The sequence below is a fragment of the Parasediminibacterium schistidii genome (genome assembly GCF_046546515.1).
Taxonomy (GTDB): Bacteria; Bacteroidota; Bacteroidia; order Chitinophagales; family Chitinophagaceae; genus Parasediminibacterium.
The window spans coordinates 1-98,673 of record NZ_JBKHKJ010000020.1 but is presented as its reverse complement, the minus strand read 5'-3'; the positions used below and the strand labels follow the sequence as shown (position 1 = coordinate 98,673).

81 protein-coding genes, 1 tRNA gene, 1 other RNA gene and 1 pseudogene are annotated in these 98,673 nt (G+C 40.8%); 42 read left to right on the top strand and 42 right to left on the bottom strand.

What is annotated here, in order from left to right; translation table 11 throughout:
• Positions 1-512: 512 nt before the first annotated feature.
• Genes ACHFIY_RS12570 through ACHFIY_RS12560 form a run of 3 tightly spaced genes read left to right on the top strand, consistent with a single transcriptional unit; the run spans position 513 to position 2,728 of the window.
• A complete protein-coding gene (locus ACHFIY_RS12570; protein WP_410846449.1) occupies positions 513-1,526 on the top strand; it encodes a D-alanine--D-alanine ligase in 1,014 nt (337 codons plus the stop codon).
• Positions 1,527-1,580: 54 nt separating this feature from the next.
• The gene (locus tag ACHFIY_RS12565; RefSeq protein ID WP_410846448.1) at positions 1,581-2,423 is read left to right on the top strand and encodes a PASTA domain-containing protein; all 843 of its coding nucleotides are present in this window, start codon (positions 1,581-1,583) and stop codon (positions 2,421-2,423) included.
• Positions 2,420-2,728, top strand: a complete 309-nt coding sequence (locus ACHFIY_RS12560; protein ID WP_410846447.1) for a rhodanese-like domain-containing protein — start codon at positions 2,420-2,422, stop codon at positions 2,726-2,728. Before ACHFIY_RS12565 ends, ACHFIY_RS12560 begins: the two co-directional genes overlap by 4 nt.
• Positions 2,729-2,783: 55 nt before the next feature.
• Here the strand turns inward: ACHFIY_RS12560 and ACHFIY_RS12555 are convergent, their stop codons facing one another.
• Both ACHFIY_RS12555 and glmM read right to left on the bottom strand, forming a co-directional pair.
• Complete coding sequence (locus tag ACHFIY_RS12555; protein WP_410846446.1) at positions 2,784-3,914, bottom strand: cysteine desulfurase family protein; 1,131 nt, start codon at positions 3,912-3,914, stop codon at positions 2,784-2,786.
• A gap of 194 nt (positions 3,915-4,108) precedes the next feature.
• Complete coding sequence (gene glmM / locus ACHFIY_RS12550; protein WP_410846445.1) at positions 4,109-5,503, bottom strand: phosphoglucosamine mutase; 1,395 nt, start codon at positions 5,501-5,503, stop codon at positions 4,109-4,111.
• Positions 5,504-5,666: 163 nt separating this feature from the next.
• On the opposite strand from glmM, the gene ACHFIY_RS12545 reads away from it, so the two are divergent.
• Positions 5,667-6,413 (top strand): class I SAM-dependent methyltransferase, encoded by a 747-nt coding sequence (locus tag ACHFIY_RS12545; protein WP_410846444.1) that lies wholly within the window; start codon positions 5,667-5,669, stop codon positions 6,411-6,413.
• 281 nt (positions 6,414-6,694) lie between these two features.
• Entirely contained in the window at positions 6,695-9,640 is a 2,946-nt protein-coding gene (locus tag ACHFIY_RS12540) for a M16 family metallopeptidase (RefSeq protein ID WP_410846443.1), read from the top strand.
• A 153-nt stretch (positions 9,641-9,793) separates the two neighbouring features.
• On the opposite strand, the gene ACHFIY_RS12535 is transcribed toward ACHFIY_RS12540, so the two are convergent.
• The 8 genes from ACHFIY_RS12535 to ACHFIY_RS12500 form a co-directional block, all read right to left on the bottom strand.
• Entirely contained in the window at positions 9,794-10,630 is an 837-nt protein-coding gene (locus ACHFIY_RS12535) for an alpha/beta fold hydrolase (protein ID WP_410846442.1), read from the bottom strand.
• Between the two features lie 312 nt (positions 10,631-10,942).
• Positions 10,943-21,937, bottom strand: a complete 10,995-nt coding sequence (locus tag ACHFIY_RS12530) for an autotransporter-associated beta strand repeat-containing protein (RefSeq protein WP_410846441.1) — start codon at positions 21,935-21,937, stop codon at positions 10,943-10,945.
• A 1,583-nt stretch (positions 21,938-23,520) separates the two neighbouring features.
• Positions 23,521-23,997: a hypothetical protein gene (locus ACHFIY_RS12525; protein ID WP_410846440.1), complete on the bottom strand. Its 477-nt coding sequence runs from the start codon at positions 23,995-23,997 to the stop codon at positions 23,521-23,523.
• 263 nt (positions 23,998-24,260) lie between these two features.
• Complete coding sequence (locus ACHFIY_RS12520; protein WP_410846439.1) at positions 24,261-24,947, bottom strand: cell division ATP-binding protein FtsE; 687 nt, start codon at positions 24,945-24,947, stop codon at positions 24,261-24,263.
• A 49-nt stretch (positions 24,948-24,996) separates the two neighbouring features.
• The gene (locus ACHFIY_RS12515; RefSeq protein WP_410846438.1) at positions 24,997-26,232 is read right to left on the bottom strand and encodes an AIR synthase related protein; all 1,236 of its coding nucleotides are present in this window, start codon (positions 26,230-26,232) and stop codon (positions 24,997-24,999) included.
• Positions 26,233-26,418: 186 nt separating this feature from the next.
• The gene (locus tag ACHFIY_RS12510) at positions 26,419-26,823 is read right to left on the bottom strand and encodes a DUF5618 family protein (RefSeq protein WP_410846437.1); all 405 of its coding nucleotides are present in this window, start codon (positions 26,821-26,823) and stop codon (positions 26,419-26,421) included.
• A 165-nt stretch (positions 26,824-26,988) separates the two neighbouring features.
• On the bottom strand, positions 26,989-27,612 hold the full coding sequence (locus ACHFIY_RS12505) for a TIR domain-containing protein (RefSeq protein WP_410846436.1): 624 nt from the start codon (positions 27,610-27,612) through the stop codon (positions 26,989-26,991).
• A 7-nt stretch (positions 27,613-27,619) separates the two neighbouring features.
• On the bottom strand, positions 27,620-28,246 hold the full coding sequence (locus ACHFIY_RS12500; protein WP_410846435.1) for a hypothetical protein: 627 nt from the start codon (positions 28,244-28,246) through the stop codon (positions 27,620-27,622).
• A 460-nt stretch (positions 28,247-28,706) separates the two neighbouring features.
• Between ACHFIY_RS12500 and ACHFIY_RS12495 the strand changes: the two genes are divergently transcribed.
• The 3 genes from ACHFIY_RS12495 to ACHFIY_RS12485 all read left to right on the top strand — a co-directional run bounded on the left by ACHFIY_RS12495 (position 28,707) and on the right by ACHFIY_RS12485 (position 31,758).
• Positions 28,707-29,570, top strand: a complete 864-nt coding sequence (locus tag ACHFIY_RS12495) for a prephenate dehydratase (RefSeq protein ID WP_410846434.1) — start codon at positions 28,707-28,709, stop codon at positions 29,568-29,570.
• 90 nt (positions 29,571-29,660) lie between these two features.
• Entirely contained in the window at positions 29,661-30,830 is a 1,170-nt protein-coding gene (locus ACHFIY_RS12490) for a pyridoxal phosphate-dependent aminotransferase (RefSeq protein WP_410846433.1), read from the top strand.
• A gap of 76 nt (positions 30,831-30,906) precedes the next feature.
• Positions 30,907-31,758 (top strand): prephenate dehydrogenase, encoded by an 852-nt coding sequence (locus ACHFIY_RS12485; RefSeq protein ID WP_410846432.1) that lies wholly within the window; start codon positions 30,907-30,909, stop codon positions 31,756-31,758.
• A gap of 109 nt (positions 31,759-31,867) precedes the next feature.
• Here the strand turns inward: ACHFIY_RS12485 and ACHFIY_RS12480 are convergent, their stop codons facing one another.
• The 9 genes from ACHFIY_RS12480 to ACHFIY_RS12440 all read right to left on the bottom strand — a co-directional run bounded on the left by ACHFIY_RS12480 (position 31,868) and on the right by ACHFIY_RS12440 (position 41,844).
• Positions 31,868-33,769, bottom strand: a complete 1,902-nt coding sequence (locus ACHFIY_RS12480; protein WP_410846431.1) for an Nramp family divalent metal transporter — start codon at positions 33,767-33,769, stop codon at positions 31,868-31,870.
• Positions 33,766-34,437 carry a metal-dependent transcriptional regulator gene (locus ACHFIY_RS12475; RefSeq protein WP_410846430.1) on the bottom strand — a complete coding sequence of 224 codons (672 nt, stop codon included), beginning with the start codon at positions 34,435-34,437 and terminating at the stop codon, positions 33,766-33,768. Before ACHFIY_RS12475 ends, ACHFIY_RS12480 begins: the two co-directional genes overlap by 4 nt.
• A 145-nt stretch (positions 34,438-34,582) precedes the next feature.
• On the bottom strand, positions 34,583-35,233 hold the full coding sequence (gene fsa / locus ACHFIY_RS12470) for a fructose-6-phosphate aldolase (RefSeq protein WP_410846429.1): 651 nt from the start codon (positions 35,231-35,233) through the stop codon (positions 34,583-34,585).
• Positions 35,234-35,309: 76 nt separating this feature from the next.
• Positions 35,310-35,409, bottom strand: an RNA gene (gene ffs / locus ACHFIY_RS12465) — signal recognition particle sRNA small type.
• 73 nt (positions 35,410-35,482) lie between these two features.
• Complete coding sequence (locus ACHFIY_RS12460) at positions 35,483-36,778, bottom strand: type IX secretion system plug protein (protein ID WP_410846428.1); 1,296 nt, start codon at positions 36,776-36,778, stop codon at positions 35,483-35,485.
• A 1,748-nt stretch (positions 36,779-38,526) separates the two neighbouring features.
• Complete coding sequence (locus ACHFIY_RS12455) at positions 38,527-39,072, bottom strand: hypothetical protein (RefSeq protein ID WP_410846427.1); 546 nt, start codon at positions 39,070-39,072, stop codon at positions 38,527-38,529.
• 115 nt (positions 39,073-39,187) lie between these two features.
• A complete protein-coding gene (locus tag ACHFIY_RS12450) occupies positions 39,188-39,472 on the bottom strand; it encodes a nucleotidyltransferase family protein (protein WP_410846426.1) in 285 nt (94 codons plus the stop codon).
• A 210-nt stretch (positions 39,473-39,682) separates the two neighbouring features.
• Positions 39,683-40,888 (bottom strand): cation:proton antiporter, encoded by a 1,206-nt coding sequence (locus ACHFIY_RS12445; protein WP_410846425.1) that lies wholly within the window; start codon positions 40,886-40,888, stop codon positions 39,683-39,685.
• 236 nt (positions 40,889-41,124) lie between these two features.
• The gene (locus tag ACHFIY_RS12440) at positions 41,125-41,844 is read right to left on the bottom strand and encodes a gamma-glutamyl-gamma-aminobutyrate hydrolase family protein (RefSeq protein WP_410846424.1); all 720 of its coding nucleotides are present in this window, start codon (positions 41,842-41,844) and stop codon (positions 41,125-41,127) included.
• 76 nt (positions 41,845-41,920) lie between these two features.
• Between ACHFIY_RS12440 and ACHFIY_RS12435 the strand changes: the two genes are divergently transcribed.
• The 5 genes from ACHFIY_RS12435 to ACHFIY_RS12415 all read left to right on the top strand — a co-directional run bounded on the left by ACHFIY_RS12435 (position 41,921) and on the right by ACHFIY_RS12415 (position 47,217).
• Positions 41,921-42,871, top strand: a complete 951-nt coding sequence (locus tag ACHFIY_RS12435; RefSeq protein ID WP_410846423.1) for a bifunctional riboflavin kinase/FAD synthetase — start codon at positions 41,921-41,923, stop codon at positions 42,869-42,871.
• A gap of 756 nt (positions 42,872-43,627) precedes the next feature.
• Complete coding sequence (locus ACHFIY_RS12430; protein WP_410846422.1) at positions 43,628-46,072, top strand: sodium-translocating pyrophosphatase; 2,445 nt, start codon at positions 43,628-43,630, stop codon at positions 46,070-46,072.
• A 23-nt stretch (positions 46,073-46,095) separates the two neighbouring features.
• Positions 46,096-46,638 carry a hypothetical protein gene (locus ACHFIY_RS12425; protein ID WP_410846421.1) on the top strand — a complete coding sequence of 181 codons (543 nt, stop codon included), beginning with the start codon at positions 46,096-46,098 and terminating at the stop codon, positions 46,636-46,638.
• A 144-nt stretch (positions 46,639-46,782) separates the two neighbouring features.
• Positions 46,783-47,049: a hypothetical protein gene (locus tag ACHFIY_RS12420; protein ID WP_410846420.1), complete on the top strand. Its 267-nt coding sequence runs from the start codon at positions 46,783-46,785 to the stop codon at positions 47,047-47,049.
• 93 nt (positions 47,050-47,142) lie between these two features.
• A tRNA-Val gene (locus ACHFIY_RS12415) sits at positions 47,143-47,217 on the top strand.
• Between the two features lie 161 nt (positions 47,218-47,378).
• Here the strand turns inward: ACHFIY_RS12415 and uvrA are convergent.
• Positions 47,379-50,285 (bottom strand): excinuclease ABC subunit UvrA, encoded by a 2,907-nt coding sequence (uvrA, locus tag ACHFIY_RS12410; protein ID WP_410846419.1) that lies wholly within the window; start codon positions 50,283-50,285, stop codon positions 47,379-47,381.
• Between the two features lie 349 nt (positions 50,286-50,634).
• On the opposite strand from uvrA, the gene ACHFIY_RS12405 reads away from it, so the two are divergent.
• The 11 genes from ACHFIY_RS12405 to smc all read left to right on the top strand — a co-directional run bounded on the left by ACHFIY_RS12405 (position 50,635) and on the right by smc (position 61,822).
• Entirely contained in the window at positions 50,635-51,213 is a 579-nt protein-coding gene (locus tag ACHFIY_RS12405; protein ID WP_410846418.1) for a sigma-70 family RNA polymerase sigma factor, read from the top strand.
• 606 nt (positions 51,214-51,819) lie between these two features.
• Positions 51,820-52,596: a (Fe-S)-binding protein gene (locus ACHFIY_RS12400; RefSeq protein WP_410846417.1), complete on the top strand. Its 777-nt coding sequence runs from the start codon at positions 51,820-51,822 to the stop codon at positions 52,594-52,596.
• 111 nt (positions 52,597-52,707) lie between these two features.
• Entirely contained in the window at positions 52,708-53,226 is a 519-nt protein-coding gene (locus ACHFIY_RS12395) for a hypothetical protein (protein ID WP_410846416.1), read from the top strand.
• A 167-nt stretch (positions 53,227-53,393) separates the two neighbouring features.
• On the top strand, positions 53,394-55,082 hold the full coding sequence (locus tag ACHFIY_RS12390; RefSeq protein ID WP_410846415.1) for an amino acid permease: 1,689 nt from the start codon (positions 53,394-53,396) through the stop codon (positions 55,080-55,082).
• Between the two features lie 60 nt (positions 55,083-55,142).
• Positions 55,143-55,712 carry a uracil-DNA glycosylase family protein gene (locus ACHFIY_RS12385; protein ID WP_410846414.1) on the top strand — a complete coding sequence of 190 codons (570 nt, stop codon included), beginning with the start codon at positions 55,143-55,145 and terminating at the stop codon, positions 55,710-55,712.
• On the top strand, positions 55,709-56,371 hold the full coding sequence (locus tag ACHFIY_RS12380) for a hypothetical protein (protein ID WP_410846413.1): 663 nt from the start codon (positions 55,709-55,711) through the stop codon (positions 56,369-56,371). The genes ACHFIY_RS12385 and ACHFIY_RS12380 overlap by 4 nt, the downstream gene beginning before the upstream one ends.
• A gap of 258 nt (positions 56,372-56,629) precedes the next feature.
• Positions 56,630-57,073 carry a DUF6934 family protein gene (locus ACHFIY_RS12375; protein ID WP_410846412.1) on the top strand — a complete coding sequence of 148 codons (444 nt, stop codon included), beginning with the start codon at positions 56,630-56,632 and terminating at the stop codon, positions 57,071-57,073.
• A 9-nt stretch (positions 57,074-57,082) separates the two neighbouring features.
• Positions 57,083-57,232, top strand: a complete 150-nt coding sequence (locus ACHFIY_RS12370; protein WP_410846411.1) for a hypothetical protein — start codon at positions 57,083-57,085, stop codon at positions 57,230-57,232.
• A 282-nt stretch (positions 57,233-57,514) separates the two neighbouring features.
• The gene (locus ACHFIY_RS12365) at positions 57,515-57,811 is read left to right on the top strand and encodes a hypothetical protein (RefSeq protein ID WP_410846410.1); all 297 of its coding nucleotides are present in this window, start codon (positions 57,515-57,517) and stop codon (positions 57,809-57,811) included.
• 99 nt (positions 57,812-57,910) lie between these two features.
• Positions 57,911-58,126 (top strand): hypothetical protein, encoded by a 216-nt coding sequence (locus tag ACHFIY_RS12360; protein ID WP_410846409.1) that lies wholly within the window; start codon positions 57,911-57,913, stop codon positions 58,124-58,126.
• 174 nt (positions 58,127-58,300) lie between these two features.
• Positions 58,301-61,822: a chromosome segregation protein SMC gene (gene smc / locus ACHFIY_RS12355; protein WP_410846408.1), complete on the top strand. Its 3,522-nt coding sequence runs from the start codon at positions 58,301-58,303 to the stop codon at positions 61,820-61,822.
• Here the strand turns inward: smc and ACHFIY_RS12350 are convergent.
• Positions 61,819-61,941 (bottom strand): annotated as a pseudogene (locus ACHFIY_RS12350) (putative polyvalent protein kinase domain-containing protein); the annotation flags it as partial. The gene smc and the pseudogene ACHFIY_RS12350 sit on opposite strands and share 4 nt — an antisense overlap.
• A gap of 494 nt (positions 61,942-62,435) precedes the next feature.
• Between ACHFIY_RS12350 and ACHFIY_RS12345 the strand changes: the two are divergent.
• Positions 62,436-63,101, top strand: a complete 666-nt coding sequence (locus tag ACHFIY_RS12345; protein WP_410846407.1) for a YggS family pyridoxal phosphate-dependent enzyme — start codon at positions 62,436-62,438, stop codon at positions 63,099-63,101.
• A 372-nt stretch (positions 63,102-63,473) separates the two neighbouring features.
• Here ACHFIY_RS12345 and ACHFIY_RS12340 read toward each other — a convergent pair whose 3' ends face one another.
• The 4 genes from ACHFIY_RS12340 to ACHFIY_RS12325 form a co-directional block, all read right to left on the bottom strand.
• On the bottom strand, positions 63,474-64,007 hold the full coding sequence (locus ACHFIY_RS12340; protein WP_410846406.1) for a rod shape-determining protein MreD: 534 nt from the start codon (positions 64,005-64,007) through the stop codon (positions 63,474-63,476).
• On the bottom strand, positions 64,000-64,854 hold the full coding sequence (gene mreC, locus ACHFIY_RS12335; RefSeq protein ID WP_410846405.1) for a rod shape-determining protein MreC: 855 nt from the start codon (positions 64,852-64,854) through the stop codon (positions 64,000-64,002). The genes ACHFIY_RS12340 and mreC overlap by 8 nt, the downstream gene beginning before the upstream one ends.
• Positions 64,855-64,922: 68 nt before the next feature.
• Complete coding sequence (locus ACHFIY_RS12330) at positions 64,923-65,948, bottom strand: rod shape-determining protein (protein WP_410846404.1); 1,026 nt, start codon at positions 65,946-65,948, stop codon at positions 64,923-64,925.
• Between the two features lie 173 nt (positions 65,949-66,121).
• Positions 66,122-67,855: a hypothetical protein gene (locus ACHFIY_RS12325; protein WP_410846403.1), complete on the bottom strand. Its 1,734-nt coding sequence runs from the start codon at positions 67,853-67,855 to the stop codon at positions 66,122-66,124.
• A 104-nt stretch (positions 67,856-67,959) separates the two neighbouring features.
• On the opposite strand from ACHFIY_RS12325, the gene ACHFIY_RS12320 reads away from it, so the two are divergent.
• The 3 genes from ACHFIY_RS12320 to ACHFIY_RS12310 all read left to right on the top strand — a co-directional run bounded on the left by ACHFIY_RS12320 (position 67,960) and on the right by ACHFIY_RS12310 (position 71,607).
• Positions 67,960-69,294 (top strand): dihydroorotase, encoded by a 1,335-nt coding sequence (locus ACHFIY_RS12320; RefSeq protein ID WP_410846402.1) that lies wholly within the window; start codon positions 67,960-67,962, stop codon positions 69,292-69,294.
• Positions 69,295-69,397: 103 nt separating this feature from the next.
• Complete coding sequence (locus tag ACHFIY_RS12315; protein ID WP_410846401.1) at positions 69,398-71,287, top strand: ABC-F family ATP-binding cassette domain-containing protein; 1,890 nt, start codon at positions 69,398-69,400, stop codon at positions 71,285-71,287.
• 116 nt (positions 71,288-71,403) lie between these two features.
• Positions 71,404-71,607, top strand: a complete 204-nt coding sequence (locus ACHFIY_RS12310; protein WP_410846400.1) for a hypothetical protein — start codon at positions 71,404-71,406, stop codon at positions 71,605-71,607.
• An 8-nt stretch (positions 71,608-71,615) separates the two neighbouring features.
• On the opposite strand, the gene ACHFIY_RS12305 is transcribed toward ACHFIY_RS12310, so the two are convergent.
• Positions 71,616-72,944 carry a DEAD/DEAH box helicase gene (locus tag ACHFIY_RS12305; protein ID WP_410846399.1) on the bottom strand — a complete coding sequence of 443 codons (1,329 nt, stop codon included), beginning with the start codon at positions 72,942-72,944 and terminating at the stop codon, positions 71,616-71,618.
• A gap of 926 nt (positions 72,945-73,870) precedes the next feature.
• Between ACHFIY_RS12305 and ACHFIY_RS12300 the strand changes: the two genes are divergently transcribed.
• Genes ACHFIY_RS12300 through ACHFIY_RS12290 form a run of 3 tightly spaced genes read left to right on the top strand, consistent with a single transcriptional unit; the run spans position 73,871 to position 75,135 of the window.
• Positions 73,871-74,200 (top strand): ArsR/SmtB family transcription factor, encoded by a 330-nt coding sequence (locus ACHFIY_RS12300; protein ID WP_410846398.1) that lies wholly within the window; start codon positions 73,871-73,873, stop codon positions 74,198-74,200.
• A 17-nt stretch (positions 74,201-74,217) separates the two neighbouring features.
• Positions 74,218-74,643, top strand: coding sequence for a VOC family protein (locus tag ACHFIY_RS12295; RefSeq protein ID WP_410846397.1), 426 nt, complete (start codon positions 74,218-74,220; stop codon positions 74,641-74,643).
• A 15-nt stretch (positions 74,644-74,658) separates the two neighbouring features.
• Positions 74,659-75,135 (top strand): SRPBCC family protein, encoded by a 477-nt coding sequence (locus ACHFIY_RS12290; RefSeq protein WP_410846396.1) that lies wholly within the window; start codon positions 74,659-74,661, stop codon positions 75,133-75,135.
• Between the two features lie 84 nt (positions 75,136-75,219).
• Here ACHFIY_RS12290 and ACHFIY_RS12285 read toward each other — a convergent pair whose 3' ends face one another.
• Both ACHFIY_RS12285 and ACHFIY_RS12280 read right to left on the bottom strand, forming a co-directional pair.
• Entirely contained in the window at positions 75,220-75,831 is a 612-nt protein-coding gene (locus tag ACHFIY_RS12285) for an NADPH-dependent F420 reductase (protein ID WP_410846395.1), read from the bottom strand.
• A 232-nt stretch (positions 75,832-76,063) separates the two neighbouring features.
• The gene (locus ACHFIY_RS12280; RefSeq protein WP_410846394.1) at positions 76,064-76,834 is read right to left on the bottom strand and encodes a type 1 glutamine amidotransferase domain-containing protein; all 771 of its coding nucleotides are present in this window, start codon (positions 76,832-76,834) and stop codon (positions 76,064-76,066) included.
• Positions 76,835-76,965: 131 nt separating this feature from the next.
• On the opposite strand from ACHFIY_RS12280, the gene ACHFIY_RS12275 reads away from it, so the two are divergent.
• The 7 genes from ACHFIY_RS12275 to ACHFIY_RS12245 all read left to right on the top strand — a co-directional run bounded on the left by ACHFIY_RS12275 (position 76,966) and on the right by ACHFIY_RS12245 (position 80,704).
• Positions 76,966-77,307, top strand: coding sequence for a winged helix-turn-helix transcriptional regulator (locus tag ACHFIY_RS12275; RefSeq protein WP_410846393.1), 342 nt, complete (start codon positions 76,966-76,968; stop codon positions 77,305-77,307).
• Between the two features lie 51 nt (positions 77,308-77,358).
• Positions 77,359-77,928, top strand: a complete 570-nt coding sequence (locus tag ACHFIY_RS12270; protein WP_410846392.1) for a Crp/Fnr family transcriptional regulator — start codon at positions 77,359-77,361, stop codon at positions 77,926-77,928.
• Entirely contained in the window at positions 77,925-78,311 is a 387-nt protein-coding gene (locus ACHFIY_RS12265) for a DUF4260 family protein (RefSeq protein ID WP_410846391.1), read from the top strand. Before ACHFIY_RS12270 ends, ACHFIY_RS12265 begins: the two co-directional genes overlap by 4 nt.
• A gap of 82 nt (positions 78,312-78,393) precedes the next feature.
• Positions 78,394-78,906 (top strand): SRPBCC family protein, encoded by a 513-nt coding sequence (locus tag ACHFIY_RS12260; RefSeq protein WP_410846390.1) that lies wholly within the window; start codon positions 78,394-78,396, stop codon positions 78,904-78,906.
• A 103-nt stretch (positions 78,907-79,009) separates the two neighbouring features.
• Positions 79,010-79,930: an alpha/beta hydrolase gene (locus ACHFIY_RS12255; protein WP_410846389.1), complete on the top strand. Its 921-nt coding sequence runs from the start codon at positions 79,010-79,012 to the stop codon at positions 79,928-79,930.
• A gap of 167 nt (positions 79,931-80,097) precedes the next feature.
• On the top strand, positions 80,098-80,307 hold the full coding sequence (locus ACHFIY_RS12250; protein WP_410846388.1) for a hypothetical protein: 210 nt from the start codon (positions 80,098-80,100) through the stop codon (positions 80,305-80,307).
• The gene (locus tag ACHFIY_RS12245) at positions 80,297-80,704 is read left to right on the top strand and encodes a PIN domain-containing protein (protein WP_410846387.1); all 408 of its coding nucleotides are present in this window, start codon (positions 80,297-80,299) and stop codon (positions 80,702-80,704) included. The genes ACHFIY_RS12250 and ACHFIY_RS12245 overlap by 11 nt, the downstream gene beginning before the upstream one ends.
• Positions 80,705-80,763: 59 nt before the next feature.
• Here the strand turns inward: ACHFIY_RS12245 and ACHFIY_RS12240 are convergent, their stop codons facing one another.
• Together ACHFIY_RS12240 and ACHFIY_RS12235 are read right to left on the bottom strand one after the other, a co-directional pair.
• Positions 80,764-82,296: an OmpP1/FadL family transporter gene (locus ACHFIY_RS12240; RefSeq protein ID WP_410846386.1), complete on the bottom strand. Its 1,533-nt coding sequence runs from the start codon at positions 82,294-82,296 to the stop codon at positions 80,764-80,766.
• A 187-nt stretch (positions 82,297-82,483) separates the two neighbouring features.
• A complete protein-coding gene (locus tag ACHFIY_RS12235; RefSeq protein WP_410846385.1) occupies positions 82,484-83,257 on the bottom strand; it encodes a hypothetical protein in 774 nt (257 codons plus the stop codon).
• A gap of 181 nt (positions 83,258-83,438) precedes the next feature.
• On the opposite strand from ACHFIY_RS12235, the gene proS reads away from it, so the two are divergent.
• Positions 83,439-84,917, top strand: coding sequence for a proline--tRNA ligase (gene proS / locus ACHFIY_RS12230; protein WP_410846384.1), 1,479 nt, complete (start codon positions 83,439-83,441; stop codon positions 84,915-84,917).
• A gap of 99 nt (positions 84,918-85,016) precedes the next feature.
• Here the strand turns inward: proS and ACHFIY_RS12225 are convergent, their stop codons facing one another.
• From ACHFIY_RS12225 to ACHFIY_RS12210, 4 genes are read right to left on the bottom strand one after another with little or no spacing between them, the layout of a single operon-like run.
• Positions 85,017-85,595, bottom strand: coding sequence for a hypothetical protein (locus ACHFIY_RS12225; RefSeq protein WP_410846383.1), 579 nt, complete (start codon positions 85,593-85,595; stop codon positions 85,017-85,019).
• A gap of 48 nt (positions 85,596-85,643) precedes the next feature.
• Positions 85,644-87,041 (bottom strand): DUF4403 family protein, encoded by a 1,398-nt coding sequence (locus tag ACHFIY_RS12220; RefSeq protein WP_410846382.1) that lies wholly within the window; start codon positions 87,039-87,041, stop codon positions 85,644-85,646.
• Positions 87,042-87,078: 37 nt separating this feature from the next.
• Positions 87,079-87,504 carry a hypothetical protein gene (locus ACHFIY_RS12215; protein WP_410846381.1) on the bottom strand — a complete coding sequence of 142 codons (426 nt, stop codon included), beginning with the start codon at positions 87,502-87,504 and terminating at the stop codon, positions 87,079-87,081.
• Between the two features lie 46 nt (positions 87,505-87,550).
• Complete coding sequence (locus ACHFIY_RS12210; RefSeq protein WP_410846380.1) at positions 87,551-88,816, bottom strand: hypothetical protein; 1,266 nt, start codon at positions 88,814-88,816, stop codon at positions 87,551-87,553.
• Between the two features lie 226 nt (positions 88,817-89,042).
• Between ACHFIY_RS12210 and ACHFIY_RS12205 the strand changes: the two genes are divergently transcribed.
• Positions 89,043-90,905 carry an ice-binding family protein gene (locus ACHFIY_RS12205; protein WP_410846379.1) on the top strand — a complete coding sequence of 621 codons (1,863 nt, stop codon included), beginning with the start codon at positions 89,043-89,045 and terminating at the stop codon, positions 90,903-90,905.
• A 108-nt stretch (positions 90,906-91,013) separates the two neighbouring features.
• Here the strand turns inward: ACHFIY_RS12205 and ACHFIY_RS12200 are convergent, their stop codons facing one another.
• Positions 91,014-91,250, bottom strand: a complete 237-nt coding sequence (locus ACHFIY_RS12200; protein ID WP_410846378.1) for a hypothetical protein — start codon at positions 91,248-91,250, stop codon at positions 91,014-91,016.
• A 73-nt stretch (positions 91,251-91,323) separates the two neighbouring features.
• Between ACHFIY_RS12200 and ACHFIY_RS12195 the strand changes: the two genes are divergently transcribed.
• Entirely contained in the window at positions 91,324-91,602 is a 279-nt protein-coding gene (locus ACHFIY_RS12195; RefSeq protein ID WP_410846450.1) for a transposase, read from the top strand.
• A gap of 160 nt (positions 91,603-91,762) precedes the next feature.
• Here the strand turns inward: ACHFIY_RS12195 and ACHFIY_RS12190 are convergent, their stop codons facing one another.
• Complete coding sequence (locus ACHFIY_RS12190) at positions 91,763-92,095, bottom strand: T9SS type A sorting domain-containing protein (protein WP_410846377.1); 333 nt, start codon at positions 92,093-92,095, stop codon at positions 91,763-91,765.
• Between the two features lie 296 nt (positions 92,096-92,391).
• On the opposite strand from ACHFIY_RS12190, the gene ACHFIY_RS12185 reads away from it, so the two are divergent.
• Positions 92,392-93,585, top strand: coding sequence for a pyridoxal phosphate-dependent aminotransferase (locus tag ACHFIY_RS12185; RefSeq protein ID WP_410846376.1), 1,194 nt, complete (start codon positions 92,392-92,394; stop codon positions 93,583-93,585).
• A gap of 397 nt (positions 93,586-93,982) precedes the next feature.
• Here ACHFIY_RS12185 and ACHFIY_RS12180 read toward each other — a convergent pair whose 3' ends face one another.
• The 6 genes from ACHFIY_RS12180 to ACHFIY_RS12155 all read right to left on the bottom strand — a co-directional run bounded on the left by ACHFIY_RS12180 (position 93,983) and on the right by ACHFIY_RS12155 (position 98,358).
• The gene (locus tag ACHFIY_RS12180; RefSeq protein WP_410846375.1) at positions 93,983-94,399 is read right to left on the bottom strand and encodes a hypothetical protein; all 417 of its coding nucleotides are present in this window, start codon (positions 94,397-94,399) and stop codon (positions 93,983-93,985) included.
• A 3-nt stretch (positions 94,400-94,402) separates the two neighbouring features.
• Positions 94,403-94,813: an ester cyclase gene (locus ACHFIY_RS12175; RefSeq protein ID WP_410846374.1), complete on the bottom strand. Its 411-nt coding sequence runs from the start codon at positions 94,811-94,813 to the stop codon at positions 94,403-94,405.
• 100 nt (positions 94,814-94,913) lie between these two features.
• The gene (locus tag ACHFIY_RS12170; protein WP_410846373.1) at positions 94,914-95,789 is read right to left on the bottom strand and encodes a helix-turn-helix domain-containing protein; all 876 of its coding nucleotides are present in this window, start codon (positions 95,787-95,789) and stop codon (positions 94,914-94,916) included.
• A gap of 589 nt (positions 95,790-96,378) precedes the next feature.
• Positions 96,379-97,005, bottom strand: a complete 627-nt coding sequence (locus tag ACHFIY_RS12165; protein ID WP_410846372.1) for an SCO family protein — start codon at positions 97,003-97,005, stop codon at positions 96,379-96,381.
• Entirely contained in the window at positions 97,002-97,655 is a 654-nt protein-coding gene (locus ACHFIY_RS12160) for a toxin-antitoxin system YwqK family antitoxin (RefSeq protein WP_410846371.1), read from the bottom strand. Before ACHFIY_RS12160 ends, ACHFIY_RS12165 begins: the two co-directional genes overlap by 4 nt.
• Entirely contained in the window at positions 97,627-98,358 is a 732-nt protein-coding gene (locus tag ACHFIY_RS12155) for a YHYH protein (RefSeq protein WP_410846370.1), read from the bottom strand. The genes ACHFIY_RS12160 and ACHFIY_RS12155 overlap by 29 nt, the downstream gene beginning before the upstream one ends.
• Positions 98,359-98,673 lie beyond the last annotated feature (315 nt).

Below are 98,673 nucleotides of genomic sequence, written 5' to 3'. Positions count from 1 at the left end.
TTAAGATAGTTTCAGTTTTGCCAATTTTTGGTCTTTTCTGCTGGTGCGGTTTTTTTTTCAAAATCATCACATCCTTTGTAAAACATTGATTATCAACTAATATTAACGAAATTATCGTAGCAAAAAAGTATCATTTATGATAATTTTACTATCATTTATTGATAACAAACTGATAATAGACTAATCACTTTATAATAATAAGGTGATAATTTATTGATAAGGAATTATAATACCCTAATTTTCATAAACTACTATCTTAATATTAGTAAAAAAAGAACTAAGATACTGCTTCAGGGACACTAGCTTTGTATCAGGTGCATTTGTAGACCAAAGATAAGGTTTTTATAAATTAGGACACGTTTCAGGCCAAATCTAAAAAGACCGCAAAAGCGAAAAACTTTTATGCACCTATTGGCACTCACCATCAGCTCAAAAAAAGAATTAGTCCTAATTATTTCAAAAAATAGGCTGCTAAAAAAAAGGCATTATATTTGACGTTTACAGATTTGGCTATGAAAAAAAGAATTGCATTGGTAACAGGCGGCTACAGTGGCGAGGCACAAATAAGCTATAAAAGTGCCATAACCGTAGGCAATAATATCGATAAGGAAAAATACGATATATATACCATTGACATCACCCCTGCAGGATGGTGGTTTGTAAACACCAAAGGCGAAAAAAATACTGTAAACAAGGAGGATTTTTCAATTAGTGATAATGGTACAAAAATAACGTTTGACACTATATTGCTTTGTATCCATGGCACTCCCGGCGAAGATGGCAAGCTGCAAGGCTATTTCGACATGCTCGGGCTGCCATATACCAGCTGTGATTCAGCAACATCTGCATTAACTTTCAACAAGCGATATACAGTGGCAGTTGCTGCTTTTGGTGGCATCTGCGTTGCAAAAAGTATCCATCTGTTTAAACATACCCCCGTTACAATAGAAAGCATTACCAGGAAACTGAAATTGCCTGTTTTTGTAAAGCCGAACAATGGCGGCAGTAGCATTGGGATGAGTAAAGTAAACGATGAAAGCGAAATGCCATTGGCCTTGGAAAAAGCCTTTAAAGAAGATACGCAAATATTGGTGGAGGAGTATATAAAGGGAAGGGAATTTACCATTGGTGTTTTTAAAACAAAAGGGGAAATTATAACCTTGCCCATTACCGAAGTAATTACAAAAAAAGAGTTCTTCGATTTTGAAGCCAAGTACCAAGGGCTAAGCGAGGAAATAACCCCAGCCATATTGGATGAAAGCGATGCAAAAGCAATCAGGGCAGCGGCTATCACTGCTTATGAAGTACTGAATTGCAGGGGCGTGGTAAGGATAGATTTCATATTGAACGAGCAAGACAAACAGCCTTATATGTTGGAAGTGAACACCGTTCCCGGGCAAAGCGCAGCCAGCATTATACCTATGCAGGTAAAAGCCATGGGATGGACATTGAAAGATTTTTATAGTGCTATAATAGAGGAAGCGCAGCCCCCATCCCCTAAAGGGGAGTACTTGGAAAGTTTATAACCTGTTATTTTACCCCCTTTAGGGGACGGGGGTGACATTTTAAATTTATAATAAGTGTTTAAATCTATTACTTCAAAACCATTGTGGGTTAATATATTGGTAGCATCATTGAGTTCTGTTATACTAATACTATTGTTCTTCACATGTCTCGGCTGGATTACTGGTCATGGCAAATACGAAAAAGTACCAGATATTGTTGGGCAAAACGTATATGCTGCCATAAACAACCTGCAATCAAAAGGCTTTAAAGTAGAAGTTTCCGATTCGGTATTTACAACTTCTGTTCCAGGCCTTACCATTATTAAACAGATACCCGAGAGCGAAACCCAGGTAAAATATGGCAGGACTATTTACTTAACCGTGAACAGGGCGGTGCCACCTTTGATAGACATGCCTAGCCTTATTGGTTTTTCCTATAAAAGCGCAGAAATATACTTGCAATCGCTTGGGCTGAAAATGGGCGACACCACTTATAAACCAGATTTTGCAAAAAATGCCATACTAGACCAATTGTTTAACAAAGAATCGCTTAAGCCAGGAACTAAAATACCTGTTGGCAGCAAGATTGACTTTGTGCTGGGCAGTGGTGTGGGCGACAAGGAAATGGATATGCCAGATGTGGTGGGGCTAACCCTGCTCCAAGCAAAAGATACCATCATGAAACTAGGCCTAGGTGTTGGCTCGATAGTGGCAGTGCCGCAAGGCAGCATTTCCGATTCATCGGGTGCATTTGTTATACGCCAAAACCCTGGCATTTTTACGGAAGCCATTGCAGGGCAAAGGGTAGGGAACAAAATTCATCAGGGAGCTACGTTGGATTTATATATATCAATAACACCACCTATAAAAGACTCAACCAACACATACCCTCAAGATTTAAATAAATATAAAAAATGACAGAAATAACTGTAGAAGCACTAAAAGCAAGGATGGACGCAGGCGAGAAAATAAACCTGATTGATGTACGCGAGCCAGCAGAATATGCAGAATCAAACATTGCTGGGGCAAAGTTGATACCCCTAGGTAAAATACAGAGCCTTGCCATTGAAGAATTGGAAGATTTGCGCAATGAAGAAGTAATCATCCATTGCCGCAGTGGCAAACGCAGTTTTAATGCCTGCATGATACTGGAACAAGCTGGGTTTACCAACACGGTAAATGTAGTTGGCGGCATATTGGACTGGAATGCAAAGTTTAAATAGTTGTACCATGTAGGGGCAGAAAATCTTCTGCCCCTACATGGTTTATTCGCAAACCTCAAATCATATCCTTCAAAGCCATCACTACTGTATCTATTTCTTGTTTTGTATTGTGTTTGCTAAAAGAAAATCGCACCGTTACATAATCAGGATTGGGATTCACTGCATCTATCACATGGCTGCCTTGGCTTGCCCCACTGGTACAGGCACTTCCACCGCTTGCACATATATTATGAATATCTAGGTTAAATAAAATCATTTCGCTTTTATCAGTCTTAGGCAGGTTCACGCTCAATACCGTGTACAAGCTATTGCCCAGCACATCGCCATTGAAAGACACACCATTGATATTTTTTCCCAATGCAGCCATCATGTACAATTTAAGGCTTTTTATATATGCGCTGTCTGCCTCGTAGTTTGTAGTGGCTATTTCCAATGCCTTGGCAAAACCCACAATGCCATATACATTTTCTGTACCAGCCCGCATATTCCTTTCCTGTGTACCGCCATGCACAAAAGGCTTGATTTTCACATTTTCATTGATATACAATATTCCTACCCCCTTTGGCCCGTGGAACTTATGCCCTGCACCTGTAATAAAATGCACAGGCGTTTTCTTGAGGTTAAAAGGGTAATGCCCAACAGTCTGCACCGTATCGCAATGAAAAATGGCATTGTATTGCTTGCAAAGCTCCCCTACCCTTTCCATATCCAGCAGGTTGCCAATCTCGTTGTTGGCGTGCATTAAGGTTACCAGGCATTTTTCAGTGCTGGCTGCCAACAGAGCGGCTAAATAATCCATATTAACATGACCATTAGGCAGCAATTTTACATAGCTTACCGTTGCTTGCCCACTATTTTGCATTTGCTCCACGCAGTGCAGCGTGGCATGGTGTTCTATTGGCGAGGAAATAATATGCTTGCAGCCCAAGTCACGCACAGCAGCCGTTATGGCCATGTTGCTGCTCTCGGTGCCGCCGGAGGTAAAGAATATTTCAGCAGGGTGGGCGTTTAGCAGTTTTGCCACTGTTTTGCGGGCATTTTCTATCGCCAGTCTGCTCTCCCTGCCATAGCTGTAAATAGAGGAAGGATTGCCAAAATGGGTGGTTAAATAGGGCATCATTGCTGCCAGTACTTCGGTGTCTAGTGGGGTTGTTGCAGCATTGTCTAAATAAATCCTTTCGCTCATAATTGCTGCGAAAATAAGGTGGATTGATTTATTGGATGGGAAAATTGCAGCATGATTTGCTTATTTCGCTTAATATTTATACAAAATACTATCTAAATACAAATAACATAAATTTGATAATTTGTCAAATTTATTTTTGAAAACCTATTATTTTATTTTTTGCATCTTGGGCTTAACATTTTCGTGTTAATCCTCTACCCCTTTATCCCCTCCCTAATATCCTGCATTATTTTCTTGGCAATATTATCGGCCGTGGTTTCAAAATTGCTTTCTGCATAAATGCGTATGATGGGCTCTGTATTGCTGGTACGCAGGTGTACCCAGTCGGTGTCAAATTCTATCTTTAAGCCATCTTCGGTATTAATAGGGTTCTTTTTGTATTTCTTTTGGATATAGGCAAATACTTTCTTTATGTCGGCCCCAGCTTCCAATTCTATTTTATTCTTGCTCATAAAATAGTTGGGGTAAGTATTGCGCAATTGCTTAACGCTCTTTTTTTCGTGTGCCAAATGCGTGAGGAACAAAGCAATGCCAATCAAGGCATCACGGCCATAATGCAAGTCTGGCACAATGATGCCGCCATTGCCTTCGCCGCCAATTACGGCGTTGGTTGCTTTCATTTTGGCTACCACGTTCACCTCTCCTACTGCGCTTGGGGTGTATATGCCGCCATGCTTTTCGGTAATGTCTTTCAATGCACGAGTAGATGACATATTGCTTACCGTGTTTCCTTTTTTATGTTTCAATACATAATCTGCTACGGCTACCAATGTGTATTCCTCGCCAAAAAGGCTGCCATCTTCACACACAAAGCAAAGCCTGTCCACATCAGGATCCACTGCAATGCCCAAGTCTGCTTTTTGCTTGTTCACCTCGTTACACAGTTCCCTCAAATGCGCTGGCAGTGGCTCCGGGTTATGGGCAAATTGCCCGTTTACCTCACCATTAAGCACTGTGAAGCCTTTTAGCCCCAATGCTGTAAGTAAGTCTGGAACCGCGATGGAACCAGTACTATTAATGGCATCTACCACAATTTTGAACTGTGCATTTTTTATGGCTTCAACATCAACTAGTGGATGTGCTATAATTGCTTGGATATGCTTGTCTAAAGCAGTAGAATCAATTGTATAAGTACCAATTTTATCCACGCTTGCAAAAGTATAATCATCCGATGTTGCCATTTCTAAAATAGCCAGCCCATCTGCCCCGCTAATAAATTCTCCTTTGCTATTCAACAATTTCAAAGCGTTCCATTCCTTCGGGTTGTGGCTGGCAGTAAGTATAATGCCCCCAGCTGCACCGTGATCCACCACGGCCATTTCTACAGTGGGTGTAGTACTAAGGTCAAGGTCTATCACATCTAGCCCTAGCGCATTTAGTGTGTTTACAACCAATCCCCGCACCATCTCGCCACTAATGCGCCCATCACGGCCAATAACAATTTTTTTATTTCCATCTGTAATGGCTTGCATGGAAACCCATGTGCCGTAGGCAGCAGTAAACCGAACGATGTCAATAGGGCTTAAAGAAGTGCCTACCCGGCCGCCAATAGTGCCCCTGATCCCTGAAATGCTTTTAATTAATGCCATACAATTCCTTTTACGTTTTTGCAAGATGGTATGCTGCAAACTTAATAGAAAACGCTTTTCTACAAGTGCTTATTTTTATTTAAACCTCACCCCAACCTCTCTCCAAAGGCGAGGGACAAAGCAAAAAACCTTTAAGCACCATTTTACTTCTTATCTTAGTGGCATGATTAAGAAAGCATGGTATAAAGATTGGTTCAACTCGCCCTATTATCATTTACTGTATCAAAACAGGGACGAGGGCGAGGCCCTGGCCTTTATTGAACGGTTAATTGCTCATTTGCAGCCACCCAAAAATGCGCTGATGCTTGACGTGGCTTGTGGCAAAGGGAGGCACAGCAAAGTGTTGGCAGACATGGGCTTTGACGTTACGGGCATTGACCTTTCTGAGGCTTCGATAGAGGAAGCAAAACAGGATGAGGCAGATAATTTGCATTTTTACCAGCATGACATGCGTTTGCCATTCCGCATCAATTATTATGATTACGCCTTTAACTTTTTTACAAGCTTTGGGTATTTCAAAACCCAGCGGGAACACAACAACGCGATACGCACCATTGCGCAAAGCATTAAAAAAGAGGGCTTGTTTGTAATTGATTATTTAAACGTGCATTATGTATCAGGTTTATTGAAAAAAATGCATACAACCATTGTGGGCGATACCCATTTCCATATCACCAAATGGCAAGACGAACAGCATTTTTTTAAGCAGATACAGGTAAGCGAAGGCGGTAAAGCTTCCCAAAAACATTTATATACAGAAAGAGTTGCCAAATTTAGTTTGGGCGATTTTACAGAAATGCTCGCCTATCACCATGTACAGGTACAGGAAGTATTTGGCGATTATAACCTTGGCAGCTACGACATTAAAAAATCGCCCCGGATGATTATCGTAGCAAAAAAAAAGGGATAATTGTAACAAATTGGTTCTTGCTTCGTTATAAGAAAATTATTATTACCCTGGTGCAAGTCTGGTTAATTCGCCAGGAAGGAACGAAGCGGCAAAAAGTTGTAAGGGAAGAAAAGTAGAAAGAAGAAAATTATGTTATCAATATCTTTTTACCTTCTTTTTCTTCGTGTTTCTTTTTTTGCCTTTGTGGCTATAAAAGCCAATTTGAGGTGGTACTAGTAACCAAATTTTATTGCCCTTTTTATCTATTCCTTATTATTTTACAACCCTAATTATAAAAATTGATGAAAAAAATACTGTTTAGTGCCGTCTTACTGGCTTCAATTTCGTTCCAATCTTTTGCGCAAGGCAAATATCAATGGAAAGACGTGGTTGATGGTGCTTACACTTACAAAACCGTTACCGGCGACCCTACAAAAGCCAAGTTTTATACATTGGCAAATGGCCTTACCGTAATATTAAGCGAAAACAAAAAAACGCCCCGCATACAAACCTTGATTGGCACAAGGGCAGGCTCCAACAACGACCCTAAAAACCACACTGGCCTTGCACACTATTTGGAACACATGCTGTTTAAAGGCACAACAAAATATGGCAGCCTAGACTGGGCAAAGGAAAAGCCGATACTGGATAAAATTGATGTATTGTACGACCAATACAACAAAATAGCCCTTTCTGATACCACAGCACGCAAAGCAAAATACCACGAGATAGACAGCGTAAGCGGCGAAGCAGCTAAATATGCCATTGCCAATGAGTACGACAAAATGATGAGCGCCATTGGCGCTCAAGGCACCAATGCGCATACTTGGGTAGAAGAAACCGTGTACGAAGAAAACATACCAGCAAACGCAATTGACCAATACCTAGCTATTGAGGCAGAACGTTTCAGGGCACCAGTGCTGCGTTTGTTCCATACCGAGCTGGAAGCCGTGTATGAGGAAAAGAATATTGGATTAGACAATGATGGCCGCAAGGTATATGAAGCATTGCTGAAAGCTGTTTTCCCTACGCACAATTATGGGCAGCAAAGCACCATCGGCACAGTAGAACACCTGAAAAACCCATCTTTATATGCCATAAAAGACTTTTACAGCAAATATTATGTGCCTAATAACATGGCACTGGTAATGGTGGGCGATTTTAAAGCCGAGGAGGTAATTAAAAAAATAGATGTTGCCTTTAAATGGTGGCAACCCAAACCCGTAACCCCCTATATAGCTGCCCCAGAAAAACCACTTACTACTGCTGTTGTACGGGACGTTTACGGCCCCACTGCCGAAAGCATCAATATTGGCTGGCGGATGCCGGGCGGCACCAGCTTTAAAGAAAGCGTGATGGTAGAATTGATTGCCAATATATTAGCAAACGGAAAAGCTGGGTTAATAGACCTGAACCTAAACAAAGAACAAAAAGTATTGAAAGCAAGTGCCTATAACTACAACCTGAAAGACTATGGCTTACTGGTAGTAAACGGCTCGCCAAAAGAAGGACAAACGCTGGATGAAGTAAAAGCATTGCTGATGGCTCAGATAGACCTATTAAAAAAAGGCGAATTCGATGCTAGCCTTATAACTTCCACTGTGGCTAATTATAAGTTAGATAAGCTGGAAAGCATTAAAGACATCAACAGCACCGCTTCTGAAATAATGGCTTCTTTTATCCAAGAAAAAGGCAAGATGTGGGATAGGAAAGTCGCCTTTTTAGATGCAATGAAAGCGGTAACCAAGGAAGAACTGGTAACCTTTATAAATAAATATGTAGGCGATGGCAATGTGGTTATTTACAAGCACAAAGGCGAAGACAAGAACATTGTGAAAGTGCCAAAACCCGCCATTACGCCCGTAAGCGTAAACAGGGATGCGCAAAGCCCTTTCTTGCAGAAGATAGAAAATATGCCTACTGCACCCCTAAAGCCATTGTTTTTGGACTATGCTAAAGACGTGCAGAAAAGCACCATTGGCGCAGCCACTGTTTATTATTCTCAAAACAAGGACAATGAAATTTTCCGCTTGTACTACCGCATCAACATGGGCACATGGAACAATAAAATGCTGGGAGCAGCCACGCAATACCTAGAGTTTTTAGGCACGGATAAATACGCAGCGGCAGATATTAGCAAAGAGTTCTACAAACTAGCTTGTAGCTTCAATATCAATGCTGGCACAGAATACACCACCATATCTATTACTGGCCTGCAAGAAAACTTTGAAAAAGCAGTAACCTTGTTTGAAGAAGTAATTAAAAACTGCAAGCCCGACGAAGGAGCATTGAAAAAATTGGTTGCCCGAATCCAAAAGGCACGGAAAGACAATAAAAGCAACAAAAGGTCTATCATGAGCGGCCTTACCAACTATGCCAGCTATGGTGCAAAAAACCCTTATAATTATGTATTGAGCAATGACGAGCTGAACAATATGCAGGCAACTGACTTGGTGGCTATTCTGCACAATTTGGGCAGTTTTAAACACGACATCATTTATTATGGCCCGCAGCCATTGGCAGGTTTTACCACTAGTATTGCCAAACTGCACCCACTGCCAGCAGTATTTACGCCCAACCCTACTGCAGCAGTTTACAGGCCACAGCAGCAAACAGCAAACAAAGTATTGTTTGCCCAGTACGACATGGTGCAAGCCGAGATAAGGTGGATTAAAAACACAGAACCCTTCGACCCAACGCAATTGGCCACCATTGATGTGTTCAACAATTATTTTGGTGCAGGCAGCATGAGCGGCATTGTGTTCCAAACCATTCGTGAGAGCAAGGCATTGGCCTATTCTACTTTTGCTGTGTACAACAAGCCTGTAAAGAAAGAAAACCCTTTCACTTTCTTGGCCTATGTGGGTACACAGGCTGATAAAATGAACGATGCCGTAAAATCGATGAATGAACTCATCAACGATTTGCCAAAGGCAGACAAACTGTTCGACGATGCCAAAACAGCCATTAAAAAAGACATAGAAAGCGAAAGGATAACAGACGAAGCGGTGATTTTTAATTATCTGGACAACCAACGCCTAGGCATCAACTACGACATCCGCAAGAACATCTATACCGATGTAGATAAGCTTTCTTTTGCCGATATTAAAGCCTTTACCCAAAAGCAAATATCATCCAAGCCTTACACCTACTGTATAGTAGCAAGCGACAAAAAAATAAACCTTGACGATTTGAAGCAATATGGCGAAGTGCAAAAATTGAGCTTGGAGGAAATATTTGGGTATTAATGTAGACTCTTTCCTATTAAAAAAGGCAACCTATTTGAAGGTTGCCTTTTTTTGTAGGCACATTTTCGCCCATTCATGAAATTATAATTGCAAAATACCCTCTGCTTAGTACTTTCCCAATCACTAGGTGGAGAGTTAAATAAATAGTGTTCTCTACAAATTCAAAAGCACCTGCTTTATTCCATCAAACCTTGTCCATGGTATAAAATGATTTGCACCTGAAAAAGTAAGTGTGTCTATTTTTACTGCATGGCTAAATGCCTTTACGCCAAAAGCAAGGTTGCCATAATCTACCAACGGGTCTTTATCGCCATGTAAAATAAACACATGGCAAACTATCTTGCTGAAAACAGGGTTTAGTTGCTTTAAATCCTGTTTTAGGTACCATAGTTCCTCATTGGCTGGCCGCAAAGCTCCAGGTACCAAAAATTTAAGCGGGTTATTCATTAACAAAGGCCGCCACTTTTCTGGTTTTTCTAAAGATAAGTCAATAGCCCCTGCCAGTATTACCAATGCGCTAATGGTATTGGGGTTGTCTGCTGCTAATTGTACAATCAATGGACCACCAAGTGAATGCCCAACCAAGTAAATGGGCTTATTGTTTTTGAGTATGTGAAACAATGGGGAAATAAGGAGCGACTGGGCTTGCAGGTGCAAGGCATCACCAAAATCGCTGTACCCAAACCCAGGACGATCAATAGCTACCATCCTATATTTTTCCAATAAATTTTTGTCTTTTAAATATTCCTTAAAAGCATCCCAACTACCCGGGCTTCCATGCACAAACACGATAGTTGGTAACGTATCGCTACCCACTACTACATAATGCAAATGCTTGTTATTAACTTTAATAGTATTCGTGGTTAAACCCACACCTACTTCCCTAAATTCCTGTATGGCTTTGCTATCCGTTATCCTCAATCTCATGCAGCTTGGTGCTACAATTATCCAGCAAGCCAAAACGAGGCTAAGCAGTACAAAAAATTTCATGCGCGCAATGTTTAATAGGTATTCGAAGTTGTAAAATATTATTGGTTACAAGAATATTTTTTAAGAGGTAATACTAAATTTAGTGTGAGCAAGGAGAAGATTTTACCACAATGTACAAGGGGAACGTTATTTCAGAAACATTACTAAGAAACTTCACATAAGATCTAGAATAAATTTTTAAAGTGATTATTTACGCAATTACCAGTGCTTTTTCCACTCTTTCTCGCTTTTCTTAGGCTATAATAGCTCCCCAAAAAAACGGCTACCTGCTTTGTTGCAGGTAGCCGTTTTTTAATACTCTATTAAAATAACTTATTCTTTTACAAATTTCTCCATCCATTTATCGCCATTGGCATTGGTAAGCTCTGCCATATATACACCACTTGCCAATTTGCTTGCGTTGATGCTGATGGCTGTGCCGCTCGTTTGCACTGCTTGCCTCAATACTTCTATGCCGGCTACTGTTACTACACGCACCGTGTAACTGCCATTGCTTGCATGGCTTAGGCTTAGGTTCAACTGGCTTTTTACTGGGTTAGGGTAAATAGACAACTTAGTAGTGAGTTGTGAGTTGTCAAGTGTAAGTTTGGCCACTTGGCTATAAACACTTTTGCCTCCGCTTTGCTCAATCGCCTTTATACGGTAGTACAAGGCACTTGCTGCTGGCACTAAGTTGTCTTGTATTGTATAACTAACACTGCCTGTTGCTTTTACAGTAGTAATAGCCGCAAAACTAACACCGTCAACACTCCTTTCCACGTTGTAGCTGGCAATATTGTTTTCTTGTGCTACTTTCCATTTCACAGCTACCCCTCCTCCATTTTCCGTGGCGGTAATGCTGGTAAAGTTTACAGGAAGCGTGCCGCTGTTGGTACCAAACACTATGTCGAAACGGTTATTGCCTTTGCTGGCCGTGTCGCTTGTAACATTAAAAGCATATACAGGGTTTGCCCGCAGGTCTTGGCAAGTGGCCAAGAACTTATCACGCAAAGTGATTGACTGGGAGTTGTCCAGCGTTTCTAGCCCGCTTACAGACAAGTGGAAACTATTTGCTGTGGTGCTGTTTATGCTTAACGGAGTGGTGTCTGCAACATTGTCTGGGAAGGTGGCTATGGCATAGCGTGTATTACCCTTCAATACGGCTATTGCTTGGCTGGCATTGCCCATGGTAGCGGCATCCCAGTCGCTAATATACGCTTTAGAACCATTGCTATTGAACCGCAATACTGCTTCGTCAATAGGGGCGTTTGCAGCCGATTTCAAGCGTACCCGAATCATGGGGCTGGCTGTGCCAAAATACTGCGTATTAGGCAAACTACTATCCGTTTTATTGCTTTCTTGGAACGTAACAGTGCCTCCACTGCCTGATCTTGCCTCTACAAAGAAAGCCTGCCCACTTCCTATAAGATTGCCCCATGCGTTGCCATTAGTAGCATCATCATATCCTCCTGCAGCCCCATTGGCAATTAAGCCATTTGAATAGGTGGTATAGGTGGTTTTGCTTGGGGTAAGTGTCCACATTTTGTTTGTTATAATGCTGCTGTTGCCGCCATACAGGTTAGAGAAACTAATCGTGCTTGCATAAGGGTTGGCCAGCAATGTGTATAAATGAACTGTATTCAGGTTTACCAATTTGTCGCCCTGTGTCAACGTGCCTGTGGCACTGAGCGTAACTGTTGCCGGGGCAGTAGGCGTGTAGGTATTCAACTGGTCGTTGCAACTTGCACCATTGTTTCTGTCGCCACGGATACTAATTAAGTAGCCCGTGCCAGGTTTAAGACTGTCAGATGTAGTGGTAGCCACGCTTGCCCAAGATGCAGTGCCTGAACTTACCGAGTAGGTGTACATGCTTGGCGTGCCAGCCTGTGTCTTATCAAAGCCGTTGCTATTGTATTGATTGCCCCCAGTTCCACAAACCGTGCCGCCTGTGCCAGCACCAGTTATGTAAACCTGTTGCTGCCAGCCATTGCGGATGGTGGAGCCACTTACAGGGCTGCCCAGTATCCCGTACCTGCGGATAGATTTTGCAGTAATATAGCGCTCAACGGTTACGTTGCCACTAATAGTGCCCGTGCTTGTGGCTACCCTTGCCGTGCCCAATGAATCTGATTTCAATATTAGTTTGCCACCTGTGGTTAAGGTTGCACTGCTGCCCGTGCCTACTGTTACCGTGCCAGGTGCAGAACCTGCTGTGATATTTAATGTATCACCCAAGGTAACACTTGAACTATTGTTAACCGTAAAGTTTTTAAGCGTTTTTGCACCAGTGGTAAAGCTAATAGTGCCTGCTGCGCCGCCTATTACAATGCTTGATGTGGCAGAACCTGTAAATGTGCCACTACCCGATACTGCACCGCTGATGGTAAGGGTGTAGCTGCCGATAGTAAGGGTGGCACCAGTATTTAAAGTAATGCTACCAACAGTTGTACTTGCCGCTAAAACAGGCTGATTAGAAGTATTGGCTATAATTACATCAGCACCAGAACTAGGTACAGAACCACTGCACCAGTTGCTGCCAACGTTCCATGCAGTACTGGTAGTGCCTGTCCATGTAATGGCAGTAACAGTAACAGTTGCTGTAGCAGTAGTTATTGTTGAAGAACATCCAGTTGCATCCGTAACGCTGGTAAGCGTATAAGTGGTGGTGGTAGAAGGGGATACAGAGATATTGCTACCACTCGTGTAACTATTTACTGTATTGCCAGAATAAACTACACTATAAGGGCTTGTACCGCCTGTAACAGTCACAGAAAGGTTAGTGCTATTCCCTGAACAAATGGTAGTAGAGCCATTCAATGCAGATGAAACAGAACAACCTTGTGCAAGCACAAAATACAATGGGGAACCAGATACAGCGTTAGAGTTAATAACAGATGTACCACTAACTGTACCACCTGCTGTAACATAAGTACCCGCAGCCGTGCTGCTATATCCAATGGCAGTTAAAGAACCTAAAGAAGACTGGCGTGTAAGTGAAACACTTGTATTTGTGAAATTACCACTTACAACCGAAGTTTGCCAATATTCTGTCGTGCTTAAACTGGTTAAACCGCTTGGTGTGCCCCCCGCGTTAGAAGCAAATGCTTCTACACTAAATACTGGGCCAGTAGCACCCGTTGTTGGGTTAACCAAACTAAAAGGATAGTAAGTACCACCCTTACCTACTGGGAAAATATAAGTTGACCCAGAAGCAAGGCTAGTAGGCAATGTCCATTTTACAGGACCACTAATATATGCAGTTGTGCTACCACCAGTAATTGCCGTGGTTGCTGTATTGGTAATACTTAAGCTATTAGTAGATGTAGTTGCTAATACACCGCTACTTGCAAGTGTAAGTGTGGTGGCAACTGAAGTTGCACCGCCTAAGGTTTTAGTACCATTACCTGCAATAGTTAATCCATAATAACTTAATGGGGTAACCGCTTGCGTACTACCTGTGTAAGCAATGGTAGATCCACTATTTAAAACAATGGAAGGGCTGTTTGTACTACTTACAGCAGTATTGCTAGCACCGCTAAGACCATTCGTATTCAAATGACTAAAAGTACCAGTAACCGTAAATGAAGAACCACTTTGCATATTAATAACACTACCAGATGCTGTTGTGCTTACATTGCTACCACTAACCAAAATATTATAATAAGAAGGTGTTACCCTAATATTAGTTGCAGAAGAACCATAAAATTCAATAGTTGTTCCAGAACCCAATGTATAAGTACCAGTGGCATCCGGTTTAAGACCAGAACCAGAATTACGATATTGTGAAGTACCAGTCATGGTTAAGTTAGTACTGGCACCAGCAAATACATTACTAACCGCATCAAATATGGCAGAACCAGAAACAGTTATTGTACCTACAACAGCATTGGTACTCGCTAACGTTTTAGTACCGCTACCTGAAAAAGTTACATTTTGATAACTGGGCACCGTACTGCCTTGCACAGTTTGGTTACCGCTCAATCCATACTCTACAGTACTACCACTGTTTAACAGTAGTGTACTACCCGACGTAAAGCCCGTTGAAATAGAAGTACTAGATCCAAAAAAACCAGCAGCGGCCCTAGTAATAAATCTACCAGTAATGCTTATAGAACCCGTACCCCCACTTTGGCCAATTTGGCTGGAACCGCCATTGTCAAATGTTGCACCACTTGCAATAGACAACACTCCTGCTAAGTTCAAATCATTTGTGCCATTTAATGCCAATGTCCTCGTGCCACTAACAGTCACCGTCCTTAATGTAATACTACTGGAAGTAGGTATAGTAACAGTACCACCTGTAGTACCTGTAACAGTTAGGTCACTAGTGCTAGATCCAACCAAAGTACCTGTAGTACTGCTTAACGAAGCACCATTCAAATTAAGGAAACTACCTGCCGGAATATTAAAGATACCTGCGGTTAGCGTTAAAGCACCTTGTACTTCCAAGCCTTGACTGTTTAGGGTTAAGTCATTTGAACGGTTTACAGTAAAGTTGCTTACAACTGCAGGCGTAGAAGTAAATACAGCAGCAGGGATAGTAAATGTACTACCACCCAAGTTGCTTGTTGCACCAAATACAATGGATGTAGTATTATCTGTAGTTAATGTACCACTACTTACTGCGATTGGTGTATTGCCATTAATAAAGGTAACAGTTCGCCCAACTGCATTTACTACACCATCTGTTAAAATCAAACGCCCTACATTTGCGGCATCTGCAAAACCATCAAGTGTTACATCACTACCTAAAGTCAATGTTTGCCCTGTCCTATTCATGGTTAGCAAAGCAATTGATTGGCTACCAGTTTTAAACCTTACTGTACCCGGAACCCCTACACTCCCTGCCACAGCAACAAATGCAGCATTATCTCCAATCAATGTACCACTGCCAGTAATAGCAGAGAACGTCAAAGTTGCACCATTAAGTGTTAGGTCAAATGTACTTAAAGCTAATGTACCAGACAATGTTGCAAAGCGGTTTAAAGTTACATTTGCACCCAATGTTACATTGGTTGGATTGCCAAAAGTGCCAGTTCCAGTGAAAGGTGTTGTGGTAGCTCCATTAAATACATAGTTAACACCAGTTGCTAATTGGGCCCTGCCAGCAGCAGCAGTTGTATTTACAGCCCCAAAACTTTGCAAACTTCCAGAAGCGGTAGATGCTACGGCTCCAATACCATTCGTATTAGACGTAACTAACGTAGATCCAGAAGAAGTGATAAACTGAGGATTGGTTGTACCAGCAGCAATGATACTATATGTTTGAAAATCCAATGTGCCAGTAGAGGAAACTGTAAATGAACTTGATGGTGAACTATTACTACCTAATGTGAGGCTGTTAGTCAATTGCACATATGCACCGCTTCCTACGGTGTATTGAGTATAATTGGAAGTAGTGGTTCCACCATAGTTAAAAGTGGCTGGCACTGATGATGTACCGCCAGTCATTACAAAACCTGTTGCAGCAGAACTGCCAGATGTACCAAAAGTACCTGTACCAGATTTACTAAAATTACGTGCTATATTAATACTATTAGACGTATTAGTACCAGTTCCAAAGTCAACAATACCGTTTGCCCCTGCTGAAGCTACAGAAGTACTCGTTGCTGTAAAATCCCTTCCAACATTCACCGTAGCAACCCCACTGCTAGAACTAACTGATTCTAGATTAAGTTTTCCTGTACCTGAAATTGTAAAGTCCCTTGTTATGCCGACAGTTATACTTGGCGTTGAAGAACCAGCTACTACAATTAGCGTACCTGCCGTATTATTTCCCAAAAGCAAGTCCCTACCAACAGATAACCCATTTGCAGATGTTCCACTTGCTATTGTTATCGTGGAGCCACCACTTATGGTCAAATCATTAGCAATCGTTTGGCTCGTAGTACCAAAATTATAAGATGCACCGCCGGTAAACGTAAGGTTGTTATATGGCAATGCAGCAGTAAGTGTAAAAGAACTACTTGTAGCTGCATAAATAACCGTGTTGGCAACATCGGCAGTATAAGTGCCTGAGCCAGGTGTAAATAACGAACTACTAATAGTTACCGTACCTGCACCTAATGTTCTTGCTCCATTACCAGAATTTGTAATCGTATAATAAGTGAATGCAGGTATTGTTTGCGAGCCAGTACTACTAAAATCAATCGTACCCTGCGTGGCAGTAAAACCAGTCCCCGGAGTAAATATACCAGCTATCACAACAGTGCCACTTGGGAATGTCCTGGTACCAGCACCGCTTAATGTTAGGTTGCCATAAGTAGCAGCAGTAATTGTTTGCGTGCCACTTGCTGCTGCATAGCTAACTGTACTTGAAGTACTTAAAGTACCCAAAGTAGGTACAGTAGTATTTTGCAAAGTAAGGGTAGCATTTGCTGCAACATCTATCGTACCCGTGTAAGCAAAAGTAGATGGCACTGTAAAGTTGATAGAAGTACTACCATCCCCTACTACTACTTTAGCACTTGTACCAGTAACCGTCCATGCAGCCCCAATGGTAGGTGTAGTATTGTTTACAATATTATAAATAGCTCCATTTGTGGTAAAATTGCTAGGGTTTGTACCACTGCCATCAGTATTAGTTCCCCAATTGGTCAAGACATCTAAGTTACCAGTAGATTTACTATAATAAATAGGACTAGCAGTAGTAACATTAGTAACATTTGAATTACTGCTTGTATTAGATGCTGAAACAGCCCTAACTACATAGCTGTAATTAGTACTAGGTGTTAATCCGGTAACACCATAAGAAGCAACATTGCCAACATTTGAATTAGTAATTACGTATGTAGTATTCGCATATTGAATTGTTTCATTATCAAGATAGAATCTACAGTTAGAGGCTATCTTAGCAGTTATTTTAATTTTTGAAGTAGAAGTACCTCCAGTAATTGACACATTTTGTGTTGCTATAGTAGATGGGGCAGTAATATCACTGCCTATTTGTGTGTATGTACTACCACTATTTGTAGATAAATAAACTTGCACAGTGGTAACATCACTACCAAATTTCTGCAAATCAAAATTAAGTGTTGAATTACCTCCATTTGCGGATAAATCAAGCAAAGGTGTTATAATATATCCTTGTGTTGAACCAGCACCCAATTTTGCTTGACCTGCATTTTCATAAACGGCTTGCCCCGTCCAACCTGTTGTTTGGGTATAAGGATCTAAATTTCCACTTCTATCTGTTGTACCAGCAGAAGCGATAAAGCCACTAAAGTTTTCAGACAATATTGTGCCACTCGTACTACTATAAACATCCAAAGCATAGCTAGTCGCTCCGGTTACTAATCCCCAATTGGCAGTAAAACCTGTAGATGTAGTAGATGTAGCCGCTGTAGTAACTGGTGCTGGCAATACAGGCGTTACACTATTAGACGCAGCACTTGCAGTACTTGTACCCACAGCATTGGTAGCGGTAACAGTAAAAGTATATGCAGTACCATTGGTTAAGCCTGTAACTGTTATAGGGCTGCTTGCCCCAGTGCCTGTAAAACCACCCGATGAAGCGGTAACCGTATAACTAGTAATAGCAGAACCACCAGTAGAACCCGGTGCCGTAAATGTTACGGATGCCTGTGCATTGCCTGCTGTGGCAGTACCTATCGTAGGTGCGCCTGGCACGGTAGCTGTAACAGTTTCCGCCTGTGTAGCAGATGTTATTGTTGTAGGTGAAGTACTGGCAGCAGTAATAGTTGGTGTACCCGCTGTATTATCAGTATAGGTAAACGTAGCTGTACTTGAACCATTTGCTATTGTTAATGAAGTAGGGCTAAATGTCGCTGTGCCTGAAGTATTGCTACTCAATGTTACTGCTCTTGAAGCATCTGTGGTATTGGGGTTGCCATTAGCATCCTGCCGTTGCACAGTAATGGTGCTAGATGCAGTATTTACATTAGTAGTAACAGGCGATGAAGTAAATATCAACTTGGTTGCAACGCCTGCTGTGTATGTAATAGTAGATGTAATTTGGCTACCAGTACCACTTTTTACGGCAGCACCACCCAAGGTAGCCACAAAAGTACCTGTGCCAGTGGCAGTAGGTGACGTAACCGTGGCCGCATATGTACCATTGCCATTGTCTGTTACGCTGCCTATGGTGCCTGTACCGCCAGATTGCGTGATGGTTACCGTGGCACCGCCTGTGCTTAAGCTATTGCCATATTGGTCTTTAGCGGTTACCGTTAATATTTGCGTGCTGCTGCCATCAGCAGTGATGCTCGCAGAAGTAGGTGTAAGGGTAGATTGCGTGGCATTGGCTGCGCCTACGCCTATTACTTGTGTTACGCTAGCACTGGTATAGCCCGTTGCGGTTACCACTATGCTTTTAGAACCTGCAGTTTGCAATAAAGAAGCAGGTGCAGACGAAGAAGGTGTAAAAGTTATTTGACCAGCCGATATAGAGTAACCAGCTGTAAGTGTAGTACCACCAACAGTAACAGTTATTGGAGTAGCAGCTCGCCAAGTGGGGTCATCTGTAAAAGTAACATTAAATGCGGCATCAACTGTCGCGGAAACTGCCGCTGTAAGTGTTGGCGGAGTAGTATTAGCAGAAACAGTCAAGATCAATTGTCCTGATGCAACAGAAAGCGAACCAGAAGCCCCACTAGTAATTCCGCTACCACTTATGGTTAAAGTTCCCGGTGTTCCCGTAACGCCTGTGGCGGAACCCGATTGGGCAATCAACGTATAAGTACCTACTGCCAAGGCGGTAGTTGTTGTTACCGTTACTGGGGCGCCGTTCAGGGCTAAAGCGCCAGCGCTTGCACCCGTTACCGTAAGTGGCGAAGTAGCGCCGCCGCCATAAGCCGTGAATGCAAGGCCACCCGTGGAACCTAGAGTTAACCCCTTACTGCTTGCAACTGTAATAGTACCAGTGGTGTTGCTGCCAGTGGCAGATGCTCTTAAAACCTGTGCGGAACCCAAGGCCAATGCGCTTGTAAGGCTCGTAACATCGAACGTGGCACCGGAAGCTGTTGTAATTGTTGATGAGGATGATATGGAACCCGACCCTGAAAGGGCCAATGTACCTGCGTTGATAGTAGTAGCACCTGTGTAAGTATTTGTACCGCTTAGTGTTAAAGTGCCGGCACCAGACTTGGTTAGCGTACCGCTTGTTGTTGCTATGGCACTATTTATGAGTACCGACCCTGCATTGTTTACCGTAACATTTTGGGCTGTACCCGAAATGCCACCCGACACTGTTAAGGTATTAGTACTGGTAGTAGCCACCTGTGTAATGGTTAACGGCTGACTAATGCTTATAGCACCACTAAAAGCAGAATTGTTGTCTGTATTGCCACCTATAGAATAGGTACCGCTGGTAGATACATTGGCTATGGTAACTGGTCGGCCTACCGTAAATGCCCCACCTGTTAGTAGCGATGGGCTTGTAGTGGCAGGGCTTGCGCTTAGAGATACTGCCGTGGCAGTAGCACCCAATGCCCCAATGGAACTAGTAGGTGCTGCTGCACCTACTAATAAAGTACCACCGTTTATAGTAGTTGTACCGGTATAAGAATTTGAAGCATTACTTAATGTAAGCGTACCCGTGCCTGTTTTTACTATGGAACCCGAACTACCGCTAATTAAACCAGCAAAGGCGGCAGGGCTAGTATTGTCGCCTCCAATGGTTAGCGCAGCCGAACCCAGGGTAACATTGCCACCTGTACCGCCACCGCCTGTTAGCGAGCCAATAGAATTGCTAAAGCCTGTGATATTTAAAATAGCACCAGCAGTATTAGCCAAGCTAACCGCAGAGTTGCTACCCAAAGCAGCAGTGTTACCTGCCTGTAAAGTTCCTGCATTTATAGTAGTTGCACCCGTATAGGTATTGGCACCGCTAAGTGTCCATGTGCCGCTGCCATTTTTGGTAATGCCGCCTGCACCTATACCAATAATGCTAGCTATACTGTTGCCAGTAATGCTACCATCCAGTGTAAGCGTGTTGCCCGAACCAGTAATTGTACCAGTGTTGGAGAGGGTAATGCTGCCCGAACCAGCAACAATGCTGCTAGTGCTGCCAAGCGTTAATAAGCCGGGGTAGGTGGCAGCCGATGCGCTACTGTTGATAACAGCCCCGCCACTGCTGATACCAGTACCATTAACTGTTAGTGCATTTGTATTGGTATAAGTAGTACCATTTAAATCTAATACTGCACCACTTGTAATAGAAGTAGCACCTGTGCCTAGGGCAGCTGCATTACCTATTTTTAATGTGCCAGCAGAAATAGTTGTAGCACCTGTATAGGTATTTGTGCCACTAAGCACCGTGGTACCTGCACCATTTTGGGTAAGCCCACCAGTACCACTGATAGCACCAGATAAGGTAAGTGGATAAGAAGCATTGGGTGAAAGTGTAAGTGTATTTGCACCAAGGGCTATAGGGGACACAATTGTACCAGTAGCACCACTGGTATTAAAGGTATAGCCACTAGTATTGATAAAAGTATTATTGGCTGTAACAGAACCAGAAATAGCAAGTGTTTGCGCAGCTGCAAATGTGTTGCTAAAGTTAGCATTGTAGCTTGTAGTATTTGGCCAAGCTGTACCAGCCGTACCAGCACCAGACCATGTGGCAGCTGATGTACCCCAGTTTTTATCGGCAGAACCACTCGAACTCCAAATGTTGCTGGTTTGGTTTGAACCATTGTTGCCGTTCCAGTAATAGTCCGTAGCTGCAACTGCTGCTGTAACACTTACTGTAGATCCATTTGCTAATCTTACCGTGGTTCCTGTAGCTCCCGTTCCATAAGGAATCGCATATACAACAATTGAAGTACCTGCTGCAACTGTTACACTACCACTAAATGTATTAGAGGAAGTAGATGTTTGCCCAGCAGTTCCAAATGTTGTTAAAGAACCCCCATTATTAATATATTGAACCGTGAAATTACAACTCCCAGAACTAACAGCAGTACTCCAAACGAAGCTATTTAATGTAAAAGTATGAGTAGCATCTGCAGTAATTGTAAAAGAAAAATAGGTATTTGCTGTATAAGCGGCCGCTGCACTTGCAGTATTAAAAACACTACCACTCAAAGCTGTACCAGCTGATGCACATGTTACCCCACTTCCTCTTGACCAGTTTGAAAAAGTTACGCCAGTTGGTGGAGTAGTCCATGTAGCAGTTGGTGTAGCAGGACAAGTAACTGTTGCACCTCCACCAATAGTAACCGTCGTCTGCCCCCAACCTTTCACCCCCACCCCTATCAGTACCAACACCAATAGCAGCGTTTTTAAAAATAGTTTGCCGGGGGCAGTATTTTTTGTAATGGAAGCATTGTTTCCAAACAATCGTAAATCGGCGTAGTAGTTGTACATAATATCGTTGTTGTTATTGTAAAATATTTGTTGTTTGTCTGAACCTGGATTTAAAGGGATTAAAATGATTTGCTTGATTTGCGAATACTTTAAAATCCTTTTAATCTGTTAAATCCTATAAATCCTAGTTCAGACATTTTTTCCTTTTTAATCTTATAACTCGTCTGAACTTGGATTTAAAATGATTAAAATGATTTGCTTGATTTGAGAATACTTTAAAATCCCTTTATCTGTTAAATCCTATAAATCCTAGTTCAGACATCCTTTTAAATCCTTTCAGAGAGACCTCACCCAAACCCTCTCCAAAGGAGAAGGAGCCAGCCCCCGACAAAATGCAAGGACTTTATTTTTGAAACTTATCTAGATTCCTGTGTACTATGTAACGTTTCCGAAATAACTTTCCAAGTAGAGGCTTGTGAAGTTTTGAAACCTGACAGGCCTAAGTAGGTAACGTTATTTTGTAAACATTACTTATCTATATTTTGTTCCAAGTACCCAAAAGTTTTTAAACTTTCGGGTACTTGGGTGTTGCACCAAAAGGCACAGGCAAGCCTGCACTTATCAGTAGCTGTCAATATCAGGGCAATCGGGGTTGTTTTTTAGATAGAGATATTACAATTTCGTGTATATACACAAAGGTATGCCTATATCTTCAATGTTTGCACGCGCAATATTACTAATTTATTATCATTTTATTAACGACACCCTTCATTTAAGGGGTGCAAAGCTGTAAAAATTACATTTCTGTTGGGAATATTTAAAAAAAACAGCAATTCAATAAGGGATTATAACATATTGAATTTATTGGCATAAGTTTTTTTAGGATGGGGTATGCGGTATTATGCGTGGAAAAGGGATGTGCGTAAAGTATGTTTTATTTTTAGTATATGCAGGATGTAGCAGGGTTGCCAATCTTTTGCAGGTTAGCAACCCTGGTGTGGAAACCGCCCCGGCCTGAAGGCCACACCTCAAGGGCTAGCGTGTACACACATCTTAGGTTTAACTAAAATAAAGAGCTTAACCACAGAGGTTCGCAAAGCCAATAAACGCAGAGAAGCCGCAAAGGGGATGCACGAATAACCACCCCGGCCTTGCGGCCACCCCTCGAGGTGGGAATTAAGAAAACGCTACCCATTCCCCCAACCACCACCTCAATCCCCGCCCCCATCCCCCTAAAGTGGGCAACGAAAAGCAAAGTTTAGGCGAAACCTTTAATTTACACCTAAATCCCTCTACTTGAAGTTGTTTAAAAAAATTTGCGTACACCATCAAATGTTTTAATAAGTTGTACTAATTTTTTTGCAATAAAATAAATTATTGCAATTTTTTTATGACAACAAAGTAATAAAAAACAAGGAATAAATAAAATTATTACAAAATAATTATTACAACACAAACTGGGTTCAGTTTTTTTTTTGCGTGGGAGGGATGCCTGCTCGAGGCTAGAAATTATTTTGACTAAGTTACTACACTTGCACACTCCAAAAAAAGCAGGCAAATAAAAAAGCCCCGCTAAGGGGCTTTTCAAAATTTTTTGGTCAATGCTTGAATACAAATAATTCATAACTCATAATTCCTCATTATTAATACAGCCCCCTGAACCAAGGCCTGGCAATGCTAACATCCCTAAAAGGCCAAGGCGCCGCGGCTAATATAATAACCAAGGCCAATATATATAAAATGCTCATTATCCTATGTTTTTTTGCAGGTGCAAGATCCATTTTCTTGGAAAAACTATGGGATACAGTGATTAGTGCAATACAAATAAGCATCATCAACGGGTGTTCTATTATCCAGAAACGCAGCCATCCTGTTTCCATCACGTCTTTCATCTGGTATTTTTCCCGGATTACAATCTGTATGCCATTCTCGCCAAAGAAATACAAAATCAAAGCTGCAACTAGGTTCAAATGTGTGGTTATTAATAACCTTAGGCTCCACTTTTTGTCCAGCTCATCAAAGTGCTGGTCTGCCTCCACGTTCACCCTAACTATATTTACAATCAGAAAGATAACCATAGCCCAGCGCAACAAACTATGCAACCCTAAAATACCATTCATACATTTTTGTTTTACTAATAAAAATATTGTTTTGCTATAATCATATCACAGGCTTAGACGCTTAATCATAAAAGCATCGTTATTTAGATGGGAAACTTAATAGTATGCAATAATATACTACTATCACCATATTACCAATAATGAAAGGGTAAAAGTTTTTGCAGTTTTTAGTTAAACCTTACCCCAACCCCTCTCCAAAGGCGAGGAGCAAAGCGAAAAACTTTTATGTAGCCCCCCCATAACTCATCATTCATAACTCATAACTAGCTTGCAAAGTTCCCACTGTCAAACACTTTGCCCCCTTCGGTTTTCAAAATACGGGATGGGTAACGGTTGATAACAATAAAATCGTGGGTAGCCATTAGGATGGTAGTGCCATAATCTTCCCCAATCTGGAAAAGAAGCTGCATAATCTCGTCGCTGGTTTCGGGGTCTAGGTTACCTGTAGGTTCGTCTGCCAGTATCAGCTTGGGGGAGTTGAGCAATGCACGGGCAATATCCACCCGTTGCTGCTCGCCTCCACTCATTTCAAAAGGCATTTTAAAGCCTTTGCTTTTTAGGCCTACTTTGTCTAATACATCGTTTATTTTTTCTTCTATTAGCTGCTCGTTTTTCCAACCTGTAGCTTTTAGTACAAATTTCAGGTTGTCATAAACATTTCTGTCAGTCAATAATTGAAAATCCTGGAAAACCACCCCTAGGTTCCTCCGCAGGAAAGGCACTTTTTTCCAGTCCATGTCGCTTAGGTCAAACCCTACCACGCTGGCTTTGCCTTCTTGCAAGCTTAGTTCTCCATATAATGTTTTTAAAAGGCTACTTTTTCCCGTGCCGGTTTTTCCTACCAGATATACAAACTCGCCTTTTTCAACGGTAAAGTTTACGTCCTGCAAAATCAAGTTTTGCCCTTGGAATATATTTACGTTTTCTAATGATATTACTGTTTCTGCCATTACAATTTTAGTTTTTAATATTGACCAATAAACCAAAGTACAATATGAACTAATATATTATTTCGCCAAAGTTACCGCTTAAAACCAATTCTTTTTTATCTGAGGCGTAAACACTTCCTACAATTTTTGCCTCTATGCCCAATTGCAGTGCTATGGTTATCATTTCCTTTGCGGCATTTTCATTGGTAAATATCTCCAACCTATGTCCCATGTTAAATACTTGGTACATTTCCTTGTAGTCTGCCCCGGAGTTTTGCTGTATCAATTGAAAAATTGATGGCACATCAAACAGGTTGTCCTTTACTATTTTTAATGTAGTGGGCAAATATTTCATGCACTTCGTTTGCCCGCCCCCACTACAATGGATAATGCCATCAATGGCATCAAAATGGCTTTCGAGCAATATTTTTAATAAGGGGGCATAAGTGCGGGTTGGGCTAAGCAATAGCTGGCCAATGGTTGACTGTTGACTGATGACCGTTGACTGTTGACCGTTTACAGTGAACTGCGTATTTCCCCCATCGGTTAACGGTGAAAGCTCAACGGAGAACAAGTCCTCTAGTTTGTTCTTACCAATATACACCACTTCATCCTTTAACGTCGGTTCAAAGGTTTCTGGGTATTTCTGCGCGTAATATTTGCTCAACACATCGTGCCTTGCACTGGTAAGGCCATTGCTGCCTAGCCCACTATTATAAGCCGTTTCGTAAGCGGCCTGCCCACTACTAGAAAAACCTACTATTACATTGCCTGCTTTTATCTTGTCGTTTGTAATTAATTTGCTTTTAGGCCAACGGGCGGTCATGGTGCCGTTTACGGCAATAGTCCTTACTACATCGCCCACGTCAGCGGTTTCGCCACCAAGGTAGTGGATGTTTACGCCATATTCTTTTAGTTGGTTAAAGAAATCTTGTGTGCCGTCAATAACAGCAGCCAGCACCTCGCCGGGTATCACAGCTTTGTTCCGGTCGATGGTGGAGGAAAAAAGTAGGTTATCATATACCCCCACGCATAACAAATCGTCCAGATTCATAGCAACCGCATCCTGTGCAATGCCCTTCCAAACAGAAACATCGCCTATTTCTTTCCAATAGAGGTAAGCCAATATGCTTTTAGTGCCAGCGCCATCGGCATGGCTTATGTTTACCCATTCTGCATTGCCACCCAAATAATCAGGGTACATTTTGCAAAATGCATGGGCATATAAACCTGCATCTAGGTTTTTAATTGCCGCATGTACTTCTTCTTTTTGGGCAGACACCCCCCGTTGAGCGTATAATGACATAAAGCTATTTTATTATTTGCCACAAAGGCACGAAAACACAAAGAGGTACAAAGGATTTTATAATAATTTGAAACCGCCCTTTTTTACTTGATAAGAAAACTCATCAACGGCTGCGAAAGTAAGTAATGAGATTAGAAACCCTTTTTTATTAGTATAACAGGTTTTTAATCGCATCATTAATATTTTCTATGCTTGTGCAGCAGTTCCCATAGTACTGCCTACCCATTCAATTAATTTCTCGGCAATTGATAGCCCCTCTTGGGACACACTTACCTTCAATTCGCCATCGTATCCACCTACCAAATGCAGCAGGTTGTAGGCACTGTTAAAATAACTGAGCATGGTTTTGTTTTTTTCGCCCAGTGCTGTCCTGTACTTTATTACATCTGCCCTTTTGCCTTTTTCTTTTCCATGCAATACTTCGTCAAGTGCAACCAGTACGCCTGAATAAGCGGTTTTGCATGCCATTTTTACATATTTTGGGTCTGAATAAAACTCTCCGTCTTTGCCAGCTTTTGTAGAGAGTATCTCCCTCGCATTTTCAACGTACCTTTTTGCTTCAAGGTAACCGTTTTTCTTTTTTTGTGCCATACCTAGTAAATGTTAATTAATAAAATAATGGGCTATGTATTGGTATTAAATTATTTCCTTTTTTGTAATTGAGAACAAAAATAGCTTCTTCTTACTTAAGTTGCTTTGTCAAAGCAATAATTGCATTGGCTTCACTACCGCTTTTATATCCAGGATGAAACTAGTTTATATGATTTTTTTCTTTCTATCCCTAACAGGAAGCACATTTTTTTTAACAGGCGTTTCTACCCAAGCCGAAAAATGTTCGTATCCACCATCTTCAACCCAGTCGTAAATAGGGCAAATATCTGATAACCTGAATATTTTATCCCGGTCTTTTTCTTCTACTTGCCTTACATGCCAGCCCGCCAAGTCTGGGTACTTTACCCATTTATCTGCATCCAAATAATGGAGGTTTAGTTTTTTTCCTTTTTTATCGAATGAATAACCCAAATAATAGAATGGATTTCTCCCTTTTGGCTTTGTTTTACCGTCCTTCCCTTTGATAGTGTTGATGTGTATGGCAAGCAGGTGGTTACCCTTTTTTAGGCTTTTCATTATTTCATAATATACCCATCGCCTGTCATAAGTATCAGACCCTACCAAGACACAGGTAACAGATGTATTTTTTAAGCACCTGTTGATTAACCTTTTTAGTGCGACCTCGCTTGTTTTTTTTGCTTCTTCCCAAATGGAAGCGTCAAAACAACCAGCGTAGTTATCTTTCGTAAGGGTATGGTTGCGTACTACATTCCCCCTGAATTCAATAATATCTTGGTAGTCGAAGCTAAAAAAAACACGTCTTGCCACGCTTTATTTATTTATTTAATTTATGTATCATCAACACTATTTTTTGCACCAGTTCATTTATCATTAGTTTTTCTGTTGCTAGTTCTTTTATAAATGGCATTATCCATTCTACGCCAGCATAATATTTCTCTGGATTGGCAAATATTTGATTGAAAATATCGTTGCTTGCATAGCCCGATGCTGCAATGGGTATTGGGATCAAACCTTGCTGGGTAGCAATTTCAAATTCCCGCATCACTCCGTTTGCAGCTACAATATTTCCTTCTTTGTCTTGCTTATTTCCAAAAATAAAAATAGCAATCCCTGCCAATGAAATCATTTTTTGCCTGTATTCGTCCCAAAGTATAGGTATGGGCTTTTCTTCGGTTTCCAATTTAGGAAATGGCTTTAAAATCAGTTGGTCTTTTGTGTATTTTGTGGGCTTTTCATAAACTGCTTCCAAAGCACCGTTAATGACTGTGCGGCCAATGCCCCAGCCAAAACCATTCACAATTTTATAATTTGCTGCAACTATTTTTTTGCTTAACAGGTATATGAAAGATTCTGCCTCGGCTTTGTTCCACTGTCCATAGCTTTCGGCACTTCCAGAAATAAATATGGTTTTCATCCTCAATTTTTTTTCTATTTCGTTCATGCAATGATTGTATATATCCCAGTTAATAAAACCCTAGAATTGAGTAAACTGAAATTCGGTTTTTCAACCTTACAAATATATCTTCTAGTTTTCAAAAGATTTACTTTTAAACGCATTCAAAAACAACTTTAATACCCTCTTTACTAAAAAATATTTGCCACATTACAACCTATGCCTATATTTGAAGCCTGATGACAAACATGATAGCAAATACAATCTTTGGTTTTTTCTTTTATTACTACTTTGAAAAAAGTAGCAGGGTTGTATTGTAAATACTAAAAAAGTAATAACAAACGAGATACAATCCCTGCCTAAATGGTTGGGATTTTTTTTGCCCCTGTTGCAAGGGATTAAAGGGGAGCAAAAAGGTTTTCGAATTTTTAGTAAAACCTCACCCCAACCCCTCTCCAAAGGCGAGGGGCAAAGTGAAAAACTTTTATGCACCCATTAAAGGAACAATATGAGCAAGACGGATGTGAAATGGAATATGCAGGGCAGCGTGTCGATACAAGGCTATGAAGGCAGTTTTCACCAAGTGGCGGCAGAGCAATATTTTGGCAGCCAAATACAAGTGATACCCTGTGCCACGTTCAGGGAAGTAATAAGGATTGCCAGTGATGCCACTTTAAGCGGCGGTGGCGTGATGGCCATTGAAAACTCAATTGCGGGCAGCATATTGCCCAACTATACTTTGCTCCAAAATACAGACGCATTAAAAATTGTAGGCGAGGTATATCTACCTATACAGCAGCAGTTGTTGGTAAACCCGGGCGTAAAACTGGAAGATATACACGAAGTACACTCCCACCACATGGCCATACAGCAGTGCATGGAATACCTAGGGCAACGCAACTGGAAGCTGGTGGAAACTGAAGACACGGCACTGAGTGCCAAGCATGTGCATCAACGCAAAAGCAAACATATAGCAGCGGTAGCCAGCCAATTGGCTGCCGATTTGTTTGAATTGGAAGTTATAGTACCCAATATCCACACGCAAAAAAGCAATTATACCCGGTTTTTAATACTGCAAAGGGCAACGGAAACAAATGAAATAGAAAGTGCCAACAAAGCTTCTATCAATTTTGTAACCGACCATACCAAAGGCAGCCTTGCTAAAGTGTTGGCTACCATTGCGGATGGCGGCATCAACCTAAGCAAACTGCAGAGTATGCCTATAGCTGGCACCAATTTCAAATACAGTTTCCATGCAGACCTTGAATTTGCGACCCTTTCGCAATTTAATGCCGTGATGGGTACACTTGCATCATGCTCCTGCACAGAAGCAATAAAGGTATTTGGGGTGTATAAGAATGGGCAGGTTTAATTAAGAATTATAAATTAGGAATTAGGAATTTAGCGACCGATTTCTCATCCTCTTCCCCCTTTAGGGGATTGGGGGTAAAACAACGATACTATGCCAGTAAAACAAATACATACTTCCAGCCGCCTAGAGGGCATTGGCGAATATTATTTCTCCCAAAAACTTCGGGAGATTGACGACTTGAACAAGCAAGGCAAAAACATCATCAGCCTAGGCATTGGCAGCCCCGATTTGCCGCCTCACCCAGATGTGATAAAAGTATTGCAGGAAGAAAGTGCCAAGCCAAATGTCCATGCCTACCAGTCATACAAAGGATCGCCAGTTTTAAGGAATGCCATTAGTAATTGGTATAAAAAATGGTACGGAGTAGATGTAAACCCCGACACCGAAATATTGCCCTTGATTGGCAGCAAGGAAGGCATTATGCATATCTGCATGACCTATTTGAACGATGGCGATATTGCGTTAGTTCCCAACCCAGGCTACCCTACTTACCGCAGCGCAGTGAAACTAGCTGGTGGCACTTGCCTGGATTATGAATTGACGGAAGCAAACAGTTGGCAGCCCGATTTAACTGTTTTGGCAGCGTTGGATACAACAAATATCAAATTGATGTTTGTGAACTATCCCCACATGCCGACTGGCGAATTGCCAAATGTGGAAGTTTTAAAGCAATTGGTTGCCTTTGCCCGTGAACATGGGATACTGATAGTACACGACAACCCATATAGCTTTATTTTGAACGATAACCCAATGAGCCTATTGAGTTTGGAAGGTGCAAAAGATGTGGTACTGGAACTAAACTCCCTCAGCAAAAGCCAAAACATGGCTGGATGGCGCATTGGAATGCTGATAGCCGCCAAAGAAAGGATAGACGAAGTGCTGCGCTTTAAAAGCAATATGGACAGTGGCATGTTTTTACCCCTTCAATTGGCCGCTGCTGTCGCTCTAGGCTTGGGCAAAGACTGGTACGACAGTATCAACACTGTTTACCGTGAACGCAGGGTAAAAGTATTTGAACTGTTAGACGTATTGCAATGCGATTACTCCAAAAACCAAGTAGGCATGTTTGTCTGGGCAAAAATACCTGCAACCTATAAAGATGGGTATACACTAAGCGACGATGTGTTATATAATAGCAATGTATTCATCACGCCAGGAGGCATTTTTGGCAGTGCTGGCAATGGGTACATAAGGGTAAGCCTTTGCGGAAGCATTGAAAAATTTGAGGAAGCGATAAGGAGGGTGGTAAGTGATAAGTAGTAAGTAGTAAGTAGTAAGTAGGTGTATACCTTACGGTTACCCTTATTCGGATTTTAAAAAAGCATCATTATTAGTCATGGAGAATTTAACGGTAACCATTGTGGGTGTGGGGCTTATTAGTGGCTCTTTTGCACTGGCATTGCGAGACAAGGGTTTTGCAAAGCATATTATCGGTGTTAGCCGCACGGAAGCCAGTGGCAAAAAAGCGGTGGAGCTGGGCATTGTGGATGAGGTATTGCCATTGGTGGATGCCATCCAGAAAGCTGATTTTATTTATGTGGCCATACCCGTAGATGCCACCATACCCATTATGGAAACCATTTTAGACACCATTACCGAAAAACAATTTGTGGCTGATGCTGGCTCTACCAAACATGCCCTTTGTGAAGCCTTGGCAAACCACCCCATGCGCCACCGCTTTGTGGCCACCCACCCCATGTGGGGTACGGAATACAGTGGCCCCGAGGCAGCCGTTAGGGATGCTTTTAAAGGCAGGGCATGTGTTATTTGCGAGAAGGAAAAAAGTGATGTAGTAATAGTGGATGTTATTGAAGACATCTATAAAACATTGGGCATGAACATGATATACATGGATGCAGCCGCCCACGACATGCACGCTGCCTATATCAGCCATATATCGCATATTACTTCCTTTGCCCTTGCCAATACAGTATTGGAGAAGGAAAAAGAAGAACACACCATTTTTGACCTTGCAGGTGGTGGTTTTGAAAGTACAGTTCGACTAGCTAAGAGTAGCCCCGCCATGTGGGCGCCTATTTTTATGCAAAACCGGGAAAATGTGCTGGATGTGCTGAACGAGCATATCACACAGCTCCGTAAATTCAAGGCTTGCCTGGAAAAAGAGAATATGGAATATTTGCAGGAATTGATGGTGAATGCTAATAAGATTAATAGGATTTTGAAGTAGGGGAAAATTGCTAAGAAATACTTTTGCCACTAATGCACGAATGGACACTAATATTTTTTATTCGTTCTTATTCATCCATTAGTGGCAAAATGATTGCATTTGAAATCCCCTACTTCTTAGAGGCATAAACATTTACAATTAACACGGCAATATCTAAATCATGCCTTACCGAGTCTATCGTCTCGCCAAATAAAAAATCTTTAATGCCCCTATGGCGGTGGGCGCCTACTACAAGCAAGTCTGCATTGGCTTCTTTTACTAGCCGTACAATTTCCTTCACCCTGTTCCTGTATCCTAATTTTATGGTTACGTTATAGCCTAGTTCCTCCAATTGCACCGCATAACCTTTAAGCCTTTCCGTGTCTTTCTGTGTCTCGGTATCATCGCTGGCTGCACCTAAATAGTTGGCCGATACGCTTTCAATAATATGCAATAGCGTATAATGGGCATCTTTATTCCCCTGGGCAATAGCCTGGGCTATTAATTTGCCATCGTTGTCGCTAAAGTCTAATGCTACTACTATTTGATGGATTGCCCTGGTGGCAAGGTCGTTCAATGGTAATGCCGCAGGGTGCATGTCCACGCTTTTAAAGCCCTTCCGGCTTTGAATTATAGGCAATACAGTCATGGTGATGAATAACCAAGCAAACAACAATGCCGCAATACTTGTTACTACCTTTGCTATCAAATGCCCCTCCTGCACAAACACTTCCGTCATTTTTTCAGCCACTAATTGCACATTCAAATACACCAATATAATGGCAATAGTCCATGCCAATATTTTGGTAGCATTTCCAATGGCAAACTCGCCCATCGTTTTTTTATCGCTTACAAAATGTATCAATGGTACAATGGCGAAGCCCAATTGCAGGCTTAGTACTACTTGGCTAAACACTAGTAAGTCATCAACTTTTTGGTCTCCATAAACAAAAATCACAATAGCGGCAGGCACAATGGCAATCAGCCTTGTAATCAACCTTCTTAGCAAGGGGTCTATCCGCAGGCTTAGGTACCCTTCCATTACTATCTGGCCAGCCATGGTACCTGTGATGGTAGAGCTTTGCCCAGCAGCTATCAAGGCAATAGCAAACAGCGTGGGGGCTAATTTATTGCCTAGCAAAGGGCTAAGCAGGCGGTAGGCGTCTTCTATTTTGGCTACGCCTGTATTCCCCGATGCAAAAAATACACTTGCAGCGAGTATTAGTATGGCTGCATTTACCAAAAAAGCACCATTCAAGGCAATGAAACTGTCGATAAAGTTGTACTTCAACGCCCTTTTTATGCCTGGCACATCGGTGCTTATTTTCCTTGTTTGCACCAAGGCAGAATGCAGGTATAGGTTGTGGGGCATTACTGTTGCGCCAATAATGCCAACGGCTATATACAACGATGCCTTGTTTAGCTTTACTGGTATAAAGCCTTTCAGTACTTCGCCTAGGTGGGGTTTTGCAAATATCAATTCCAGCAAAAACGAAAACCCAATAATTGCCACCAATGAAATAATGAATGCTTCCAGCTTGCGTATGCCTAGCTTTTGCAGCCACATGAGCAAAAACGTATCTAAAATGGTGAAAGCAACACCCCAGATAAGCGGCAGCGCAGTTAATAAATAAATACCTATTGCCATGCCCAGTACTTCGGCCAAATCGCAAGCTGCAATGGCCAGCTCGGCTAGTATGTAGAGGCAAAAATTAACAACGGGCGGGTAAATTTCCCTGTTGGCTTGTGCTAAGTCTTTACGCCGCACAATGCCTAGCCTGGCACTAAGGCTTTGCAGTAACAAAGCCATGAGGTTGCTCATCAGCAATACCCAGATTAGCTGGTAGCCAAACTGTGCACCGCCTTGCAGATCTGTAGCCCAGTTGCCCGGATCCATATAGCCCACGCTTACTAAGTATGCAGGGCCAAAATAGGCCAGTATGCGCCTAAAGCCCTTGCGGGGCTGGGTAGTGTCAACAGATGAGTGAACTTCGCCTAAAGAGGTTTCGTTGTGTGTGCTGCTTGTACTCATATACCCGTCTTTTTTACAAATAATGCTTGTGCCAGTTGCTGGCTGATGGTAAATGCCACCTGCCCGTTTGTTTCTATCTCCATGGAATGATCGAAAGTGAATTTGCGTTTAATGGTAATATTGGTGCCTATGGCAATGCTTTTGTGCGTAAGCAGTTCCAGCAGCTCGGTGCTTTGGCTGCCCACTGCGCTTACTTTTGCTTCTTGCCCAACGGGCAAATCCACTAGGTTTACCTGTACCAATTTTTCCATTTGTCCGTTGCTGTCTGGTATAGGGTCGCCGTGAGGGTCGAAGCGGGGATTGCCGAGGAAGTTATCCAGCCGTTCAATTAATTTTTTGCTGGTTATATGTTCTAGTTCTTCGGCTATTGCATGTACTTCATCCCAGCCAAACTGCAAGGTTTCTACCAGGAAATATTCCCACAGGCGGTGTTTGCGCACAATTGCAAGGGCTATTTTTTCGCCTTCAAAGCTAAGCGTGAAGCCTTTGTATTTCTCGTAGTTCAATATTTTTTTGGTATTCAGCTTTTTCAGCATGTCGGTAACCGAAGCAGCTTTGGTGTTCAACCGCTCTGCCACGTCGTTGGTGCTAACATTGTCGTCGGTTTTTTGCAGGTGGTAAATGGCCTTTATATAATTTTCTTCTGTCGGGGATAAATTATCTATCACTAAAATATAATTTTAGGCAAATCTAAAACTTTTGATTTGTTATTCTAAAATATATTTAAAGTTTAGCTTTCAGTAACAAACAAAAAATACCGCAAGCATAGCACTTGCGGTATTTTTTATATAAAATTATAATTTTCCTAAAAAACTACATTTTCTTGGCATCTTCCAAGAACTTGGCCAAACCAATGTCGGTTAATGGGTGTTTCAACAAGCCTAAGATAGAATCTAATGGGCAGGTACAAACATCTGCACCGGCTTCGGCACATTTGATAATATGCAAAGGGTTGCGGATAGAAGCAGCCAAAATTTGTGTTTCAAAACCTTGGATAGAGTAGATATTTGCTATTTGTGCAATCAAATCAACGCCATCCCAGTTGGTATCGTCTATACGGCCAATAAATGGAGACAAATAAGTAGCACCTGCTTTTGCAGCCAAAATAGCTTGGCCAGCACTGAAAACCAATGTGCAGTTTGTTTTAATGCCATTGTCTGTAAACCATTTAATAGCTTTGATACCTTCTTTTATCATCGGTACTTTCACTATTATATTGGGGTGGATGGCTGCTAATATTTTACCTTCTGCTACAATCTCGTCAAAAGTTACAGACAATACTTCTGCACTAATGTCGCCATCAACCATTTCACAAATGGTTTTGTAGTGCTGCAAAATAGCTTCTGTGCCTTTGATGCCTTCCTTAGCCATTAAAGACGGGTTGGTTGTTACACCATCCAAAATACCTAAATCGTTGGCTTCCTTTATTTGGGCCAAATTTGCTGTGTCAATAAAAAATTTCATGGATTCAATTTGAGTAAGTAACTATTATAGAATTTCTATCTACATGTCATCCCCTGTTAGATAAAGAAGGGAAAAAAATCGGCAGGCTACTCACATCGCACCGCTACAACCGCCTATCCTTGCTGTATTCCTACCCTGGGGAGGTTCAGCAGGAGCTGGTCGTGTAAGACCTGCCGACTGCAAATGTAGGGGATGCTTGGGAAATGAACAAAGGAATTTTGTAAAAAGTCCAATATTTTAACCACTAACTTAAAACCCTGCCCCTGCCCTATTGGTTATTGAATTTAGCTTTACCATGCCCACCAGTTCGTCGTGCCTTCCACTGTACGACCTATAATATACCAAAATCATGTAATCGTTTTCGGCTTCCCAGTAGTTGCCTTCGGTTGCTGCCGGGCTGGCGTGCATATCTGGTTTGTTTACATCTTTTGTGGCATAGCTGTATCCATAATACCCCTGCTTTAGCAGTAATGCTTTTTGGTAAACTCCCTTCGATGGGTTGAAAACCATCCTGCTGTCTTCATCAAAACGGTTTTGTGTCATCTCGCCTACCAAATACAAATTCTTGCCTGCAAGGGGTTGCCCACCATCTGGCCAATAGGTAAATATAACATTGGCATAGTCTGTTTGCCACCAGGTATTTACCGATTCAGTGGTGGCTATATCCATCCAGCCATTATTGTCTTGATACAATAGATACCGCTGCTTATTCAGGTTGCCATCTGGCTTTACAAATACAATATTGGGCTGCACATTTTTATTGATACGGTCTATCCTTTCGCTTTCAAAGCGGAAGCTACGCAGGTCCACCCAGCGGTATTCTTTGCCAGCTTCAAATAAAAAATCCTGCTCCCCATTGTATTCCAACAGGTTGCCCCTGATAAAGGAAGGCTGCATATCCACAATAGCATCGTCCCATTTATAATTTTGCACGGCGGCTACTTTTATTTGCTGTGAAGGATTAGAAGCGTTTAGCTGGGTAATATCTACACTAAACTGTAGTTTTTGGTGCGTTTGTGTTAGTTGGTTGTCAAAAGGCTGCTGGATGCTGCCAATAACGCCTGCTCGGCTATCCACCACATACAACCTTTTGGTAAACGCTAGTTGCGATGTGTCGCCATCCAAGAACACTTTTAGCAAATAATTGCCGCTTCTGGTGGGCATACAGTTCTTGTCGGGCAATAGCGTTTGGTAGTGTATATAATGCGTAAGGGCAATGGAAGCAACACGGTACTGGTTCAGGTGCTGCTGCTGGTAGCCTTTCAGGTAGTCGAAACTGCTTAGGTCGGCAGGCTGCCAGTCGGCATTGCACAATTGGTAAGTGTAGTAATAGTTTTTAATGTCGTCGCCCAAATCGTCAAAATGAAGTTCTAACTGGTCGCCGGAGTTTAGCTTTATCATGGCCACGCTTTCCTGGTTACCTTGCTTGTACAGTTTCACGGCATGGATAGATGGCATGTATATTTTATCTGGCTGGCGTTGGGCAAGTAAGGTAAGGGGCAAAAGGCATAAGGCGTAAGTAGCAAGGCGCAAGTAGTAAGTCATAAGTGGTAAGTGGTAATCTTTTTATAAAAATAGTCTTTAGCGTCCATTCTCCGATAAATTCAAGGATAAAATATGGCTAATTCTTTTTTTTGAGGTGTTGGTTAGCGCCAACCGATCATTGAATGCAACCTTGATGGGAGGCCAAGCAAACACTTTTATGACCCATTTTTAGGGGTATTTCCCGCTTGTTTTTGCTGACTTTTGCTGCCCCGATTTTATTTCCAGTGTTTACATAAGTGATAACTCATTGAAATACAGTGTTTTATGCTTTTTTTAAGTGCGTATTTTGTGCATATTTTGTGCTTACTTTTTGCATATTTTGTGCTTACTTTTTGCATATTTTATGCTTACTTTCTGCATATTTTGTGCTTAGTTTTTGCATATTTCGTGCTTACTTTTAGCAGAAAAATGAGTGTTTTTTTTAGTTTTTTTGAGCCTACAATGAACATATTAAAACTTTTTAATTTTGATGTTAAACATAGTGCGACGATGCTAAGAACTAAGGCTGGGGCAACCTAGACTAGACCTCACCCCAGCCCCGACCTCACCCCAGCCCTCTCCAAAGGGGTAGCGTATATACACAACTCCTATTGAGGTAGGTGTTGCCCTTAAGCTTGTAAACCTCACCCCCCAACCCCCTCTCCAAAGGCGAGGGGGAGCCAATGGTTGACAAAATTCAAGTGCTTTTATGCAAGATTTTCCTTAAATCCATCTATTTGAGTCAAATTAAAAAGCCTAAAAAAGATGTGTATATACCCTAGCTCCAAAGGGAGAGGGAGCAGGAAAAGGCGAGGGCAAAAACAAAACACTTGCACATTTTTTATAATGCCTATTGTGCCGAGTTTTTTATTAAAATAGTTTCAGTTTTGCCTTTTTCGGGCATTTTTGCTCCTTTGTCGTTTTTCAAAAAATCATCTTCGCTCAATTAAACTATTGATTATCAACAATATAGACAAATTTTTTTGAGTGTTTTGCGAGTGTTTTGTGCGTACTTTTTGAGTGATTTGTGCGTGATTTATGAGTGATTTGTGAGAAAAAGTGAGTGATTTGTGAGTGATTCTATGCCGATAAAACAAAACCTTATTGGGTACTACAACTATTTTAATATTAATAAAAAAAGAACTACGATATAGCTTGGGTTGTTTTGCCTCCTTGTTTTAAGCTAAATATTGCACGAAAATAAACTAAATATATTAGTATTTTGAAAAAGTTATTATTGGCTATTGGTAAATGAACCCTAAATGCCCTAAGCTCTTGTGCTGTCTGGGTTTTATGAAGACGCAAATCAGAGATTTGCAAACACTGGGGCGTAGTCAGGAGACATACGCCCAACGGGACTTTTTATTTGGGAACTCTAAGCCGAGTTGAGAACTTTACGCCAAGGTGAGACACAACAACGGCGAAGAATGGAGCTAAGACCAACTAGGCAAAACAAAACAAGCTTAAGGAAGGTACAATCAGGGCAAACGCATCAAAATTTAATCTGCGCCTAATTGCCTATTTTATTCAAAAATGCTTCTTTTCAGTCCTTTTGCCTCATAGCCGGCGGGCTTCGTCCTGGCAACGCCACTCTATTTTATCCTTTGAAAAAAATATGCTGCGCATTTTTTTCAATCAGCCTGCGGCTGACCGGATAAAATAAGGTGGCTTATGCCAGGACTGGTGTCAAACTCGAAGATTCGAGCAAAAAGAATTTTGATGCGTTTACCCTGAAGGTACAATGCACTCTATACGTTAATAAAGAAAATTTACTTATTTATACTATTTGTATCGGTAGCTTTCAGTTCTATATTGGATTTTTTATTGGGTATAGTGTCAGACTTGGCAATGAAAGAAGAAGAAGCTAATTGCTTTTCGCTTTTTTCTGTGATTGTCAACTTGGCTGTCATTATGCCAGCAGTATAGATTATTGCAATAAAAGAACTTGTCAAATACCAATTTTTTGAACTAAAAAGAAACTTTAAAATAGATTGCTCTGGATTACAGTAAAGTCCTTTAATTTTTAAAGTTTCTATGCAATCATCCAGGTATAGAGTTGCTGTTTTTTTATAGTCAGTTTTTGGTTGAGGGTTAGGGTCATAACCTTTCCAACTTTCTTTCCAAAACTCCGAAGGTCTGAAAACTGAATCTTTAAAAGAAAAGTTATTTATGAACTTATATTCTTTAGACTCTTGCCCAAAAAACAGTTTAATAAACGATGAGGTTTGTGTCAGCCAAAGTGTTTCGCTCTCCTCATCGGTTGGGATTTTTGATTTTAAGTTATCTAAGGCTCTTATTGCTTTTGATACAGTCATACTATGTTGCTCAAAGGTTACTTATAATGCTTATATTGGTGCAATCCTTTTGCACCAATACATACAAAAATAAGCGTATTGCTAATGTTTTACAAACGACTTATAATTATTTCTCTTAGACATATATTAGTTCTGGTTCGATTTGCTGTAAAAAGGCTGGCTTCAGCCCCCTTTTAGATATTAAATCAACGGGCTTTTTTAGCAATGCTTCCATTTCGTAGTTAAGTTGCAGGAATTTGAAGCCCATTACCCCATTTATTTCTACGAGAATATCTATATCGCTATTTTCCTTGTTATCGCCCCTGCTATACGAACCAAACACCGCCATACTAGCCAAAGGATATTTGCCAAAAATTTCCGTTTTGTTTTTCCTTAGTATATCGAGTATTTCGTTGTCCATTGCTGCAAATTAATATAAATGTGTTATTTGTTTACAAAGAAATTAGTAAGATAAGGCGAAACCGCAGCTTTACATCCAAAAGTCCGTTGATAAGGGTTGCCAACCTTTTGAAGGTTGGCAACCCTGGAGAGACCTCACCCCAACCCCTCTCCGAAGGCGAGGGGCAAGCAAAAAGAGAAGCCTTTGCACTTAAATGCTTTGCATGATTAGCTATCCCGCTTCTTTAGCTACTGGCTCTTCCTCCTTCACTTTGTGGCTCATCAGCCCAATCATCATTATCAATGCAGTTAAAATAATGACTTGTATTACCAATGAGCGGTTGATGGCAGCAATGGATTGCGAAGCAGGGATGGCGAGGAACAATAGTATGGTAATTAACCCCCTTGGGGCTATAAACAACAAGGGCAAAACGGGTAGCTTGGCCAGTTTTAAAACACCGGCACGGATAATGAAAATACCCACTACTATGCCTACGGCAAAGCCCAGGGTTTGCGTGTCTAATATTTCTTTTGCCTCTATCAGGTAGCCGAACAGGATAAAAAACAAGGCCCTTATTAAAAATGCCGCTTCTGTTACAATCTCGGAAAAGCGGTGCACTTCTGTTTTTAAATTTTTCATTCCCTTTTTGCTAATCCATTCCAGTTGTTTTATTTCATCCAAATTGCTGAGGAAAAGACCAAAAAACAAGATAAAAACCAGTGCAGGCAGGTGGTATATTTTAGAGAGTGCATAAATCAATATCACCAATATAACAATGGGGATATGTTTTATGTGGTGGTCTATCTTGTTTAATAAAAACACAAGCCCAACCGTGGCAGCAAATGTAACAACGCAAATACTGAGCAACTCCACAAAAAAATGCCCTACTGAGTGCATTGAAATGGTTTCGTTCAAGGCTATAAAGTTGAAAAACAAAACGCCAATTATGTCTGACATACTACTTTCGTAAGTAATAAACTCTTTGTTGCCTCCCGACAAGTTCCTTGCGGTTGGGATGGCAATGGCGCTGCTGATAACACATAGGGGGATGATATTTTCGAGGCTGTCTTTGAAAGGGAAGCCTTGCAGGTAGTGCAGCCCAGTGGCAGTTAAAAAGCTAATGGCCAACATGGGGAGAAAAGCAACAACAAATGACTTTTTGAGTACTGGCAGTTTCGATTTGTTCAATTCCAGCTCTAACGAGCCTTCCAGCACAATCAATATCAACCCAAGCGTACCTAATATGGGCAGCAGGAAAGACAGGTTAGGTATTTTTACGCTCACCATCATATCGGCGCCTTGCCTGGTACCCCAGCCGAGGACAAGCAAAAGGATGACTGATGGTATTTTGGTCTTGAAAGCTGTAAGGTCGAATATATAAGCAACCAAAAGCAAACCGCAGATGGTGATAATGATTGGTATAGAAATATCTTGCATATAAGTAGTTGAAGTTGAAAAGTGTTAAGCGAAGCAAATGGTTTAACCGCAAAGTTCGCAGAGCCATTTACTCAGAGAAGGCGCAAAGGGGGGGATAACCACCCCGGCCTACGGCCACCCCTCGAGAGGGGAATTTTTCTAGCGGTTGGTGTCCCACCAACCGCTAGAAACCCCCTCTACTTTTCGCCTAAATCCCTCTTATTAAGGGTTTAAAAAAGATGTTTACACGGTAGCCCTCAAGAGGGGAATTGTGCTTGCTTAGTAAGCATTACCGCTTCTAAAAACGCTTTCCTAATAGCTAATGAAAAATTGGGGTCATCGCTTATACGCTCTGGATGCCATTGCACTAGTAGCAACCAAGGTTTATTTTCGGGTTCTTTCCTTTCCAATGCCTCTACAACCCCCATTTCTGCCAAGGCAGAAACAACTAGGCTTTCGCCTATTTCATCTGCAGATTGGTGGTGGGCAGAATTAACAACCCCTGCTTGCTTGCCCGTAATGCGATGGATAAGCGAACCCGGCAGTAGGGTAACATCGTGCCGCTGGTCTTGTCCATTTATTTTTCCATGTCCTTTCTCGCCAATTACTGTTGGTATGTCTGGCACTAAACTGCCCCCAAAAAACACATTGGTTAGTTGCAGCCCCCTGCATATCCCTAGCATAGGCTTGCCTGCTTTTTGGGTGGCAGCTATCACTTCCATTTCAAAAGTATCCCTTTCAGGGTTCATTTCCTGGGGGTCTAGCCTATGCATGTATTCAGGTTTATTGTATAAATGAGGTTGCACATCTTCCCCTCCTGTTAGTACAATGCCATCGCAGGTAGATACTAGATTGAGGTTGTTAGCCTTGGCTGACAGGCAAACTACCTCTATATCTAGGCTTGCATCGGTTATCCATTTGCGGTAGTCTTCATACTTTTTATAATTGGTAATACCAATGGTTAAGGAGCGTGGCATAAACGGTAATTATTTTGGTGCAAATTTATTGAGATAAATAACATACACTGCTTACACCTAAATTTGTATCCTTCATATGATGCAAGTACACAGAAATTTAGCAGCATTGCCCGCATTTAGGAATGCCATCATTACCATTGGCACTTTTGACGGGGTGCATATTGGCCACCAGCAAATTATAAATCAGTTAAAAGAAACGGCCGCTGAGGCAGGTGGCGAAACAGTGATTATTACCTTCCACCCCCACCCACGGGCTATTGTAGGCACGCAAACTGGGCAGGTTTTATTGCTGAATACACTAGATGAAAAAATAATGCTTTTAGAAAAAGCGGGCATCAACCACTTGGTGGTAGTGCCGTTTGATACGCAATTTGCCAATCAAACCGCAGAGGAATATTGCAAGAGCTTCCTCTACCATTACTTTAAGCCGCACACGGTTATCATAGGCTATGACCATCGTTTTGGCAAAGGCCGTAGTGGCGACTACCACTTGCTGGAAAGCATGGGTGCATCACTAGGCTTTGCCGTTAAAGAAATAGACGAGCAAGTATTAAATGCCGTGGCGGTGAGCAGCACTAAAATAAGGACTGCCCTGAACGAGCATGATATAGCCACGGCCAACCAATTTTTAGGTTATCCTTATTTCTTTGAAGGCACGGTGATACAGGGCAACCAACTAGGCAGGACAATTGGCTACCCTACTGCCAACCTGCAGATAAGCCAGGAAGACAAGCTAGTGCCTGCCAACGGCGTGTATGCAGTATCAGTAAAACTAAGTGAGGCACAACCCATAGTATGGGGGATGATGAATATTGGCATAAGGCCAACCATCAATGGCACAAAACAGGTGATAGAAGTGCATATTTTTGATTTTAGTGGGGACATTTATGGCCAAACTATTCAAGTAGGGATATATGCTTTCCTACGGGAGGAGGTAAAATTTACCGGATTAGATGCCTTGATTGCCCAATTGGGGGTTGATGCAGTGAAAGCTAAAGAGGTATTACACCCTAGCCGGTACTTGTAGCCATGTTGCATTTCAAAATTTCACTTTTTCATGTTTTCAATTTGCAGAAACACTAAATATTTAGTCCTCCTTATTTATAAGTCAATCCCTGCTTTTTGCTGCCCAGCAAGCATCCTATATGGGGGAAATTTTGGATATCCATGGGGGCATATTTCCCCCATATAGGATTTTTATTTTGGGTTATATACCTAATTCATGCGAATTTTACATTAAAGTAGCAACTAGGGGCATCTTGGCCTTGCCTCCCGCATAGTAGATTAGTTGGCTTAAGAAAATGATAATCAACCATCAAAATCTTATCAGTTTATTATCAATAAATTATCAGTTTCTTATCATAAAACTATCATTCCATTATCAATAAATTATCATAAAATTCACTTAAATTATCATAAAAAATGAGGCTTAAAAAACGCAAATAATTGAATATCAATGAGTTACATGAAAAAAAGAAGGGATAGCGAAAAAAAAAAATAAACCACCGAAAAACAAAAAATAACCCATTTCAAATAGTCGCTTGGTCTTCACAATCACCTCTTTGTTCTTGCTCCCTCTCCCTTAGGAAGGGCTGGGGTGAGGTCGGAGTTTAGGGTGCGGCTTTCACAATCACGTAGTAAAACTTCTTCTAAATAAAAAAGGCTGATAATAAGCGAAGATTTAAAATGCACCTAATAAAGAAATTATTTCTTTAATACCATCCTAAACACTAAATTTGGCATCCTTTAACAATTTTGTTAAATAACGTTTTTAAGCTTGTATATGAATAATGCACTTTTTTATGCCGTTCCGGCAATGGGCGTAGTAGGTTTGCTATACACTCTTTTTCAATTTAACTGGGTATCGAAACAAGATGCTGGCAATGCCCGGATGAAAGAAATAAGCACTTATATAGCAGAAGGGGCCATGGCATTCTTAAAAGCCGAGTGGAAAATATTGGGCTATTTTGTCGTAATAGTGGCTTTTTTGCTAGGCTTCATGGCCAGCAAGCACGAAGGGAGCCATTGGAGCATTGCTATTTCGTTTATCATAGGGGCGGTGTTTAGTGCCACAGCTGGCTATATAGGCATGAAAGTGGCCACTAAAGCCAATGTACGCACGGCACAGGCAGCCAAAACCAGTCTTGCTAAAGCATTGCATGTTTCTTTTACAGGCGGCTCTGTTATGGGGCTGGGTGTGTCAGGCTTGGCCGTATTGGGCTTGGGCGGGCTTTTTTTAGCATTAAAACATTTCTTCTCCCCTACTGGCGACCCGGCTGGCATGTTGCGGACTATTGAAGTACTTACAGGTTTTTCGTTAGGTGCAGAAAGCATTGCGTTGTTTGCCCGTGTGGGTGGCGGAATCTATACCAAAGCAGCTGACGTTGGAGCCGATTTAGTGGGCAAAGTAGAAGCTGGCATACCAGAAGATGACCCTCGCAACCCGGCCACTATTGCCGATAATGTGGGGGACAACGTGGGCGATGTGGCAGGCATGGGTGCCGATTTGTTTGGCAGCTATGTGGCAACCGTATTGGCAACCATGGTGCTGGGGCAGGAAACAATTGCCACAGGCGATGCGTTTAATGGCCTTTCCCCTGTGTTGCTGCCGATGGTTATAGCTGGTATTGGCATCTTGTTATCTATCATCGCCACTTTTTTTGTCCGCATTAGCGACAGCGTGGGTGCTGGCACGCACCAAGTGCAAAAAGCATTGAACATGGGCAACTGGGGGTCAATGGTGCTTACAGCCATTGCTTGCTATTTCCTAGTAAATTATATACTCCCTGAAAAAATGATGCTGCGTGGGCTTCCTTTTACCCGCAACGGTGTCTTGGGGGCTATTGCCGTAGGCTTGATAGTAGGCACATTAATGAGCATTATTACTGAATATTATACCGCCATGGGCAAACGCCCTGTAATGAGCATTATTCGCCAATCTGCCACTGGTCACGCCACTAATATTATTGGCGGTCTTGCCGTGGGCATGGAAAGCACTTGCTTACCCATACTGGTATTGGCAGGGGGCATTTATGGTTCTTTTGCCTGTGCAGGCTTGTATGGCGTTGCTATTGCTGCTGCAGGCATGATGGCTACTACTGCCATGCAACTTGCCATTGATGCTTTTGGGCCTATTGCAGACAATGCAGGCGGCATAGCTGAAATGAGCGAATTGCCTCCTGAAGTGAGAGAAAAAACGGATATACTAGATGCGGTGGGCAATACGACTGCTGCAAGTGGCAAAGGCTTTGCCATTGCTTCTGCGGCATTAACTTCCTTGGCTTTGTTTGCTGCATTTGTTGGCGTGGCCATGCCTGACAACCAGCATATTGACATTTACAAGGCGGATGTGCTGGCATCGTTATTTATTGGGGGGATGATACCCTTTATTTTTTCCTCTCTTGCTATCCGTGCAGTGGGCGAAGCCGCCATGGCAATGGTGGAAGAAGTACGCCGCCAGTTTAGGGATATACCGGGCATTATGGAAGGCACGGGCAAACCTGAGTATGACAAATGCGTGGCTATATCTACCGAGGCATCTTTAAAGAAAATGGTATTGCCGGGTGCAATCACTATCATATCGCCTTTATTGATTGGCTTTATATTAGGGCCGGAGGCCTTGGGTGGCTTTTTGGCTGGGGCAACGGTCAGCGGTGTACTTATGGGTATTTTTCAAAACAATGCAGGTGGCGCATGGGACAATGCCAAAAAGAGCTTTGAAAAAGGGGTTGAAATAAATGGGCAGATGTACTACAAAAAATCTGACCCACACAAAGCATCGGTAACTGGAGATACTGTTGGCGACCCTTTTAAAGATACGTCTGGGCCGTCTATGAACATCTTGATTAAGTTAATGAGCATTGTGTCGCTGGTTATAGCCCCAACGCTTGCACAAATGCACAAACCTGCTACCGATGCGGCTATTATTAACCCCACGGCGAAAAAAGTGATAGAAGTAAAAATTATTGACAATGACAGTTTAGAAAATAATACATCACCTTATATATCTATCAATAGCGACAGAAAGAACATGGATGCCTTGATAGAGGCATTGAAAAAAGACGGCTTAGTAAATGGCAACGACGTAAAGGTAGAAGTAACCAACAATAAAATCATTATTAATGGAAAGCCCCTGCCGGGAGCTATTATAAAAAAATATGCTCCTTATTTTGAAAAAAACGAGCCAACCAGCACACCCATTGTTAAAGATGCAGGAAGCGGTAGCTAAGTAAGTGTAAAAAAAATTTTGTTATGAACCCCGGTAGATTAATCTTTGCCGGGGTTTTGGTTTACCTACTGCTTATCAACCTATTATCAAATACCATTATGCGGCTAATTTGCTTATTTACATCCATATCCATTATTCTATTCTTTACAGGTTGCCAAACAAATAGCAATACAGGCAATACAACTTATGAAACGAATGATACTATGCCTGAATTTCGTAGCATGGTAAAAAAAGAACCCGTTGCAGTATTTAGCAAGCCTGTAAAAGACGAGCTGAACGATTGGAAATTCACCGTGTCGGTTTTTGAAACGAAACAAACCTTTAAATACTTGCTAGAAGTAAAATACAAAGAAAATTTTGCCAAGGACACAATTTCGATTCCAAATTTTGGCACCCCCCCTACCGTAGTACTACAAAAAGGAAAAACTGACATGGATTGTATTATTGGGTTCCTTGACGATAAAAAAGCATTCAGGGAATATAAGCTTGTTTCGTGTGAAGGATTGAATATCAAGGTTTCAACATTAAAAAACTACTTTATTGGGGTGTATAAAACGAAAAAATAATTCCTTCGTCACGCAATAAAATCATTTTATTTTCGTTACACACCCAATTTTATACTACACAAATACAACAAGAACTACTACAAGCAGATTACACGATTAATGTAATTTTGGTTAATTGATTTTTAACCCCTTAAAACTGTGTTTATGCTAGGAAACTTTAAACTCACTACAATCGTGGTTGCAACTTCTTTTTTTGCAATTATTGCCACCATCACTTCCCCAGCAACAAAAATGTTTGGCAAACACTACATTCAAGCTAAAGATTTTTCCTGTTGCAAAAACAACCGGTTGGTTATCCATCATTATTATACAGTCAACTTGCTATGGGTAGAAATTTCCGATGGATATACCAACGAAACAACAGGGAAAATTTTACAAGCAGGAGACTGTAATATTAAATGCTTGGATTAATTAATTTTTACAAAGCAAGTTTTTTTGAATGAAGTATAAATTTAGCATCCATTATATTTGCTGCTGTCATCTAGGTTTTAGCAATGGCAAATAGGATCGCTAGCTCAGTTGGTTTAGAGCATTACCTTGACAGGGTAGGGGTCACTGGTTCGAGCCCAGTGCGATTCACTGAATACATTAGGCGTTTTTTCGCTTTTATATGAGATTTGGCAACTTTTGGAAAGTTACCAAATCAAACAAAGCCTACATATGCGAAAATATTTTAGGCATCTGTTGTTTAGGGTGTATGCAATGCGCCCCCTTCTTATGCCTTAACACTTACGCCTAATTTACAAATACCTCCCCGTGTAGCTTTCGTTTACTTGCTTTATCCCTTCGGGTATGCCGCTATACACCAGCGTGCCGCCAGCATCGCCAGCTTCTGGGCCAAGGTCTATCAGCCAGTCGGCACATTTTATTACATCGGCGTTGTGTTCAATCACAATAAGGGAATGCCCTTGCTCAATCAATTTATTAAAAGAAGCCAATAGTTTTTTAATGTCGTGGAAATGCAAGCCAGTGGTTGGCTCGTCAAAAATAAACAATACATGCCCCAGCCCCTTGCCTTTGCCAAGGAAAGAGGCCAGTTTTACACGCTGTGCCTCTCCCCCACTAAGCGTGTTGGACGACTGCCCCAGTTTTACATATCCCAGCCCCACATCGTGGAGGGTTTGTATGGCTTTGGCAATATTTTTATCGTCTTCAAAAAAAGCAAGGGATTCGTCCACGCTCATTTCCAACAGCTCGTAAATGCTTTTGCCCTTGTAGGTTACTTCTATCACTTCTTCCTTAAAGCGTTTGCCGCCACATACTTCACATGTTAAATGCACGTCTGCCAAAAACTGCATTTCTACTATCTGCTCGCCTTCGCCTTTGCAGGCATCACAACGGCCACCATCTGTGTTGAAAGAAAAATGCTTGGGCAAAAAGCCCCTTATTTTAGAGAGTGGCTGCTTCGCATACAGTTCCCTAATATCGTCATACGCTTTTATATAGGTTATGGGGTTGCTACGGGAAGATTTGCCAATTGGGTTTTGGTCTATCATTTCTATCTGGGAAATATAGTCCATGTCGCCTGTCATAGCTTTGTGCAGCCCTACTTTTTCCGAAAACTCACCCTTCATTTTTTGCAAGGCTGGGTATAATATCTGCTTTACCAATGTAGTTTTGCCACTACCACTTACGCCAGTTACCACGCACAACACATCCAACGGGAAGGTTACGGTTATATCTTTCAGGTTGTTTTGCCGTGCCCCTTCTATCGTTATCCCCCTGTTCCATTTTCGTATTGTTTTCGGCACTTCAATGGTCAACTCACCTTTTAAATACCTGCCTGTAAGGCTTAGTGGGTTGGCAATCAATGCCGCATAATTGCCAGCTGCCACTACTTCCCCACCTAAGTGAGAGGCCAACGGTCCCATATCTATCACATAGTCTGCTTGCCGCATCATCATTTCGTCATGCTCTACTACAACAACGGTGTTGCCCAATGCCTTGAGTGATTGCAAAACGCCAATCAATTTCTCCGTGTCCCGGCTGTGCAAACCTATGGAAGGTTCATCCAATATATACAAAGAATTGGTAAGGTTACTGCCTAGGCTGCGGGTAAGCTGTATGCGCTGGCTTTCGCCACCGCTAAGGCTATTTGCCAAGCGGTTTAGGGTAAGGTATCCTAAGCCCACATCTATCAATGTTTGCAGCCGCTGGTGCACTTCTATTAAAATACGCTTTGCTACTTGTTGGTCATGCTCCGGAAGTTGAATGTTATCAAACCAAACTTTTAGGTCTTTTACCTGCATTTCACACAGTTCTCCAATATGCTTGCCGTCTATTTTTACATACAAAGCCTCTTTTCGTAGGCGATAGCCGCCACAATCCGGGCATTTTGTTTTGCCCCGAAACCTGCTAAGCAACACACGGTATTGCACTTTGTACAGGTTGTCTTCCACCTCTTTAAAAAAGGCATCAAGCCCTTGAACATATCTGGCACCTTTCCACAGTAGGTTGTATTGCTCCTTCGATAAATCCATGATAGGCGTATGCACAGGGAAATTAATTGCCGCCGCCCCCCTTATAAAATTATTTTTCCATTCGCTTAGCTTCTCTCCTCTCCAAGGTGCCACTGCCCCTTCGTAAAGGCTTAGCCTTTTGTCAGGTATCACCAAGTCTTCATCTATCCCCAACACCTGGCTAAAGCCCTCGCAGGTCGGGCAGGCACCATAAGGGTTATTAAACGAAAAAAGATTAGGCACAGGCTCTTCAAACTGCAAGCCATCCAGTTCAAACTTGTTGCTAAAATGCAAGAACTCGCCGCCATCCAATTCCACATACATTTCCCCTTCGCCTTCATAAAAAGCCGTGCCTACAGAATCGCTAAGCCTGTGCAGGTCGTCCTCGTCAAATGGTTTGGTAACAATACGGTCTATCAATACAAAAGCGGCTTGTTGGGGGCGTTGACCTTCTCCCTTGGAGAGGAGTTGAGGTGAGGTCAATTGGGGTGAGGTTACCTTAGCCTGCAACTCACCATCCCCAAGTTCCAACAACTCCTCTATCCTAACTGGCTCCAAGGCACCGCCTTTATCCGTGTTTGGCAATGCCATCCTGCTAAAACCCTTTGCCATTAAAATATTTAATTCCTCCCTTGTCAGGCGGTTGGCATGTTGCTTAAAGGGCACTACAACCAGCACTTTCCGGCCAAGTGCCAGTTCCTTCAATGCTCGTACTACATCCTCAACGTCATCTTTTTTCACTAGCCTACCGCTAATGGGCGATATGGTTTTGCCAATGCGGGCATAGAATAAACGTAGGTAATCGTATATCTCCGTCATACTACCTACGGTGCTGCGTGGCGTGCGGGTAATTACTTTCTGTTCTATGGCAATAGCAGGGCAAAGCCCTTTGATATAATCCACATCAGGCTTTACCATCCTTGCCATGAACTGCCTTGCATAAGCACTCAAGCTTTCGGCGTATCGCCGCTGGCCTTCGGCAAACAAAGTATCGATGGTGAGCGAAGATTTGCCACTGCCGCTCACGCCTGTTACTACGATGAATTGGTTTCGTGGAAACGCTACTGTTACGTTTTTAAGGTTATGTGTCCTTGCGCCTTTTACTACTATATTATTGTGGTTATCTCCCCCTGCCAACGCCAATACTTTGGCGGCTTTCACTTGTTTTTTTGCCTCTTCTTTTACCATAACTAAAGCAAGATAAACAGAAATAATTATGAATTATGAATTATGAGTTATGAATGTTCCGTCAAGGATGCAAAAAAAGGTAAATAACGCAAAGGGGCTACTTTTAGGGGCGTATTGCTTACGCACTTCCGCTATGGTCTGCATAATTCCGCATGGCTTGCAGCACTACCCAAACGCACAATTAACCTGTGAATAACCATCCACGTTTAAAATAGTTTTTAACAATTGCAATAAAATAATTATACCTAAAAAAGTACTTCTTAATATTACATCTAAGTCATGATTTATTCATGCCTGCATTATCCAATATCCTCCGATTTTTTGTACCTAAAGTTAAAAACCTACGTTTATGAGGTCGTATGCACACGCGACGGACAATAATTTAGTCCGTGCATTTCAAGAAGGGGACACTAGGGCATTGGAAGCATTGATCCAGCGCCATAAAGATCGTGTGTTCACGTTTATTTTGGTGCTTGTGAAAGACCAGCTTCTAGCAGAGGATATATTTCAAGAAGTGTTTTGTAAGATAATAGTAAGGCTAAGGAACAAGCAATATGCTGACGAGGGCAAGTTCCTGCCTTGGGTAACCTCTATTGCACATAATTATTGCGTGGATTATTTCCGGAAAATACAGTTGGAAATACCTGTTCCACACAATGCCAAGGAATTTTTTGAGAATATTGGCGACAAAGGCGATGTTGCGGACATGCAGCTAATCCGTGAGCAAAGCCATGACAAAGTAAGGATGATGCTGAATTTTTTACCAGCAGAGCAAAAAGAAGTGATTGTGCTGCGCCATTTTGGCGAATTGAGTTTTAAAGAAATTGCCAGCCTCACCAATACCACATTAAACACTTGCCTTGGCCGTATGCGCTATGCTTTAATTAATATGAGGCGGTTGATTGCAGAGCATGAGATTGTGTTGTAATACACCCCTCCGCCCCTAAAGCTACTGTGTGTACACATGTTTTAAAAAAGAAATTTAACCACAAGGAACACAAGGATTTACACAAAGAACACAAGGGGGATTTAGCAAATTGCCTTCTAAAAATGATAAAACGTTCCACTTAAAGGACACAAAGGATATGCGAACACCCGCTTTTTTGCAAAAAAGGCTCATTGCAAAGAGGCTTATTATACAAAAAAAGATGTGTCCGCACAGTAGCCCCTAAAGGGGAACTACCCACCATATATTTTAAACTTCATTTCTTTTTTACTTAAATAAAGAAATGAAGTTTTTTTATGCCCGGTTCATTTCCCTATGTGCTGTTTGGTGCCATTGTCTGAGACTTTTATATGTAAAGTAGCAGTTTCTCTTAGGCTCTACGCCCTTTGAGCGAAGCATTTTGACAATTCCCCACTCGAGGTGTGGCCGTAGGCCGGGGTGGTTATCCCCTCTTTGCGCCTTCTTTGGGTAAATGGATCTGCGAACTTTGCGGTTAAACCCTTTGTGCCTCTTTCTGTCTTCGTGCCTTCGTTGCAAAAATGACAAACCACAATTTTTAGCTTACTTTCGCAGCAAAATAAGGGCTGCATGAAGATTAATACCATGGCGGAAATGATGATGAATGGCGAAACACCCGAAATACTGTTTTGGGTAGGTTGCGCCGGGAGTTTTGACCAACGGGCACAAAAGATAACCAAGGCTTTCGCTACTATCTTAACTAAAACAGGTATCAGCTTTGCTATATTGGGGAAAGAAGAAGCCTGTACTGGCGACCCAGCTAGGCGTGCAGGGAACGAATTCCTCTTCCAAATGATGGCCTATCAGAATATCCAAGTATTAAACGGCTATGGCGTAAAGAAAATAGTAACTACCTGTCCCCATTGTTTCAATACATTGAAAAATGAATACCCTGAACTGGGCGGCCATTATGAAGTAATACACCATACAACCCTATTGCAAGAATTAATCAACGAAGGCAAAATAGTTTTGCAAGAAGGCGGGGCTTTTAAAGGCAAAAAAATAACTTTCCACGATAGCTGCTACCTGGGCAGGGCAAACAATATTTACGAAGCCCCCCGCAAGGTGTTGGAAGCATTGGACGCCGAACTGGTAGAAATGAAACGCTGCCGCAGCAATGGCCTGTGCTGTGGTGCCGGTGGTGCGCAGATGTTTAAAGAAGATGAACCGGGCATTTCCCGCATTAATATTGAACGTAGCCACGAGGCTTTGCAAACAGGGGCTTCTATCATTGCATCTGCCTGCCCTTTTTGCAATACCATGATGACAGATGGTGTTAAAAGCGAAGAGAAAGAAGGCGATGTGCAGGTAATGGATGTGGCGGAATTGATTGCGCAAAGCATGTGATTAATTGATAATTGACAATTGATAGTTCATAATTAGTAGTGAAGAATCGCTATTAACCATTATCAATTATTCACTATCAATTATCAATTAAAAATTATCAATTAAAAAATTATGGATTTAAACGAAATATTACCGGCAGATTTCCACCCTACCTCTAAAGTATGGGTGTACCAGAGCAGCCGCTTGTTTAGCATGAGCGAGGCTTTTGAATTGGAAGATTTGTTTGCACAATTTGTACAGGATTGGAAAAGCCATGGCACACCTGTAAAAGGCTATGCCAATTTGTTCTATGGTCAGTTTATCGTCCTTATGGCCGATGAAACAGCCACTGGCGTAAGCGGTTGCAGTACCGACAGCAGCGTGCATTTGATTAAAAAGATAGAACAGCACTTTAAAGTAGACATGTTCAACCGACAGAACCTGGCTTTTTATATCAAGGAAAAAGTACAGTTGCTACCCTTGGCGCATTTAAGCCATGCACTGGAAAATGGGTTCATTACCCCCGAAACACTTTACTTCAACAACCTGGTAGCTACAAAAGAAGCACTTATAAATGAATGGTTAGTACCCGCTGGTCAAACTTGGTTAGGGAAAAGGATGGAACAAAAAGTCGTAAGTGGTAAGTCATAAGTCGTAAGTATTGCGTTATTACCAATTCCCCCAAAGTGTGTTCCTAAAGCTTCCGACTCACCACTTACGAGTTAAGACTTCTAAATAATTATCAATTATTTAGAAAACCGCCTTATATTTCCACAACTGAAAATAAAACTGTGTTTTTATAAAAATTGGTGTGAAATATGAGCATGTTGTTCCGAAAAAAGACAATTGATAAAATTATTGCAGATAGCGAAGCTGGTCTAAGTGATGGTCACGGTGGTGGCCACATGAACAAAGTGTTGGGTGTAAAAGACCTTACGTTCATGGGTATTGCGGCGGTAATTGGTGCAGGTATCTTTTCTACAATCGGCACGGCAGCCTTTAACGGCGGGCCGGGCATTTCCATACTCTTTATTATCACGGCGGTTACTTGTGGTTTTAGTGCCTTGTGCTATGCCGAATTTGCCAGCCGTGTGCCTATTGCAGGCAGTGCCTATACATACGCTTATGTTAGCTTTGGCGAAATTGTAGCCTGGATTATCGGCTGGGCATTGATACTGGAATATGCCATTGGCAATATTGTAGTGGCCATTAGTTGGAGCGGTTATTTCAACAACCTGTTACAGGGTCTAGGCATACACCTGCCCGATTGGTTGGTAAACGACCCATTTTCCGTAAGCAGCGTTGTGGACGATGCCAACAAAGCCATAGCAGCACACCAACCATTAACAGATACCATGCAGGCAGCTATTGCCGCATGGGGCAGTGCCCCCATCATCTTTGGCAAGCACTTCCTGATTAATTTGCCCGCATTGGTTATTGTAGTGCTGATTACCATTTTGGCCTACATCGGCATTAAGGAAAGCAAGAAAAGCACCAACTTCATGGTCATCTTCAAGATTATCGTCATCATCTTAATCATTATCATTGGTAGTTTTTATGTAAACACAGGCAACTGGCACCCGTTTATGCCCAATGGGTTTGGCGGTGTATTGGCAGGTGTATCTGCTGTGTTTTATGCCTATATCGGTTTCGATGCCATTTCCACCACGGCAGAAGAATGTGTAAACCCACAAAAAGACTTACCCAAGGGCATGATTTACTCCCTTGTTATCTGTACGGTTTTGTATATCCTGATAGCCTTGGTATTAACGGGTATGGTACATTATTCCGAATTAAAAGTAAACGACCCATTGGCCTATGTATTTGAAAAAGTGCACCTGCCTTGGATAGGCTATATCATATCCGTAAGTGCGGTAATTGCCACCACCAGCGTATTATTGGTGTTCCAACTAGGTCAACCACGTATTTGGATGAGCATGAGCCGGGATGGACTACTACCTAAAAAGTTCTCTGAAGTACACCCCAAATACCAAACACCTGCCTTCGCCACCATTGTTACTGGCTTCCTCGTGGGTATCCCTTCCCTATTCCTGCCTAGCAGTTTAATGACAGACCTTACCAGTATCGGGACATTATTTGCCTTTGTGCTGGTTTGCTTTGGCGTATTGGTATTGCCCAAAATACAGCACAATACCAAAAGTGCTTTCCGCCTACCCTATATCAATGGCAAATGGATAATGCCTGCACTCACCATTTTAATCACTTGGGCATTCCACACCCGCATTTTCGATGCTTTTACCAAAGTAAGCACAGAAGGTTACCAGGAGTTATTGTTCTTGGTTTTCATGGCAATACTGGTGGTTGTATCTATACTGGCTTTTATCCGCAATTATTCCGTTATCCCCATCATTGGTGCATTATGTTGTCTATACCTCCTAACCGAAATCCCCGCCATTAGCTGGTTATGGTTCTTTATCTGGATGGGTATTGGCTTGGTGATTTATGGGGTTTATGGGAGCAAGAATAGTAAGTTGGGGAAGGGGTGATTGCAATCTAATTTGTTACTACACCTGCAAGCAGCATTAATTTTTTAGCCATATACTACAATGAAAAATTACAAGATAAAAATCAATGTTGATAAAAAGGAGTATTACTCTTTGGCGGATATATTACCCGACAATGGCAATCTTGACATTCTTTTTATTGCAAAAACGCCAGCAACAATTAGTGTTGGAGTAGGACACTACTTTCAAGGTAAACAAGGAACAATGTTTTGGAACAGACTCTCAGATTATGGCATTCTAAAAGTTCCTAATAATGACTTTGCAGACAATTACTTACTTGAAAACAACTATGGAATTACTGACATTGTAAAAGTCCCAAGAGATTATGGTAACGAGCCGACAAGTGAAGAATATAGGCAAGGGCTTCAAAGAATCTTGTTGATAATTGAAAAATTCAATCCTAAGGTTATTATTTTTGTTTACAAAGCCGTTTTGGATAAAATTATAAAACTAAATTTTAATGTTAATACAAAATCAAACTACGGATTTAACCCCCAATTAGAAAAGTATTTCAATTCAAGAGTGTTTGCTTTTCCAATGCCAGGGACACCATGTAAATCAGAAGAAGCAATAAAGTCGATGACTATGTTAAAACAAGTACTTCAAAAGTGAAAGTAGCTATTCTAAAAAGTTATAAAGAAAAATATCTAATAGTGAAAAGATTTATTTTAATATTTTCTGGGAGTTTATTGTGTACTTATATAAATCTAAACGCACAAAAAATAGATGAGTACAAATTAAAGTCTTATTGTGAAACGCTATTATTAAAAGAGGACAGCACTATAAAATTATTGAATTTCAGTTTTGTTAAACTAGATACAACAACACTTAAAAACCAGTATGTAAATCTCTATATGTCAATGGGCAAAAACTTGGAATATAATTTCAGGTATTATGATAGTCTCAGAATTATGATTAAAAGTGACAAAGAGATGGCTAAGACTATGGATTATTTATCTAAAGAATTATCTCAACCCTATAAAGATGATGTAAAAAACAATACAATGGAATCAAAGAAAGTCTTGTTATTTGATAGTTTGCTAGTTATAGATATGAGAAAAATTGAAAAATTAATTAACAAAGCAGATAGTGTTAGGCCTGTTTTATATTTAGCAAAATGTCATTATACAATTAAAAAGCAAGATGAAACAGAAATTAGTGATTTTTTCCCAATTAGACTTGACTTAAATTATAATATAATAACTACGCAACAGTATTCTACTATTTTAAATAATCTATATAAAGCAAAATCAGGCTATATATACCCTTAATTCCCCCGCTGGCGCAAGCCTGCCACTTTAGCCATTCGCTTCGTTATTCTCGCTTGGCAAAAGAGCAAGCACAAGTAAATAACAGCAACTCCCACAACGGCCACACCTAAGCCCTCCAACGAAGGATGAACGAAGGATGAACGAAGGATGCTTGGAGAAACAGCGTAGGAATCTTACTTTTGTACTATGGCAACAACAAACGAAATACTTAAATTCAAAACAGAATATTGATTTCTTAAAAGGGAGTAAGGCAAGCAAATGAAACTACCAAAGTACCAACTAAAATCAGGGCAAGAACTTTCAAGTTATGAATTTATTAGCGAAGGCCCTAAAGGATTGATTAAAAAACAAGTTCAATTTACGCTAATCAATGAGGAGCGGGCTTATAATTTGGCTTTTGGTGACGAAGACGAAACGGGTGCCATTAATGATTTGGCAATAAGTGATAATGGCGATAGTGAAAAAGTGCTTGCAACAGTAATTGCAGCCGTCTATGCTTTTTGTAGCAAACACCAAGATATTTGGATATATGCCACTGGAAGCACTAGGGCAAGGACACGCCTTTATCAAATGGGAATTGCAAAATATTGGGAAGATATAACAGAATACTTTGAAGTATATGGCGAATTTAATGAAGAATGGGAATATTTTGAATTCGGAAAAAACTACACATCATTTTTGGCAAAACAAAAAATACATTAAATTTGGGTTATGAAAACAATTGCAGAATTAAACGCAAGTAAAGTACCATTTGTTATCATTGATAAAAAATTGGATAAATTAGATGAAACAGTGCTGTTTCCTAAAAAGGTAGAGGAAGCAAGAGAGAAAATAGCGAAAATAGGCCTGCCAAAAAAGTAGCTTTTGAATTTAAAGGCTCTTAAAAAGCAAGCTATGGAAATTTATCCTCCCGCTGGAGCAAGCCTACCCCTTCTGCCATTCGCTTTGTTCTTCCCTCGCTGGCGCAAGCCTGCCGCTTGTGCCATTCGCTTCATTCTTCCCGCTTGCCTAAAATGTGCAGTAAATGAAAGCACCACATACAACGTCCACACCTAAGCCCTCCAACGAAGGATGAACGAAAGATGAACGAAGGATGAACGAAGGATGCTTGGAGAAACAGCATAGGAATCTTACCTTTGTACTATGGCAACAGCAAACGAAAACATCATCCTAAAAGACATGCAAGGGCATGTGGGCAAGCAAATAGTGGTAAAGAAATACGGTAACCGAACCATAATATCCAAGTTCCCGGACATGTCCCATGTAAAACCCTCCACACACCAAAAAAAGCAACGCAATACCTTCACAGATGCAATTGCTTATGCCAAATCCATCCTTGCAGACCCAATTGCTAAAGAAGCATATATACAAAAACTCCCGCCCAGCAAAACAGTATATCATTACGCCATACAGGAATACCTGTCGCAGCTACCAAAGTAACCTAAACAAACCTTTACATTTTGATTCCTCTCTTTTACATTTTACTTAATTTTACGGCAGACAGGAGGACTACTAATAAAAAACAGGCAAGTAAATAATATGAGGCATGTAACCATATACACCACAGACAAAGAGTATAACCATTTTGTGGAACTGGCAAGGAACTTACAATATGTAAAAAAAATAGAGTTGGATAACGGCTCTTCAAAAGAAGAAATTACAGACAATATAAAAGCTGGTCTTAAAGAAGTACAGTTATTTAAGAGAGGCAAACTAAAAACAACACCTGCTAAAGACTTTTTACATGAGTTATAAGGGAGCTATTCTTTAAACTATTCGATACCATCTTAAAAACTATTCGTGCCCATTCGTGCATTAGTGGCAACCCCCACCCCACCTTTTTCTCCACACCCAACGCCAACTTTCGCACATTAACAGCCGAAAACCGTATGTTCGCACGCAACAGGAAAAAGCAGGCGAAAACAAGACATGCGGTTAAAAAGTTTAGAAATAAAAGGGTTCAAGAGTTTTGCGGACAAAACTGTCCTTACGTTCGATGAGGGCATCACGGGCATCATTGGCCCCAACGGTTGTGGCAAAAGCAATATTATTGATAGTATCCGCTGGGTAATTGGCGAGCAAAAAATCAGTGCCTTGCGCAGCGAGAACCAGGGGGCATTGGTATTCAATGGCTCCAAAACCCGTAGTGCCAGCGGACTGGCAGAGGTAAGCCTTACTTTCGAGAACACCCGTAACCTGCTGCCCACAGAATTTACTACTGTTACCGTTACCCGCCGCTTCTATAAAAATGGGGACAGCGAGTACAAGCTGAACGATGTAAGCTGCCGCTTGAAAGACATCCACAATTTGTTCCTTGATACGGGCATTAGCACAGACAGCTATGCCATCATAGAACTAGGCATGGTGGATGATATTATTCGTGACAAGGAAAACAGCCGCCGCCGTATGCTGGAACAAGCGGCAGGTATTACCATTTACAAGACCAGAAAGAAAGAAGCGAAGTCAAAACTGGATGCCACCGAACAGGATTTGGCCCGTATTGAAGATTTGTTGTTTGAAATAAACAACCAGTTGAAAACACTGGAAAACCAAGCCAAAAAGGCAGAGAAATACATTGAGATAAAAAAAGAATACAAAGAAATAGCCGTTGAATTGGCGAAAGCTTCTTTGGAAGGCTTCAACATTACCTATAAACAATTAAACGAGGAGCAAGACACACAGGGCGACAAAAAAATACGACTCGAAGCTGAAATAGCCACCGAGGAAGCAGCCCTTGAACAAGAAAAACTGGGCTTTATAGAAAAGGAAAGGGAGCTACACAGCAAGCAAACCGCCTTTAACGAATTGCAACAAAACCTGCGCACCAAGGAAAATGAAAAGAACCTTTCTGCCCAAAAGTTGAAATACCTGCAAGAAAAAGAAACCAGCCTGAAAGACTTTTTGTCAAAAGCAGAGGGACAGTTGAAAAATTTAGGCGACAGCATCCAGTTTACCCAATTACAAGTAGGCGACGAAAGCAAAACCTTGCAAAACTTGCAGTTTGCCGTAGCAGCCGCCAAGCAAGCCATTGACGAGAAAAGGGAAATATTCGATGAAAAACGCAGCGGCTTGGATGCCTTGCGCAGCCAATACCAAAGCATACAGCGAAGCCAGTTTGATGCGGAGAAAAAAGTGGCAGTAGCAGATACTTCCATTAACAATATACAACGCTCTGCCGCACAATTACAGGACGAGCAGCAAAACCGTACTTACCTGTTAAAACAATTAGAGGTAGAGTTAACAGACAAAGAAGAAGCACTAACTGACAGGCGTAGCCACTTGCAAGAATTGCAGGAAGCACACGAAGCCGCCAAGCAAAATATATTCAACTCCCAGCAGCAACTGGAAGGTTTCCGCAGCCAATTGGCAGATGAAAGCCGCAAGTTGGACAGCAAACGCAATGAATATGCCTTGCTAAAAAGCCTTGTTGACTCCATGGAAGGCTATCCAGAAAGCATCAAGTTCCTCCACAAAAACCCCAATTGGAACCACGCAGCCCCTATCCTATCGGATATTATTTATGTAAACGAAACCTATAGGGCTGCTGTTGAAAATGTACTGGAACCTTACCTGAATTACTATGTGGTGGCCAACCTAGCCGAAGGCATGGAAGCCATTCGCTTGCTAGACAACAACAAAAAGGGGAAGGCAAACTTCTTTTTGCTGGATAAAATTGTAGCGGGCAATAATACCTGCACCCAACCTTCCAACACCACCAAAGCGATGGATGTGATAGAGGTGGATGAGCAATACCGCCAACTGGCGGCTTACTTGTTGCAGCATGTGTTTATTGCTGAAAACGAAGCGGCTTTTTCCCATGTAGATGGTAATTGCATTGTGTTAGAAAAGTCGGGCAAATATGTTCAGGGGCAATATACATTAACGGGTGGTAGCGTAGGTTTGTTTGAGGGCAAGAAAATTGGCCGTGCCAAAAACCTCGAAAAACTAAGTGCCGATATTGCGCAGCAAGACACCATAGTACAAGGTTTGCGTACGCAAATAAAAACCATACAGGATCAGGTGCTGGGCTATAACCAACAATTGAAAGAAGGCGCTATCCGCCAAACGGAAAACGAAATCAACCAGTTGACCAATCAGGTTTTTGCTGCTAAGAACAAAATAGAAAATACGCAAGCGGCACAATCTACTGCACAACAAAGGTTGGAAGATTTGCAAATGCGCTTGGAAGACGAGCAGGAAGCCATTGCCAATACCCGTGAAACCTTGCTTCAACTCAACAAACAATTGCAACAAACTACTGCCGATTTGCAGTTGGTGGAAGGCGATTACAAATTAGCGGAAAGGGATTATCAGGCAGCTTCTGGACAATACAATGAAAACAATTTGCAGTTGACCCGCCAGCAAAGCAAAATCAATGCGTTGCAACAGGAACTCACGTTCAAACAAAAACAACTGAACGAGCTGCACCTTCAAATAGATACCAATACCGCTCAATTGGGCGAAGCTGCATCCAATATTGCCGAAGGCGCAAAAGCTTTATTGGCTAGTGAAGATGCCTTGCTGCAACTGATGTACCGCAAGGAAGACGAGGAAAAGAAACTGAACGAAGCCGACCAGGCTTTCTACAACATGCGGAACACCTTGCAAGCCAAGGAAAGCGAACTACGCCAAAAGGTAAAAAGCAAGGAAATGCTCGACGCTTCGCTCAATGGCTTGAAAGACAAGACCAATGAATTGAAACTGCAACTGGCGGGTATGAAGGAACGCCTGCATGTGGAATTTAAAATAGACCTGAACAAAATATTGGATGAAGAACGACTTACCGATTCCCCGCTAGAGGAATTACAGGCCAGCAGCGACCGCCTGCGCAAGCGCATGGACAATATGGGCGAGGTAAACCCCACCGCCATAGAAGCCTATACCGAAATGAAAAAGCGGTACGACTTTATCCTGGAGCAAAAGAACGATTTGGTTACCGCCAAAGACAGCCTCATGCAAACCATACAGGAAGTGGAAGCCACCGCCAACCAACAATTCCTCGACACTTTTAATGCCGTAAGAGAGAATTTCCAAAAAGTATTCAAGGCTTTGTTTACTGAAGAAGATACCGCCGACATGGTACTTGTAAACCCCGAAAACCTGGCAGAAACCGGCATTGAAATTATTGCCAAACCAAAAGGCAAACGCCCATCGTCCATTACCCAATTGAGTGGTGGGGAAAAAACCCTTACAGCCACTGCTCTATTGTTTGCTATCTATTTAATAAAACCCGCTCCCTTCTGTATCCTGGACGAAGTAGATGCCCCGCTAGACGATGCCAACGTAGGCAAGTTTACCCAAATGATCAAGAAATTCAGCGACAACTCGCAGTTTATCATCGTTACCCACAACAAACAAACCATGAGTGCGGTAGATGTTATCTACGGCGTAACCATGCAGGAACCGGGAGTAAGTAAGTTGGTGCCAGTAGATTTTAGGAGTTTGAATTAAAGATAGAAAGAATCAGTTAAAATAAAAATGGTGCCAATAAAGAATAAGACACCGTTGTTTAGAATTATATTTTCATCATGTAAGTCTTCGAGAATAATGCCCAATTCCATATTAAAATAGTCATTATTCTTTTATTTTCAAACGCATTCAACTATAAAAACACTTTTACTTGCAATAAATTGATGGCAGCCCCTGATTGAATAAATCATTGTTTTCCTTCCATTCAGCTGACGCCGCACATCTGGTTTTAATGTATCAACAATGGTCCATCGACTCTAGTCTATTCCTTGGCTGCGTCAGGGCTGCACAGTTGCTTATGAATAAACTTGCCGATGCTAGAAACGAATTGGATGCCCCCAAATGAATTGATGGCTTCACTCCATTTTTGTACTTTCACGGCGTTACGAGTTTGTGCAATCACTTAAACAAGTGAATAACGAATAAGGCTGTAAGGCCCTAAAACTTATATTCTACTTCATGTTCCTTTGTCTTTTATGCCTTCGTGGTTAACTTAATTTTTTTCGTATGTATTATTTTCTTTTTCAATTGTGCATCTTTGCGCCTTAGGCTTTTGAGTCAAACTTGACCTTTTGTGGCGAAAAAACATGATATCATGGCAATAAACTTAGACACATATGAATATATCATAAAAAAATTGGCGACAGCCAATGCTACACTAGTAGCTGTAAGCAAAACAAAACCTATTAAAGATATAGAAGCACTGTACCAAATAGGCCATAGGGATTTTGGCGAAAATTATGTGCAGGAACTTATAGACAAGCAATTAATCTTGCCAAAAGACATCCAATGGCATTTTATAGGCCATTTGCAAAGCAATAAAGTAAAATACATTGCCCCATTCGTGCATTTGATACACGGGGTAGATAGTTACAAGCTGCTACAAGAAATAGACAAACAAGCAACAAAGATAGGCCGCACCATTGATTGCCTGTTGCAGGTTCATATTGCCCAGGAAGAAACCAAGTTTGGCTTTAACGAAGCAGAACTACAGCAACTGTTTGCCAGCAACCTTCAAGCCCTAACCCACATCCGAATTAAAGGCATGATGGGCATGGCGAGCTTTACTGAAGATGCTGAAAAAATTAGGGGGGAATTTAAAACACTAAAACGCCTTTTTGATATATACTCACAATTGGAGTTTAGGAATTGTACATTGTCTATATTAAGTATGGGCATGAGCAGCGACTACAAAATAGCCATTGAGGAAGGCAGTAACATGGTACGGATTGGAAGCCTCCTTTTTGGAAGCAGGAAATGAGTGATGCCTGTCTCTGTTTCCTGCATAGTGATACTTGTTTAAACCCTATACCCCTTTAAATTACACCTTAATACTAACAGTTTTCTTTTTTTTGCAAAAAAAAGATGTTTGAATAGGACAAAGTAGATTTTTTGTAAAAAAGGATAAATGCTATTTTTAAAAGAGGCTGTCTCAAAAGTAAAATAGGGCTTTTACAATCACCTGTACCACCCCGAGTCTCCATCAGGTGTCCGAATCAAAAGCAGTTTAGTCCGACTTTTGAGAAAGCCTCATAAATATTCCATTCATACGGCATTTCAAATTGTTGCAATAAATTTTCACCTCTGCCCCGCGCCTGCAGTTAATAAAAGAAATTCTTAATTCCTAATTCTCTTACCCTGCATTGGTTTTAAAAGTGCCTTTCCTATACAGCAACATCTCGGTAATGCCAATAAGCAGTAAACTAATGGCTGTTGTACCCATTACCTTGCCTAGCAAATACAAGACATCGCCAAATTGCAGCCACTCTATTACAACTAGGTAAAGATGGTGTATAAAGGTAAGCAAGGCCACATAAAGCGCATATAAGGTGAAACCCATGCTTTTGATGCTAGGGTCGGTATAGCTAAGCTCGTTGCTTTCTTGCCTGATGATGAAGTTTAAAATAAAAGGCCGCAGGTAAGCAATCAGCACGCAGGGGGCAGCGTGCAAGCCCAGTGTGCCAGTAAAATAATCTAAGCTAAGCCCAAACGCAAAAGCTATAGCCAGCAGCAACACCCGGTTGATGGTAAAAGGAAGCCAAAGGATAAATAAAAAGTAGAGGTACGGGACAATAAACTGGTGCAAAGGGGGTACTTTGTCCAGCACATAAACCTGTACCAATATAAATAAAATAAAACGGATTATATTTTTTAACAGGCTAGTCATTTGTTTTTTGCACTTTGGTTTCTAATGCTTTTTGCTCCTCATAGCGTACATTTTTTACTAGGTACACGTACTGCAAACTGCCAAAGCTGGTAGATGCATTTACTTTAAGGGTATAAAAATTGCTGGACTGGTCGGCAGTTTTTGCGGCAATAGTGCCTACCATGATATTGGAAGGGAAATTGGCCGAGTAAGAGCTAGTTACTACCGTGTCGCCTATATTCACTTTTACACTTTTAGGTATATTTTTAAGTGTAAGCAGCAAAGGGTTTTCGCCGCTCCACTCAATACTGCCAGCATTGTTGTCTTTTTTCAGCATGGCACTTACCCTGCTGCTCCTGTTTAAAATACTCATCACGATAGAGAAGTTTTCGCTTACATACAGCACCGTGCCTACCACACCTTGCGGCGCAATTACGCTCATGCCTAGTTGCACCCCTTGTAGCGATCCTCTTTCCAAAGTGATGAAATTATTCTGCAATGTGGTACTGTTGCCCACAACTGCTGCGGGAAAGAAAGTATATTTCCTATACCGCCCACTAGTGTCTTTTAACGTGGAGTCTATAACTATTTTATGGGTATTGTCTGGCACTATTTGGTTTACAATTGCTTGGTATTTCAGGCGGCTGTTTTCATCTGCAAGTTGCTTGTTTACTTCCCTTAGGTTGAAATAAACAAAAATATTGTTGTGTAGTTTGTTTACGTTGCTTACAAACTCGTTGCCATAAAAGGAAAAGAAGGCCTCATGCGTTTTGCTACTTTTATTCAGCATTAAAATACAAGTTACCTGCAATGCAACAAAACAGATAAGCGTAAAATAATTGCGTATAAATAGTATAATATTCTTCATGTGTAAACTAAAAAGTAAAACCTAAAGCTACAAGTACGCTTTAGGCTTTGCCAGTAAATATGTTACTATTATTTCATGATAAAAGGGTATCGCTGGTAATTTTTAAGCCCTAGCCCTGTACCACGCACCACGCTTTTAAGCGGGTCGTCTGCAATATGAACAGGCAGTTTTATTTTGGCAGCCAAGCGTTTGTCCAGCCCACGAAGCAATGCCCCGCCACCAGTAAGGTAAAGCCCACGCTTGTAAATATCAGAGGCCAGCTCGGGTGGTGTGGCTTCCAGTGCTTTTAAAATGGCTTCTTCAATTTTAAAAATGCTTTTGTCCAAAGCCTCTGCTATTTCCTGGTAGCTTACCATTATTTGCTTGGGTATGCCAGTAACCAAGTCGCGCCCATTTACTGCCAAGTCATCCGGTGGGTTATCCAAATCTTTCATGGCTGCACCCACTTCTATTTTAATGCGTTCTGCAGTGCGCTCGCCTATTAGTAAGCTATGATACCTGCGCAATGCTTCCATGATATCGGCGGTAAACTCATCGCCAGCAATACGGATGCTTTGGTCGCACACAATACCAGCAAGGGCAATCACCGTAATGCCAGTAGTGCCACCGCCAATATCTATAATCATGTTGCCAACTGGTTCTTCCACATCTACGCCAATGCCCAAGGCTGCTGCCATAGGCTCGTGTATCATATATACTTCCTTGGCACCAGCTTGTTCTGCACTGTCCCTCACCGCGCGTTTTTCAACCTCGGTAATAGAAGATGGGATGCAGATAAGCATTCGCCAGCTTGGTGGGAACAAAGGCTTTTTGGGGTAAACCAATTTAATTAATTCCCTTATCATCAGTTCGGCAGCATTAAAATCGGCAATTACACCGTCTTTCAATGGGCGAACAGTTCTTATGCTCTCGTGTGTTTTTTCATGCATCAGCAATGCACGCTTGCCCACGGCCAATACCTCTTTAGGGTTGTTCCTGTTTAGTGCTATGATGGAAGGCTCGTTTACAACTATCTCGTCATTGTGTATAATCAGCGTGTTGGCTGTTCCAAGGTCAATCGCTATTTCTTGAGTGAAAAAATTAAATAATGCCATTATATTAAAAAGTCTTTAAAATCGAATTAGAAAGAATTACTGCAAAAGTGGCTTAATAAAATGGAATAAACAACCCATTTAAATAAGATGTTTATATTTTAACGGCTTAGCCGCGAGTATACAGTAAATAGTGGCGGCGAAGATAGGGCAGGCGGGCGTATATAATTCTTTCTTTAAAAATCAAATTCCCTTTTCTGTGCATTTAGCCTGATGCCAACGTTGAAAATATTAGTGTTGAAGTCGGGGGCATTTTCCTGCGAATACTTCCTAGTAATGGTGGTAACGTCTAAAAACAAAAATGGCAGTATTTCATAGCTTGCCGATATATTAGCCAAAAAGCATTTGGCCAATATGCCACTGCCTATAAAAAAGCCTTCTGACCTTGGGCTACTATTGGTGGCACTTGTAGGTGGCCTACCTACGCTGTAGTACCGGAATATGTTTGAGCCAAAATTGTAGCCGGCTGAATCGAGGCCTTGTTTATAGTAGATGAGTTTAACCTGCAGGTGCAGCTTGTTTAAAGGCTGGTATTTTATTAGGCCGATATATTCTCTGAAATTTGCCCCCAATGGATGTGCTAATGGCTGGTTGTAATTGCTGTAAGAACCAACAGAGTCGTAGTGGGAATAAACAAATGGACGCACAATATTCATTTCTGCCTGTATATCCAGGTTTTTAACCCCAAGGAAATCTATCATTTTGCCCCCAAGCTGCAATCCTTGCTTGTTTACAAAGCTGCCTTTGCCATAGTGCTTTAAATCCTGAAACGAAAACTCATTCACTATAATTTGGCTATACAGTTGTGTGTTTTTAAACGGATTTGCTTTTATATTTAGCCCAATCATTACTTTGTCTGGGCTACCATTCTGCCTTTCCACGGCGCGGTAAAAAATTATAGGGTTCAGGTAAGAAAGGTCAAAACCGTTTTGCCTGCCAAACATTACGCTTTCAAATGCACCAATGTTTAGCCACTTGTTGGCTTGCACATCAATCTGGTGGAATGCCATGTATTTTTTAGGATAGTCATAATTGCCAGAATATACACTGCCTCCAGATAATGGGTGTGTGGCTGTTAATTGGGAATAAAGAATGTGGTAATTAAATTTCCAAAGCCTGGTATTTATTTTTAAGAATAACTGACTGTTGCTGAAATCGCTCATGATCAAGCTGCGGAACCCATCGCCTATAAATATTTTGTCATAAGCAAATTGCATGTCTATGCCCTTTGTGGCTTTAAACATGATGCCGCCTCTTGCATTTAAAAGGTCGTACCCGTTTTCTTTGAACGGGTTAAAAAAACCTTCGCCAGGCACGGCAGCAAACTTCTGTACATACTGGTTTACATAAGTTGGATCTGTTTCCTGATGTTCTGAAATATAAGAGTAATAGCCGATATTTTTGTTAATATTGCCCCTGATGGCAATGCCCCTTAAATTATTTATCAAAGAATTGGAACTGGTGTTGTCTTTCCCCCGTGTATAATCGATATACCATGTGGCATAAAAAGAAAAATCGCCTTTTTTCGCCCCGATATAAGGAGGGTGTGTAAGAACGGGCTTTGAAAATACATCTTGAAGCGAAAGGATGCTATCCTTTAAGTCAAAACCCTTGGTATATTCAAAATTGTCTTTCAACAAAAGGTCTATATTGTATTTGTCTGCTTTTGAAATTGTTATTTTCCCCTCGGCAGCCAGTTGGTTGATATACTCAAATCGTTCTGTAATTACTTTCCTGCTGTAGGGGCGCACATCAGAAAAGTTTAAGATAGAATCTGTGCGTAGTTCAATTTGAAGCCGATCAATAATATCATATTGCCGGGAACCCAGCATAATGTAATCGGACTGTGAGAAACCAACAGTAGCAAGTAACAAAAAAGCAAGTAATGGTAGTAAACGTGCAAATTTCATATTGTATGAATTGATGTTTTGAAAAAATATAAATAAAGCAACCAGTTTTTTAATAAGCAAATGCGTAACCTTGCCATCATTGGCTTTGTCAAAAATAGGATAACATGAACACATACCTAATTAAAAATACTTGTATTGTTTCGGACAATGCAAAAATATTTGGAGATGTATTAATTAAAGATAAAAAAATCGAAAAAATTGGCAGTTCCATCCAACTGAAAAGCAGGGCACTAGAAATAGACGGCAACAACCAGTTTTTGCTGCCGGGCTGCATTGACGACCAAGTGCATTTCCGGGAGCCTGGGCTTACGCACAAGGCAACTATTTACACCGAAGCCAAAGCGGCCATAGCAGGAGGTATTACCAGTTTCATGGAAATGCCCAATACAAGCCCGCCGGCATTCACGCAGGAATTATTGGAAAACAAATACGATATAGCCAGCCAAACATCTCTTGCCAATTATTCGTTTTTCATGGGTACAGGCAACGATAATTTGGAGGAAGTACTGCGAACAAACGACAAAAGGCACGAAGTATGCGGCATTAAAATTTTCATGGGCAGCTCCACTGGCAACTTATTGGTTGACAACCCATTGGTGCTGGATAAAATATTTGGCGGCAGCGAGCTGTTGATAGCTACCCATTGCGAAGAAGAAAGCATTATTAAAGCCAATTTTCAACAACTCAAAGCAGCGAAAGGGGTTTTGGAACCAGCAGATCACCCAATTATAAGAAATGAGGAAGCCTGTTTTGAGTCTTCTTTCAAGGCCATACAACTGGCCAAAAAACACAATGCCCGCCTGCATGTGCTGCATATTTCCACAGCAAGGGAGCTGCAATTGTTTGGCAACATGCTGCCGCTGGAAGACAAGCGGATAACAGCTGAAGTATGCGTGCACCACCTGCATTTTACCAGCGACGACTATGCAAGGCTGGGCAACCAAATAAAATGCAACCCCGCCATAAAAGCCCCGAACAATAAAGTCGCTTTATGGGAAGCCCTGCTTGACAGTCGGCTAGACGTGATAGCCACCGATCATGCACCGCACACTTGGGATGAAAAAAACGAACCTTACGAAAAAGCACATGCTGGTTTGCCGTTGGTGCAGCATAGCCTGCCTTTGATGCTTATGTATGTGGAGCAGGGCAAAATAACCATAGAAAAAGTGGTGGAAAAAATGAGTCAGAATGTGGCTATTTGTTTTGGCATAAAAGACCGTGGCTTTATACGGGAAGGCTACAAGGCAGATTTGGTGTTAGTGAATATGAACCAACCTTATACTGTTTCAAAAGAAAATATTTTGTATAAATGTGGCTGGAGCCCCTTGGAAGGCACAACAATGCCTGCAAGCATCACCCATACTTTTGTGAACGGACATTTGGTATATGAAAATGGCCGATTTGATGAAACGGTGAAAGGGGAAAGGCTGCTATTCTAGTCAAGAATTATGAGTTATATTTATGACTGATTACCGATCACTGATGACTGACTACTAATCACTAACGACCGACCACTGACCACTAACTCCTATATTTGCAGCTATGCATTATGTATCGGTAGAAGGCTTGACAAAAAGTTACGGGATCAATCCCTTGTTCAATAACATTACATTCCACATTAACGAAGGAGAAAAAATAGCCCTAATAGCCCGCAACGGGGTGGGCAAATCAACCCTATTACGGATTTTGGCAGGGCAGGAAGTACAGGAAAAAGGCAAAGTATTCATTAATAAAGATGTAACGGTAGCCTTGTTTGAACAAGACCCAAAATTTGATGAGACCAAGACTGTGCTAGAAAATATTTTCAGTAGCAACCACCCCATCATGAGCGTAATGCGGCAATACGAAGCCGCATTGGAAGTTGACGATGCGGAAATGATAACCGAATGCATTGGAAAAATAGACGAAATGGGTGCATGGGACTATGAAGCCAAGGTACACCAGATACTCAGCAAGCTAAACATAAACCACCTGCAAAACAAAGTAAGCAGCCTAAGTGGTGGCCAACGCAAACGTGTGGCATTGGCAAAAACATTGATAGACATTGGTTTTGAACACCAGCATACCTTGCTGATGATGGATGAACCAACAAACCACTTGGATGTAGGCATGATAGAATGGCTCGAGCATTACCTTGGACAGGAAAGCATTACCTTGTTGCTGGTAACGCATGACCGCTATTTCCTAGATGCTGTATGTACCGAAATATGGGAATTGGAAAGGGAAAACATGTACACTTATGTAGGCGATTATGAAAACTATGTAGAGAAAAAAGCTGCCCGTATAGAAAGCGAGCTAGCAAGCATAGACAAGGCCAAAAATGAATTTAGGAAAGAACTTGAGTGGATGCGGAAGCAACCCAAAGCCAGGACTACCAAAAGCAAAAGCCGCCAAGATAATTTTTATGAAGTAGAAGCCCGTGCCAAGCAAAAAATAGAAGACAACCAAGTACAGTTGCAGGTAAAAATGAGCCGTATGGGCGGCAAGGTACTAGAAGCAAAGAAAGTATATAAAAGCTATGGTGATTTGCCCATTTTGAAGGGGTTTGACTATACTTTTAGCAAGGGTGAACGCATTGGGGTAATAGGCAAGAATGGGGTAGGAAAATCAACCTTCCTGAATATACTACAAGGCTTGGAAAAGCCAGACAGTGGTAAAATAAACGTTGGGGAAACCATCATATTTGGCAATTTCTCGCAGCAGGGGCTTGTGATCAAAGAGAATGTACGGGTGATAGAATATGTAAAAACATTTGCCGAGAACTTTCCATTGGCCAACGGTGGCAGCTTGACTGCCGCACAGTTCTTGGAACTGTTTTTGTTTACGCCAGAAAAGCAATATACCTATCTTAATTCACTAAGCGGGGGGGAGAAAAAGCGTTTGCAACTGCTTACCATCTTGTTTACCAACCCCAATTTCTTAATACTGGATGAGCCTACCAACGATTTGGATTTGCCCACCCTTGCCGTGCTTGAAAGGTTTTTGAACGATTACCAAGGCTGCGTGCTAATTGTAAGCCACGACCGTTACTTTATGGACAGGCTGGTAGATCATTTGTTTGTGTTTGAGGGTGATGGCATCGTTAGGGATTTCCCTGGCAACTATACGCAGTACAGGATAGAGGAAAAGGAAAATGAAAAGCGGGGAAGTGCAATAACCAGCACGCCTGTTGCACCAAAACCTGTAGAAACAGCAGCAACTGCAACGGATAAACCTATAAGAAAATTGTCTTTTAAGGAAAAGCAGGAACTTGAGCAAGCCGAGAAAGCAATTGCACAGCTAGAAACAGAAAAAGCCACCATTACCACCCAAATGAGTACTGGTAACCTGCCTTTTGACGAACTACAAAAACTAAGCGACCGCTTGATAGCCATTGGCAAGGAATTGGAATCGAAAGAGATTAGGTGGCTGGAATTGAGTGAGGGGGTGTAAAGACTTGGGGATAAGAAAAAATAAACCGATTTTTCAATAATGCTTAAAGTAACAACTATAGAAAATAATACTCCCTATTCCCTAATTTGTATGTTTAACAATGGCATTACCAAAAATTGGATGTTTACCCTCTTATACAAAACCATAAAAACTTAAATGGCATTGAGCAATTGCTAGCTAATCAGGTATTCAGCAAAGCAAGGATTGGGGAAATGGGCGAAATAGTCTGGGACAAAATCATCAAAACAAATGTGTATGGCAAGGTGGTAATTTGGGATTATGATATATCCCCAGAATTTGCTTTTTATAATGCGGTGTAATATACCCTCTACTTCGCCACTTCAATCTTTACCTTCTTGTTCTTAATTTTCTCGTCCCTTATCAGTTGCAAGGTTTCGCCTACTTTGTTTTTGCGGATGGCCACAAAAGAGAAAAAGTCCTTTACTTCTATCAGGCCAATGTCTTCTTTTTTTAACTGCCCTTTGTTCGATAAAAAGCCTACAATATCTATTTTATTTACCTTGTCTTTCTTGCCGGCGGCTATAAACAAAGTGCTCCATTTTGGCTTTTCGGGTAATGGACTTTTTTCGGGCACTGCTAGTTCTTCAATATTGCGGTCTATAAAATCGGGCAGCTTTTCTATGGTGGATAGCAATAATATGGCAGTGCCGCTTGCTTCCATCCTGGCCGTACGGCCATTGCGGTGCACAAAAATATCTTCCGAGCCTGGGAGGTGGTAGTGGATAATGTAGCGGATATTGGGTATATCCAGCCCACGGGATGCTAAATCTGTAGTTACCAGCACGTTAGTACTGCCATTCCTGAATTTGCATAAGGCACTGTCCCGCTCCTGCTGCTCCAATGCACCGTGGTAAAACTCGTTGGGTATGCCCATCTTAGCAAGTAAATCACTCGTGCGGTTCACTGCTTCCCGGTGGTTGCAGAATACAATGGTAGAGCGGTTGCCCAAGAAGCAAATCAATTTAAACAAGGCTTCTACCTTGTCCTTATCTGCAGAAATTACTTTCTGCACTATCAGTTTGTTGCTGCTGTCTTTTTCCTCGGGTAAAAAATTGAGGTGTATGGCATTCTCCAAGCCAATAAAAGCAGGTATCTGCACCGCTTCTGTGGCAGAAGTAAGTATCCGCTTTTTGATGAATGGCAAACTGCTAACAATAAACGATACTTCTTCTTGGAAGCCTAGTTCTAGCGATTTATCAAATTCGTCCAGCACCAATGTGGTTATGCTGTCAACGGTTATGCTTCCCCTTCGTATATGGTCTGCTAACCTGCCGGGTGTACCCACTATCAAAGCAGGCGGCTGTATCAGGTTGTTTTCTTCTGTTTCGCGCTTGTGGCCTCCATAGCAACTAGTTATCTTTAAGCCTGTGCCCATTTGCTTAAACACTTCTTCTATCTGCTGTGCCAGTTCCCGGGAAGGCACAATAATTAAAGCCTGTGTGTTTTTGTTCCCTATATCCAACAATTGCAATACTGGCAATAAAAACGCCAGCGTTTTGCCAGATCCTGTGGCAGATAGCAGAACTATGTTGTCATGGTCGGCATTGGCGTTGATAGATGCTTGTTGCATCTCGTTCAGAGCATCTATATTTAAGTTAGAAAGTACTGTGCTTATTGAAAAATTTGTTTGTTGCATTTGCTGCAAAGCTACGAAACTTGTTACTACTCAAGTGCAAGTTTGATTAATCTGCCACCAAGGCACGAAATCATAAAAAAGCTCAAAAAATTAAGGGAAATAAGAAAAGGAAAAGAAGAAGATTGATGGGGTGCATATCAGATCTTTGCTTTTCATTGGCCTTTTTCATTTAGAAGAAGTTTTACTATTTGATTGTGAAAACCCCACACTAAATCCCGACCTCACCTCACACCCCAGAAAGGAGGGAATGCGAAGACCAAGCGACTATTTGAAATGGGTTATTTTTTGTTTTTCGGTGGTTTACTTTTTTTCGCTATCCCTTCTTTTTTTCATGTAACTCATTAATATTCAATTATTTATGTTTTTTAAAGCCTCATTTTTTATGATAATTTAAGTGAATTTTATGATAATTTATTGATAATGGAATGATAGTTTTATGATAAGAAACTGATAATTTATTGATAATAAACTGTTAAGATTTTGATGGTGGATTATTATTTTCTTAAGCCAACTAATCTACAATGCGGGAGGCAAGGCCAAGATGCCCTTAGTTCCTCCTTTAATGTAAAATTGCTATGAATAGGTATATAACCCAAAATAAAAATCCTATATGGGGGAAATATGCCCCCATGGGTATCCAAAATTTCCCCCATATAGGATGCTTGCTGGGCAGCAAAAAGTAGGGATTGACTTATAAATGAGCAGGACTAAATATTTCGTGTTTCTGCAAATTGAAAACATGAAAAACCGAGATTTTGAAATGCACCCGATTAATGTTATAAATACTTTTTTCTTCGTGTTTTTTTCCCTTTATGACTAAAAAATGCATATTCGATGTGCAAGTATTTGAATTATTTAAATAAAGATTTAAAAATAATTGCGCAGTCAAATAACTGCATTATATTCGCAGCCAAATGGCTTCGTAAATGAGAACAAGGAGAGATGTTTTTCAGGCAATTGCAGACCCCACGCGCAGGGCAATTTTGGGTTTGGTAGCCTTGCAGGCAATGACGCCAGGGGCAATTGCGGAAAATTTCAACGCTTCGAGGCAAACAATTTCAAAGCATATCCAAATTTTGAATGAATGCGAATTACTGAGCCAAACACAAACTGGCAGGGAAATTTATTATCACTTCAACCCAAAAAAAATGCAGGAAATTGCTGTTTGGCTAGAACCATACCGCAAAATGTGGGATGACAGGCTAGATGGAATGGACAATTTACTGAAAGAAATGCAAGCGAACACAAATAAATAAAATAAAATTTAAAGTAAATGACAAAGCAAATGTATCCATGTTTATGGTTTGATGGCCAAGCCAGGGAAGCGGCAGATTTTTATTGTTCCATCTTCCCGAACTCAAAAATCATTAACGACTCTGGGATGGTAGTAAATTTTGAGCTTGACGGGCAATTTTTCATGGGGCTGAACGGTGGCAATCACTTCAAGTTCAACGAGGCTGTTTCGTTTGTAATCCCATGCGACAACCAAGCAGCAATTGACCATTATTGGTACAAACTTATTGCAGATGGTGGTTCTGAAGGGCAATGTGGCTGGTGCAAAGATAAATTTGGCTTATCGTGGCAAGTGGTGCCAACTGTTTTAGGCAAATTGATGTCGCACCCTGAGAAAGGGCAAAGGGTGCTGCAAGCATTTATGAAAATGAAGAAATTTGATATTGAAACGCTTGAAAACGCATAAGGCAGTAAACGAAGTATGGCAAAGCAAATAGAAGTTACGAAGGTTTTTGATGCACCAGTTGCAATGGTTTGGACGCTTTGGACTGACCCAGAGTTTGTAAAGCGTTGGTGGGGGCCAAAACATTTTACGTCCCCTGTGGCTAAAATAGATTTTCGTATAGGCGGCAAGTCTATAGTAAGCATGAAAGCACCAAAGGAAATGGGCGGTCAGGAATTTTATTCCGTTTGGGAGTACATAAAAATTACCCCTTTTAAAACCATTGCGTTCATTCAAAGTTTATGCGATGAAGAAGGCAATAAAACCAACCCTGTGAAATTGGGAATGCCATCGGATTTTCCTATTGACATAAAAACAATTGTAACTTTCGTAGAATTAACAGAAAATAAAACAGAGATGACTGTTACAGAATATGCAGACTTTGGCAGTATTAGCAATTTTGCACAAATTGGCTTGGAACAAAGCTTGGAAAAAATGGCTGCCATTTTTAATTGATAATAAAGTATTGCCTAAAAAGATGGTATCCATTAATAAAAATTTAGTGGCTATCATCTTTTTAAACAATCATAAAATAATAGCTTAACGTCTCACAACTTTAAATGCCAAATTGCGTCCGTGCCCTTGCATAATGGCTAGGTTAATCCAAGACAAAGCAAATTTTTCTAGCAATTCTACCTTGTCCCCTTTGCCAAAATCTATGCAAGAACCAAACCCGGCATCCAAAGCCAGTTGGACTGCAACTGATTTTGCATTTTCATTGTCTCCCCCCATAAACATATCTATTGCCACGCCATTATAATTGGGGTCTAGCATGTTTTCAAACCCTGTAGTGTTGAAACATTTTACTACTGCTGCATGGGTTTTATCGGCGAGGCAATGATAAACAGTAGCATAAGGCTCGGGCTTTTTACCAATAGCATTGGTAGCATCGATAATTACTTTTCCATCTAAATCCCCTGCCAGCTCGATAATTTCAAAGATGGCTGTTGGTGGGGTAGCTATCAAAACAACTTCCGATTTTTCAACTGCCTCTTTTATAGAAAAGACATGGGTATTCTCATTGCCCAATAATTCTTTCCCCTTAAAGTTCAACAAATCTTGGGTGCCTAAATTTATTTTATGCCCTTTTTTTGCCCACTTAGTGGCCAATGCGCCGCCAACATTCCCCGTTCCTATAATTGCTATCTGCATATTCTTGTATTTACTCTTCGATGATTAAAAAAATGTGTTACTATTTAGTTGCAAATTTGGCTAATCTGCCACGAAGTCAAAAAGACACAAAGATGCACGAAGTTTTAAGGGAAAAAGAAGAAAAGAGGATTTATCTCATCAATACTTTTTGGCCTTCCTTTTCTTTGTGCTGCTTTGTGTTTTCGAGTCTTTGTGGCTAAAAAATTGTGATTTTTAAATGTATTTATTCGCTTTATTCTCCCAAAGCAGCAATCACCACCTTGGCAGTTTCTGCGCCGCTGAAATTTTGCTGGCCAGTAATTAAATTACCATCACGGATGGCAAAGCCTTTCCACAAGCCTGCTTGTATATAATTTGCCCCAATAGCTTTCATCTCATCTTCTATGCGCCATGGCATAATGTGCTTGTCCCTTGGCAATAAATTGTACGTCCAAACGGCATTGTCGGCAAAATCTTCTTCCACATTGGCAAAGCCCGTTACGGTTTTCCCTTTAGCTAGGTATTCGCCGTTGCTAAGTTTGGCATACTTAAGAATAGCCACCCCATGGCAAAGAGCAGCAGCTATTTTGCCTGCCTCGTAAAACTCCACGAATTTTTTATGCAAGTCCACCGCATCGACAAAGTTGAACATAGGTGCCTGCCCACCTGCAACAATAATAGCATCAAATGCATGGATGTCTATTTCTGCAACCTTTTTGGTATTTTCTACCAATGCCTTTAGCGATTGGGTATTGATAAAGCCTTGGCTGATTAAGTCGGTTGAAGAATACCCGCTTGCATCGTTGGGGTCGCTCATGGCATCTGCTTCGCACTTGCCACCGTTTGGTGAAAATACTTCTACTGTATACCCTTTCTCCATAAATTCATAATATGGGTGAGACAATTCGCTCCACCAAAAACCAACAGGCCATTGGGTAGTAGTAGAAATGGCAGGGTTGGCTATTACAATAGCCACTTTTTTAACGCTTTGTGGGTTTACCACGTTAGTATTTTTTAAACTCATAATATTTAATTTTTTGAATGATCGTTTAATGATGCAAAGTTTAAATCTATTTGTACTTTTACGAAGAGCTTAACCCAAAAGTGCGATACATACTTTTTGGTAAGTATCAATACAATAAACACTTACAGCGGATGCCAGATTTTACATACAAAGGGAAAATTTATTATAATCCAGTACAGTTAGTGATGGAACAAATTGGCGGCGCTTGGAAAGCCCCTATTTTGTGGCGATTGAAAGACAACACGATGCGCTATGGAGAATTGCGGAAAGACATACCCCATATATCTGATAAAATGTTGACTACGCAATTGAGGGAGTTGGAAGAAGACGGCTATATAAACCGCCAAGTGTATGCTGTGGTCCCGCCAAAAACAGAATATAGTTTGACACTGAAAGGAAAAGAAGTTTTAGAACTGATTACTGAAATAAGGAACTACGGCCTAAAACTGATGGAGGAGCAAAAGATAAAATAAAGGTTAGCAAAAAAAGTTTCAACCAACATAAATAAATCAACGAAACACTTAATGACAGAACTTGAAAAATATATACAAACCTATTTTGGCATTGCAAACGACGATTTAACCAAGATAAGTTCGTTTTTCAAGCTTGTAAGCTTGCAGAAAGGGGATTACTTTTTAAAAACAGGCAGGTATTGCGACCGACTTGGTTTTGTACAAACGGGTATTATAAGAGAGTTTGTTTACACAAACGATAAAGAAGTAACCAAATGGATTTCTACCAAAGGCTATTTTGTGGTTGACTTAGCCAGCTTTGTATTCAAACAAACTGCAAGATGGAACATACAGGCATTGACAGACTGCGAGCTATATGTTATTGAATATAAAGACTATCAAAGAATTGGGCAATTGGTGCCGAGCTGGGCAGCTTTAGAAAAGTTATTCATAGCCAAATGTTTTACCGTTTTGGAAGATAGGATCTTGCAGCACCTATCCATGTCGGCAGAAGAAAGGTTTAACCAACTTTTCAGTTTCAACAATGAATTGTTCAACCAAGTGCCTTTGCAATATTTGGCTTCCATGCTTGGCATAACCACAGAAACCTTGAGCAGGATAAGAAAAAAAATGAGCAAATGAAAAAATTATTGTCTTTAGAGGAATTATCGCAATTATTGTTAGCACTGTATTTAGTGTTGCAAATACCCAATCATATCAGCACCTACTGGTTAGTAGCTATTTTCTTTTTACCAGATGTATTTGCCGTTGGTTTCTTAATCAATAATAGTGTTGGTACAATCATGTACAATTTTAGCCACCATAAATTAGTAGCCCTCTCATTAGTGGCAATTGGCTTTTATACTGGTTCAATAATGTATCTTCAGCTAGGTTACTTATTTTATGCCCATACCTGCTTCGATAGAACCATTGGTTATGGTTTAAAATATATTGGCAACCCCAATAAAACACACCTTGGCTTTATTGGCAAGGAAAAAAATAAAAATATACCTGATACTTTCTAAAAATACTATTTCTTGATTTATATCAAGCGTAGGCCTTGATTTGGAGTGGAATTTTGTTCTGTCAAATTAAAAAGATAGTACAATGTTTACAAAAACAATTACTCCACTCGCATTTGGCTTTGCAGCTTCTGCCAGCTTATTTGCACAAAACAATCAAGAAATGAAAAGTATCAACAACAACGCACCCGTAAAGTGCAGTAAAACAATCACCATCAATGCAAGCAGTGAAAAAGTATGGTCTGTTATAACAAACATCAACAATTGGGCAAGCTGGCAAACAGATATTCGCAACCCAAAACTGAACGGGGAACTAAAGCCAAACGCTACTTTTGTCTGGAAAACAGGCGGGTCAAAAGTACATTCCACCTTGCACACAGTAGAACCATACAAAAACTTTGGCTGGACGGGCAAAACCTATGGGATGTATGCCATACATAATTGGAGTTTTATAGAAACAAATGGGCAAACCAAGGTTTCGGTAAGTGAAAGCATGGAAGGCTTTTTAGCTAGGCTTTTAAAGAAATCTTTCAATAAGAATTTGGAAAAGGGGATGCAGCATTGGCTTGAGTTACTAAAAACAAAGTGCGAAAAATAATTTTCAGAATACAGGGGCATTACAACTATTATGGTTAGCAAAAACAATAAGTCATGCACTATTGTGAACTTTAACAATTATACATTTGCTTAAAATAAAGACGATGAAACGCTTGCTATTGCTTTTGCTTTCTACTCCCATATTTATTATTGGGTATGCCCAAGAAATAAAAGTATCTAACGGCAGTATAGTTAGTTTCAAAGATTTTCCTTCAAAATACGTGGCTGCACGTAATGTGGATGTATGGCTGCCGGATGGTTATACCACCAAAAAACGGTATGCCGTTTTGTATATGCACGATGGGCAGATGCTGTTTGACAGTACCAACAACTGGGCACACCAGGAATGGGGCGTGGACGAGACAATGGGCAGGCTGCTGGCCGATAAAAAGATAAAAGACTGCATTGTAGTGGGTGTATGGAACTCTGGTGCACAAAGGCATACAGATTATTTTCCACAAAAGCCATTTGAGGCATTAACGCAATATCAAAGGGACACTTTATACAAAGCAAAAAGGGGCAATAATGCAAGTATCTTCTCTGGCACTGTCCACTCAGACAAATACCTAGCGTTTTTGGTTAAAGAACTGAAACCGTTTATCGACAGTGCTTTTTCAGTGAAGAAAGACAGGGCAAATACATTTATTGCTGGCTCTAGCATGGGTGGGTTAATATCTATGTATGCCATTTGCGAATACCCAGATGTATATGGGGGTGCCGCCTGCCTGTCCACACACTGGCCTGGCATTTTCACCAACATAAACAACCCCATCCCTGATGCCTTCCTATATTATCTTTCCAAGCATATGCCATCATCCAAAAACCATAAATTGTATTTTGATTTTGGCACAAAAACGTTGGATACCTTGTACCAACCGCATCAAACAAGGGCAGATGCCATTATCCGTGCAGGTGGGTATAATGACAGTAATTTTATGACCAAAATGTTTGAAGGAGCTAGCCATAATGAACAATCATGGGCAAAAAGACTAGAGATACCTGTTTTGTTTCTATTAAAAAAGTAAGGTTAAGAGATTACAATCCTCTTAGAGCAGCAAACACCAAAGTAAAAAGCCAAAACTTTTTAGACCACCTTTATAAAAGATACATCTTGGTAGCTGGAATAATGTAGGAAGCAATTGCAATAAACCTAACTACCTTTATATTTGTGTACAAATTAATATTTAACGCTATGATAAGGACTATTGTTACCCCGAACACGCAAACTGTAACGTTTAATGTACCTAAAGATTATATTGGCAAAGAGCTGGAAGTAATTGCATTTGCCAAAAACGAAGGAACCGAAACCAAGCAATTGCCTAAAAAAGAAGCTACATTTATAGCACTTTCCTTGGACACTAAAAATTTTAAATTTAATAGGGATGAAGCTAATGAGCGTTAATGTTTTTTTCGATACGAACGTGCTGGTTTACACGTATTCTAACAACGAGCTAGCCAAACAAGCCATTGCAAGAAAACTAGTTTTGGAAAACAATGCTTTTATAAGTACCCAAGTTTTACAAGAACTCGTTAATACAGTTACCCGTAAACTGAAATTCCCTTATACATATGCTATTGCTGCAGTAAATGAGTGTGTGACGAATTACAAGCTACATATCAATACAAATAATACAATTGCTAACGCTTGCAACATTGCACACCAATACAAAACATCGTTTTATGATAGCCTTATTATTGCTGCCGCTTTGGAGAGTAATTGCACAATACTTTATTCGGAAGATATGCATGACAGATTGATAATTGATGGCACTTTAACCATAATGAATCCTTTCAAATAAATAAATCTAGGAAAGTAATCAGCTAACGTTATTATCTTCTTTTTGTCCAAAAAAGCAAGCTAAAACTTAAACCCAACCGTTAGCACTGCATTACCAAGGCTGCCTTTTTGAATAGCATAAGTATCTTTTTTGTCGTTCAGGCGATAGGGGAAGTTTGCATCTTGGATAAAGGCGTGCGAGTAAGCAATATCTATAAACATGCCGTGGTTGCGGTAGCCAATGCCTGCTGTTCCCAAAGTTTTGCTTGCTTTTATGTTTTTGTCGGCATATGGGCTGCCATAATATGCAGCACCTAGCCTAAACATAAAAACATTCAGCTTTAGCTCGGCCCCTATACGTGCATTGATATTGCTTTTGTAATAACTTTTAATGGCGTTATTAACCAGTTTCAGGTAGTCAAGCTTGGTTTGGTCTGCTGCTTCCTTGCCGCCAAACCTTGCGCCCCTATAGTTTACAAATTCCACATCAGCACTAATAAAGCCTCTTTGCTGGCGGGTATCGCTTTCTGCACCAAAAATATAGCTGGCACTGGCTATTGCCCTATAAGGTGTATAAATAACATATTCCCTTGTGCCAGCGTTGCCCTCGTTCAGGTTGTCGCTGTTTTCCGATACGGTATGGGCATAAGATTCTGTATTGGTAACCATCGAGCTGCGGATTTGGTCTTTGTAACTAATTGCCTGAGGGGTGTGGAACGCAAAACCGAAACGCCATGAATCGGCAGGCTTGTATATAAAGCCCAGTTTAGCCCCTATGCCTGCCCCGGACGAAGAGAAGTTTTCTTTATAGGTAAAGTTTTTAAATTGGTTGGTGGTATCGTTGGTGGCATCGGTTTCACTGTAAACCAGTTCCCTTTTATAAGAAATAATAGGTATGGTAAGGCTTGCCCCCATATAAAACTTGTCATTGTGGTTGCCCGCATAGCCAATGGCTATTTCGTGGTAGCCACCCCTTGTAATGGCATCGAAGTTTTGTATTACACCGCTTGACAACGGCACAAGGCTTTGAAAACCAGCAACGCTGCCGCCAGCACCTTGCACGGTATCGATTAAGTATGTCCTGAATGCCAAGGACGACCCAAAAATATAGTTGCTAAGTGCTGCAAGCGTGTCTGCCCCATCCCTTTGCAGTTCTTCTAAATACTGCTCCGAAAAAGAACTGGCATTGTTGAAGCCACGGTACTGGATGCGGTTATTGTAGCTAGCCAATTGGTTTACAGAAAGGGAAATAGACTGGCTTACCCAGCTATTCCTTGGAAAATGGTTTGGAATGGCAAACACAACCCCTGTTGCCTCATACACAAATTTATTTTTAGAGCTACTGGTATCTGTACCCCTGTAATTGAACTTATTGTTATTGATAAAATAGCCAGGGCTAACCACCCATTCGCTGGTCTTATAAATAGCCAGCCCGGCAGGATTGGTGTTTGCGGCGGTAATATCACCACCCAAGGAACCCATTGCCCCGCCCAATGCCACGTTCCTTGCTGTGCCATTGCCCGTGAACCAAGCGGTACGCAAGGCATCATCGGGGGTTTGGGAAAAAAGCGATAGAGAAACTAGTAAAGCAGAAAGTGAGACGAGAAATTTCATAACGAGTTAATGGCAGGAAAAATAAGGGGTTTTATACAAATCAAGTGCTACAATTAACCGCAAAGTACGCAGAGCTATTAACGCAAAGAGAGGCTAAAAGAAAGGTGGAAACGCTTCGCTCAAAGAACACAAACGCTGTGCAAAAAGGTTTATTTTTTTAAAAATTTCCTTTTTGCAAATTGATTTATTAATGCCTACCACTCCTAGCCCCACCACTACTACTACCTGAACTATTGTAGCCGCCACTCCTGCCGCCAGCGTTGTTGTTGCTTGGGGTATAGTACCTTACTGGCCTGTCAACAGTGGTGCTTCTTGTGCTTTCGTTATTGCCGTTGCTGTAAGTAGTAATCGTCCTTCTTACACTGGTATTGTTGCTAGGTGCTTGGTAATGATTATTAATAGGGTTTTTGTAAGCAGAAATATTGCTACCACTGGTGCTGTAAGTGTGGGGATGGTATGCAATGATGGTATAAACGGGGCTATTCCATCCGCACCACCCATAGTTGGAAGGGCTATAATTGTTATAGCTCCAGTAATTATTCCATTGCGGTGTATAAAAATAACCCTGGCTGTTGTAGCCGCCATAATAATTATTGCCGTAGCCACTGTTGCCAAAAGTATTGTAAGCATAATTATAGCCGCTGCCGTACATATTGTAGTTGCAGGTATTGTAGTCATAGCGGCTATCATTCCAGTAGCTATAATCGTCTATTGCATCCCAACGATTCCTGTTAGCGGCTTTCATCCGTAAATAGGAATCATCTTTATTGATAACATCTTGGTAATTATCCTGACCTGATGATTGGGTGCTGGCTTGTTCGGGCTCATTTTCTGCAACTGCAATGGTTTTTGTTGGGGCAGCATAATATAAATCGTCTGGCGTTTGCCCAGTTTTATAAATAGATGAGCAACTGCAAATAGCAGCCACTAAAAAGGCTAATAGAAAATGTTTACTTTTCATGATGAATATGTTTGGGAGTTAAACCTCACCCCATCTCCAAAGGCGAGGGGCAATGCCAAAAAACTTTTACGCATAAATATGTTTACGCTCGCTTACAGCGTGAAGTTATTACTTTTACGGCGTAAAGGTAACGAAAAGCCCATACATACCCACATGCGGGGATAGCGGCAAAAAAGAAAATATGAGCAAAGAAATAACATCGAGGGCGCAGGATTATTCGCAGTGGTACAATGATTTGGTGGTGAAAGGCGGCTTGGCAGATTATACTGCCGTGCGGGGCTGCATGGTGATAAAACCTTATGGTTTTGGGCTGTGGGAAAACATGAGGGACGTGCTAGACAAAATGTTTAAAGACACAGGGCATCAAAATGCCTATTTCCCTTTATTTGTGCCTAAAAGCCTGTTTGAAGCAGAAGAAAAAAATGCAGAGGGCTTTGCAAAAGAATGTGCCGTGGTAACACATTACCGCCTGAAAACAGACCCAAACAACAAGAGCAAACTGATTGTGGACCCAGAGGCAAAGTTGGAAGAGGAGCTGATTGTTCGCCCCACAAGCGAAGCTATTATTTGGAGTACCTACAAAGGCTGGATACAATCTTACCGTGATTTGCCTATTTTGATTAACCAGTGGGCCAATGTGGTGCGCTGGGAAATGCGTACCCGCTTGTTCCTCCGCACTGCTGAGTTTTTGTGGCAGGAAGGGCATACGGCACATTCCACCAAGAAAGAAGCTGTAGAAGAAGCGGAAAGGATGTTAGAAGTATATGCTGACTTTGCAGAAAACTACATGGCTATGCCCGTAATAAAAGGCATCAAAAGCCCGAACGAGCGTTTTGCCGGTGCAGAAGAAACTTATTGCATAGAGGCCTTGATGCAGGACGGAAAAGCCTTGCAAGCGGGAACTTCGCACTTTTTGGGGCAAAATTTTGCAAAGGCGTTTGACGTGAAGTTTAGCGACAAGGAAAACAAGCTAGACTATGTATGGGCTACTAGTTGGGGAGTGAGTACCCGTTTGATTGGTGCATTGGTAATGGCACATAGCGATGACGATGGGTTGATTTTACCACCAAGAATTGCCCCTTTGCAAGTAGTAATAGTGCCTATATATAAGGGGGAAGAACAAAAAGCCACCATTGACCATAAAGTAAAAGAAATAGTTGGGCATCTAAAAGATTTGGGCATAAGGGTAAAATATGACGACAACGAAAACACCCGCCCCGGCTGGAAGTTTGCCCAGTACGAAATGCAGGGCGTGCCTGTGCGCATTGCCATTGGCGCAAGGGATTTGCAGAACAATGTGGCAGAAGTAGCCAGGAGAGATACAAAAGCCAAAGTAACGGTTGATATAAACGGCATTGCTTTTTATGTAAAAGCATTGCTGGAAGAAATCCAGTTGCACATGTACAACAAAGCATATCAATTTACCCATGAGCATATTACCTCTGCCAATACATGGGAGGAATTTCTAGGGGTATTGGACGGCAAAGGTGGTTTTGTTTCCGCGCATTGGGACGGCACTGCTGAAACAGAGGAGAAAATAAAAGAATTGTCGAAAGCCACTATCCGATGCATACCCTTAGAAAACCCATTGGAAGACGGGAAATGCATTTTAACAGGCAATGTCTCTACGCAAAGGGTATTGTTTGCGAGGGCTTATTAAATATTTTGAGTTTTAAATTTTGAATTCAGGCTATATCAAATAAAAAACTGCTGCTGGTTGCTAACCAGCAGCAGTTTTTTATTTGATATAGCCTGAAAACTAGAAATTATACCCAAAACTTAAATAAGCGCTAACCCCTGTTTTAGAGTCAATAAAATAAGGCAGTAGGCCAGTCCTGAAATTGAAGCCACCGGCAATGGGCTGGCTCCTATATCCTAAGGCAATACTTGTAAACAATAAAGTTTTGCTTTCACCTCCATGAAGAATCAACAAGCCATTGTCATAAGTACTATTTGGGCCATAAGTGTCGTTGGCCTTCGCAAACAATAAAGTTTCATTGAACCCTATTTCAAAAAATCGGCCCCTTTTATTGTTGCCTGCCAAATAATTAATGCCTACTGGCAAGGATGTAATACTAATGCCGTCATCATTATTACTAAAGTTATAGCCAATGCCAACCTTAAAACCGAGGCCATCTGTTTGTTGATTAAACCTGCGGTCATAGTTGGCAGAAAAAACAGGGCTGGCACCACCCAATTCTACAAAAACTGCTTGCGGAGGCCTGTCAGTAAAAATTTTCTTTTTTGCTTCCCTTTTTAAATACACGGTATCTTGTGCATTTATTGAAGCTATCATTAAAAAACTAGCGGCCATTAAAAAGCATATTTTCTGTATCATAGTATGTTTTGTTTTAGCTAAAGTAATGCATAAAAGTTTATGTGTTTTTTATTTCATCCCATCTACACTTACAGCAACCTTTCCACTTGCTGTAATCATGGTGATAATGGCATTGGGGGTTAAAGTGATATTTTTGGGTGAAAGCCCTGTCACATAGCCATTTACTTTTACGCCTTTGGTAGGCTCGTAATTGGATAGATAGGTTTTTAAGGTGTTGCTGCCTTGATTCAATTGCTCGTTTACAGAGTAGCGGCAATTTTCTTTTAAACGTTTTAGTATGGTGCCGTGGGCAATCCAGTCGCCAAATTGCAGCAACTTATTTTTAGAATCCAGCACAAACTGTACTTGGTCTATATACATTTCTTTTTTTGTAGAATCGTAAGCTGGCACGCCTGTTAGGTAAAAATTGCCATTTACCGAGCCTTTCATGCCTAGCTCCACAATCATTTTTCCATCCTTGCCCCATAAGGCTGTCTTGGTAACGGTGATAGAACGGCTCCCAGATTCAAATTTCTTGCCTTCAAAGTTTTGCTGCATTAGTACCGCAGCATTGTCATAAGTAATTACGCTGGCGATGCTTACATTAAAATCATCTGGCAATTTATCAGCTGCCAACAGCACCAATTTATTTTTATCGAAAGATATAGTAGGCTTAGCATTTACGGCTGTTTCCAAATATGCTTTCATGCCCATTACAACGCTTATCTTTTTATTGGCAACTATAGCTTGGTTGGTATATAGTTCCAATGGCTTCATAGCAAACCAAACATGGTAGGTTGGGTTTATTTCTTGTGGCTTGCTTATCTTGTCAAGGGCAGACAATACAAAAGGCTTTATATCCAGCGACTGTGCAATGGCATCGTCAACCATCTTGCCCAATTTTGGCTTGAACAAAGCAACTGCTGGGTTTATTAAATAAGTAATGGGTACGTTTTTACCAGCAATGGTAATGCTTGGCGATTCAGCCCAGTCAATCCCGCCAATTTGGGTGTTGGTAGTCAGCTTCCAGTTGCGAAAAGCAACCAGGCTGCTCAATTTTATGCTACCATTCAGGTTTAGTTCTCGGGTGTCGTAGGCCGACAAGCCAAATTTTTCGATGCCATACCTTACTTTCACCCATATTTTTAGGGGAAGCACCATTTCTAGCTTGCCTGCATTTTCATTGATTGCTATGAGGGCTTGTTTCCACACTTTCATCATTAGGTTATCGCCTTCTATTTGGTTGTCCTCGTAAATCAAGCCGTTTAAATATTTGTTGGTTTGGGTTTGCAAATCGGCCACTGATACTTCCACAGGCAGGTTGAGGTAAGATGTTTGCTTGTCATAAACTATATCGGTACTGTAATTGGGTTCTGGCTTTAGTGTCTCTATTTTTTTTGTCGTACCGCAGGCGGCAAAAATAAAAGCTATAGCTGCAAAAGCAACTAGCTGTAAAAAAAGTTTCATTTTATTCATTTTGATGTTGATAATTTGCAGGTTGGATTTAGTTTTTCCCATTGTTATAATAGTTGATGGCTTTGCTAAAATGCTTGCCTGCCCTGCCACCGAAATGACCGGCTACAATTAGGGGGATTAGTGATGCAGAGTATATTTTGCCACTAATGTTGTTACTGTTATTGATGGTAACAAGCCCTCCAACCAAGCCTGCAAAAAATAATACCCCAAATGTAGATGAAATCCTATTGGCAGTTTTGTACCTGCTATATTCCTTGTGAGCGATAGGGTTAGCAACTAAAAAACTGTCTAACTTACTCCTGCTATAAATATGGTTATTGAGCAAGAAGCAACTAATACAGCCAGTATATATCTGGTTTGGTTTGATGATAGCGCTACTATCGGTTGTAGTTTCCTGTGAAAAAGCTACAACAGCAAAAAATAAAAGCAAAAAGCTAAGGGTGTATTTCATCATATTTTTAGTTTTGGCAAAAATAAGGGGAACATACATATAATTTTAGCTATTCAACCACCATCGTATTGGATAATTGTTCCTGTTCCTTTTTCCTGTAAGAAACCCAATAGGCAACAATAATGCAGCTAATAAAAGGGGATGTGTAGAACAGGTATAAATAAGGCACATCGATAAATGTATAAAAGATTACCAGTGTTAATTTTAAAGCTGCCAAGGGTATATTGTACAGCACGATGCCTTTTTTGTAATTTACCCAAGCACAGGCCAATACAAAAACCATAGGGGCTGCAAAGGATAGGCAAATCAATGAATAGTGCTGCAAGGCAATATGCTGTGGCCCAAAAAAACGGGCAAAACCCAGGCTAATCTCAAATACATGCGGCGCATCTTTCCATACACGTTCTGCAAAATTGATATATGCCCCAGGCAGGCTGATAAAGTTTTTTAGTACTGACCATCCAAATGGCAGCAGCACCAATAAACTAAAACAAACAATGCCGCTTATTTTCAGGTGCAGCCATTGTTTCCTTTTCCCTTGCACATACAGCAGCACCAGCATAGCTGGCAGCCATCCTACAAAAGCATAGCGGCTTAGCAGGCAAAAGGTGGCTGCGGCACCAATGAGCAAATAATTCTCGGTTAATAATGCAAGCGTAAGCAATACATAATTGATGATAACCACCCCTTCTTCGGTGTAGGGTATAAGGCCAGCAGAATCGTTGGTAAATAGCCACCAGAAAAGCATGAACACAGAAAGCTTGTAAGTAAGCGAAAGTCTTTTACTGGCAAATGGGTCCCACAATAAAATGGCAGCGGAAAAAGCTAAGAAAAGTGCTGCTATGGTCATCCATCTAATATCTATGTGCAGCCATTCTGCCACACTAAAAGGCAGCCACATGGCAGGCAGGTAAATGGGCTTGATGCCTTGCCAAATATCGGGGATGGTATCGTAAACCTTTGTCCAATGCCCCGATACAAACCGCTGGCTCATCACTTTAATAATGGGCAACATGTCAGACTCTTTATAATTCAAAGGTGTATCTTCCATGAACCGTTGCCCGAAATGCCCCATCATAATGCCCATAATGGCTATTGCAGATAGTTTGTAGCCATTAAATGTATTGGTGAAAGCGGCTTTTGTAGGCAATTTTAAGTGGGCTTGCGGCAGGAAAAGCAAAGCAATTGCAATGGCTAACCCGCTTATAAAATAAAGGATACTGGCTGTGGCAGCCAGGTCTTCGTCCACAAGCAAATAGGTGGCACTTAAGATTTCGATAAAAAATGCAGCAGTAATAATCCTTTTTTGCAACACAGTAATTCCAATTTGTATTCATGAAACCATTGGCTTTGCAGCCATTACTTTTAACTATGCCAGCACCAAACCTTGCTAATATAGGAAAATGAGCTTGATAACCCAAACATGGTTGAAAACCTGTGAAAGATGTAAACCTTTGTCATAGTGATGTAACAGTTGCCGCTTGGTTGTAGCCGACCTTTGTACAATGAAAAAATCTCTACGTCATTTCACTCGAACTCAAATGAAAAAAGCAATAAGCTGTTTCGCATTATCCATTGCTTTTGTATCATTTTCCATAAACAGTTTTGCACAAGCACCTGTTTTAGGCACCGCAGCAAACTTTATACTTTTCTCTTCAGATGGGGCCGTAACCAATACTGGGCAAACCATATTAACCGGCAATGTGGGTACCAACAATGGTCCAGTAACCGCTTTTGGAAATGTTAACGGCGTGATGCACGACAATGACGGCGCCACTGCTCAGGCCTCGGCAGATTTGCTGATTGCATACAACCAGCTAAATTTTGCAACCCCTACCCTATTCCCTTCCTCTTTATTGGGTAATGGCGATACGCTGATTGCGGGTATTTATAAAATATTTAGCACGGCCACCTTAAATGGCAAGCTTTATTTGGATGCGAAAGGCAACCCCAATGCTGTTTTTATCTTCCAGATACAAGGGGCTTTTTCTACTGCCGCCAATGCAAAAATTATTTTGATTAATGGCACACAAGCCTGTAATGTGTTCTGGAAAGTGGAAGGCTTGGTAAAAATGGCTTCGCAAACCTATATGAGGGGTACGGTTGTAGCCAACAATGCTGCAATAGTGATGAATGCAACAGATTCCTTAGAAGGCAGGTTGCTTAGTACAACAGGCGCAGTGAGTGTAAATAACTTGAACGGATATACGCCTACAGGTTGCAATGCCCCGGTACTTACAGGGCCTGCTGCCCCAGTATTGGGCGCGTCAGCTTGCTATGCTTTATTTTCGGGCAATGGTGCTGTAACCAATACTGGCGTAACGCATGTTACGGGCGATGTAGGCACCAATGTAGGCTTGGCCGCAGGCTTTAACCCATTGTTTGTAACGGGTACTGTGCATTCAAAACCCGATGTTTCCACGGCGGCATGCGCAGCCGATTTGCAGAATGTATATAACTACTTAAATACCCTTACAGCAGATATAGAATTGCTGTATCCACAACAATTTGGCAACGACTTGGTTCTTACACCACACACTTATCTGTTGAATAGCGCTACTGCATTCACGGGCAAAGTATTCCTTAACGCACAGGGCAATGCCAACGCTATATTTGTTATTAAAATAAACGGTGCATTGTCCACCAGTACTTTTTCTAAAGTGGTATTGGTAAACGGGGCACAAGCAAAAAATGTTTTTTGGAAGATAGAAGGCGCTGTGAAAATTGATAACTTTTCTGTTTTCAACGGCACGCTAGTTTGCAACAATGCTGCCATTGCACTGAGCATTGGCGACACATTGAATGGCCGTGCATTTACCACCAACGGTGCTTTGAGCACAGAGAACATGGTAGCAACAATGCCTACCGCTTGTCCAATATTGCCTGTAAGCTTTTTGTATTTTACTGGAGCAACTGCACAAAAAGACGTGATGCTTCAATGGGGCTTAGCCAGCGAAACCAACAATAGTTTTTTCACGATTGAAAAAAGCAAGGATGGTAGTGTTTTTGAAACATTGGCAACTGTAGCTGCGACTACCAATTTAAACTATTCGTTCATAGACAATCAGCCTTATACAGTGGGCTATTACCGCCTATCGCAAACAGATAAAGACGGGCAGAAAAGTTATTTCCGCACCATTACTGTTGGAGCAGCAAAAAGCTTCCGGGCAAAACCTTATGTTGTTAGCAGCAATATATATGTAAGCACTATCGGTGCAGTGGCTGGCAATGGTACTATACAATTGTATAGCATGGATGGTAGGATAATTTCTACACAAAAAGTACTATTGACACAAGAGGCAAATACGTTTAAAGTATCAACCCCTGTTCATAAAGGGATTTATATTTTGAGCATTGAAAGCAATGGCAAAAGGCTGTATAGCGGCAAGGTTGCAGTGCTGTAAAGTAATTTAATAAAAATACATATAGAGGGGTTTGCATTTGATTATTCAATTGCGAACCCCTTTTTTGTTTGTATGTTTTCCTGGGGGTTTTCTATTTATTTTTTTTCATTAAAAATTGAAAAGCCCCTTTAAAAAATAAATTTGGCTAAAGCCAATTGCTTTGGATTTATTTGACCCTCCAGATAAATCTGGAGGCAATTCAAAATTTGGAGGCACTTCATTAATCCCAGATTTAAAAATCGGGTTAATACAAAAATGGTGAATCCAAAAATAAGGTGGGGGCTTGTCAATTTGAATGGGTTTTAACCCATTCAAAAAATCAAAAAATTCAAAACATAATCCCATTCAAAGCATAAACAAATATTCCGTTTATAAAAGTATATATACATCTTGTTTGTAGTATCAAAAACAGAGAGCCATTCCTTGCTACAAAAGAAATAAGGCAAAGGCATGGCAACACATTAGGGAAAATGCAAAATCAAAAGGGATTTTTATCGATTTTATTAATGGCTATAATGACCCTTGCCATTGTTTAGTTTTATTAGGAGTTGACCAAACCATCCAAAAAACAATCCAATTAATAAAGGGTGAATCGTCATTTTGGATAAATAAACATGATGAATTGTCCCAATTTTTGAATGGGAGAAAATTTAAATGGAATATTAATATTTTGCAGCTTCAGTTTAAGAGGCACTGATTGATAAAGTGAGGGGATTAATAAAAAATAAACAGTTGTGCCATACCAAAAAACATTTCAACAGGAGTATTATGTGTTTATTGCTAAATTATAGGTTTGAAAGGGATAAAGATTTTGACTAATGACAGTTGCTTTAGATTTATTTGCCCTCCGATAAATCTTATTTAACTACCTGAAACTTTCCGCTTTCAACAATGTTGCCTGTTACATCCCTAAGCTGGTAAATGTATAAACCACGGAAAAAATTGTCTAACGGGATTGTGATTTTGCTATTTGATAAGTTTTGACTGAACAATTTTTTACCCAAAAAATTATACACTTGCAATGTATATGCGTTGTCAATATTCTTAAACTCGAAATTGATAATGGAGGTGGCAGGATTGGGGTAAAAGCGAACTACTTTAATTGGTCCATCCCCATAATAGTTGCCCTCGGTAGCGTTTGCACCAATAAAGCAACAAAATAGAAGGATGATTAAGTAGATTTTTTTCATTTAATTCGCAATCCAATAATTGTAAAAGTAGTTAATGTTTTTGAATAACAAATACATTGGGACAAAAATAATAATTCGTTCACAAAACCATGGCTTTTTAATAAAAAACTTATATAAAATGGGCATCTGTCAGGCTTTAGCCATGAACAAGACATTGCTTACATTGGGGAAAGTAATTTTGAAACCATTGCTTTGCACCATCGAGCCTTTGTGGCAAAAAAATACTGCTTACAAAAACAATTTCATGTTATAAGGATAAACTGTTTCTTTGCAGTCCGAAAAAAATTTGTAACGACATGCAATTATCTTCTTTATTAGACCGTTTCGCAGAGCCAGAAACGCTGAAAATGGCCAAACTTGGCCGTGAATTAAGGGCAAAAGGCGTTGATGTGATTGACCTTAGCCTTGGTGAGCCAGATTTTGATACCCCGCAGCACATAAAGGACGCTGCTATAAAGGCTATCAACGACAATTTCAGCCATTACACCCCAGTTGCGGGCTATGCTGATTTAAGGGAAGCTGTTTGCACCAAATTGAAACGCGACAATAACTTAGATTATAAACCTGAAAATATTATTACTTCCACAGGTGCCAAGCAAAGCCTTGCCAACGCCATCCTTGCCTTGGTTGACGAAGGCGAAGAAGTAATTATACCTACCCCTTACTGGGTTACTTACAGCGAGCTGGTAAAAATAGCCCGTGGCAAAGTGGTAGAAGTGCATACTAGCTTGGAAAGCGGGTTTAAAGTTACCCCTGCACAGTTAGAAGCGGCTATAACGCCAAAGTCTAAAGTGTTCATGTTTTCTTCACCTTGCAACCCATCAGGTGCTGTTTATAACAGAGCTGAATTGGAAGCATTGGTTGCTGTGTTTAAGAAATACCCAAACATTATCATCCTTGCTGATGAGATATATGAGTATATCAACTTTACCGGTGCACATGAAAGCATTGCCCAATTTAGTGAGATTAAAGACAGGGTTGTGCTAATCAACGGCCTTAGCAAAGGTTTTGCCATGACTGGCTGGCGCTTAGGTTATATAGCTGCCGATGTTGCTATTGTAAAAGCCTGCGAGAAATTGCAAGGGCAGTTTACAAGCGGCACTTGCTCCATTACACAAAAAGCAGGCGTGGTAGCTTTGACTACCGACTTGAAGCCTAGCATGGAAATGACCGAGGAATTTACCCGTAGAAGGGCAAGGACTTTGGAACTTGTAAATGGCATACCAGGTGTTAAGTGTTTTGAGCCAGAAGGGGCGTTTTACATTTTCCCGGATGTAAGCAGCTACTATGGCAAAACTGCCGAGGATGGCGAGGTAGTAAAAAATGCCGCTGATTTCAGCATGTATCTGCTTAACACTGCCCACGTTTCCAGCGTGATGGGCGATGCCTTTGGCGAGCCAAACTGCGTGCGCTTTTCATTTGCCAACAACATGGCCAATATTGAAAGGGCATGGGTAAGGATAAGTGATGCTTTGGCAAAATTGAAATAAGTAGTTATTGATAAAATAATACTGAATCCCTTGGTAATTGTGCCAGGGGATTTTTTTTGTTTAGTAGAGAAAATCAGGGGGTTTGCAAACGTCACGACTTAGTCAGAAACTATGCCGAGTGTTTTATTCTAAGAACGCTTCGCCGAGAGCGGAACTGAAGCCCAATAAAGAAATAAAAGTACAAGTTAACGACTAAAAGCCCAACAAAATTTCGTCCAGCCCGAACCAAAGTACAGCGATGTAAAATACCCAAGTATTAACGTCCAGCCTTGCTTGCTAAAAACCCCATGTTAGGCTTAGCGTTTTTTCTGTTTGCTGTTTTAATTTGGTAAAATAAAAAAAAGTTCCTTGTCAGTAAACAAGGAACTTTTAAAATCAAAAAGTCATTCTACAATTTCTAATTATTTACTGCGTCCCGTTTTTGAATGACACCAATCAAAGTTTTGATAATAAAAATTTCCACAATTAGAAATCCCAATGGCATTAAAATCATTGTTGAAATGTTGCCTATTGTTACTATTGTAATAATAGTTTGAATTTCAACAAAAGCTCTAATTATAGTTACGATAGTTATACTTTCAGGAACTCCTTTTGCGGCTACAATTGCAAGTCCTAAACCAATTGCAAGATTTCTTGCAGCAAATTCATAACTGGCATTTTTCAAAATTGCGTTTGTAAGATCAAGACCTGAACCATTTTTGAAAAGTAACGACATATCAAAATAGCCCATTACACCAAACAAAATATTGAGTATGGCTAAAATGCCAACTACAATTCTCAACCATTTTGGTACAATATCAATGTGTTTGCTCATATTTTAAAATTTTAATTGTTTCATTGCAGTTCCCCAATCTTCCAAATGATACACAGAAGTTAGTTTGCCATCAATTACGGTGTGAAAATCAATCGACATGATTTTAAATGATTTTGTACCATCTGTTAGTGTTCCCATAAAATCGCCATTCGGTGTTCCGCTTACCAAACTGCGAACTACATACTTGTTACCATCGTTGGCAATGTCTTGTGGTTCCCATTTTAAGTCTGGAATTAATTTCCAAAAGAATTCAACTTGCCCTATAAGTTGCGGTTTGCCTTTGCTTTCAACCGAACCACTTGAAAGAAAATCATCGGATAAAACTTGTGTCAATAAAGCAGTTGGTGTAGTTTCGGTATTCACAGTTAATGCTTTCTTGTAAAAGGCAGTTAATGCATCCCTATTTTTGTCCATTTTTTTTAAATTTAAAATGATTAATAATGGCACAAAGGTGAAGCGGATACATTTTTATAACAATGGACAAATCAGCCTTTATATGGCACTTTTGGGAATGCTACTTTTTGAGATACGTTTCTCTAAACTCCACGGGTGTTGTATCCGTATTTTTTTTAAAGTAGCGAACAAAATAAGCAGGATCTTCAAAGCCCAATTCTTGCCCGATTTCCTTGATGGATAAATTTGAATGAACCAAAAGCCGTTTGGTTTCTAAAAGTATTCTGTCGTTAATAATTTCTTTAGGTGATTTGCCCAGAACTTTTGCAGTTGCTTGTCCTAAACGTTTTTCAGAAATACAAATAAGTTTAGCGTAGTCGTTTACGCCTTTCAATTTGAGGTAGTTGCTTTCTAATAAGTCACGAAAAAGTAAAGTATAATCGAGGTCTGCCCCCTTTTTCAATTCTGTAAAACCTTGTTTACGTTTTTCCCTGTCGGAAAGTATCAGAAAGTTATGAAGTAGGTTTTTTAATAAAATATGTTTTGAATTATCAGCAGGCAAACTCAATTCTTCTTTAATACTTTGGCAAATGTTAGTATATTTTTCAAAATCATTTTTATTAAGATTGATTGTTGGCTTGTCTGCAAGGTCATTGAATAATATGCTGCTTCTTAAAAATTTGGTGTCGTTTTCAGTTGTGCAAAAAAAGTCGTCAGTAAATATTAGAACTTGTCCTTGGTAATTCAGCAATTTGTCAAATTGATGCACACGGTCTTTGTCAATAAATAACAAAGTGTAAGGTTCTATTTTAATTGGGGTGAAGTCAACATAATGGGTCGGTTGGCAGTTTTCAAATAAAAAAACGTGATAAAAGTTTGTCCGATGGGGCGTTACTAAATGGTCTTTGTTTACAGTTGTCAAAGTATACAATGGTACAACTTCCACTTGTAGTTCAGTGCTTCGTTTAAATTTAAGTTTCTTTATTTCGTCAGCCATAATTTAGTTTAAAGAACAAATTTAAGTTTTTGTCTGTCGGTTGTTTACTGGGTCGGTCGTAGCATTACGCCCAACTCATAAATATACACAACTACAGTGCGCCAATCCAATCAAAAGTAGCAGTATATTGTTGCTATAAGCAACAGAATAATGCTGCAAGGCTTGCAAGCCTCGCAGAGCAGATTGTTTATTTGATATAAATCATTGATATACAGTTATTTTATTCATTAATGACGAAGGGTTTACAGTGATTTAACGGTGATTTATTGTGGATTTAATGATGATTTATTGTGTATCAATGTGGATTTATCGTGTATCAATGATGATTTATCATGTATTAAAAATGATTCTTTTTATGTTGCTAAGTTCGCCTATTGATAAATCGCTGTAAATTAGTCTACCGTCAGGGATAGTCCAAAAGTAAAATCCTATATGGGGGCATATTTCCCCCATGAGCATCCCAAATTTCCCCCATTAAGGGGAATGATGAGTTATGTAATGAGCGGCAGAACGAAACAGAGGTAGGCACCACAAGCGCACCAGCAACACTATGTTTCGCATGGAATAGCAGGGCGTAAGTAATATTCTTTTAGTATTCTTTTTCCAATGCTTCAATATCCTCTATCAATGAGGGAATACTAGTTTTGTCAATGCCGTTATAAATACCCCTAATCCTTCTATTCTTGTCTATTAAAACAAAATTCTCTGTGTGTAAAAAAACGGAGCTATCCCTCTTCTCTCCCAAATCTTCTTCAACAAAATAGTATTTCCTTCCCAAATCGTATATCTCTGCTTTTTCACCTGTCAATAAGCGCCATTTATAGTATTGCACATTTTTATGCTTTGCATATTCGGCCAAAACAGAAACACTGTCTTCTAGTGGCGTTACAGAATGCGACAATAATAAAATATTTCCATCTGCTTTAAATTTGTCTTGCAACAAAGACATATTGTTAGTCATTTTAGGGCAAATGCCGGGGCAGGAAGTAAAGAAAAAATCAACAATACAAATTTTATTTTCAATGTCCTTTTCTGTAAAGGATTTACCTTGTTGGTCAATTAGATGAAAAGGCCTTATTGCATGAAAGTTGTCTTTATCCGCTATTTTCCAAACGGGTGTAAAGTCTGAAGTATTGTAATAAGGCAATTTCCTACCTTTCTCTTTACAAGATAATAGTGCCAGGCACACAAAAAAAATCACATATCTTAGGTTCATTCTGTTTCGCTTTTTATTTTTTCGTTTCTCAACGTATAACATAAGGCCGATTTTTGCAAACCATACCTATATCCATCTTTTGCTACATAATTAAGGTATAGTTTGCCGTTTTCACGCCATCCTTGTTGCAGCCCTTCCTCCCTGTCATCTACATAATTTAAAAAAAGCAAGGGTTTCCCAGATTTGTACCATTTTTTTTGTAGTCCTTCCATCTTTTCTTCATAATAATTATATTCAAAGTGTCGGTTTCCGCTTACTGCCCAAAAACCATAGTGTTTTCCGGTACTCAGGTTATTTTTATAGCTTCTTATTTCCCACGGCTTTCCATCTTCATAATAACTTCTATAAGTGCCGTGCAACATTCCCTGATAAACAGATAGTTGTTTTTTTACTTTTCCATTGTCATACAACTCCTTAATAATACCAGAAAATGGGTTGTTTTTATATTGGTAAAGCCCATTGACACGCGATACATTTTTGTCGGTAACAAAAACAGTATCCCTTGGTATAACTGATGTATCTACAAGATAACTTTTAGCAATTACGGACTCTTTGTTTTGATTTGAAGAATGGTTGCAGCTACACATTATAAAGCAAATTGTAGCTGCAACCATCAACCATTTATTGGGTGAAAGTACCTTTTGTGCCATAGTAACTTCCTGATTTTAAGATATAATAACCTGTATTTAGGTAATTTTCATTTCTTGTATGGTAGTGATAAATGCCATTCGGGAACTCGGTAGTAGCACCGGTGTGACCATTATAAGCATCAAGGTTGCTTGGGTAAGTGCCATCTTTGTCTTTTCTACCATAAATGGGGAAACCATCTCGTAAAAACCCTACCAATTTTGCATCGTCATTGGTGGTGTAAGTGCCATCATAATCAGTAACATGGTAATGATAATCGCTAGATTGAGCAGGGTGGGCTCCGGCTTTGTCAAGTGAAGAAATTTTTCCCACATCCAAGGTGGTACTAGGTCCTTCTTGGTCATTAAAAATGGGTACTCCATTAAGTGCCATCCCTATTGCAAAAAGACTTGTAGCCTCGTGGGTACTTGCGGCGGCTGGCTTTGCAGGTATCGTCATTGTATAATTTTGCACACCAATTAGGCTAGGGTTTGCTCCATGCCCCGATTGAAATGCCTCGTAATTTGCATTACTCGCACCCCAATATGGACTTTTGTGGTTGGGCCTTCCATCACTTTTGATAATAATGCTCGAACCACTTGTAGAGACTGTAACAGCGTTAGTGATAGTATTACCAAATTTGGCTTGCACTACCGATGTAATATCCACATCCCCTGTTGTTGTAGTGGGTGTACTACTGTCTGAACTTTTTTTACAATTTACCATAAAAAAAGTAATTAAGCACAAGGCTAATCCGATTTCCTTTTTTTTCATTTTTCCATTTTAAATGATGTAACAATACTAATCTAGACGACTATTTTTAGTATTCCCTTCGGTTTATAAGTAAATATTTTCGTTAACTCAAAATAATATACATCCTTGTACCCCTACCTTCAAAAATATGCGTATTGCTGTATGTCTTTCACACTGGTGATAATTATTTTACCGTTCATTCGCTTAAAAAACTTCCTCAACAACTACACTTTATCCTTTTGCATGGCAGCAAGTTGCTGCAGGTTTTAAAACTTCCCGAAAGTTTGG

Bases quoted from the DNA above. Each gene is read 5' to 3' on its own strand.
- glmM (WP_410846445.1), bottom strand. From the start codon at position 5,503: ATGGCATTAATTAAAAGCATTTCAGGGATCAGGGGCACTATTGGCGGC.
- ACHFIY_RS12530 (WP_410846441.1), bottom strand. From the start codon at position 21,937: ATGTACAACTACTACGCCGATTTACGATTGTTTGGAAACAATGCTTCC.
- ACHFIY_RS12515 (WP_410846438.1), bottom strand. From the start codon at position 26,232: ATGTCATTATACGCTCAACGGGGGGTGTCTGCCCAAAAAGAAGAAGTA.
- proS (WP_410846384.1), top strand. From the start codon at position 83,439: ATGAGCAAAGAAATAACATCGAGGGCGCAGGATTATTCGCAGTGGTAC.
- ACHFIY_RS12510 (WP_410846437.1), bottom strand. From the start codon at position 26,823: ATGGCACAAAAAAAGAAAAACGGTTACCTTGAAGCAAAAAGGTACGTT.
- ACHFIY_RS12525 (WP_410846440.1), bottom strand. From the start codon at position 23,997: ATGAATGGTATTTTAGGGTTGCATAGTTTGTTGCGCTGGGCTATGGTT.
- ACHFIY_RS12480 (WP_410846431.1), bottom strand. From the start codon at position 33,769: ATGAGTACAAGCAGCACACACAACGAAACCTCTTTAGGCGAAGTTCAC.
- ACHFIY_RS12400 (WP_410846417.1), top strand. From the start codon at position 51,820: ATGAAGATTAATACCATGGCGGAAATGATGATGAATGGCGAAACACCC.
- ACHFIY_RS12455 (WP_410846427.1), bottom strand. From the start codon at position 39,072: ATGACTGTATCAAAAGCAATAAGAGCCTTAGATAACTTAAAATCAAAA.
- ACHFIY_RS12560 (WP_410846447.1), top strand. From the start codon at position 2,420: ATGACAGAAATAACTGTAGAAGCACTAAAAGCAAGGATGGACGCAGGC.
- ACHFIY_RS12445 (WP_410846425.1), bottom strand. From the start codon at position 40,888: ATGCAAGATATTTCTATACCAATCATTATCACCATCTGCGGTTTGCTT.
- ACHFIY_RS12205 (WP_410846379.1), top strand. From the start codon at position 89,043: ATGAAAAAAGCAATAAGCTGTTTCGCATTATCCATTGCTTTTGTATCA.
- ACHFIY_RS12395 (WP_410846416.1), top strand. From the start codon at position 52,708: ATGGATTTAAACGAAATATTACCGGCAGATTTCCACCCTACCTCTAAA.
- ACHFIY_RS12305 (WP_410846399.1), bottom strand. From the start codon at position 72,944: ATGCAACAAACAAATTTTTCAATAAGCACAGTACTTTCTAACTTAAAT.
- ACHFIY_RS12520 (WP_410846439.1), bottom strand. From the start codon at position 24,947: ATGGCAGAAACAGTAATATCATTAGAAAACGTAAATATATTCCAAGGG.
- ACHFIY_RS12365 (WP_410846410.1), top strand. From the start codon at position 57,515: ATGGCAACAGCAAACGAAAACATCATCCTAAAAGACATGCAAGGGCAT.
- ACHFIY_RS12340 (WP_410846406.1), bottom strand. From the start codon at position 64,007: ATGACTAGCCTGTTAAAAAATATAATCCGTTTTATTTTATTTATATTG.
- ACHFIY_RS12270 (WP_410846392.1), top strand. From the start codon at position 77,359: ATGACAGAACTTGAAAAATATATACAAACCTATTTTGGCATTGCAAAC.
- ACHFIY_RS12490 (WP_410846433.1), top strand. From the start codon at position 29,661: ATGCCAGTAAAACAAATACATACTTCCAGCCGCCTAGAGGGCATTGGC.
- ACHFIY_RS12545 (WP_410846444.1), top strand. From the start codon at position 5,667: ATGATTAAGAAAGCATGGTATAAAGATTGGTTCAACTCGCCCTATTAT.
- ACHFIY_RS12535 (WP_410846442.1), bottom strand. From the start codon at position 10,630: ATGAAATTTTTTGTACTGCTTAGCCTCGTTTTGGCTTGCTGGATAATT.
- ACHFIY_RS12165 (WP_410846372.1), bottom strand. From the start codon at position 97,005: ATGAACCTAAGATATGTGATTTTTTTTGTGTGCCTGGCACTATTATCT.
- uvrA (WP_410846419.1), bottom strand. From the start codon at position 50,285: ATGGTAAAAGAAGAGGCAAAAAAACAAGTGAAAGCCGCCAAAGTATTG.
- ACHFIY_RS12370 (WP_410846411.1), top strand. From the start codon at position 57,083: ATGAAAACAATTGCAGAATTAAACGCAAGTAAAGTACCATTTGTTATC.
- ACHFIY_RS12430 (WP_410846422.1), top strand. From the start codon at position 43,628: ATGAATAATGCACTTTTTTATGCCGTTCCGGCAATGGGCGTAGTAGGT.
- smc (WP_410846408.1), top strand. From the start codon at position 58,301: ATGCGGTTAAAAAGTTTAGAAATAAAAGGGTTCAAGAGTTTTGCGGAC.
- fsa (WP_410846429.1), bottom strand. From the start codon at position 35,233: ATGAAATTTTTTATTGACACAGCAAATTTGGCCCAAATAAAGGAAGCC.
- mreC (WP_410846405.1), bottom strand. From the start codon at position 64,854: ATGAAGAATATTATACTATTTATACGCAATTATTTTACGCTTATCTGT.
- ACHFIY_RS12570 (WP_410846449.1), top strand. From the start codon at position 513: ATGAAAAAAAGAATTGCATTGGTAACAGGCGGCTACAGTGGCGAGGCA.
- ACHFIY_RS12555 (WP_410846446.1), bottom strand. From the start codon at position 3,914: ATGAGCGAAAGGATTTATTTAGACAATGCTGCAACAACCCCACTAGAC.
- ACHFIY_RS12325 (WP_410846403.1), bottom strand. From the start codon at position 67,855: ATGAAATTTGCACGTTTACTACCATTACTTGCTTTTTTGTTACTTGCT.
- ACHFIY_RS12330 (WP_410846404.1), bottom strand. From the start codon at position 65,948: ATGGCATTATTTAATTTTTTCACTCAAGAAATAGCGATTGACCTTGGA.
- ACHFIY_RS12170 (WP_410846373.1), bottom strand. From the start codon at position 95,789: ATGGCTGACGAAATAAAGAAACTTAAATTTAAACGAAGCACTGAACTA.
- ACHFIY_RS12500 (WP_410846435.1), bottom strand. From the start codon at position 28,246: ATGAACGAAATAGAAAAAAAATTGAGGATGAAAACCATATTTATTTCT.
- ACHFIY_RS12245 (WP_410846387.1), top strand. From the start codon at position 80,297: ATGAGCGTTAATGTTTTTTTCGATACGAACGTGCTGGTTTACACGTAT.
- ACHFIY_RS12315 (WP_410846401.1), top strand. From the start codon at position 69,398: ATGCATTATGTATCGGTAGAAGGCTTGACAAAAAGTTACGGGATCAAT.
- ACHFIY_RS12260 (WP_410846390.1), top strand. From the start codon at position 78,394: ATGTTTACAAAAACAATTACTCCACTCGCATTTGGCTTTGCAGCTTCT.
- ACHFIY_RS12280 (WP_410846394.1), bottom strand. From the start codon at position 76,834: ATGAGTTTAAAAAATACTAACGTGGTAAACCCACAAAGCGTTAAAAAA.
- ACHFIY_RS12275 (WP_410846393.1), top strand. From the start codon at position 76,966: ATGCCAGATTTTACATACAAAGGGAAAATTTATTATAATCCAGTACAG.
- ACHFIY_RS12295 (WP_410846397.1), top strand. From the start codon at position 74,218: ATGACAAAGCAAATGTATCCATGTTTATGGTTTGATGGCCAAGCCAGG.
- ACHFIY_RS12265 (WP_410846391.1), top strand. From the start codon at position 77,925: ATGAAAAAATTATTGTCTTTAGAGGAATTATCGCAATTATTGTTAGCA.
- ACHFIY_RS12175 (WP_410846374.1), bottom strand. From the start codon at position 94,813: ATGGACAAAAATAGGGATGCATTAACTGCCTTTTACAAGAAAGCATTA.
- ACHFIY_RS12390 (WP_410846415.1), top strand. From the start codon at position 53,394: ATGAGCATGTTGTTCCGAAAAAAGACAATTGATAAAATTATTGCAGAT.
- ACHFIY_RS12220 (WP_410846382.1), bottom strand. From the start codon at position 87,041: ATGAAACTTTTTTTACAGCTAGTTGCTTTTGCAGCTATAGCTTTTATT.
- ACHFIY_RS12290 (WP_410846396.1), top strand. From the start codon at position 74,659: ATGGCAAAGCAAATAGAAGTTACGAAGGTTTTTGATGCACCAGTTGCA.
- ACHFIY_RS12360 (WP_410846409.1), top strand. From the start codon at position 57,911: ATGAGGCATGTAACCATATACACCACAGACAAAGAGTATAACCATTTT.
- ACHFIY_RS12495 (WP_410846434.1), top strand. From the start codon at position 28,707: ATGAGCAAGACGGATGTGAAATGGAATATGCAGGGCAGCGTGTCGATA.
- ACHFIY_RS12460 (WP_410846428.1), bottom strand. From the start codon at position 36,778: ATGACTTACTACTTGCGCCTTGCTACTTACGCCTTATGCCTTTTGCCC.
- ACHFIY_RS12180 (WP_410846375.1), bottom strand. From the start codon at position 94,399: ATGAGCAAACACATTGATATTGTACCAAAATGGTTGAGAATTGTAGTT.
- ACHFIY_RS12540 (WP_410846443.1), top strand. From the start codon at position 6,695: ATGAAAAAAATACTGTTTAGTGCCGTCTTACTGGCTTCAATTTCGTTC.
- ACHFIY_RS12435 (WP_410846423.1), top strand. From the start codon at position 41,921: ATGATGCAAGTACACAGAAATTTAGCAGCATTGCCCGCATTTAGGAAT.
- ACHFIY_RS12255 (WP_410846389.1), top strand. From the start codon at position 79,010: ATGAAACGCTTGCTATTGCTTTTGCTTTCTACTCCCATATTTATTATT.
- ACHFIY_RS12405 (WP_410846418.1), top strand. From the start codon at position 50,635: ATGAGGTCGTATGCACACGCGACGGACAATAATTTAGTCCGTGCATTT.
- ACHFIY_RS12420 (WP_410846420.1), top strand. From the start codon at position 46,783: ATGCTAGGAAACTTTAAACTCACTACAATCGTGGTTGCAACTTCTTTT.
- ACHFIY_RS12485 (WP_410846432.1), top strand. From the start codon at position 30,907: ATGGAGAATTTAACGGTAACCATTGTGGGTGTGGGGCTTATTAGTGGC.
- ACHFIY_RS12300 (WP_410846398.1), top strand. From the start codon at position 73,871: ATGAGAACAAGGAGAGATGTTTTTCAGGCAATTGCAGACCCCACGCGC.
- ACHFIY_RS12215 (WP_410846381.1), bottom strand. From the start codon at position 87,504: ATGATGAAATACACCCTTAGCTTTTTGCTTTTATTTTTTGCTGTTGTA.
- ACHFIY_RS12155 (WP_410846370.1), bottom strand. From the start codon at position 98,358: ATGGTAAATTGTAAAAAAAGTTCAGACAGTAGTACACCCACTACAACA.
- ACHFIY_RS12440 (WP_410846424.1), bottom strand. From the start codon at position 41,844: ATGCCACGCTCCTTAACCATTGGTATTACCAATTATAAAAAGTATGAA.
- ACHFIY_RS12240 (WP_410846386.1), bottom strand. From the start codon at position 82,296: ATGAAATTTCTCGTCTCACTTTCTGCTTTACTAGTTTCTCTATCGCTT.
- ACHFIY_RS12225 (WP_410846383.1), bottom strand. From the start codon at position 85,595: ATGATACAGAAAATATGCTTTTTAATGGCCGCTAGTTTTTTAATGATA.
- ACHFIY_RS12375 (WP_410846412.1), top strand. From the start codon at position 56,630: ATGAAACTACCAAAGTACCAACTAAAATCAGGGCAAGAACTTTCAAGT.
- ACHFIY_RS12185 (WP_410846376.1), top strand. From the start codon at position 92,392: ATGCAATTATCTTCTTTATTAGACCGTTTCGCAGAGCCAGAAACGCTG.
- ACHFIY_RS12160 (WP_410846371.1), bottom strand. From the start codon at position 97,655: ATGGCACAAAAGGTACTTTCACCCAATAAATGGTTGATGGTTGCAGCT.
- ACHFIY_RS12450 (WP_410846426.1), bottom strand. From the start codon at position 39,472: ATGGACAACGAAATACTCGATATACTAAGGAAAAACAAAACGGAAATT.
- ACHFIY_RS12385 (WP_410846414.1), top strand. From the start codon at position 55,143: ATGAAAAATTACAAGATAAAAATCAATGTTGATAAAAAGGAGTATTAC.
- ACHFIY_RS12345 (WP_410846407.1), top strand. From the start codon at position 62,436: ATGGCAATAAACTTAGACACATATGAATATATCATAAAAAAATTGGCG.
- ACHFIY_RS12285 (WP_410846395.1), bottom strand. From the start codon at position 75,831: ATGCAGATAGCAATTATAGGAACGGGGAATGTTGGCGGCGCATTGGCC.
- ACHFIY_RS12235 (WP_410846385.1), bottom strand. From the start codon at position 83,257: ATGAAAAGTAAACATTTTCTATTAGCCTTTTTAGTGGCTGCTATTTGC.
- ACHFIY_RS12200 (WP_410846378.1), bottom strand. From the start codon at position 91,250: ATGGGATTATGTTTTGAATTTTTTGATTTTTTGAATGGGTTAAAACCC.
- ACHFIY_RS12320 (WP_410846402.1), top strand. From the start codon at position 67,960: ATGAACACATACCTAATTAAAAATACTTGTATTGTTTCGGACAATGCA.
- ACHFIY_RS12425 (WP_410846421.1), top strand. From the start codon at position 46,096: ATGAACCCCGGTAGATTAATCTTTGCCGGGGTTTTGGTTTACCTACTG.
- ACHFIY_RS12190 (WP_410846377.1), bottom strand. From the start codon at position 92,095: ATGAAAAAAATCTACTTAATCATCCTTCTATTTTGTTGCTTTATTGGT.
- ACHFIY_RS12250 (WP_410846388.1), top strand. From the start codon at position 80,098: ATGATAAGGACTATTGTTACCCCGAACACGCAAACTGTAACGTTTAAT.